The 115343-nt window shown below is 66.5% G+C and carries 101 protein-coding genes, 1 tRNA gene and 1 riboswitch (1 of these 103 running past the window's edge); of the genes, 42 read left to right on the top strand and 60 right to left on the bottom strand.

Annotated elements, in window-relative coordinates; translation table 11 throughout:
- Positions 1-1006, bottom strand: partial view of an aldehyde dehydrogenase family protein gene (locus QMG83_RS12145; RefSeq protein ID WP_283505669.1) — the 5' portion only. 746 nt of this gene lie to the left of the window's left edge; the window shows 1006 of its 1752 coding nt (coding positions 1-1006); it begins with the start codon at positions 1004-1006; the stop codon falls past the left edge of the window.
- Positions 1007-1173: 167 nt separating this feature from the next.
- Here QMG83_RS12145 and QMG83_RS12140 point away from each other — a divergent pair, with 167 nt between their 5' ends.
- Positions 1174-2424: a PucR family transcriptional regulator gene (locus QMG83_RS12140; protein WP_283505668.1), complete on the top strand. Its 1251-nt coding sequence runs from the start codon at positions 1174-1176 to the stop codon at positions 2422-2424.
- An 87-nt stretch (positions 2425-2511) separates the two neighbouring features.
- A complete protein-coding gene (locus QMG83_RS12135) occupies positions 2512-3195 on the top strand; it encodes a hypothetical protein (RefSeq protein WP_283505667.1) in 684 nt (227 codons plus the stop codon).
- A 19-nt stretch (positions 3196-3214) separates the two neighbouring features.
- Here the strand turns inward: QMG83_RS12135 and QMG83_RS12130 are convergent, their stop codons facing one another.
- From QMG83_RS12130 to QMG83_RS12105, 6 genes are all read right to left on the bottom strand, one after another.
- Positions 3215-3499: a hypothetical protein gene (locus tag QMG83_RS12130; protein ID WP_283505666.1), complete on the bottom strand. Its 285-nt coding sequence runs from the start codon at positions 3497-3499 to the stop codon at positions 3215-3217.
- On the bottom strand, positions 3499-3711 hold the full coding sequence (locus QMG83_RS12125; protein ID WP_283505665.1) for a hypothetical protein: 213 nt from the start codon (positions 3709-3711) through the stop codon (positions 3499-3501). The genes QMG83_RS12130 and QMG83_RS12125 overlap by 1 nt, the downstream gene beginning before the upstream one ends.
- An 86-nt stretch (positions 3712-3797) precedes the next feature.
- The gene (locus QMG83_RS12120) at positions 3798-4211 is read right to left on the bottom strand and encodes a pilus assembly protein CpaE (RefSeq protein ID WP_283505664.1); all 414 of its coding nucleotides are present in this window, start codon (positions 4209-4211) and stop codon (positions 3798-3800) included.
- Between the two features lie 17 nt (positions 4212-4228).
- Complete coding sequence (locus tag QMG83_RS12115; RefSeq protein ID WP_283505663.1) at positions 4229-5296, bottom strand: VIT1/CCC1 transporter family protein; 1068 nt, start codon at positions 5294-5296, stop codon at positions 4229-4231.
- A gap of 3 nt (positions 5297-5299) precedes the next feature.
- Positions 5300-6220, bottom strand: coding sequence for an aldose 1-epimerase family protein (locus QMG83_RS12110; RefSeq protein ID WP_283505662.1), 921 nt, complete (start codon positions 6218-6220; stop codon positions 5300-5302).
- Positions 6217-7005: a DeoR/GlpR family DNA-binding transcription regulator gene (locus QMG83_RS12105; protein ID WP_283505661.1), complete on the bottom strand. Its 789-nt coding sequence runs from the start codon at positions 7003-7005 to the stop codon at positions 6217-6219. The genes QMG83_RS12110 and QMG83_RS12105 overlap by 4 nt, the downstream gene beginning before the upstream one ends.
- A gap of 54 nt (positions 7006-7059) precedes the next feature.
- On the opposite strand from QMG83_RS12105, the gene galT reads away from it, so the two are divergent.
- A complete protein-coding gene (galT, locus tag QMG83_RS12100) occupies positions 7060-8151 on the top strand; it encodes a galactose-1-phosphate uridylyltransferase (RefSeq protein ID WP_283505908.1) in 1092 nt (363 codons plus the stop codon).
- On the top strand, positions 8148-9308 hold the full coding sequence (gene galK, locus QMG83_RS12095) for a galactokinase (protein ID WP_283505660.1): 1161 nt from the start codon (positions 8148-8150) through the stop codon (positions 9306-9308). Before galT ends, galK begins: the two co-directional genes overlap by 4 nt.
- A gap of 468 nt (positions 9309-9776) precedes the next feature.
- Here galK and QMG83_RS12090 read toward each other — a convergent pair whose 3' ends face one another.
- The 11 genes from QMG83_RS12090 to QMG83_RS12040 form a co-directional block, all read right to left on the bottom strand.
- The gene (locus QMG83_RS12090) at positions 9777-10658 is read right to left on the bottom strand and encodes a bifunctional methylenetetrahydrofolate dehydrogenase/methenyltetrahydrofolate cyclohydrolase (RefSeq protein WP_283505659.1); all 882 of its coding nucleotides are present in this window, start codon (positions 10656-10658) and stop codon (positions 9777-9779) included.
- Positions 10658-11944, bottom strand: a complete 1287-nt coding sequence (gene glyA, locus QMG83_RS12085) for a serine hydroxymethyltransferase (RefSeq protein WP_283505658.1) — start codon at positions 11942-11944, stop codon at positions 10658-10660. The genes QMG83_RS12090 and glyA overlap by 1 nt, the downstream gene beginning before the upstream one ends.
- Before the next feature lie 41 nt (positions 11945-11985).
- Positions 11986-12087: riboswitch (ZMP/ZTP riboswitch) on the bottom strand.
- A gap of 2 nt (positions 12088-12089) precedes the next feature.
- Entirely contained in the window at positions 12090-12929 is an 840-nt protein-coding gene (locus tag QMG83_RS12080) for a class I SAM-dependent methyltransferase (RefSeq protein ID WP_283505657.1), read from the bottom strand.
- Positions 12930-12938: 9 nt separating this feature from the next.
- Positions 12939-16508, bottom strand: coding sequence for a transcription-repair coupling factor (gene mfd, locus QMG83_RS12075; RefSeq protein ID WP_283505656.1), 3570 nt, complete (start codon positions 16506-16508; stop codon positions 12939-12941).
- Positions 16509-17054: 546 nt separating this feature from the next.
- Positions 17055-17639, bottom strand: a complete 585-nt coding sequence (pth, locus tag QMG83_RS12070; protein WP_283505655.1) for an aminoacyl-tRNA hydrolase — start codon at positions 17637-17639, stop codon at positions 17055-17057.
- 44 nt (positions 17640-17683) lie between these two features.
- Complete coding sequence (locus QMG83_RS12065) at positions 17684-18337, bottom strand: 50S ribosomal protein L25/general stress protein Ctc (protein WP_283505654.1); 654 nt, start codon at positions 18335-18337, stop codon at positions 17684-17686.
- Between the two features lie 186 nt (positions 18338-18523).
- Entirely contained in the window at positions 18524-19363 is an 840-nt protein-coding gene (locus tag QMG83_RS12060; RefSeq protein WP_283505653.1) for a hypothetical protein, read from the bottom strand.
- Between the two features lie 47 nt (positions 19364-19410).
- Positions 19411-20976: a gluconokinase gene (locus QMG83_RS12055; RefSeq protein WP_283505652.1), complete on the bottom strand. Its 1566-nt coding sequence runs from the start codon at positions 20974-20976 to the stop codon at positions 19411-19413.
- Positions 20977-21002: 26 nt separating this feature from the next.
- The gene (locus QMG83_RS12050; protein WP_283505651.1) at positions 21003-22031 is read right to left on the bottom strand and encodes a zinc-binding dehydrogenase; all 1029 of its coding nucleotides are present in this window, start codon (positions 22029-22031) and stop codon (positions 21003-21005) included.
- Between the two features lie 35 nt (positions 22032-22066).
- Positions 22067-22834 (bottom strand): SDR family oxidoreductase, encoded by a 768-nt coding sequence (locus QMG83_RS12045; protein ID WP_283505650.1) that lies wholly within the window; start codon positions 22832-22834, stop codon positions 22067-22069.
- Positions 22835-22907: 73 nt separating this feature from the next.
- Entirely contained in the window at positions 22908-24296 is a 1389-nt protein-coding gene (locus QMG83_RS12040) for a GntP family permease (RefSeq protein WP_283505649.1), read from the bottom strand.
- Positions 24297-24518: 222 nt separating this feature from the next.
- On the opposite strand from QMG83_RS12040, the gene QMG83_RS12035 reads away from it, so the two are divergent.
- From QMG83_RS12035 to QMG83_RS12025, 3 genes are all read left to right on the top strand, one after another.
- Complete coding sequence (locus QMG83_RS12035; RefSeq protein WP_283505648.1) at positions 24519-25223, top strand: FadR/GntR family transcriptional regulator; 705 nt, start codon at positions 24519-24521, stop codon at positions 25221-25223.
- An 86-nt stretch (positions 25224-25309) separates the two neighbouring features.
- Positions 25310-26752, top strand: coding sequence for an NADP-dependent phosphogluconate dehydrogenase (gene gnd / locus QMG83_RS12030; RefSeq protein WP_283505647.1), 1443 nt, complete (start codon positions 25310-25312; stop codon positions 26750-26752).
- A gap of 59 nt (positions 26753-26811) precedes the next feature.
- Positions 26812-27213 (top strand): hypothetical protein, encoded by a 402-nt coding sequence (locus QMG83_RS12025; RefSeq protein WP_283505646.1) that lies wholly within the window; start codon positions 26812-26814, stop codon positions 27211-27213.
- Here the strand turns inward: QMG83_RS12025 and QMG83_RS12020 are convergent.
- The 4 genes from QMG83_RS12020 to QMG83_RS12005 form a co-directional block, all read right to left on the bottom strand.
- Positions 27210-28913, bottom strand: coding sequence for a long-chain-fatty-acid--CoA ligase (locus QMG83_RS12020; protein WP_283505645.1), 1704 nt, complete (start codon positions 28911-28913; stop codon positions 27210-27212). The genes QMG83_RS12025 and QMG83_RS12020 overlap by 4 nt on opposite strands.
- Positions 28910-29887, bottom strand: a complete 978-nt coding sequence (locus tag QMG83_RS12015; protein WP_283505644.1) for a ribose-phosphate diphosphokinase — start codon at positions 29885-29887, stop codon at positions 28910-28912. Before QMG83_RS12015 ends, QMG83_RS12020 begins: the two co-directional genes overlap by 4 nt.
- A gap of 68 nt (positions 29888-29955) precedes the next feature.
- Entirely contained in the window at positions 29956-31392 is a 1437-nt protein-coding gene (gene glmU / locus QMG83_RS12010; protein WP_283505643.1) for a bifunctional UDP-N-acetylglucosamine diphosphorylase/glucosamine-1-phosphate N-acetyltransferase GlmU, read from the bottom strand.
- 140 nt (positions 31393-31532) lie between these two features.
- Positions 31533-31604: transfer RNA gene (locus tag QMG83_RS12005), tRNA-Gln, on the bottom strand.
- Between the two features lie 477 nt (positions 31605-32081).
- Between QMG83_RS12005 and QMG83_RS12000 the strand changes: the two genes are divergently transcribed.
- Genes QMG83_RS12000 through QMG83_RS11990 form a run of 3 tightly spaced genes read left to right on the top strand, consistent with a single transcriptional unit; the run spans position 32082 to position 34861 of the window.
- Positions 32082-32573, top strand: a complete 492-nt coding sequence (locus QMG83_RS12000; protein ID WP_283505642.1) for a MarR family winged helix-turn-helix transcriptional regulator — start codon at positions 32082-32084, stop codon at positions 32571-32573.
- Positions 32566-33573: a YeiH family protein gene (locus tag QMG83_RS11995; RefSeq protein WP_283505641.1), complete on the top strand. Its 1008-nt coding sequence runs from the start codon at positions 32566-32568 to the stop codon at positions 33571-33573. The genes QMG83_RS12000 and QMG83_RS11995 overlap by 8 nt, the downstream gene beginning before the upstream one ends.
- A gap of 49 nt (positions 33574-33622) precedes the next feature.
- A complete protein-coding gene (locus tag QMG83_RS11990) occupies positions 33623-34861 on the top strand; it encodes a cytochrome P450 (protein ID WP_283505640.1) in 1239 nt (412 codons plus the stop codon).
- Here QMG83_RS11990 and QMG83_RS11985 read toward each other — a convergent pair.
- Genes QMG83_RS11985 through QMG83_RS11955 form a run of 7 tightly spaced genes read right to left on the bottom strand, consistent with a single transcriptional unit; the run spans position 34858 to position 42929 of the window.
- Entirely contained in the window at positions 34858-35790 is a 933-nt protein-coding gene (locus QMG83_RS11985; protein WP_283505639.1) for a cation diffusion facilitator family transporter, read from the bottom strand. The two genes, QMG83_RS11990 and QMG83_RS11985, sit on opposite strands and share 4 nt — an antisense overlap.
- A 2-nt stretch (positions 35791-35792) precedes the next feature.
- Positions 35793-36698, bottom strand: a complete 906-nt coding sequence (locus QMG83_RS11980) for an NAD-dependent epimerase/dehydratase family protein (RefSeq protein ID WP_283505638.1) — start codon at positions 36696-36698, stop codon at positions 35793-35795.
- On the bottom strand, positions 36695-38200 hold the full coding sequence (locus tag QMG83_RS11975; RefSeq protein WP_283505637.1) for a class I adenylate-forming enzyme family protein: 1506 nt from the start codon (positions 38198-38200) through the stop codon (positions 36695-36697). Before QMG83_RS11975 ends, QMG83_RS11980 begins: the two co-directional genes overlap by 4 nt.
- A complete protein-coding gene (locus tag QMG83_RS11970) occupies positions 38197-39366 on the bottom strand; it encodes a cytochrome P450 (RefSeq protein WP_283505636.1) in 1170 nt (389 codons plus the stop codon). Before QMG83_RS11970 ends, QMG83_RS11975 begins: the two co-directional genes overlap by 4 nt.
- Entirely contained in the window at positions 39366-40142 is a 777-nt protein-coding gene (locus QMG83_RS11965) for a glycosyltransferase family 2 protein (protein WP_283505635.1), read from the bottom strand. Before QMG83_RS11965 ends, QMG83_RS11970 begins: the two co-directional genes overlap by 1 nt.
- Positions 40139-41146 (bottom strand): 3-oxoacyl-ACP synthase III family protein, encoded by a 1008-nt coding sequence (locus QMG83_RS11960; protein WP_283505634.1) that lies wholly within the window; start codon positions 41144-41146, stop codon positions 40139-40141. Before QMG83_RS11960 ends, QMG83_RS11965 begins: the two co-directional genes overlap by 4 nt.
- Positions 41147-41150: 4 nt before the next feature.
- On the bottom strand, positions 41151-42929 hold the full coding sequence (locus tag QMG83_RS11955) for an ABC-F family ATP-binding cassette domain-containing protein (protein ID WP_283505633.1): 1779 nt from the start codon (positions 42927-42929) through the stop codon (positions 41151-41153).
- A 40-nt stretch (positions 42930-42969) separates the two neighbouring features.
- Here QMG83_RS11955 and QMG83_RS11950 point away from each other — a divergent pair, with 40 nt between their 5' ends.
- The gene (locus QMG83_RS11950; protein WP_283505632.1) at positions 42970-43518 is read left to right on the top strand and encodes an MOSC domain-containing protein; all 549 of its coding nucleotides are present in this window, start codon (positions 42970-42972) and stop codon (positions 43516-43518) included.
- Between the two features lie 106 nt (positions 43519-43624).
- On the opposite strand, the gene QMG83_RS11945 is transcribed toward QMG83_RS11950, so the two are convergent.
- The 6 genes from QMG83_RS11945 to QMG83_RS11920 form a co-directional block, all read right to left on the bottom strand.
- Positions 43625-44542 (bottom strand): putative endonuclease domain-containing protein, encoded by a 918-nt coding sequence (locus QMG83_RS11945; protein WP_283505631.1) that lies wholly within the window; start codon positions 44540-44542, stop codon positions 43625-43627.
- A 150-nt stretch (positions 44543-44692) separates the two neighbouring features.
- A complete protein-coding gene (locus QMG83_RS11940) occupies positions 44693-44872 on the bottom strand; it encodes a hypothetical protein (RefSeq protein WP_283505630.1) in 180 nt (59 codons plus the stop codon).
- A gap of 91 nt (positions 44873-44963) precedes the next feature.
- Complete coding sequence (locus tag QMG83_RS11935) at positions 44964-46529, bottom strand: molybdopterin-dependent oxidoreductase (protein WP_283505629.1); 1566 nt, start codon at positions 46527-46529, stop codon at positions 44964-44966.
- A gap of 31 nt (positions 46530-46560) precedes the next feature.
- On the bottom strand, positions 46561-47232 hold the full coding sequence (locus tag QMG83_RS11930) for a sugar transferase (RefSeq protein ID WP_283505628.1): 672 nt from the start codon (positions 47230-47232) through the stop codon (positions 46561-46563).
- Positions 47233-47234: 2 nt separating this feature from the next.
- A complete protein-coding gene (locus QMG83_RS11925; RefSeq protein ID WP_283505627.1) occupies positions 47235-48443 on the bottom strand; it encodes a polysaccharide biosynthesis protein in 1209 nt (402 codons plus the stop codon).
- Positions 48443-49654: a DegT/DnrJ/EryC1/StrS family aminotransferase gene (locus QMG83_RS11920; protein ID WP_283505626.1), complete on the bottom strand. Its 1212-nt coding sequence runs from the start codon at positions 49652-49654 to the stop codon at positions 48443-48445. Before QMG83_RS11920 ends, QMG83_RS11925 begins: the two co-directional genes overlap by 1 nt.
- A gap of 43 nt (positions 49655-49697) precedes the next feature.
- On the opposite strand from QMG83_RS11920, the gene QMG83_RS11915 reads away from it, so the two are divergent.
- From QMG83_RS11915 to QMG83_RS11890, 6 genes are all read left to right on the top strand, one after another.
- A complete protein-coding gene (locus QMG83_RS11915; protein WP_283505625.1) occupies positions 49698-50501 on the top strand; it encodes an MTAP family purine nucleoside phosphorylase in 804 nt (267 codons plus the stop codon).
- The gene (locus QMG83_RS11910; protein WP_283505907.1) at positions 50495-51550 is read left to right on the top strand and encodes an NAD-dependent epimerase/dehydratase family protein; all 1056 of its coding nucleotides are present in this window, start codon (positions 50495-50497) and stop codon (positions 51548-51550) included. Before QMG83_RS11915 ends, QMG83_RS11910 begins: the two co-directional genes overlap by 7 nt.
- 166 nt (positions 51551-51716) lie before the next feature.
- Positions 51717-52403 carry a DedA family protein gene (locus QMG83_RS11905; RefSeq protein WP_283505624.1) on the top strand — a complete coding sequence of 229 codons (687 nt, stop codon included), beginning with the start codon at positions 51717-51719 and terminating at the stop codon, positions 52401-52403.
- A 3-nt stretch (positions 52404-52406) separates the two neighbouring features.
- On the top strand, positions 52407-53093 hold the full coding sequence (locus QMG83_RS11900; protein WP_283505623.1) for a glycosyltransferase family 2 protein: 687 nt from the start codon (positions 52407-52409) through the stop codon (positions 53091-53093).
- Positions 53090-53731 carry a TIGR04282 family arsenosugar biosynthesis glycosyltransferase gene (locus QMG83_RS11895; RefSeq protein WP_283505622.1) on the top strand — a complete coding sequence of 214 codons (642 nt, stop codon included), beginning with the start codon at positions 53090-53092 and terminating at the stop codon, positions 53729-53731. The genes QMG83_RS11900 and QMG83_RS11895 overlap by 4 nt, the downstream gene beginning before the upstream one ends.
- Complete coding sequence (locus QMG83_RS11890) at positions 53728-54396, top strand: class I SAM-dependent methyltransferase (protein WP_283505621.1); 669 nt, start codon at positions 53728-53730, stop codon at positions 54394-54396. The genes QMG83_RS11895 and QMG83_RS11890 overlap by 4 nt, the downstream gene beginning before the upstream one ends.
- A 39-nt stretch (positions 54397-54435) precedes the next feature.
- Here the strand turns inward: QMG83_RS11890 and QMG83_RS11885 are convergent, their stop codons facing one another.
- Both QMG83_RS11885 and QMG83_RS11880 read right to left on the bottom strand, forming a co-directional pair.
- Positions 54436-54921, bottom strand: coding sequence for a hypothetical protein (locus QMG83_RS11885; RefSeq protein ID WP_283505620.1), 486 nt, complete (start codon positions 54919-54921; stop codon positions 54436-54438).
- Positions 54918-56117, bottom strand: coding sequence for a molybdopterin-dependent oxidoreductase (locus tag QMG83_RS11880; protein ID WP_283505619.1), 1200 nt, complete (start codon positions 56115-56117; stop codon positions 54918-54920). Before QMG83_RS11880 ends, QMG83_RS11885 begins: the two co-directional genes overlap by 4 nt.
- 166 nt (positions 56118-56283) lie before the next feature.
- On the opposite strand from QMG83_RS11880, the gene QMG83_RS11875 reads away from it, so the two are divergent.
- The 3 genes from QMG83_RS11875 to QMG83_RS11865 all read left to right on the top strand — a co-directional run bounded on the left by QMG83_RS11875 (position 56284) and on the right by QMG83_RS11865 (position 60181).
- Positions 56284-57726, top strand: a complete 1443-nt coding sequence (locus QMG83_RS11875; protein ID WP_283505618.1) for a glycosyltransferase family 87 protein — start codon at positions 56284-56286, stop codon at positions 57724-57726.
- 92 nt (positions 57727-57818) lie between these two features.
- A complete protein-coding gene (locus QMG83_RS11870; protein WP_283505617.1) occupies positions 57819-58505 on the top strand; it encodes a hypothetical protein in 687 nt (228 codons plus the stop codon).
- Between the two features lie 131 nt (positions 58506-58636).
- Entirely contained in the window at positions 58637-60181 is a 1545-nt protein-coding gene (locus tag QMG83_RS11865) for a glycosyltransferase family 39 protein (RefSeq protein ID WP_283505616.1), read from the top strand.
- Between the two features lie 129 nt (positions 60182-60310).
- Here QMG83_RS11865 and QMG83_RS11860 read toward each other — a convergent pair whose 3' ends face one another.
- From QMG83_RS11860 to rsmI, 5 genes are read right to left on the bottom strand one after another with little or no spacing between them, the layout of a single operon-like run.
- Positions 60311-61243 carry a 4-(cytidine 5'-diphospho)-2-C-methyl-D-erythritol kinase gene (locus QMG83_RS11860; RefSeq protein ID WP_283505615.1) on the bottom strand — a complete coding sequence of 311 codons (933 nt, stop codon included), beginning with the start codon at positions 61241-61243 and terminating at the stop codon, positions 60311-60313.
- Between the two features lie 32 nt (positions 61244-61275).
- Complete coding sequence (gene rsmA, locus QMG83_RS11855; protein WP_283505614.1) at positions 61276-62124, bottom strand: 16S rRNA (adenine(1518)-N(6)/adenine(1519)-N(6))-dimethyltransferase RsmA; 849 nt, start codon at positions 62122-62124, stop codon at positions 61276-61278.
- Complete coding sequence (locus QMG83_RS11850; RefSeq protein WP_283505613.1) at positions 62121-63047, bottom strand: TatD family hydrolase; 927 nt, start codon at positions 63045-63047, stop codon at positions 62121-62123. Before QMG83_RS11850 ends, rsmA begins: the two co-directional genes overlap by 4 nt.
- The gene (metG, locus tag QMG83_RS11845) at positions 63044-64612 is read right to left on the bottom strand and encodes a methionine--tRNA ligase (protein ID WP_283505612.1); all 1569 of its coding nucleotides are present in this window, start codon (positions 64610-64612) and stop codon (positions 63044-63046) included. The genes QMG83_RS11850 and metG overlap by 4 nt, the downstream gene beginning before the upstream one ends.
- A 30-nt stretch (positions 64613-64642) precedes the next feature.
- Entirely contained in the window at positions 64643-65452 is an 810-nt protein-coding gene (gene rsmI, locus QMG83_RS11840; protein ID WP_283505906.1) for a 16S rRNA (cytidine(1402)-2'-O)-methyltransferase, read from the bottom strand.
- 184 nt (positions 65453-65636) lie between these two features.
- Here rsmI and QMG83_RS11835 point away from each other — a divergent pair, with 184 nt between their 5' ends.
- The 5 genes from QMG83_RS11835 (at position 65637) to QMG83_RS11815 (ending at position 70156) form a co-directional block, all read left to right on the top strand.
- Positions 65637-67193 carry a dolichyl-phosphate-mannose--protein mannosyltransferase gene (locus QMG83_RS11835; protein WP_283505611.1) on the top strand — a complete coding sequence of 519 codons (1557 nt, stop codon included), beginning with the start codon at positions 65637-65639 and terminating at the stop codon, positions 67191-67193.
- A 59-nt stretch (positions 67194-67252) separates the two neighbouring features.
- On the top strand, positions 67253-68542 hold the full coding sequence (locus QMG83_RS11830) for an O-acetylhomoserine aminocarboxypropyltransferase/cysteine synthase family protein (protein WP_283505610.1): 1290 nt from the start codon (positions 67253-67255) through the stop codon (positions 68540-68542).
- A gap of 2 nt (positions 68543-68544) precedes the next feature.
- Positions 68545-69117, top strand: a complete 573-nt coding sequence (locus QMG83_RS11825) for a CoA-binding protein (RefSeq protein WP_283505609.1) — start codon at positions 68545-68547, stop codon at positions 69115-69117.
- A 36-nt stretch (positions 69118-69153) separates the two neighbouring features.
- Complete coding sequence (locus tag QMG83_RS11820; RefSeq protein ID WP_283505608.1) at positions 69154-69498, top strand: HNH endonuclease; 345 nt, start codon at positions 69154-69156, stop codon at positions 69496-69498.
- 172 nt (positions 69499-69670) lie between these two features.
- Positions 69671-70156, top strand: a complete 486-nt coding sequence (locus tag QMG83_RS11815; protein WP_283505607.1) for an SRPBCC family protein — start codon at positions 69671-69673, stop codon at positions 70154-70156.
- A 57-nt stretch (positions 70157-70213) separates the two neighbouring features.
- Here the strand turns inward: QMG83_RS11815 and QMG83_RS11810 are convergent, their stop codons facing one another.
- Positions 70214-72115: a BCCT family transporter gene (locus tag QMG83_RS11810; RefSeq protein WP_283505606.1), complete on the bottom strand. Its 1902-nt coding sequence runs from the start codon at positions 72113-72115 to the stop codon at positions 70214-70216.
- 142 nt (positions 72116-72257) lie between these two features.
- On the opposite strand from QMG83_RS11810, the gene QMG83_RS11805 reads away from it, so the two are divergent.
- On the top strand, positions 72258-72680 hold the full coding sequence (locus QMG83_RS11805) for a four-helix bundle copper-binding protein (RefSeq protein WP_283505605.1): 423 nt from the start codon (positions 72258-72260) through the stop codon (positions 72678-72680).
- A 6-nt stretch (positions 72681-72686) separates the two neighbouring features.
- Here QMG83_RS11805 and QMG83_RS11800 read toward each other — a convergent pair whose 3' ends face one another.
- The gene (locus tag QMG83_RS11800) at positions 72687-73040 is read right to left on the bottom strand and encodes a hypothetical protein (RefSeq protein WP_283505604.1); all 354 of its coding nucleotides are present in this window, start codon (positions 73038-73040) and stop codon (positions 72687-72689) included.
- Between the two features lie 158 nt (positions 73041-73198).
- Between QMG83_RS11800 and QMG83_RS11795 the strand changes: the two genes are divergently transcribed.
- Both QMG83_RS11795 and QMG83_RS11790 read left to right on the top strand, forming a co-directional pair.
- Positions 73199-74410: an MFS transporter gene (locus tag QMG83_RS11795; RefSeq protein WP_283505603.1), complete on the top strand. Its 1212-nt coding sequence runs from the start codon at positions 73199-73201 to the stop codon at positions 74408-74410.
- Between the two features lie 108 nt (positions 74411-74518).
- Complete coding sequence (locus QMG83_RS11790; RefSeq protein WP_283505602.1) at positions 74519-76057, top strand: M20/M25/M40 family metallo-hydrolase; 1539 nt, start codon at positions 74519-74521, stop codon at positions 76055-76057.
- Between the two features lie 47 nt (positions 76058-76104).
- Here QMG83_RS11790 and QMG83_RS11785 read toward each other — a convergent pair whose 3' ends face one another.
- The gene (locus tag QMG83_RS11785; RefSeq protein ID WP_283505601.1) at positions 76105-77919 is read right to left on the bottom strand and encodes a thioredoxin domain-containing protein; all 1815 of its coding nucleotides are present in this window, start codon (positions 77917-77919) and stop codon (positions 76105-76107) included.
- A gap of 11 nt (positions 77920-77930) precedes the next feature.
- On the opposite strand from QMG83_RS11785, the gene QMG83_RS11780 reads away from it, so the two are divergent.
- Both QMG83_RS11780 and QMG83_RS11775 read left to right on the top strand, forming a co-directional pair.
- Complete coding sequence (locus tag QMG83_RS11780) at positions 77931-78680, top strand: MBL fold metallo-hydrolase (RefSeq protein ID WP_283505600.1); 750 nt, start codon at positions 77931-77933, stop codon at positions 78678-78680.
- 140 nt (positions 78681-78820) lie between these two features.
- Complete coding sequence (locus tag QMG83_RS11775; RefSeq protein ID WP_283505599.1) at positions 78821-84451, top strand: Ig-like domain-containing protein; 5631 nt, start codon at positions 78821-78823, stop codon at positions 84449-84451.
- On the opposite strand, the gene QMG83_RS11770 is transcribed toward QMG83_RS11775, so the two are convergent.
- From QMG83_RS11770 to ald, 9 genes are all read right to left on the bottom strand, one after another.
- Positions 84425-85255 (bottom strand): aldo/keto reductase, encoded by an 831-nt coding sequence (locus tag QMG83_RS11770; RefSeq protein ID WP_283505598.1) that lies wholly within the window; start codon positions 85253-85255, stop codon positions 84425-84427. The two genes, QMG83_RS11775 and QMG83_RS11770, sit on opposite strands and share 27 nt — an antisense overlap.
- A gap of 17 nt (positions 85256-85272) precedes the next feature.
- Entirely contained in the window at positions 85273-86175 is a 903-nt protein-coding gene (locus tag QMG83_RS11765) for a formylglycine-generating enzyme family protein (RefSeq protein WP_283505597.1), read from the bottom strand.
- A gap of 95 nt (positions 86176-86270) precedes the next feature.
- The gene (locus tag QMG83_RS11760) at positions 86271-87380 is read right to left on the bottom strand and encodes a bifunctional 2-methylcitrate synthase/citrate synthase (RefSeq protein WP_283505596.1); all 1110 of its coding nucleotides are present in this window, start codon (positions 87378-87380) and stop codon (positions 86271-86273) included.
- A gap of 9 nt (positions 87381-87389) precedes the next feature.
- The gene (prpB, locus tag QMG83_RS11755; RefSeq protein ID WP_283505595.1) at positions 87390-88295 is read right to left on the bottom strand and encodes a methylisocitrate lyase; all 906 of its coding nucleotides are present in this window, start codon (positions 88293-88295) and stop codon (positions 87390-87392) included.
- Entirely contained in the window at positions 88295-89794 is a 1500-nt protein-coding gene (locus QMG83_RS11750) for an MmgE/PrpD family protein (RefSeq protein ID WP_283505594.1), read from the bottom strand. Before QMG83_RS11750 ends, prpB begins: the two co-directional genes overlap by 1 nt.
- A gap of 9 nt (positions 89795-89803) precedes the next feature.
- The gene (locus QMG83_RS11745) at positions 89804-90451 is read right to left on the bottom strand and encodes a GntR family transcriptional regulator (protein WP_283505593.1); all 648 of its coding nucleotides are present in this window, start codon (positions 90449-90451) and stop codon (positions 89804-89806) included.
- An 85-nt stretch (positions 90452-90536) separates the two neighbouring features.
- Positions 90537-91409: a cytochrome b/b6 domain-containing protein gene (locus QMG83_RS11740; RefSeq protein ID WP_283505905.1), complete on the bottom strand. Its 873-nt coding sequence runs from the start codon at positions 91407-91409 to the stop codon at positions 90537-90539.
- Positions 91410-91489: 80 nt separating this feature from the next.
- Entirely contained in the window at positions 91490-91876 is a 387-nt protein-coding gene (locus QMG83_RS11735; protein ID WP_283505592.1) for an ArsR/SmtB family transcription factor, read from the bottom strand.
- 97 nt (positions 91877-91973) lie between these two features.
- Complete coding sequence (gene ald / locus QMG83_RS11730; RefSeq protein WP_283505591.1) at positions 91974-93080, bottom strand: alanine dehydrogenase; 1107 nt, start codon at positions 93078-93080, stop codon at positions 91974-91976.
- A 133-nt stretch (positions 93081-93213) separates the two neighbouring features.
- On the opposite strand from ald, the gene QMG83_RS11725 reads away from it, so the two are divergent.
- The 6 genes from QMG83_RS11725 to QMG83_RS11700 all read left to right on the top strand — a co-directional run bounded on the left by QMG83_RS11725 (position 93214) and on the right by QMG83_RS11700 (position 100170).
- Positions 93214-93702 carry an Lrp/AsnC family transcriptional regulator gene (locus tag QMG83_RS11725; protein WP_283505590.1) on the top strand — a complete coding sequence of 163 codons (489 nt, stop codon included), beginning with the start codon at positions 93214-93216 and terminating at the stop codon, positions 93700-93702.
- 29 nt (positions 93703-93731) lie between these two features.
- Positions 93732-97502 (top strand): ATP-dependent RNA helicase HrpA, encoded by a 3771-nt coding sequence (hrpA, locus tag QMG83_RS11720; protein WP_283505589.1) that lies wholly within the window; start codon positions 93732-93734, stop codon positions 97500-97502.
- Between the two features lie 102 nt (positions 97503-97604).
- Positions 97605-98033: a hypothetical protein gene (locus QMG83_RS11715; RefSeq protein ID WP_283505588.1), complete on the top strand. Its 429-nt coding sequence runs from the start codon at positions 97605-97607 to the stop codon at positions 98031-98033.
- The gene (locus QMG83_RS11710) at positions 98027-98260 is read left to right on the top strand and encodes a helix-turn-helix transcriptional regulator (RefSeq protein ID WP_283505587.1); all 234 of its coding nucleotides are present in this window, start codon (positions 98027-98029) and stop codon (positions 98258-98260) included. Before QMG83_RS11715 ends, QMG83_RS11710 begins: the two co-directional genes overlap by 7 nt.
- Positions 98257-99219 carry an NAD(P)-dependent alcohol dehydrogenase gene (locus tag QMG83_RS11705; RefSeq protein WP_283505586.1) on the top strand — a complete coding sequence of 321 codons (963 nt, stop codon included), beginning with the start codon at positions 98257-98259 and terminating at the stop codon, positions 99217-99219. Before QMG83_RS11710 ends, QMG83_RS11705 begins: the two co-directional genes overlap by 4 nt.
- A 111-nt stretch (positions 99220-99330) precedes the next feature.
- Positions 99331-100170, top strand: coding sequence for an HpcH/HpaI aldolase/citrate lyase family protein (locus tag QMG83_RS11700; RefSeq protein WP_283505585.1), 840 nt, complete (start codon positions 99331-99333; stop codon positions 100168-100170).
- 69 nt (positions 100171-100239) lie between these two features.
- Here the strand turns inward: QMG83_RS11700 and secA are convergent, their stop codons facing one another.
- From secA to mtrA, 6 genes are all read right to left on the bottom strand, one after another.
- Positions 100240-103029 (bottom strand): preprotein translocase subunit SecA, encoded by a 2790-nt coding sequence (gene secA, locus QMG83_RS11695; protein WP_283505584.1) that lies wholly within the window; start codon positions 103027-103029, stop codon positions 100240-100242.
- A 91-nt stretch (positions 103030-103120) separates the two neighbouring features.
- A complete protein-coding gene (gene hpf / locus QMG83_RS11690; RefSeq protein WP_283505583.1) occupies positions 103121-103816 on the bottom strand; it encodes a ribosome hibernation-promoting factor, HPF/YfiA family in 696 nt (231 codons plus the stop codon).
- A 16-nt stretch (positions 103817-103832) separates the two neighbouring features.
- The gene (locus QMG83_RS11685; protein ID WP_283505582.1) at positions 103833-104615 is read right to left on the bottom strand and encodes a ComF family protein; all 783 of its coding nucleotides are present in this window, start codon (positions 104613-104615) and stop codon (positions 103833-103835) included.
- 68 nt (positions 104616-104683) lie between these two features.
- Entirely contained in the window at positions 104684-106324 is a 1641-nt protein-coding gene (locus QMG83_RS11680; RefSeq protein ID WP_283505581.1) for an LpqB family beta-propeller domain-containing protein, read from the bottom strand.
- The gene (gene mtrB / locus QMG83_RS11675; RefSeq protein ID WP_283505580.1) at positions 106317-107918 is read right to left on the bottom strand and encodes an MtrAB system histidine kinase MtrB; all 1602 of its coding nucleotides are present in this window, start codon (positions 107916-107918) and stop codon (positions 106317-106319) included. Before mtrB ends, QMG83_RS11680 begins: the two co-directional genes overlap by 8 nt.
- A gap of 4 nt (positions 107919-107922) precedes the next feature.
- Positions 107923-108603, bottom strand: a complete 681-nt coding sequence (gene mtrA / locus QMG83_RS11670) for an MtrAB system response regulator MtrA (protein ID WP_283505579.1) — start codon at positions 108601-108603, stop codon at positions 107923-107925.
- Positions 108604-108715: 112 nt separating this feature from the next.
- Between mtrA and QMG83_RS11665 the strand changes: the two genes are divergently transcribed.
- The 6 genes from QMG83_RS11665 (at position 108716) to aqpZ (ending at position 114888) form a co-directional block, all read left to right on the top strand.
- Complete coding sequence (locus QMG83_RS11665; RefSeq protein ID WP_283505578.1) at positions 108716-109894, top strand: glycerophosphoryl diester phosphodiesterase membrane domain-containing protein; 1179 nt, start codon at positions 108716-108718, stop codon at positions 109892-109894.
- On the top strand, positions 109891-110547 hold the full coding sequence (locus QMG83_RS11660; RefSeq protein ID WP_283505577.1) for a DUF4129 domain-containing protein: 657 nt from the start codon (positions 109891-109893) through the stop codon (positions 110545-110547). The genes QMG83_RS11665 and QMG83_RS11660 overlap by 4 nt, the downstream gene beginning before the upstream one ends.
- Positions 110544-111728, top strand: a complete 1185-nt coding sequence (locus QMG83_RS11655) for a DUF4350 domain-containing protein (protein ID WP_283505576.1) — start codon at positions 110544-110546, stop codon at positions 111726-111728. The genes QMG83_RS11660 and QMG83_RS11655 overlap by 4 nt, the downstream gene beginning before the upstream one ends.
- A gap of 34 nt (positions 111729-111762) precedes the next feature.
- Positions 111763-112719, top strand: a complete 957-nt coding sequence (locus tag QMG83_RS11650) for an AAA family ATPase (RefSeq protein WP_283505575.1) — start codon at positions 111763-111765, stop codon at positions 112717-112719.
- Positions 112720-112729: 10 nt separating this feature from the next.
- On the top strand, positions 112730-114037 hold the full coding sequence (locus QMG83_RS11645; RefSeq protein WP_283505574.1) for a DUF58 domain-containing protein: 1308 nt from the start codon (positions 112730-112732) through the stop codon (positions 114035-114037).
- A 110-nt stretch (positions 114038-114147) separates the two neighbouring features.
- Positions 114148-114888: an aquaporin Z gene (gene aqpZ, locus QMG83_RS11640; RefSeq protein ID WP_283505573.1), complete on the top strand. Its 741-nt coding sequence runs from the start codon at positions 114148-114150 to the stop codon at positions 114886-114888.
- Positions 114889-115343: the final 455 nt, after the last annotated feature.

Raw genomic sequence — 115343 nt, 5'->3', positions numbered from 1 at the left:
CAACCTGACCGGCAATGCAGTTGTATCCGCCATTGTGGAGGCGCTGGGTGACGACGTGCTCGGCCTGGTAGCGCAGGTCGCGCGTCGTCCACTCGCTCGGCACGATGATGATGGGCGATACTCCGCCGAGTTCACTTGTGATGGGCTTCGACAGCAGCGGAACGCCGATCGCCTTCCTGGCCGCTGCGTCCTCCCCCGTTCCCCACACGATGGCATCGTGGGTCGCCGCACTCCCGGTGATGTGCACGTGTGCAATGCCGTCGTGCCGGGTCAGATACGCCCCAACATCCCCGGCACCCTGCACGATGCGAAGCACCCCAAAATCGATCAGCGGGGCCAGTGCCTTATCGAAAACCGGCTTCATGTCTGCCATGACCGGGTTGAGCTTGAGCAGCACCGACCGGTTGTTCGCGACGATCTCGTACAACACATCCAGCGGGGGGATCGAGGTGATGTTGCCGGCGCCGAGGACGAGCCCCACCCCGCCCGAGATTGTCGGCGTGAGCTCACCGAGACCGGCGCTGGCTCGTATCTGGCCGGCGGTACGCCCCGGAGCCATCCATACCTCTGCGCTGAAACCGTGCAGCAGTAACCATTCGTGCCCGTTCCTCGGAAGCACCGGAATGGTGATGCGACCGCCGGGGGCCGAGCCGAATTGAGCCTTGGCGAGAGGACTTTCTCCCGCAGCGAGCGCAGCCACGGAATGGGCTAGTGTTCCCGCCCCGGCGAGGCTCGCATACGGGCCGGCGATCCACTCTTCTCCGACGAGCTGGGATGACGGATCCAGCCCCTTGATCGCGGCGGCAGTCTCAGCCCACTCCTGGGCGGTCTCGGTCATCGCTGCGTGCACAGCCGCAAGCAGTCCGGCTCGCTCGGCAAGCGCGGTGGCCGCCCAACGCTCTGCCCCCGAGGCCAGCTCGATGATGGTGGCATCGAGGTCGTCGCGCTGCTGCTGGTCGAGCGCGGGAACGGCCCGCACCTTCGACGTGGGCTCGGTGGTAGTCATCAATCTCCCTTGATTGTTGCCTGACGGCGACCCAAATGCAGGGTCGCGGTATCAGCCCAGTTTCGGCTCCCGGGCGGCTGATAGCGATAGGCCGCCGCTGCGACTTCGGCCGCTGTCATTGTGCAGCCGCACAACGGGTCGGGGTGCCCGCCGGATACACTGAACGCATGGAACGCAATGGAGCGCCGCAGAGCCTGCCGACCCCTGACGCCAGGGTGGAGGCCGCTCGCGAGCTCTTCTCGGGCATGATCGACTCGGTCGACGACCTGTCAGACGCCATCGTCGACCAGATCATCAATGGCGAGCATGACTATGCCGAGAGCGTGCTCGCCGCTGGCGTGCTCGAAGGTATCGTGCACGACAACCTCGAGGCGATCCTGCAGTGCCTGCTGGGCATCAACGACTCGCTCGACGCCCCCCGCCACGCAGGCCGAGTCAAGGCCGAGAACGGCATCCCGATGGCGAGCCTGCTGCACGCCTACCGGCTCGCCGGCCTGCACCTCTGGGATGCAGCAATGGCGAAGGCGACGACCCCCGAACTCGCCACCGCTCTGCTCGCCGCATCGTCCGACGTCTGGGGCATCATCGACCGGTACTCGAATGCGGCAGCAGAGACCTATCGGGAAGTCGTGGACGAACGGGACCGCAAAGACCAGAAAAACAACAGCGTCATGCTGCTCGCCCTCCTCGATGGCGAATTCTCGGGCGACGTCGGTCGAGCGGTGCGATCGCTCGGTCTTCCCGACCAGGCAAGCTATGTCGTGCTCGCGGTCGAACTGCGGCGCTCGGACATCGACCCGCTTCCCGCCATCATCGAACGACTGCGGTCAATGGGGGTCAGCTCAGCCTGGGCCCCATGGAAGGGCGAGTATCTGGGGCTGCTGGGGAGCGGCGCGGGTGTCGACCCCTCCGCCGCAGCGCACGCCCTTTCCGGAAGCGTCAGTTCACGAATCGGCACCAGCCTGCCCCTAGAGTCGCTCGAGCGCGCCCCTCTTGCCGTGCGGCAGGCGCTCCTCGCGATGCGCTGCATCGCCCCCGCCGCGGTCGGGGTGCACCTCTACGGCGCAGCACCCATCGACACCATGCTCGTGTCGCAGCCGGCCTACGCTGCCGAGCTTCGTGACGGTGTACTCGGCGCACTGGCCGAGCTCGACCACGACGATGCACGGGTGCTGCTCGATACGCTCGAATGCTGGTTCGCCACCGACGGCTCGACCGCTGAGTGCGGCCGGCAGCTTCACTGTCATCGCAACACCGTCCTCCATCGCCTCGGTCGAATCGCAGAGATGACCGGTCGTTCCGTGTCGAAACCAGCCCAGGCAGCCGAGCTGTTCACCGCACTTCGAGCCGTGCGCCTGGCCGGTCTGTGGGCCTCCCCCGTGCGCGCCCCCCTGCGGGCGGCACCCAGAAGCGCCTAGAGATGGCGAGGCTCCCCACAACCGGGCTCCGGTAGTCCATCATCGTGACTGTCGTTATGTGACAACCGGACCGGTAAGGGAACACGAATGAGTGGCCACAACATCGTCCACCTCATCCGCGAGGTGGACGCGACCTCTCACGAGGACATCCCATCGAGGCTGAAAGCCGCACGCGCGCGACGCGCTGCGCGTTCCGCCGCGATCGCCGCGTCGACCGTGGCTGCGTTGGGCCTGATCCTCGCGGGCGGCAGCGTGATCCTGACGACGATTCATGAGCAGTGGAATGCGTCGCTGACCCTCGCCACCGTCGGCGCGGCATTCCTGCTACTCGGGCTGAGTGGAGGGCCACTGCTACGGGGTCTGGCGGTCGCCCGGTTGCGGCGCTCCCGGCCGGACGCTCTGGTCTTTATGGCTCTGCGCGAGACCACCGGCCACCCCAACCTCCAGACCTACCAGCACCGCAAAGACAACACCGCGAACGTGCCGGAAGGCTGGACCGTATCCGTCGTCGACTCTCGCGGTATCGCGGTGTGGTCGGGCGGATTTCGGCCTCGGGAACTCATCCTGATCGAGTGGTCGGAAATCGGGGAGGTCTCGGCGGTGTCATTTACGTCGGCTGCGGGGCGCCCACGGAACGGTGCATCGGTGGACGTGCGCCCCTTCCCCGATCCGCTCCTCGTCCGCGTGGGTCATGCGGCGTTTGGCGTTGAGGGTTCGTTCGACCGAAAAGGCATTTTCGCTATCGTCGACACCCTAAACGCGCTGCGCTAGCGCGGCCCGAGGACGGGCCTCAGGCGGCGGGAGCCATCGACACTCTGGCCCGAGCCTCGGCGGCCGCGATGATCTTGTCCGTTGTCGTTCCGGGCTGGCTGTGGAGCGCGCGTGCATTCCTCCACACGGAGATCCACATGTCGTTCATGGCGAGATCGGCATGCTCCTGCACGGGAAAGTGCTGTCGGAAAATCGAATACGTCGCAACGCAGAGAAGGTCGTACAGGCGGGAGAACGCCGCGACGTCACCAGACGCGACCGCGCGCATCAGACGCCGCGGGACCTCAGCCGACCGTGATGTCATCAGCGAGACAATGAGTTGATGTGTTTGCTCGTCGCTTTCCTGGCCTTGTCGCGAGCCTTCTTGGCCTTCGCGCGCGCCTTCTTCACCTGGGGGTCGTTCCAGTAGCGAGTAGCAGCCTTTTTGATCTCGTTGTAGCGGCTCTCGCCTGCTTTGGCGCCGAGCACGTACGCGGCAAAAGCGACGACGGCGACGATGAGGTATTGGGGGCGCATATCGAACTCCTATTCATGAGCGGAATTATCTGAACGTGAGCGCCACGTTGCGATCCCTCAGAAACCTACCCGCGAACGCGGAATGATCACGGCCCCTGTACAGCGAGAGAGTCGAGGAGGTAGAGTGCCGCGCGCGCATAGGCGTTCGCCGCGTCATCCGACCCGAAACTATGCGTTTTTCCCTCGATTTCGATCTCGACGACCGGGCCCGCGGTGGCGGTCAGCGAGCGGAAAGTGCCCGCCAGAAACTGTCGGAGTTGGTGTTCGTGCGGCATCCACAACGCATCCTCGAGGGCAACAGAATCGAGCGCCCACTCGGTCGTGCCGTTGAAACCCAGAATGACGCCGGTGCCGTAGTCGTGGGCTTCGACGGTCATATCGCTGAGGATGTAGACCTCGTCGTCCGCTTCGACCCTGTCGATGCGAAAGGCGTCACCCGCGCTGGGGCGCCACGTCAGTCCGGAATCGCGGAGGGCACGGGCAAGCGAAGTCGAGATCATCCTTCGATTATGCGCGGCTAGCCTGCACTCACACCGAAAAGAAGGCCGAGCAGGTAGGTGACGCCGGCCGCGCCGAAGCCGATCGCCAGTTGTCGCACCGCGCGCTTGAGGGGGGATGCCCCGGCCAGCAGTCCCACGATTGCACCGGTGCCGAGCAACGCCAGCCCCACCAGCACGGCCGCGATGATCACGGCAGGCAGGCCCTCGGCACCAAACAGGTATGGCAACACCGGGATGACCGCGCCGGAGGCGAAGAAGAAGAAGCTCGAGCGCGCGGCGCCGAAGGCGGAACCGACGGCCTCGTGCTCCTGCGGTCGCAGGGTCGGTGTCGGTGTCGAGTCGCTGCTCGCAAGCAGCTCCTGCGCCTTTATGTTCGCCTCGACTTCCGTCATCCCCCTGGCCCGGTACACGAGTGCGAGCTCGTTGGCATCGACGTCGAGGAACCGCACGGACTCCCCGGCCCGAGGATTTTCTGTGGTGGCGTCGAGCAACTCTCGCTGCGAGCGCACCGACACGTATTCGCCGGCAGCCATCGACAATGCCCCGGCCAGGAGGCCGGCAATCCCGGTTAGCAGCACTATGCGATTGTCGACTCCCGCGGCACTGATCCCGACCACGAGCGCGAGGTTGGAGACGAGCCCGTCGTTCGCCCCGAACACGGCGGCCCGGAACGTGCCGGAAAGCCGCCGACGACCGCGGGCCGCAAGTGCCCTGACGACCTCCTCGTGGATGCGCTCATCCGCCGCCATCGCATCCGTCGCATCGTCGTCGCCCTCGTAGGGCGAGCGTGACTCGGCCCGTTGCGCGAGCGCCAGCACAAAGACAGACCCGAAGCGTCTGGCGAAAAACCCGAGCAGCCGGGTGCGGGGGTCGCCGGTTTTGCGGTTGCCGACGTCGTCACCGAGCAGCGTGAGCCAGTGCTGCTCGTGTCGCCCCTCCGCATCGGCGAGCGCCAGCAGGATGTCGCGCTCCTCGCCCGTCCGGCGCGAGGCGAGGTCGCGGTACACGGCGGCCTCCGCGCGTTCCGCAGCGAGGTACCTGCGCCAGCGCCGGATGTCAGACGGGCGCCGTGAGGTCGTCGTCATCGCCTAGGCCGAATACCGGATGCCCCAGCCGAGCGTCCAGGTCGCGCCGGGCTCAACCCAGCGCAGGCCGTCTCCCGAGTTGAAGGCGTTCGGCGCTGCCGTCATCGGCTCGAGTGCGATGGCGAGGCCAGAGCCGCTGACCTTCGCGAATTTCGGGGTGGTGAACACCTGCACGTAGGGGTGCGAGTCGTCCTGGAGCAGGCGAACGGTTCGGCCGTCCGGGGCGCGCAGCTCTGCGCTGGCGCCGTGCACGGTCTTAACCGCCCCGAACGCGTTGTCGAAAATTCGGTCGCCGACGAGTTTCGGCTCGCGAAAGTCGAAACTGGTGCCGTCGACCTGGTGCTCCGCGACCGGGAGGAGTCTGGCATCCAGTTCGAGGTAGGTGGAGGCGTGCACCGTCAGCTCGAGCTGCTCGATGGGAACATCGCCGATCTTGAAGAACGGGTGGGTTCCGACCGCAACCGGCGCTTTCGCGGCCGACAGGTTCTTGATGGTGTGCGTGACATCCATTCCGCCGTCAACCAGTTCGTACCTGACGGTCGTCTCGAGGTGGAACGGGTATCCGTGCTGCGGGTGCACGGTCGCGCCGAGCGTCACCGCCCCCTCGGTGCGTTCGAGCTGGCGATAGCCGGTGTTACGCAGCAGCCCGTGGATCGCGTTGTTCTTGTCGACCTCGGTGATATCGAGCTGCAGCTGCTTCCCGTCGAGGGACCAGACACCGTCCTCGATGCGGTTGGGCCACGGCACCAGCACAATGCCGGCCGCGAACGACGGCAGGGCATCCTCCGCGTACGCCTCGACTACCTCCGTGCCGTCGATCGAGAAATACCTCAGCGAGGCAGCGAGTTCGGTGATGATCGCTGTCGCTCCCTCGCGGGTGATCTCGAACTGTTCGCCGGTGGGTGGGGTCTGTAGCTGATTCACGCCGACAGCTTATCGGCGTCGACGACGGTCATCCCAGCCGCGCGCAGGTCGGCCACCACGGTGCCGGGTGCCGTACCCGCGGTTACGAGGGTGTGGAAGTCGCTGATGCCGCCGATCGCGGCCAGTGCCGTGCGGCCCAGCTTCGTGGCATCCGCCAGCAGGATGCCACGGCGCGAGCGCGCGAGCACCCGCGACTTGATCTCGGCCTCCGCCATGTTGATGTTCGTCACGCCCTCGATCGGGTGCACGCCGTTGCAGCCGATGAAGGCAATGTCGAGCGTGAGAGTGTCGAGCATCGGGGCCGCGAACGGGCTCACCAGGGAGTGCTGCAGCGGCCTGAGCGTGCCGCCGGTCACGATCACCGTCAGGCGCGGGATCGCCGGTTCGAGGGCCAGCGCGATGGTGAGTCCGCTCGTCACGACGACAACGTCGTGGAGGTCGCGCCGGTCGACCAACGCGATCGCGAGCGCCATCGAGGTGCTGCCGGCGTCGACGTAAATGCTGTCCCCGCTCGACACCAGCCTCGCCGCGGCCTGACCGATCGCGATCTTGGCGGCGCGGTCGCGGTCAAGCGCCGACTCGAGCGTTGGTTCGGCAGCCCCGGTCGGCATGGCGCCGCCGTGCACCCGGGTAAGCCGGCCGCGCCGCTCGAGCGCGCTGAGGTCGCCGCGCACCGTCACTTCGCTCACGCCGAGCTCGATGCTGGCGTCTGTGACCCGCACAAACCCGCGCTGAGAGACCAGCCGATCCAGTTCCTGCCGCCGTGCTGTTGCCGAGAGTGCCATTTACGATTATCTCCGATATCGAAAGCGTACTTTCGATATCGTAATGCCATGCTCATGGCTGGAATCACCTCCCACCCGACCACGCTCGCCGATGGTCGCGACCTCATCTACTACGACGATGCGGACTCCACGCTGCCGAAGGACCGCGCTGTGGATGCCCGCACGCTCGACCCGCGGCCGGCGACGGCGAACATGCGCCAGGATCCCCTGACCGGCGAATGGGTTTCGATCGCGGCATCCCGCCAGAATCGCGTCTTCCTTCCACCCGCCGACCAGGACCCGCTCGCGCCGGCAACAGCGTCGAATCCGTCGGAGGTGCCGAGCAATTACGACGTCGTCGTGTTCGAGAACCGCTCCCCCTCGTTCGGCCCATCCCACGAGGCGTTCGACCCCGCGCTGCTGGACGAGGTCGGTCTCGGACGCACGTTGCCCTCCATCGGCCGCTGCGAAGTCGTCTGTTTCAGCCCCGAGCACGAGGGATCGTTCGGCACCCTGACCGAGTCTCGCGCCCGGACCGTCATCGAGGCCTGGGCCGACCGCACCGAAGCGCTCAGCGCCATCCCCGGGGTGCAGCAGGTGTTCCCGTTCGAGAACCGCGGCGAGGAAATCGGCGTTACCTTGCGTCACCCGCACGGCCAGATCTACTCCTACCCGTACATCACGCCTCGCACGCAACGCGTCATCGAGTCGATCGAGAAGTTCGGCCCGGGGCTGTTCCAGTCGATCCTCGACTTCGAGCGCGGCTCCGCGCGCGTCGTGCTGGCAGGCGAGCACTGGACGGCGTTTGTGCCGTTCGCGGCGCGCTGGCCGATCGAGGTGCACATGCTGCCGCACCGCCACATCCCTGACTTCGCTGCGACCAACGATGCCGAGCGAACCGAACTCGCGGGGCTGTACCTCACGCTTCTGCGGGGCATCGACGCACTTTACGACACCCCCACGCCCTACATCGCTGCGTGGCACCAGGCACCCGTGACCGTCGCTCGCGACGACATCCGGCTCATGCTGCAGGTCACCAGCCCCCGGCGTGCGGAAAGTAAACTTAAGTACCTCGCTGGCTCGGAAGCCGCGATGGGCGCATGGATCGGTGACATTCTTCCCGAGCAGACCGCCGCATTCATCAGGGAAGGCATCAGCCGCATATGAGCGACATCAGGGACGACGTCACGCAGGGCTTCGAACAGATTCATGGATATGCCCCGCTGGGCATATGGTCGGCGCCCGGCCGCGTGAACCTGATCGGGGAGCACACCGACTACAACGAGGGCTTCGTGCTCCCGTTTGCCATCAACCGGCGCACGGTTGTCGCGCTCGGTCTGCGGGATGACTCCGTCATGAATGTGGCGAGTGAGTTCGCGGACGAAATGGCGGGCATCCCGCTCGCCGATCTCAGCCCGTCGCGCCTGGAGGGCTGGTCGGCGTACCCGATGGGAGTGGCCTGGGCTCTCGGCGAGGCCGGTGCGGATCTTGCCGCCGTGCCCGGGGTCGACCTCTACATCGAGTCGACGGTTCCCGTGGGGGCTGGCCTGTCATCGTCGGCCGCCATCGAGAGCGCCGTCGCGGTCGCCCTGGACGAGGTGTGGCAGCTTGGCCTCGACCGGCCGACTCTCGCGAAGGCGGGCCAGCTCGCCGAGAATAAGGCGGTCGGCGCCCCGACCGGCATCATGGACCAGTCAGCGTCGCTGCTCGGCCGCGACGATCACGCCGTTTTCCTCGACTGCCGCAGCCTGGACTCAGAGCTTGTTCCGCTGGGCTTCACCGAGGCCGGGCTCGAGCTGCTGATCATCGACACCGGGGTGGAGCATTCCCACGCGACCGGTGGCTACTCGGCCCGACGGGAGTCGTGCGAGACGGGTGCCGCCGCGATGGGTGTCACATCCCTGCGCGACCTCAGCGTCGATGATCTGCCCAGAGCCCGTGCCATCCTCGACGACGAGACGTTCCGCCGCGTGCGGCACGTCATCACCGAGAACCAGCGTGTACTCGACACGGTGGAGCTTCTGCGCACCGAGGGCCCGACGGCTATCGGCGCCCTGCTGGATGCCTCGCATCTGTCCATGCGCGACGACTTCGAGATCAGCGTTCCGGAGCTTGACCTCGCGGTCGAGACCGCGCAGGCGAATGGCGCGATCGGGGCGCGGATGACCGGCGGCGGTTTCGGCGGTGCTGCGATCGCGTTGGTGCCGTCATCCGGAATCTCACGCATCCAGGTGGCCATAGATGGCGCGTTCGCCGAGCACGGCTTCGGCCAGCCGACCATGTTCACGGTCACGGCATCGAACGGCGCCCAGCGCGACCGCTGAGCCGCGGCATCCCGCGCCGAGCGCGGGCGCGGGCGCCAAGTTTCGCCACGCCTCCCCGACCCGCGCCCCAAAAACGGGATGTCAGTTCAGACTGACATCAGTCGCAACTGACATCCCGAAAATGGCGCACCGCACACCGCGCACCGCGTGGGCTACGGGTGACGCGCGGCCACTCAGAAGCTTCCGCGTGCTTCCGAAATGACGGAAGTCCGAGCATCCGCCCCCGTAGTTCCGGGGGCATGGATGTCTCGATGACCGAGATCTCCGTCATTTCGGAAGGTAGCCGGCGGAAGGTAGCTGGCGAAGGTAGCTGGCGAAGGTAGCTGGCGGAAGGTAAGCGCCAGTAGGAGCGACCAGACGGCGGCAGGTCTTAGAAGACCTCGAGGAATTTCAGCGTGAATCCGACTACTCCGGCGACGCCGACGACCAGCGCGACGACAAGCCAAAACCGTCCCCAGGGAAAACCATTCACGGCAGAATCCTTTCAGCAGCGTCCACAACGTTCTTAAGCAGCATGGCACGGGTCATAGGCCCGACGCCGCCCGGCACGGGTGACAGGAAGCCCGCGACATCCACTGCGCCGGGGTCCACATCGCCCACGAGCCGAGCCTTGCCGGTCTCGTCGTTCACGACTCGCGTGATGCCCACGTCGAGCACGGCGGCGCCCGGCTTCAGCCACTCCGGCTGGATGAGCCCGGCCACGCCCACGGCAGCGACGAGGATGTCGGCCCTGCGCACGTAGCTCTCGAGGTCTACGGTGCGCGAATGCGTCAGGGTGACTGTCGCATCCAGGCCCTTTCGCGTGAGCAGCAGCCCGAGCGGGCGACCGACCGTCAGGCCGCGACCGACGACCACGACATGGCGTCCCGAGATCGGCACATCGTACCGCTGCAGCATCTCGACGATTCCGGCGGGGGTGCACGGCAGGGGCGAGTTGATCTCTCCCCCGACGCCGAGCACGAGCCGGCCCAGGTTGGTCGGGTGCAGCCCGTCAGCGTCCTTATCGGGGTCCATCAACTCCAGCATGGCGTTCTCATCGAGCCCCGCGGGCAGCGGGAGCTGGATGATGTAACCCGTCACCGCCGGGTTCGCGTTGAGGTCGGCGATGGCCGCCCGCACATCGTCAGCCGACGCCGTTTCGGGCAGATCCACGCGGATCGACTCGATGCCCACCTCGGCGCAGTCGCGATGCTTACCCGCGACATACGACTGTGAACCGGGATCGCTGCCCACGAGCAGCGTGCCCAGCCCCGGCGTGATGCCCCTGGCTTTGAGCGCGGTGATGCGCTCGGCGAGTTCGCCCTTCACCGCACTTGCAGTGGCGACTCCGTCGAGCTTTACCGCCGTCATCAGTTCCACGTCCCCGGGCTTTCGAGGCCCGGGTAGAGGGGGAAGCCGTCGGTCAGTTTCAGCACACGTGCGCGGAGGACCGCGACATCCGGTGTCGGCTTCAGAGCCTCGGCGATGATGTCGGCAACCTCAGTGAACTCGGCGTCGCCGAAACCGCGGGTAGCGAGAGCCGGGGTTCCGATGCGAAGACCGGATGGGGTCATCGGCGGGCGCGGGTCGAACGGCACGGCGTTGCGGTTCACGGTGATGCCGGCCGCGTGCAGGATGTCCTCAGCCTCCTGGCCGTGGATGGGCGCGTTGCGCAGGTCGACCAGCACGAGGTGTACGTCGGTTCCACCGGTGAGCACGTCGATGCCGGCGGCCACGGCATCCGGGGCCGTGAGACGCTCGGCGAGAATCTTCGCACCGCGAAGGGTGCGCTCCTGGCGGTCCTTGAACTCGGGCTCAGCAGCAAGCTTGAACGCCGTCGCCTTGGCTGCAATCACGTGCATCAGCGGCCCGCCCTGCTGGCCGGGGAACACATTCGAGTTGATCTTCTTCTGCAGGTCGAGGTCGTTGGTCAGGATGAATCCCGAGCGCGGACCACCGATGGTCTTGTGCACCGTCGACGACGTGACGTCGGCGAACGGCACGGGTGACGGGTGGAGCCCCGCCGCGACCAGACCGGCGAAGTGCGCCATGTCGACCCAGAGCTTCGCTCCGACCTCGTCGGCGATCTCGCGGTATGCGGCGAAGTCGAGCTGGCGGGGGTACGCCGACCATCCGGCGATGAGCACGTGGGGCTTGACCTCGCGGGCCTTCTCGCGCACGACATCCATGTCGACCAGGTAGCTCTGCGGGTCGACACCGTAGGCGTGGGCCTCGTATAGCTTTCCCGAGAAGTTCAGGCGCATGCCGTGGGTCAGGTGGCCGCCGTGAGCAAGCTCCAGACCCAGGATGCGGTCTCCCGGCTGCGCGATCGCGGACAGCACGGCGGCGTTCGCGGAGGCGCCCGAGTGCGGCTGGACGTTGGCGTACGCGGAGCCGAACAGGCTCTTGGCGCGCGAAATTGCGAGGCTCTCGGCGACATCCACAAACTCGCAGCCACCGTAGTAGCGGCGACCGGGGTAGCCCTCGGCGTACTTGTTGGTCAGAACCGAACCCTGAGCCTCAAGCACGGCGCGAGGAACGAAGTTCTCGCTCGCGATCATCTCGAGCGTGCCGCGCTGGCGGCCGAGCTCCTGCGCGAGGACCTCCGCGATCTCGGGGTCGACTTCAGACAGCGGTGAGTTGAAGGTGTCAGACATGGGCGCTCCTAAAAACACTCGAACGGATAGAACAAAGGTATCCGGTGGGCCCAGGCGAACGGCCCAATCGTGCTGCCGCCTCGACAAGCACGGCGGTCGCTCCCCGATGGTTGCCCATCTCAACGCCAGTTGCGACGGATACAGCTTACGTGACGTTGCCCCCGGCGTCGCCAGACCGGGATGCGGTCACCACGAGCGCCTGCATTGAGCCCTCGACCGCGCCCTCACCGAAACGGGCAACGAATTCGGCCGCGGCCGCGGTCGTGGCCTCGGCCAGCGATCCCGATTTGCGCGACTCGATTTCGCCGCGGAGAGGGGTGCCCTCCACGAACGACAGCGCCGCCGTCACGGCATCCGGTGCGATGCTGCGCCTGGTCTCGGTGACGATCGTGATGTCATCGACGAAACCCGCCGCGGCAAGGTCTGCGCGGATCTGTGCCTCGTCGGAGTAGCCGAACGGGGTGCGCTCGAGGAAGCGCGGTGGGTCATCCGGCAGCATCGCCTCGCACGCCGCCGAAACCGCCATCGCGAAGTCGTTGTGCTCGATGCTGTCCCAGGCGTTGAAAATGAACGTCCCTCCCGGCGCCAGCACCCGTCTGGCCTCGGAAAACCCGCGCACTCCATCGGGAAAGAACATCACCCCGAACTGGCACACGACAACGTCGAACGTGTCATCGTCGAAGGGGAGTTGCAGCGCGTCGGCCACGAGCCACTCGACCGGCCGGGTGATTTCGACGAGCTGGGCCTGGGCGAGCATCCCCTCGTTGAGATCCGTCGCGACGATTCGCGTCGCCTCGGGGAGCACACCCGCAAGCTGCCGGGTCACCGCCCCCGTGCCCGCCGCTGTCTCCAGCACGCTGTCGGGAGCGAGTTGAGCAACGCGATCGGCGATGTCGGCCGCGAACGGCGCAAAAAACATCGGGACCGTGTACTGCTCGTAATTCTCGGGCACCGACCCGGCAAACACCGCATCAGAAGACTCCATGAGCCAGTTCTACTCCGAGGCGGCCGGCTGCGCCACTGTTTCGGCCCCGAAGATCGCCACCAGGAGGTCTGTCGTCCACGAGATGAGCTGGGTGTCTGTCGGGTTGTCCGGCAGCGGCACCAGCACGGCGGCCGCGGCAGCGTGATATCTGGCTCCGGGATACATGCGCTGCAGCCTCACCTGGATCGAGTCGACCAGATTTGCTGGGGCCAGCCGCAACTTGTCGCCCATGACGACGACCTCGCCCAGCCCGGCCTTCTGCGCCATGCGGCGAAGTCGCGACACGGTAATGAGATTGGCAACCTGCTCTGGCGGTTCCCCATAGCGGTCGGTCAGCTCTTCCAGCACGCGGTCGATGCTGTCAGCGCTGGCATTCGGCGCGGACGCGGTGGACAGCTTCTGGTACGCCTCCAGCCGGAGTCGCTCGCTCTCGACGTACTCCTCGGGAATGTGCGCATCCACGGGCAACTCGAGCCTGAGTTCGGTTTGACCCTCGGCAACATCACCGCGGAATGTCGAGACCGCTTCGCCGATCATCCGGAGATACAGGTCGAAGCCGACCCCGGCGATGTGCCCGGACTGCTCGCCGCCAAGCAGGTTTCCGGCGCCGCGGATCTCAAGGTCTTTGAGCGCGATCTGCATACCGGCGCCGAGCTCGTTGTTGGCCGCGATCGTGTTGAGCCGTTCGTGGCCTGTCTCGGTGAGCGGCTTCATCTCGTCGTAGAGGAAGTACGCGTACGCGCGCTCCCGCCCGCGCCCGACACGACCGCGCAGCTGGTGCAACTGCGAGAGCCCGTACTTGTCTGCGCGGTCGATGATGAGGGTGTTCGCGTTGGCGATATCCAGACCAGTCTCGATGATCGTCGTCGAGACCAGCACATCGAACTTGCGCTCCCAGAAGTCGACCATGACCTGCTCCAGCACATGCTCGGGCAGCTGGCCGTGCGCGACCGCGATGCGGGCCTCGGGAACCAGTTCGGCGAGGTGGTTTGCGGTGCGGCTGATGCTCGAGACACGGTTGTGCACGAAGAAGACCTGGCCCTCGCGCAGCAACTCCCGGCGAATGGCCGCGCCCACCTGCCTGTCGGAATAGGGGCCAACGAACGACAGGATCGGGTGACGATCCTCGGGAGGGGTGGCGAGCGTCGACATCTCCCGGATGCCCGTGACCGCCATCTCGAGCGTGCGGGGAATCGGGGTCGCCGTCATCGCGAGGATGTCGACGTTGGTCTTCAGCTTCTTCAGCGCGTCCTTGTGCTCGACACCGAACCGCTGCTCCTCGTCGATGATGACGAGGCCCAGATCCTTGAAGACGATGTTCTTGCTGAGCAGGCGATGCGTGCCGATGACGACGTCGACCGTGCCGTCCTCCATGCCCGCGATGGTCTCCTTCGACTCCTTCTCGCTCTGGAACCTGGACAGCGCACGAAGGTGAACGGGGAAGCCGGCGAACCGCTCCGCGAACGTCTCCATGTGTTGGCGCACCAGCAGCGTGGTCGGCACGATCATCGCGACCTGCTTGCCATCCTGAACGGCCTTGAACGCGGCGCGAACGGCGACCTCGGTCTTTCCGTAGCCGACGTCGCCGCTGAGCAGGCGGTCCATCGGGATGGGGCGCTCCATGTCGGCCTTGACCTCGTCGATGGTGGTGAGCTGATCCGGGGTCTCGGCGAACGCGAACGCTTCCTCGAGCTCGCGTTGCCACGGAGTGTCGGGGCCGAACGCGTGACCCTTGCTCGCCATGCGGGCGCTATACAGCTTCACGAGTTCGACCGCGATGTCGCGGACGGCCTTGCGCGCCTTGCCCTTGGCTGCCGCCCAGTCGCTGCCGCCCATCTTGCTGAGCGATGGAGCCTCGCCGCCGACATACCGGCTCAGGAGGTCGAGCTGGTCGGTGGGGACGTAGAGCTTGTCCCCCGGATATCCACGCTTATTGGGTGCGTATTCGATGACCAGGAACTCGCGCTGCGTCTTGATCGCGTTGCGACCACCGGTCGACACCTCGCGCTGCACCAGCTCGACGAACTTGCCGATGCCGTGGGTGTTGTGCACCACGAAATCGCCGGCCTTGAGTTGCAGCGGGTCGACCACGTTCTTGCGGCGCACCGCCAGTTTCTTCACCTGGCGGGTGTCGTAGCCGGCGGTTCGGCCGTAAAACTCGCTCTCGCTGAGCAGCGCCAGCTTGATGTCGGGAAGTTCGAAACCCTGGTCGACGGATGCCTGCACCAGGTACGCGACGCCGGCGTCGGCCTTCGGCGGGAAGGCGTCCACCGCGCGCCCGGCGAGCTCATGTTCGGCGAGCACGTTCGCGGTGCGCTCGACCAGCCCGTGGCCCTCGGAGATCACGGCCACCGTCCAGCCGTCCCGCAGCAGCTCACCGACGTGACCGAGTGCGCCATCCGGCTGCCCGGCGAAGTTCGGCACGGTTCGCGCCTCGATGCGCACGTACGACTCGAGGGCCGTCGCCTCCAGCTCCTCGGGAACGCCGGAGTCAAAGGCAGAGAGCGTCCACCACGGGCGGTTGCCCGCCGATTCGCGCAGCCTGCCGAGGGTGACGAAGTCGCCGGCATCCAGATCGATTGGAGCCTCAGCCCCCGCGGTGGCCGCGTTCCAGGCAGCGCTCAAAAACTCCCGATTCGTCTCGGCGAGGTTCACCGCGCGCGTCGCGACTTTCTCCGGCGAGAGCACGGCGATCGCGGCATCCTGAGGCAGATAGTGGGTGAGCGGCACGAGCCGGTCGACGAGCGCCGGCGCGAGCGACTCCATGCCGTCGACGGGGATTCCTTCGCCGATCTTGGCGAGCATCGTCGAGAGGCTCGGGAACTCGTGCTGCATTTCGCGGGCACGCTGGCGCACGCTGTCGCTGAGCAGCATCTCGCGGCTCGGCGGAAGTTCAGCCTCGGTGATCTCGGTGGTGAGCGAACGCTGGTCTGCGACGGAGAACTCGCGAACCTGCTCGAGCTCGTCGCCGAAAAACTCCAGCCTAAGTGGGTGCTCGTCTGTCGGCGCGAACACGTCGACGATGCCGCCGCGCACCGCAAACTCGCCGCGCCTGGTCACCATGTCGACGCGCGCGTACGCGAGGTCGACGAGCCTGCGGCTGAGGTGGGCCAGGTCGTAGCCGCGGCCGCCCTTGGTCAGCATGATCGGCTCGATGCTGGTGAGGTTGTCGGCAAGGGGCTGCAGGGCAGCGCGCACGCTGGCGACCATGACGAACGGGGTCTTCTGGTCGCCGGCGGTCCAGTCCCGGATGCCACGCAGCGCCGCGATGCGCTTACCCACCGTTTCGGAGCTGGGGCTGAGTCGCTCGTGTGGCAGGGTCTCCCATGCGGGGAACTCGACGATTGTGGCGCCCGGCAGGAAGCTGGCCAGCGACCGGCGCAGTGCCTCGGATTCACGGCCCGTCGCCACCACCGCGAGCAGCGCGCGAGGGCCACCTTTGCGCGTGAGCAGGCCGGCGAGCAGCGGTGCCCTAAGGCCATCCACGAGGGAGAAGTCGGCACTTCTGGCGCCGAGAGAAAGTGCTTTCTCGAACGTCCGGGCGCGCGAAAGGGCCGGGATTAATCCTTCGAGTATCACCGGATAAGTCTAGGCGGGGCGGCTGACCTGCGGCTGCGTGCTGCGGCTGGCTGCGGGGCTGCGTGCTGCGTGCTGCGTGCTGCGGCTGCGTGCTGCGGCTGGCTCCCTCATCCAAATGAAGGAGATTTTGCCCCAGACCCCCACATTGGCTCGCAAATCGGGCGCGAGGTTGGAAATCTCCTTCATTTGGATGAGGGAGCGCGCGGCGGGGCTGCGGGCGGGACTCCTGCGGCTGACTCCCTCGCAGCGCCCGGGTGGCGATAACTCCTGCAGATCGCGGCAGGCTGGCCGCCGCATCCCCAGGTTTCCGGGAGCGCGGAGGCCCAGGCCCCGCATTCTGCAGGAGTTATCAACACGGGGTGGGTGAGCCGCGGCCTGGCCCGGCGGGGCGAGGCGCGGCTTTCCCATCCAAATGAAGGAGATTTCGCCGCGAACCCCCGCAGTGGCCCACAAAACGAACGCAAAGTTGGAAATCTCCTTCATTTGGATGAGGGAGCGCGCGACGGGGGCCGCCGAGGGCCGGGCGACGGGGCGCGCCGCCCGCGGCTACGGCCGCGCGGTGTGGAACTTGAGCTGCGCGGCGGTGAGCCCTTCCGCGGCGATGAGCTGCGTGGCATCCGCCGCGTCTTCGAGCAGGTTGGGCAGCGTCGCGCGTTCGTCGCTGGAGAAGTCGCGCAGCACGAAGTCGGCTGCTGGCTGCCTGCCCGGGGGACGACCGACGCCGATGCGCACCCGGGTGAAGTCGCCGGTTCCGGTCGCGGCGATGATGTCGCGGATGCCGTTATGGCCGCCGTGACCCCCACCGAACTTGAGCTTCACCGTGTCGAACGGTACGTCGAGCTCGTCGTGGAGCACGATCAACCGCGACGGTTCGATCTTGTAAAACCGCAGAAGCGCTGCCACCGGCGCGCCAGACACGTTCATAAACGTGTTGGGCTTGGCCAGCACCAGCTTCGGGCCGGAGGCAAGGCTGCGAGCCTCCGCAATTGCAGCGTTGGCTTTGTGATTCTTGAAGCTCGTCGACGCACGGTCGGCGAGAAGGGACAACGCCATCTGGCCGACGTTGTGCCTGTTTCCGGCGTAGCCGGGCCCGGGGTTACCGAGCCCGACTACCAGCCACAGGTCATCCACAGGCTGCGCCTTACGTGAGAACCAGATTGGCCGAAACCTTCGAATTACTCGGATTCCTCGGCTGCAGCGTCGCCCTCGGCGGCTTCGCCCTCGGCGGCCTCTTCGGTCTCAGTGTCGGTCTCTTCGCCAAGGTCCTGCTCGGTCTCGCCGGTGATGCCGACGATCAGGGTGTCTTCGTCGGTGACCAGGGTCGCACCCTTGGGCAGCGTGAGGTCCTTCGCCAGGATCTGTGCACCCTCGCGGAGGCCCTCGATCGAGACAACAACGTTCTCGGGGATGTGAGTTGCCTCGACCTCGAGCGACACCGTGTTGGAGTCCTGGTTGACTGACGTGCCGGGAACCGGCTCACCCTCAACGTGCACGGGGATGTCAACGATGACCTTCTCGCCCTTGCGGACGACGATGAGGTCGATGTGCTCGATGATCTGGCGAACTGGGTCTTTCTGAACGTCCTTGACCAGCGCGAGCTGGACCTTGCCCTGGATGTCGAGCTCGAGAACCTGGTTCGACTTGCGCAGGATCAGCGCGGTCTCGTGGCCGGGGAGGGTGACGTGCTGCGGCTCGGTGCCGTGGCCGTAGATGACGGCAGGGATCTTGCCCTTGGCGCGGATCTTGCGGGCAACGCCCTTGCCGAAGGTGTCGCGCACCTCGGTCAGAAGGTGGTTGCTGTCTTTGGACTTTGAGGCCTTGTCAGCCATGATGTTCTCCATAACGGGCGCGTGCCCAGATCGTATTCAACTCGAACGCATGATTGCCAGCGTGAGGAAAAGCCCAATGCACTTAAGATCAGTGACTCACCCGCCGCGTCGATAACGGAACCGTGTGGTTCCCTCGCCGAAGTTCAGTGCCCGATTCTACACGGATTTTCGGGCAAACCCATACCGTCAGCGCAGGCGACGTGAGCGCAGCAGCTCACCGATCGCGGCGGCGATCAGCAGCACCCCGAGCAAGGCAAGAGTGCCGTTGGGGCCGGAGAACTCCACGGCAGTGGTCAGTTCTGGCGATACCAGTTTGGCGATGGATGCCAGCCGCCCCGGCTCGGTCATTCCGATGACCCCGGCTGCCACGAACGCAAGCCCGAGCACCGTGGTGCCCAGCGAAGACCAGCGCAGCGTGAGCAGCGCCAGTCCGAGCAGCGCGGCACCAACCGTGAGCAGCAGGCCGCCCATCCCGTCGAATTCGGTGCGGTCACCGGCGAGCAGGTCGGCGTAGACGACACCGCCGCCCATGAAGGCCAGCAGCACACCCATGGGTCCGGCGCCGAGTGCGACGATCACGCTCGCCGTCCTGGCAACCCCGCCGGGCTTCTGCGAACGTCGGGTCACGGCGGCGAGCCCGCCGACGAGGAAGATGGCGCCAGCGAGCATCCCGGTGCCGGTCGCTATCGAGAAGATCAGGCCATCGCCCAATGCCGAGTTGCGTCCGAACACCTGCTCAGACAGCTCGACAATCGGGACGGCGGGAATGAGCACCGCCAACAGCATCGTCACGACATGGATCGCGCCCACCACGATGACACCAATGGATGACAGCCCGACGGTGAGCATGGCGACGCTCAGCAACGCAATCCCACCTATGACGAACACCAGGGCTGACACGTCGAGGGCTACCGGCACGTAGCGGGCGGCATCCTTCAACAGGATGGCCCCGCCATGCCAGAGCGCGGCGTAGCCGAGCACGGTCGCGACGAGCGCAACCACGATGCTGACCAGAATGCGGACCATAGCCAGAGACTATCGACCACGGCACTGTGCACGTGGGATTTGCGCGTCTAGCGATCCGGCTCGTCGCCCACGAGATCGATCGGGAGTGACGGCGCCAGTCTGCGCAGGGTCTGAAAGGTGGGTACGAGCGCATCGTAGAGCTGCCCGAAGCTGGGGAGCAGTGAGGCGTACACGGCGGTCGAGCGCGGATCCGGTCGCACGCTGTCGTCGACGGGGATCAGCTGGTCGACGATGTCGATGGACTCGATGAGGCCGAGGGCCTCCATCCCGAGCACAGCAGCACCGAAGCTGGACCCCTCCTGCCCTTCGGCGAAATCCACGGTCATCCCGAGCGCGGCGGCGAGGACTTCGCGCCAGAGGTCGCTCTTCATGACCCCGCCGGTCGCACGAATCTGGGTGATTTCGAGCCCAGCAGAGCGCATCGACTGCAGCACGAGTGCGAGTTGCAGGCAGACGCCTTCTAGCGCGGCGCGGATAAGGTGCTCACGTTTGTGCGCACGGGTGAGTCCTATATATGCGCCCTTCGGCAGCGCGCTCCAATGCGGGGCCCGCTCACTGAGCAGGTACGGCAGCATGATGAGTCCGCCGGAACCGGGCTGGGCGGCCGCGGCCAGTTCGAGCAGCTCGGCCTCGGAACCCGGGCCGAGTTCATCAGCAAGGATGCTCCGAGCCCAGTCGAGGGTGGCTCCCCCGTTGTTGATGGCGCCGCCGATCACCCAGCGATCCTCCGTGAGGGCGTAGCAGAACACCCCGCCGAGCGGATCGACCGCCGGCTTGTCCACGCCTACCCGCAGTGCACCACTCGTGCCGATGGAGCAGGCGGCGACCCCGGGACGCACGGCACCAACGCCGAGGTTGGCGAGCGGTCCATCACCGGCACCGACGACGACCGGTGTCGTTTCGGGAAGGCCCATGGCGATCGCCGCATCCGGTGTGATGCCGGGCAGCACGTCGCGGGTGCGGACGAGCTCGGGGAGCTGCTCGGGCGACACCCCCGCGATGGCGAGGGCTTCGTCATCCCAGGTGAGGGTGTGGATGTTCATGAGACCGCTCGCGCTGGCCAGCGAATGGTCGACGACGAGAGCCCCACACATGTGCACGATGACGTAATCCTTGATGCCGACCCAGAACGCGACGGTCTCGTGGAGTTTCGGCTCCTGCTCCCGAAACCACACCAGCTTGGTCAGCGGCGACATCGGGTGGATGGGCGTGCCGGTGCGCCGATGCAGCGCGAGCCCGCCCGTCGCCGCCCGCAGACGCTCGGCCTGCAGCCCGGCGCGCGTGTCACCCCAGGTGATCACCTCGGTCATCGGTCGGTACAGCGGGTCGAGGCCCAGGATGCTGTGCATCGCGGAGGAGAACGACAGGCCGCGCACGCGATCAGCTCCCACCGCAGCCACCACCTCGGCGACGGCGGCGTAGGCGGCAGCGAGGATCAGATCCGGATTCTGAACGGCATGACCCGGATACGGCGTTTCGAGCGGATAGCCGTGCGAGGCCGTTGCCAGCTGCTCGCCCGAGACGGTGAACGCCACGGCCTTCGTGCTCGTGGTGCCCAGATCGAGGCCGATGACGATGTCGTCGGCCCCCGGTGCCTCGCCGTGGTCGGTCATGCGCTGAACGCCCTCATGATCGGAGCCTACTCAGCGGCGCCGGAGTCGGGCCAGGCCGCGATGACGACCTTGCCGCTGGCCGCAGAATCCTTCGCGATGTCGAACGCCGCCACCGACTCGCTCGCGTCGATGACGTGGGTGATGACCGCGTCCAGCTCCGGAGTCTCGGCGAGGATACGTACGGCCTCGTCGATCTCATCCTTGAACCTGAAGACCCCGAGCACCTGAAGCTCCTTTGAGATGAAGGGCGCAAGGTTCACCGGACGCGGCTCGTTGGGCACCATGCCGATCTGCACGACCATGCCACGACGCCTCGCGGCGACGAATGCAGCGCTGATCGCGGGTGTTGCCCCCGAGCACTCGAAGACGACGTCGAAGGCGTTCTCTGGCAGGGCATCCTGACCGATCCGGATGACACGATCGGCACCGATCGCCGTCGCACGCGCCAGCGGCTGCTCGAGCACATCGCTGACCGTGACCTCGGCAGCTCCGCGAGCGCGCGCTGCGGCCGCCGCCAGCAGACCGATCGGCCCGGCACCGGAGACGAGCACCTTCTTGCCCCTGATATCGCCCGCGCGGGTCATGCCGTGCAGCGCAACCGCGAGCGGCTCGGCGAGCGCGGCGCGCTTAAGGGGCAGCTCCGCGGGGAGCACGCGGATCATGTCGCTCTCCACGACCAGGTATTCGCTGAGCCCACCCTGGGTGTGCGGGTGGGTCGAGGCGCTGCCGAGGTAGGAGCCGCCGGGCCACAGGTGCGGGGCATCCTCGATTCCCGGCTCGGCGTGGCCGAAGCGGGCGGGATGCACGGTCACCGGGGTTCCCGGAGCGAGAACGCCAGACGGGTCGAGGTCGACGCGACCAGACAGCTCGTGACCGGGAGCCAGCGGCTCCTCCACCACGAATGCTCCGTTGGCGCCCTCGAAGTAGTAGTGCAGGTCGGAGCCGCAGATACCGACGAAGTCGACACGCACGCGAACCTGACCGGCCGCCGGCTCCGGCGTCTGCACCTCACGCTCGGATAGTTCGAGTTTTCCGTCGATGTAGATCGCCTTCATGGCGTGCTCCCTTTGTTGTGCTGATGTCGGGCGGCTCAGACGACCGAGGTCATCCCGCCGTCGACGAAAATGTTCTGGCCCGAGACGAAGTTGCTCGCGCTCGACGATAGATAGATGAGGGTGCCCGCGAGCTCCTCGGTGTTGCCCCAGCGCTGGGCTGGGGTGCGGTTAACGACCCACGAGTTGAACGCCTCGTCCTCGACGAGCGCCTTGTTCATCTCCGTGGCGAAATAGCCGGGCGAGAGGGTGTTGACCTGGATGTTGTGGCGGGCCAGGTCGGCCGCCATCCCCTTGCTCAGCTGCGCGACGCCGGCCTTACTCGCCGAGTACGGCGCGATCGTCTGGCGTGCCAGCATGGACTGCACCGAGGCGATGTTGATGATCTTGCCCGAGCCGCGCTCGACCATCGCAGGTGCGACGAAACGCGAAACGTAGAACACGCCGGACAGGTTCGCCGCGATCACGTCATCCCAGTCGGAGACCAGAAACTCGGTGAAGGGCGCGCGCCGCTGGAGGCCGGCGTTGTTGACCAGGATGTCCGGGGCGCCGTGTTCCGCGATCATCGCCGTGATGGCGGTCTCGACTGCCGTGGCATCCGTGACATCGAAGACGACCGACGCAGGGCGCGTCCCGGTCTCGCGCTCAATGAGGTCGCGGGTGGTGTCGAGTGTGGCGTCGTCGCGGCCGTGCACGATGAGTCTGGCTCCCGCGCGGGCGAGGGCCAGGGCAAGGCCCTGACCCAGGCCGCGCGACGAACCTGTAACAAAAGCCAGCTTGTCAGTGAGGGTGAAGTGGTCGACCATGGTCTGCTCTTTCCGCTCATTCCGCTCTGGACGAGCTGCCTTCTGCGTGTTCGGTGGTGCGGTGATGTTGGTGCTAAATGACCGAGGCGATGCCGTAGATAACCAGCACGACGAGGAATCCCATTACAGACTCGAGAGCCTGCTGCACAGTCCACACCTTGAGGGTTGTTTTCACATCCATGCCCATGAGGCGCCCAACGAGCCAGAAGCCCGAGTCGTTGACGTGGCCGGCGAACACCGATCCTGCAGCAGTGGCGAGCACGATGGCCGCGATCTGAAGCGGGTTGAAGTCGCCAGCGAGTACACCGGGAGCCACGAGCGCGGCCGCGGTCACGAGGGCCACTGTCGCCGAACCCTGGGCGACGCGGAGGATCACAGCGATGATGTACGCCGCGAAGATGATGGGCAGTCCGAGGTCTCCGAGGGTGTCGCTCAGTGCGCCGCCGATACCGGAGGTGCGCAGCACGCCACCGAACATTCCACCGGCGCCGGTGATCAGGATGACCGAGCAGATCGGGCCAAGGGCGGTGTCGATGAGCTTCTCCAGTGCCGTGCCGTTCACGCCGCGGCGCTTTCCGAGCACGAACGCAGCGACGAGCACGCTGATCAGCAGAGCGACAGCGCTGGTACCGATGAGGGTCAGCGCCTGCACCCACAGGTCGTCCGCGTTGACCACGCCGATGGAGCGCAGCGAGTTCAGACCGGTGTTCATGAGGATCAGAACGAGCGGCAGGGCGAGAATCAACATGACCGTGCGCGGCCGGGGCGGATTGGTCGGCTGGTCGTCGTCGATGCCGCCGAAGATCGACAGCACGTTGAGCGGGTTGCGCTTGTTGACGAATTTGGCCCACAGGTATCCGGTCACGTACCAGGTCGGGAAGACGACCACGAGTCCGACAAGAAGAACGAGCCCGAGGTCTGCCCCGTAGGTTTCGGTCGCCGTGATGGGGCCGGGGTGCGGCGGCACGAACACATGCATGACCGAGAATGCTGCCGCGGCCGTGATGCCGTACAGCAACATGTTCTTGCCGCCCATGCGACGGGCGACGGCGAAGACGATCGGGAGCATGACGACAAGGCCGGCGTCGAAGAAGATCGGGAAGCCCATCAGGAGCGATGCGACACCGAGCGCAAACGGCGCTCGCTTCTCACCGAAGATGTCGACCATCTTGTCTGCCAGCACCTTGGCGCCACCGCTCGATTCGACCAGGCGGCCGAGCATTGCTCCGAGCCCGACGAGCAGGGCGACGGAACCGAGGGTCGACCCGAACCCGCCGACCAGGACGTTCGCGACCTGGTTTATCGGGATGCCCGTGGCGATCGCCGTGAGCAGCGAGACGATGACGAGGGTGAGGAACGCGTGAACCTTGAATCGGATCACGAGGACGAGGATGAGGGCTATCGCACCGGCCGCGATGCCAAGAAGTGGCACGGCTCCCAGTGTTTGAGTCCAGTCTTCCATTGTGGCTTCTCCATTGAATGACAGTGATGGTGGGCGGCCGACCCGAGAAGGTCTGTGCGGCCCGTGACGTCGTGTGCTTGCCGAGGCGAATCACGCCCGAGGTCCGGGTGACTTCGGAAACATTGTCACAAAGGTAGTACTTTTGCAACTACGCATACACTTTCCCTTGCAACCACGCTCAGCCCGCTCGCCGGGCCGAGCCTGAGAGAAGGCTTCGCCCCTATGCCCAAGGCACCTCGTACCGGATCACACGAGCTCGTTTTGCACGAGCTCGGACGGCGGATCACCGCCGGGGAGATCCCCGAAGGCACCGTGCTCACCCTCGCCGGCCTTGAGGCAGAATTCGCCGCATCACGCACGGTCATCCGCGAAGCCGTGCGTGTTCTCGAATCGCTCGGGATGCTTCGCTCACGTCGTCGCGTCGGCGTGACGGTGCAGGCCCGCCCGGGCTGGAAAGCTCTGGACGGCGCCATAGTGCGGTGGAATCTGGCGGGAGAGGGTCGCCGCGAGCAACTGCTGTCGCTCATGGAGTTGCGTTCGGCCGTGGAGCCTGCCGCCGCCCGACTGGCCGCTGAACGGGCATCCGCCACCGATCGCCGGCAACTCTCGAAGCTGGCCGACAAACTCGACGCACTCGGCATTGCCGGCAAGGGAGACTCCGCCGAATATCTCGACGTGGACGTCGAATTCCACCGCCTGCTGCTGACCTCGGGAGGCAACCCGCTGCTGGCTCAGCTCAGCGGGCCGGTCGAGGAGGTTCTCCGGGGCCGCGCCGGCCTCGGACTGACGCCAGCGATTCCCGCCGATGGCACCCTCGAGCACCACGTAGCCACAGCTCGCGCCGTCGCGGCGGGCGATCCCGATGCCGCTGAAACCAGCGCGCGCGGCTACGTCACCATCGTCACCGAAGAGGTGCGCGCACAGTAACAACGGGCCCACCCAATGGTGGGCACGAGTAGTCTTGTCGGGGCTCACGAGCCCGACGAGAACAGAACAGACGCTAAGGAGTCACCGTGGCAGCAGAGGCAAACATCGGCGTAGTCGGCATGGCGGTAATGGGATCGAATCTCGCCCGCAACCTCGCCAGCCGCGAGGGAAACACCGTCGCGATCTTCAACCGTTCCTACGAGAAGACCCAGACTGTGCTTGACGCCCACCCCGAAGCCAAGTTCATTCCCGCGAAGGACTACGCCGAGTTCGCGGCATCCCTCTCGAAGCCCCGCACCGCGATCATCATGGTGCAGGCCGGCAAGGGAACCGACGCCGTGATCGACGCGCTCACCGAGGTCTTCGAGCCCGGCGACATCATCGTCGATGGCGGCAACGCGCTCTTCGGAGACACCATTCGCCGCGAGAAGGCCGTGCGCGAGACCGGCATCAACTTCGTCGGCGCCGGCATCTCCGGCGGCGAGGAGGGCGCGCTGCTCGGCCCGTCGATCATGCCCGGCGGCTCGGACGAGTCGTGGGTCACGCTCGGCCCCATCCTGAAGTCCATCGCCGCCGTCGCCGAGGGCGAGCCCTGCGTCACACACGTCGGCCACGATGGCGCCGGCCACTTCGTCAAGATGATCCACAACGGCATCGAGTACGCAGACATGCAGCTCATCGCCGAGGCGTACGACCTCATCCGTCGCGGCACGGGCAAGACCCCCACCGAAATTTCGGACATCTTCACCGAATGGAACAAGGGCGAGCTCGAGAGCTACCTCATCGAGATCACCGCAGAGGTGCTCAAGCAGGTCGACGCCTCCACCGGCGCCCCTCTCGTCGATGTCATCCTCGACCAGGCCGGCTCCAAGGGAACCGGCGTCTGGACCGTGCAGACCGCTCTCGACCTCGGAATCCCGGTCTCCGGCATCGCCGAAGCCGTCTTCGCCCGCTCGCTCTCATCAAAGCCCGCCCAGCGCGCGGCCGCGGCAGAACTGCCGGGCCCATCGTCTCCCGCCGTGGGCGACGTCGACGCGTTCATCGAAGACGTGCGCCTCGCGCTCTACGCATCCAAGGTGATCGCGTACAGCCAGGGATTCGACGCGATCGTTGCTGGCGCCGAGCAGTACAACTGGAACATCCAGAAGGGCGAGATCGCCAAGATCTGGCGCGGCGGTTGCATCATCCGCGCGCGCTTCCTCAACCGCATCACCGAGGCGTATGCCGAAAACCCCGGCCTCGTGGCTCTCGTCACCGCGCCGTTCTTCGTCGACGTGATGGCATCGACTCAGGATGCCTGGCGCCGAGTGGTTTCGGGAGCGGCCCAGTCCGGCATCCCGACCCCGGCGTTCTCGTCGTCACTGGCCTACTACGACGGATTGCGTGCAGACCGCCTGCCCGCCGCCCTGGTGCAGGGTCAGCGCGACTTCTTCGGCGCCCACACCTACAAGCGCGTCGACAAGGACGGCACCTTCCACACTCTGTGGAGCGGCGACCGCACCGAGATCGAAGCCACGGACACGCACTAACAACCTTCTGTCGCCGGGCACGGGTGCTGCACAGTGCCCGGTGACACAATGGTGAGGTCATGGCATCCCCTTCAGAGAACTCACACGAGTACGACGACGAGCCCGAGCTCGCCGGGTATGAGCCGCACGGCGGCAGGCCGCTGCGCAGCCCGCACCTGCTGAGGGTCATGCGCGTCGTGGTGGTCCTCGGCCTCATCGGGCTGGTGCTGCCGGGCATCCTGATCGGCATATCGACGGCCAACAACACCGCCCAGCGGTCGTGCGCGGTCTACACCAGCTATCTCGCGCCGGAGGCCGTGACCTTCTCGGCGCGCTTCGAACTCGCCAGCCCGTCCGGAACCGGCTGGAACTGCTACGCGGTCGGCTTCGGCGGCGAAGAGACGCTGCTCGCGGCGATGGGGATCATCCCGGGCGGCGCCAGGATTCCCACGAGCCCAGGCGCCCCGACGAGCGAGACCTAGCCCGCGCTCAGGTTCTGGCGAACCTCGCGCCGCAGCACCTTGCCGATGAGCGAGCGCGGCAACTCCTCGACCTGATGCACGTGGCGTGGCACCTTGTAGGCGGCGAGGTTCGATCTGGCGAAGTCGCGAATGGATTCCACATCCAGGGTCGCGCCGGGTGCGAGCACCACGGCAGCAGTGACATCCTCACCGCTGTGGGCGCTCGGAAGACCGACGACCGCGGCATCCGCGACCGCCGGATGTCGGCGCAGCACTTCCTCGACCTCGCTGGGCGCGACGTTGAAGCCGCCCGTGATGATGAGTTCTTTGATGCGATCCACGATGCGCACAAACCCGGCCGCATCGACAGTGACGATGTCTCCCGTGCGGAACCAGTCGGCCCCGCCATCGGAGCATGGCACGAATACTTCGGCGGTTTCATCCGGCTTGTTCCAGTAGCCGGAGAAGACCTGCGGGCCGCGAACGATGAGCTCACCCTCCTCGCCCGGCGCACGGTCGTCGGTCGGGTTCTCGGGGTCGACGACACGGATCTCGGTGTTCGGCAGGGGCAGTCCGACGGTTCCGGCGACTCGGGTGGGACCGACCGGGTTGGCCATCAGCACGGGGCTCGTCTCGCTCAGGCCGTAGCCCTCGACGAGGTATCCCCCCGTCTCCTGCTCCCACGGCTCGACGACGGATGGCGAGAGCGGCATGGCCCCTGAGATCGAGATCTCGATGCCCTGCAGTGAGACGCCCTGCTCGTTCGCCGCGGCGCGCAGCCGCTCGTAGATCGGAGGAACGGCCGGCAGGAAGGTGGCCGGGCGCTTCTTCGCCACCTTGAGCACGAGGTCCGGATCGAACTTGGGGAAGAGCACGAGCCGCGCGCCCATGCTCATCGCGAAGGTGAGGCACAGCGTGAGGCCGTACGCGTGGAACATCGGCAGCACCGCGTAGACGACGCAGCCCTCGCCTCGCGTGACCGTCGGCACCCACGCGCGTGCCTGGGCCGCGTTCATGGTCAGGTTGAGATGAGTGAGAGTGGCGCCCTTGGGCCTGCCGGTGGTGCCGCTGGTGTACTGGATGAGCGCCACATCGGAGGCGGCAGGACGCACGATCGCGGGCGTGATCGGCTTAGCCTTCAGCAGCTCCTCCCAGACGATGGTGCCTCGCACCCCGGCGGTCAGTGCCTTCCTGGACTCGCGCGCCTTGCTGATCGGGAGGCGGAGCAACGCGCGCGTGGCGAGCGGCATCGCCCTCGTGACATCCACCGAAATGATCGTGTCGACGGCGACGTCAGCCGGGAACTCCTGAATGGTGTCGACCACGTTGGTCCAGGCGACAACAACCTTCGCCGCGTGATCTTCGAACTGGTGGCGCAGCTCGCGCGGCGTGTACAGCGGGTTGTGTTCGACCACGATCGCGCCGAGACGCAGCACCGCGTAGAACGCGATGATGTGCTGAGGGCAGTTCGGCAGCACGAGCGCAACGGTGTCGCCCTTCTGAACCCCGAGCAGGCGGAGCCCCTCAGCGGCCCGCGAAATCTGCATGCCCATTTCGGCATACGTTGTTTCGCGGCCGAAGAACTCGAGCGCAACACTGTTCGGAAACTCCGCGATGGATGCCTCGACCAGGTCGTACAGCGAGCCCTGCGGAAGTTCGAGCTCCTCGGGAACCCCTTCGGCGTATGACGCGAGCCAGGGCCTCGGTGGGAAGAAACTCACGCGGCCCCATCGAACATGCTGGTCACTGAACCGTCGTCGAAGACCTCGTGGATGGCGCGGGCCAGCAGCGGCGCGATCGGCAGCACCGTGAGTGACGGGAAGCGCTTCGATTCCGGGATCGGCAGGGTGTCTGTGACGACCACGGAATCGATGGATGCGTGCTGCAGCAGTTGCGGTGCCGGTGCCGAGAAGATGGCGTGCGTTGCGGCGACCACAACTCGCGTGGCCCCGGCTTCTTTCAGGGCGTCGGCCGCCTTGAGGATGGTTCCGCCGGTGTCGATCATGTCGTCGACGATCAGGCAGACCCGGCCAGCGACATCGCCGACAATGTCGTGCACGGTGACCTGGTTGGGCACCAGCGGGTCGCGGCGCTTGTGGATGATCGCCAGCGGCGCGCCCAGCTTGTCGCTCCAGATGTCGGCCACGCGCACGCGACCCATGTCGGGCGAGACCACGGTGAGCGTCGAAGGGTCGAGGATCTCCTGGAAATGCTTCAGCAGCACGGGCATGGCGAAGAGGTGATCTACGGGGCCGTCGAAGAAGCCCTGGATCTGAGCGGCGTGCAGGTCGACGCTCATGATGCGGTCGGCGCCGGCCGCCTTGTACAGGTCGGCGATGAGGCGGGCGCTGATCGGCTCGCGACCGCGGCCCTTCTTGTCCTGGCGCGCGTACGGGTAGAACGGCGAAACGACGGTGATGCGCTTGGCCGATGCGCGCTTAAGCGCGTCAACCATGATGAGCTGCTCCATGAGCCACTCGTTGATCGGGTCGGTGTGCGACTGGATCACGAAGGCGTCGCAGCCACGCACGCTCTCGTCGTAACGAGCGTAGATCTCACCGTTCGCGAAAGTGCGAGCATCCGTGTGCACAACATCGGTCTCGAGCTCAGCAGCAATGTCGATGGCGAGCTGCGGGTGGGCCCTGCCGCTCACAATCACGAGCCTCTTTTGTCCGGTGATCTTAATCTCGGACACGGTCCCCGCTCTCTGCCGACATGTCATCGGCGTTTGTCTGCTCCAATCTTATCCGGGCAGACCCGGCGCTAAACCTCAGTTTCGCCGGATGCCTCGGCCGCCGCCTGAGCCGCCGCCGTTCCCGGCCGGTGCGTGGCCACCCATCCACTCATGTTGCGCTGGGGAGCGACGGTGATCGCGAGGGAACCAGCGGGAACCTCTTTCCGCACCACGGTTCCTGCGCCCGTGTACGCACCGTCACCGATGGTGACGGGAGCCACAAACACGTTGTGCGAACCTGTGCGCACGTGCGAGCCGACGACGGTCGGATTCTTGTTCACGCCGTCATAGTTGGCGGTGATGGTGCCGGCGCCGATGTTGGACTGCTCCCCCACCGTCGTGTCGCCGATGTAGCTCAGGTGCGGCACCTTGCTACCAGCGCCGATGGTGGAGTTCTTGGTCTCCACGAAGGTGCCGATCTTGCCGTCGGTTCCGAGATACGTGCCCGGCCGCAGGTAGGCGAACGGGCCAACACTCGCACCGGCGCCGATCACCGCCAGCGTGGCATCCGTTCTCTTCACGACCGCGTTCTCACCGATCTCGCAGTCGACGAGGGTGGTGTCTGGCCCGACGATCGCGCCGCGCTGAATGAGCGTCGCGCCCTTCAGCTGCGTGCCCGGCAGCAGTTCGACGTCTTCCGCAAGGGTCACATCGGCGTCGATCCACGTGGTCGCGGGGTCGTGCACTGTCACACCGGCCACCTGCCAGCGGCGCACGATCAGCTCATTCATGCGGCGGGATGCCTCGGCCAGCTGCACGCGGTCGTTGACGCCGCTCACCATCCAGCCGTCCGACACGGGAACCGCTGACACAGCGGAACCGCTGGCACGCAGCATCCCGACCACGTCGGTGAGGTACTTCTCGCCCTGGGAGTTCTGCGTTCCGACCAGCGGAAGCTGCACCCGCAGAGGCCCGACGCTGAACACGTACGTGCCCGAGTTGATTTCGGTGACGGCGCGCTCGGCCTCCGTCGCGTCCTTCTGCTCGACGATGCGGTCGAGCGCTCCGTCCGAGTTGCGGATGATGCGCCCGTAGCCGGTCGAATCCTCCAGCACCGCAGACAGGAGTGTCGCGGCCGCGCTGGCAGCGCGATGCTCGGTGATCAGCGCGGCGAGGGTGCGGGCATCCAGCAGCGGAACGTCGCCGCTGACCACGATGACGTCACCCTCGAAGCCCTCGGGCAGTGCCGCGAGGGCGACCTCGACGGCGCGACCGGTGCCGGGGATGTCATCCTGATCGACGAACACGACATCGGGCATGAGTTCGGCGATGGAGGCGACAACCGTGTCGCGCTCGTGGCGCACGACAGCGATCACGAGGCTGGGATCGAGCTCCCGGGCCGTCGCGAGGACGTGCCCGATGAGGGTTCGGCCCGCGATCGAATGCAGCACCTTCGGGCGTGCCGACTTCATACGGGTGCCCTGGCCTGCGGCGAGAACGATGACGGCGAGATTGTGGTCAGTCATGCTGCCATTCTCGCGCACCCCGGCTCATCAGGGTCATCGGCTCCGCCACCGTGCGCGTCGAGATCGCCACTTCTGCTGGGTCAGCCGCGTCGGAGGCAGCAAAAGTGGCGATCTCGCTGCGAATCGATCGCGAGCTTCGGCTCCGCCTCCAGGACTCGAACCTAGACCTAACAGCTCCAAAGGCTGTCGTGCTGCCATTACACCAAGGCGGACCACACATGCGTGCCGGATAAGTCTGCCAGATCACAGCGCTGCCGCCGATTCGTCACATCCCTCACCCCAAATGAAGGAGATTTTGCGGATGCAGGCACTTCTGCCTGGCAAACCGGCACTCCCAGCGGAAATCTCCTTCATTTGGGTGGATGCCGGGACCGGGGCGCTCGCGCGGCGAACCCGGGCCCGGCGGGCCGCCGTTGGCATCGGCGAGGTGCTCCCCCGGCGCATCCATCTCACCCCCAAATGAAGGAGATATCGCGGATGCAGGCACTTCTGCCTGGCAAACCGGCACTCCCAACGGAAATCTCCTTCATTTGGGTGGATGCCCGACCCGGGCGCTCGCGGGCACCGCCGGGCTCGCGCCGCACCACGGCGCCGCGCGAGCCGCACCGCGACCCGGCGCCGCCGCGCGTGCCGCCGCACCGCGTGCCGCACCGTGGGCCGCCACGCGCGCGAGGGGCGATAATTGACGGATGCCCACCAACGACGAAGTCGACCGCATCGTCGACGGGTGGTCGCGTGAGCGCCCCGACCTCGACTTCTCCCCCATGCAAGTGCTGTCGCGCGTGGCACGGCTGGCCCGCCACCTGGAGCGGGCACGCAAGACGTCGTTCGAGGCATCCGACCTCGAATTGTGGGAGTTCGACGTGCTCTCGGCGCTGCGTCGCGCTGGCGCTCCGTACCAGCTGAGCCCCAAGGCGCTGCTGCAGCAGACCCTCGTCTCGAGCGGCACCATGACCAACCGCATCGACCGGCTCGTCACCCGTGAGCTGGTCGAGCGCCGCACCGACCCGCACGATGGTCGCGGCATCCTGGTCGTGATGACGGCGACGGGGCGTGACCGGGTGGATGCCGCGATCCGCATGCTGCTCGAAGCCGAACATGAGCTGCTCGCGTCGCTGCCGAAGGCCGAACAGGAGCGACTCAGCGCCCTGCTGCGCAAGCTGAGCCTCGACTTTGACTAAGAAACTATGGGCGGTGCTGCCGGGTCTTGGCCTCGCGCTCGCCGCGTTCGCTCTCGCGAGCCTCACCAACGCCGCGCTGCCGTGGGCGCCGACGCTCACCGTCTGCGTCGTGCTCGGCGTCGTGTTCACGTCCCTGCCGTGGCCCCCGGCGGTGCGCGCAATCCTGCAGCCCGGCCTGGCCACCGCGGCCCGGCGCCTGTTGCGCATCGGGATCGTGCTGCTGGGCCTGAAGCTCAGTCTCGTCGACATCGCCGGGCTCGGCTGGCTGGTGCTCGGGATGATCGTGCTCATCGTCATCGCGACCTTCCTGTTCACGCTCGGCGTCGGAAAGCTGCTGCGCCTGCCGGGCGACCAGCCCCTGTTGATCGCCGCCGGTTTCTCGATCTGTGGGGCATCCGCCATCGGAGCGATGAGCGGGGTCACGCGGTCGAAGCAGGAGGAGCAGGCCACCCCGATCGCGCTCGTCACCCTGTGCGGCACCCTCGCGATCGCGCTGCTGCCCGCGCTTCAGCCGCTGCTCGGCCTCGACGCGGAACAGTTCGGCATGTGGACCGGCGCGAGTGTGCACGATGTCGGCCAGGTGGTGGCCACCGCCCAGATCGCCGGAGCCTCCGCCCTCGCCATCGCCATCGTGGTGAAGCTGACGCGCGTCGCCATGCTCGCCCCGATGGTCGCCATCACGGGCCTCATCGTGAAGCGTGACGGCGAGGGCAAACGACCTCCGCTGGTTCCGCTGTTCCTCGTCGGCTTCATCGCCGCCGTGCTCGTGCGCACCTTCGTGCCGGTTCCGGATGCCCTGCTCCAGGCCGCGGACACGGCCCAGCTGGTGCTGCTGGGCATGGCCCTGTTCGGGCTGGGCGCGGCGATCAGGGTGGGCAAGCTGATCCGCACGGGAGCGCGACCGCTGGCGGTCGCCGCGATCTCCTGGGTCGCCATCGCTGCCATGTCACTCGGGGCCGTCGCCGTTGCCACCGCAGCCGGGGTTCCGGCCCTGCGCTGACGCCTCGCCAGGCCCGCCAGCTCCCCAAAATTGAAAGTAGATTGGGGCGGTGCCCGTTGCCGCTGACCTTCGACCGCCGCGGCGCGAACGCACGCTGAACCCGCTCACTGACGGCATCGGGCGGTCGGCCGCCGCGCACGAACATCGGCTGCTCAGCGCGGCCCGGCCCGAGCTGCCCATCCTGAACTGGCTGGGGATGTTCGCGAAGCCCCTGCTGAAGGTGCCAAGGCTCGGCTGGATCACCGCAGATCCGCTCACCGCGCGCGCCGTGCTCAACGACCCAGACCACTTCACGCTGTTGAGCGAGGGCGGCGTCGGCCATCTGTGGGCGCAGATTCTCGGCGACTGGGTCTACGGCCTGTTCGACGGCCCCGGCCATTACGACCTGCGCACGAAGAGCCGCGAACTGTTCACCGAGAAAACCAGTTTCGAGTTCGTCGAGCGCGCGTGGGGCTCCAGAATCGCCGACGCCCGCCGCGCTTTCGACGCGGGCGAACCGATCGATCTGGCTGACCTCTCGCGCATCCTGGTCGGCCAGATGGTCGTCACTCTGCTCGGAATGGATGTCGCTGACACCGACGAGGCATACCTCGACATCTTCCGCACGGGTGAAGAGCTCGCGGCCACCGCCCTCGGAACCACCGCAGACACCGTGCTGCCGCCGCACAAGATCGCGGCCGCCAGGGTGATCGTCGAGAAGCTCACGGGTCACATCGACGGATCGTTCGCGACCGCCGCCGGCGACACGGTCATCGGCCGATGCCGCGACCACGGCCTGACCCTCACGGAGACGAAGGGGCTTTCGACGCTGCTCATGGTCGCCGGCACCGAGACGGCGGCGTCCGCGATGGCGCGCACGGCGGCCCTGCTGTACGACACGGGTGAGCAGCACAGGCTGATCGAGCATCCCGAGTTGATGGATGGCGCGGTTCGCGAGGCGCTGAGGGTCACCTCGCCCGCCCCGATTATCGGCCGCTCGGTGCTGGCCGATCTCGATATCGGCGGGCACCGCCTGAAAGCCGGGGAGCGCATAGTCGTGCTCACCTGGACGGCCAACAATCTGGCTGGACAGTTTCGCGTCGACCGCGAGTACATCCCGCAGAACCGTCAGCTGTGGTTCGGCGCCGGCCGCCACCTCTGCCTCGGCGGACCGCTCGCGAGGGCCGAACTCACCAAGATCGTGCAGTTGCTGGTGGGCGATGGCCGACCGTTCCGCGTGGTGTCGCGCCGGTATGGCAGGCGCGTGCTGATCCCGGCCTACGAGAGCCTGGTCGTGCAGAAGGCCTAGTCGTGTGTCGGATGCTCGTGGGCGGCGTGCGCGGCAGGTTCGAGCTGGAATGTGGAGTGCTCGATCTGCACGGCGAAGTGCTCGGCAACGCAGTGCTGCAGGGCATCCAGCATCTGCGCGGTGTGGCCGTCGTAGAAACAGGAGTCTTCGACCACCACGTGAGCGGTGAGCACGGGAAGCCCGGTCGCGATCTGACTCACGTGCAGGTCGTGCACGCCGGTCACGTGGTCGAGGTTCAGGATGTGGCCGCGCACCGCGTCGAGGTCGACACCCTTCGGCGTCGACTCGAGCAGCACGCTGGTCGAGTCGCGCAGCAGCAGCACGGCCCGGGGCACGATGAGCGCGCCGATGAGGATCGCGGCAATCGCGTCGGCGAACTGGAAGCCCGTCAGCGTGATCACGATCGCGGCCACGATCACCGCGACCGAGCCAAGCGCGTCGTTGATGACCTCGAGGAACGCCGCGCGCATGTTGAGGTTCTTGCCGCGTTCGCTGGCCAGAATGACAATGGATGCCACATTGCCGAGTAGTCCGATCACACCGAAGACCAGCAGAAGTTCGCTCTCGATCTCGGGCGGGTTGAACAGGCGCTGAACGGCTTCGACCACCACGAAGATGCCGACCGCGAGCAGCACGGCCGCCTGGGCCGTGGCGCCCAGCACTTCGCTGCGGGCAAACCCCCACGTGCGGTTCTTCGTGGCTGGGCGGCCGGCGAGGGTCGCCGCGAGCAGGGCGATGGTCAGCCCGCCGGCGTCCGTGAGCATGTGAGCCGCATCCACGAGCAGCGCGAGGCTGCCGGTGATGATGGCCCCGATCACCTCGGCGACCAGCACCGCCGCCGTGATGCCGAGGGCGAGGGCCAGCCGCGTGCGGCTCGACCGGGCGCCGTGGTTGTGGCCGGTGGCGGGGCTCCCGTGATCGTGAGACATCGCTACCATTGTTCCGCATTCGCCAGGCTCGTGGGCCTGGGCGAGTACCCGAGCGCGTTCCGCGCAGCGGTGAGGTCGAGGGTGCGCTCGAGGCCGAGCTGGCTGACCGCATAGCGGGTCAGCCTCGGCGCTGCCGCCCCGGGCCCGCGCCCGGTCGCCCGGTGGATCGCCTCGAGGGCACCGGCGGTCGCGAAGGCGGCCCGATACGGGATGCTGGCGATCGCGACATCCCGCAGCCCACGCCGGTCGAGCAGCTCGCGGAGCACGTCAGACAGCAGCACGTCGCCGTCGTCGCCGATGTTGTAGGTGCCCACGGGACCGGTGAGCGCCAGCTCCGCGGCATCCACCAGGTTGTCGATGTGGGTGAGGGTGTGCCTGACCTTCGCGCCCTCCGGCAGCACGAGCCTGCGGCCCCGAACTCCGGCCACCAGACGCGGGAGCAGCGTCGTATCCCCCGGACCGTAGACGGCGTGCGGCCGCAGGATGACTGCGTTGTCGCCGACCTCGGCCTCTGCCGCCGCCTTCGATTCCGGGTACGAGTTCAAAAACCGCGTCGCGATCTGCGATTCGCGCACCCGGACGTTGGGCACGAAAGCGTCGTACACGCTCGAGGTGGAGAGGTGCACGACCCGGGCCCCGGGAAAGCTGGCGACGACGGTACGCGTGCCGAGCCGGTTCACGCGCAGTGACTGACTGAGCGGCGCCCAGTCGTCGGCGAGCGCGGCGCAGTGCACCACCGCGTCTGAGCTCAGCGCCCGAACGCCGTCGGTGATGTCCCACTGTTCGTAGTTGCCGTGCCAGCCGGCCGGCGCGCGGCCGAAGCCGGTGACGTCATGGCCGCGCTCGGCCAGCGCCGTGGCGATGGCCCCACCGACGAAGCCGCTCGCCCCGGTGACCGCCACCCTCATGCTGAGCCCGCCACGATCGCGGTGAGCGCAGCCCGGTCGAGTTTGCTGCTGCGGCCGGCCCTGGGCAGGGCATCCATCAGCTGGATGCGGTCGGGCATCACCGCGGCATCGATCAGCCCGGGCAGTGCCCGCCGCACCGCTGCCTCGTCGAACCCCGCCCCCGGCACGATGACGAGCACTATCGCGTCGTCGCCGACCTCGTCAGGCACGCCCACCATCGCCGCCTCAGCGACGCCCGGGATGCCGGCGATCACCGGTTCGTACAGGCCCGGATAGACGTTGGTCGTGCCCCGGATGAACATGTCTTTGCTTCGGCCAGACAACACGAGTCGACGACCGTCGATCAACGCAAGGTCGCCCGTGTGCAGCTCGTTGAGCGGCGGCTGCCCCAGGTAGCCGAGGGCGAGGCCGGGGCCGGCGACGACAAGCTCACCCTCCTCGATGCGCGCATCCACGGTACTCATCAGCTCGCCCACGAGGTCGCCGGGTTCCGTCCAGTCGAGCTTCTCGGTGGCGTCGGCGATGGCGACGGGCAGGATCTCGGTCATGCCATAGATCGCGAGAACGCGGGTGCCGGGCAGTTGCCGACGCACACGCTCCAGCAGGGGGCGCAGCACGGGAGCCCCGCCGATGAGCAGCGCCCGCAGCGTCGGAGTTTTCGCTGGCTCGCGTTCGAGCATCCTGAGCATGGCGTCGAGGGCGGCCGGCACGGCGAACAGAACGTCGGCGCGCGGGAGCAGGTCGAGGTAGGCGGCGGGCTTCGCGCCGGGGTCGGCGCCCGCCGGTGGCAGCCTCCAGTGCGCTCCCGAAATCAGGGCGGGAATGCCGACCATCAGCTGGTCGGTGAGCACCCGCTCGCCGGCAACGAACCCGACCCGGTCGGCGAAGTCGGCGAGCCCGGTGCCGAGGGAACTGCGTGAGTGCACGACGGCTTTCGGATGACTCGTGGTGCCGCTCGTGAAGATGATGAGTGCCTCGCCGCTGGGGTCACCGGCCAGCGTCCCTCCACCGTGCTCCGCGAGAAGCGTGCGCACGGGGATCGATCCGTTCGGCACCCCGGGCAGCCAGGGGCCGGCGTGGAGGTGCAGCGCCCCCGGCACGACGCTGGCGTAGTCGGGCAGTTCGAGCCCGCGGCGGCGCGCTATCCCCCGCAGGGCTCCGGCAGACGCCGCGTACAGCAGTGATTCCGCGGCCACCCAGCGTGGGGCGGCGAGCGCGGCCCGCGCACGGAACATTGCCTCGCCCGCACCGGGGTCGGCGAACACCACTGTGCCGCTGGCCGCGATGATCCCGAGTGCGAGGCTGATGCCGTCGAGCCCCGGCCGCACCGAGAAGAGCACCCGGTCGCCGGGCTGAAGCCCACGCTCCGCGAGCGCGCCCGCGACGCCAAGCACCCGGGATCGTAGCTGGGCGTAGCTGAGCGTGCGACGCCCGAGGGTCATCGCCGGGGCGTCTGGCCACCGGTCGCAGGCGGCCAGAACAGCCGCGAGGATGTCGGTCATGTTGAGCGCACCGTGAGCGATGCGTAGGACGGGATGAGCACACCGCGTGCCGGAGTTCGCGAGGTGATGCTGAGCGCCCCGCCGGCATCCAGGATCGCGTCGAGCGTCAGGCGGATCTGCGCCATCGCGAGCGGCGCACCGAGGCAGAAGTGGGTGCCAGCGCCGAACCACAGTTGCTTCAGCGTGCCGGCGACGTTGGCGGCGGGGTCGAAGGCTCCGAGCGCCCGGTTCGCCGCGAAGGTGGCCAGGATCACCCGGTCGCCGGGGTGCACGCGCACGGAGCCGATGGCGGCATCCGGCGGGCTCGACGCTGAGACGCTGCGCAGCATGACGGGCGACGGGGTGGTCACCCGCAGGCCCTCGGCGATCGCCGGTTCGGCGAGAGCGCGGTCGGCGGCCACCAGGGGAAGCCACTCCGAATCGACCAACAGTGCGATGAGCCGCGGGATGTACGACACGAGGGTCTCGGTTCCGGTGAGCACGAACGCCCCGACGGCCCCCATCGCCTCCGCCTCAGACAGGCCGAGCGACCGCATCCGGCCGGGCACCGTCGCGTCATCCCCCTCCGCCCACGCGGCGCGGGCGTGCACAGTCAGCTCGTCGAGAATGCTCCTCGCGCTGGCAACCTGGGGCGGCGTCAGTGTGGGTCTGGACAGCCGCACGAACCGCGTGATCGACGAGACCCGGTCGAACAGCTCGTCGTCGACCGCCGTCAGCCCGACCAGCTGGCCGATCATCGCGCTGGCGAAACCTTTGACAACCTCGACGAGGTCGACGCTCTCACCCGAGCGCAGTCGAGCCGTCAGCTGAGCGGCCGGCTCCCCCAGCGAGGCTGCAGCGAGCGGATCGACATACGACGGCGCGAAGAGCGGGCCGAGTCTGCGCCTGAGCGCGAGATGGTCGGCGCCCTCCATGTTCAGCAGCACGCTCGGGCCGAGCACAGGCGTCCACAGGTCACTCGGGCTGCCGGGGCCGGTCTTCGTGAACCCCGTGGTGTCCATGAGCACGGCCCGCAGCAGCGTGGCATCCGTCACCAGCACACCCAGACCAGGCACCCGCAACACCGGTCGCTTCACCGCGTTGAGCAGTGGATACGCCAGCGGATGCGCCGAACGCATCACGCGCTCCTCCCAGCGCGCGGCGAGCGGTGCCGGCGCGAGCGTCATCACCTGATGTCCACGTGGTCGGGCCGGTACGCGTGATCCTTGTACCAAAGCAGCGTGTTTTTGAGTCCCCACGCCTCCACCCGGCGCGACGAGCCGAAGACGACGACGTCCCTCCGTCGCGCGTAGTCGGAGGTCAGCCTGCGCACCGCGTTGACGAGCGCGCGGTCTTCGTGGAGATCCTCGATCGCCGTGCGCGGAAACCCGCCGGCCGCCACATACAGCTCGGCCGTGATCCCCACGTTGCATCCCGCGGCCATCATGTACGGCCCCCGGTAGTCGCCGCCACGATTTCCCGGCCGGATGCGCCCGAACGCCTCGGCGAGCTCGACGGCGGCGCGAAGCAACACGCGCTTGCCGATGCTGAGACCCTCGTCGTGGCGGGGCACGAGTTCACCACCCACGAGCCGCAGACCGAGCCCACCGTCGGCAGTCGCGGTGAGCGCGCGCCGCAGCGACGCTGTCCAGTCGGCGCGAGGGAGGCAGTCGGCGTCGGTGCGGCCCAGCATCGTGGCGCCAGCCGCGATGGCCTCGCGCATCCCGGTATCGGCGGCGGCGCCGGTTCCCTTCTGCGTCTCGGTGACCACGCGCCAGCGGCTGAGGCCGTTCGACTCGATGAAATCCCGGATGACGGCGGTCGAGGCATCCGTCGAAGAATTGTCGACGAACACCACGTCGACGTCGCGGTCGTGCTGGCCAGCCAGCGCGCGAAGTGTCGGCTGGATGCCCGCCGCCTCGTTGAACACGGGGACGACGATCGCCAGCCGTGGCCCGGTCACAGTCGCACCAGCATGAGCCCGAGGCTGATGCCGCCGGCGAGCCCGATCAGCAGCACGAGGCTGCCGGGACCGACCTGCCCGCTCGCCTTCGCCAGCGACAACTGCAGTGGCAGCGTCACGGAGGCGAGGTTGCCGTGATCCGCGACGGTGATCACGGATTTGCCCTGGGCTACCCCGAGCCGGTCGAAGATCGGCGGCAGGTACGGCAGCGCCACCTGGTGGATCGCGACCAGGTCGATGTCGTCCCAACTCAGCCGGTTGCGTCCGAGGATGTCGAGCACCGGCTGCGGGCCGAGGTCAAGGAACGCCTTCTGCAGAGCGGCGCCGTCCATGTCGAAGTAGCTCAACTCGGCGTCGCGAGGGTTCAGGGAACCCCCGATCGAGAGCGTGCCGACGTTCCAGTTGCTCGACACGGCGATGAATGACGAGTCGAGGATGCCCGTGTGCGGGTCGTCCGTCGCCTCGAGGATGACCGCGGCCCCGCCGTCGCTCATCGTGTAGCCGGGGAACGACCTGATGAACTGGTCGTGGCTGCTCACCTGCCAGCGCACCCCGAGGGACGGTTCCTCGCCGCAGGCCACCAGCACGCGGCGGTACTGCCCGCTGGCGATGAGGGCCTCGGCGACCTGCATGCCGTTCAGCACGCTGTTGCACGCGTTCTTCACGTCCATCACCGGGCACTCGAGCCCCAGCTTGGCTGCGACGATGTGACTCGTGGCGGGTTCAACCAGGTCCTGGCTGGCGCTGGCAAAGATCAGGAGGTCGATGGGGCCGGGCGACTCGGCGAGCGCCACCGTCGAGGCTGCGACAGCCAGATCAGAGCACTGCCAGCCTGCCGGGCGCAGGTGCACGGTGTCGACACCGGTCAGGCGATGGATCAGGCCGGTCGCCAGGTTCAGGGTCGGATTCAGCGCGCGCAACTGCCGCTCGGTTTCGGCTGTGGTGCGGGTGTGCTCTGGCAGATAAACGCCGACGGCCGCGATCCGGGCTGACGCTGCGCGCAAGGGGCTAGCCGAGCAGTTCTTCGAGCTCGAGCCAACGCAGCTCGAGCTCAGACTGTGCTGCCTCCACTGCCTGCAGTTCTTTCGAGATCGCGCCGAGTCCCACGTAGTCGCCCTGGTCGTGCGCGGCGAGTTTGCTGTGCAGCTCGGCGATCTGGCCGGCGTACTTCTCGAGCTTGCGACCGGCGGCCGCGAACTCCTTCTGGCTGGTGCGCAGTTCGGCGCCACCCAGTTTCGGGGCGGCCTTCGTCGAGGCGCTCGAGGTGCTGTTGGCGGCCTTGTCCTGCTCGGCGCGCAGCTCGAGGTACTGGTCGACACCGCGGGGCAGGTGACGCAACGAACCGTTCATCACCGCGTACTGCTGGTCCGTGACGCGCTCGACCAGGTACCTGTCGTGGCTCACCACCAGCAGCGTCCCTGGGAAGGTGTCGAGCAGGTCCTCGATGGCGGCGAGCATGTCGGTGTCGAGGTCGTTGGTGGGCTCATCCAGAATCAGCACGTTCGGCTCGGACAGCAGGATGAGCAGCAGCTGCAGTCGGCGCTTCTGTCCACCAGAGAGGTCTTTGACCTGGGTGCTGAGCTGCGCACTGGCGAACCCGACGCGCTCGAGCATCTGGCTCGGCGTCATCTCCTTGCCGCCGGTGATGTACGTGCTCTTCTGGCGCGAGATGACGTCGCTGACGCGGTCGTTCCACACGTCTTCCAGCTCGGCGAGCTGCTGCGTGAGGGTGGCGACCTTGATGGTCTTTCCGCGCTTCACCTTGCCGCTCGTCGGCAGGAGGCTCCCGGCGACGAGAGACAGCAGCGTGCTCTTGCCCGCGCCGTTCACCCCGAGGATTCCCGTGCGCTCTCCGGGGGCGATCCGCCACGTGACATCCGTCAGCACCTTCTTGTCGCCGTACGCGACAGAGATGTTCTCGAGGTCGACGACGTCTTTGCCGAGACGCTGCATAGCCATGGATGCGAGGCTGACGCTGTCACGCGCCGGCGGCTCGTTCGCGATCAGCTCGTTGGCGGCGTCGATGCGGAACTTGGGCTTCGCGGTGCGCGCGGGTGCGCCACGACGCAGCCACGCCAGCTCCTTCTTCATGAGGTTCTGGCGCTTCGCTTCCACCGTCGCCGCCATCTGGTCGCGCTCGACGCGCTGCAGGATGTAGGCGGCGTATCCGCCCTCGAACGGCTCGATCAGCTGGTCGTGCACCTCCCAGGTGGCGGTGCAGATCTCGTCCAGGAACCACCGGTCGTGAGTGACCACCACGAGCCCACCGGCGTTCGGCGACCAGCGCCGCTTGAGGTGCCGGGCGAGCCAGGTGATGCCCTCGACGTCGAGGTGGTTGGTGGGCTCATCGAGGAAGATGATGTCGTAGTCGCCGATCAGCAGGGCCGCGAGCGCGACGCGCCTGCGCTGGCCACCGCTCAGGTCTGCGACACTCGCCTCCCACGGAAGGTCGGCGATGAGCCCCGCGATGACGTCGCGAACCTTCGGGTCTCCGGCCCACACGTGCTCGTCGATGTCTCCGATGACGGTCTGGTGCACCGTGAGGGAGCCCTCGAGCTCGTCGGCCTGGTCGAGCATGCCGATCGTGACACCGCCACGGCGGGTGACGCGGCCCGAGTTGGGCTCGAGGCGGCCCGCGAGCATCCGGAGCAGGGTGGACTTGCCGTCGCCGTTGCGGCCGACGATGCCGATGCGATCGCCCTCGTCGAGCCCGATCGTGATCTTGTCGAAGATAACGCGGGTCGGATATTCGAGGTGCAGCGCCTCAGCGCCCAGAAGGTGTGCCATTCGCGCAAGCTTATCCGCGCTCGGCGGGTAGCGTTGTTGGGTGCAGCAGCTACCGTTCGAGACCGAGGTGACGATCGAGCTGCTGCTCGCCTCGTCGCGGCACAGATACGAAGGCCGACCTGCGGACGGACCACTGGATGCCACTACCCGCGAGCTGCACGAATCCATCGAGGTTCGGGCGGGGCTGGGTATCGTCGGCGACCGTCACTTCGGGCGGCGGGCGCACCTCACCGCCTCGGTGACCGTGATGGCCGCCGAATCGGTGGAGCATGTCGCGCGCACCCTCGCTACGGCGCAACTTGACGCGGCAGACACCCGCCGCAACGTGATCGTGCGCGGGCTCGATATCGATGCGATGCGCGGCGAGACGTTCAGCATCGACAGCGGACTCGGCCCGGTCGTGCTGCTCGCCCACCGTCCCGCGAATCCGTGCGCGTGGATGGACGTGGTGCTGGCCCCCGGCGCCCACCGGGCACTTCGCCAGCGTGGCGGCATGCGCTGCGAGCCGCTCACCAGCGGAACGCTGCTGCTCGGCCCCGCCGTCGTACGCCGCGCCGTGGCATCCACGGAGCCGGCGCGCCTGTTCTAGCCGCGCTGCCGTCTCCCCGCGCATCGATAGCGCACTTGTTGTCGCTATTGCTCGCGCCAAGCGACCACAACTGCACACTCGATCGGTTCGGGCTCGCTCGAGACCGTCACACCGCTCGCTCGCGCAGGACCGCGGCGACCTCTGCCGCCAACTGCGCCGGCTGCCGCAGTCTCGGCGCCGTGACGAGGATGACCTTCCAGCCGGCACGCTCGAACAGCTCCCGACGGATGATGTCGTCCTCGAAGACGTCACGATCCAGCCAGTGGCCGCTGCCCTGGTACTCGATCGCGACCTTCTGCTCGACATAGGCCAGATCGGGGGTTCCCACGAAATATCCCTCGTGGATGACCGTGTGGCCGATCAGCGGTTCGGGCAGTCCCGCGCGCACCAGTACGAGGCGCAGCTCGGATTCGGGAGGCGAATCGGTGCCAACGCGCACATCCAGCAGCGCTCGTCGCGCCTGCCGTGCGCCTCGCCTCGGTACGCTCGCCGCCGCGACGAGATCGTCCGGGGAGGACTTCGGATGCTTGCGTTGCACGAGATAATCGCCAGCAATCACGAGTTCGTCCAGGGTCAGCACATTCGCGACCTGCGCCCACGCGACAGCTGGTGCAACAAGCGGCATGCCGCGAAAAACGCGCACCTCCCACAGGTTGAGCCGGTGACCGCGTACCCCGGATGCTCGGGGCTGGGGCCGAGCCACCGGCACACTCACGTCGATTCGCAGGTCGCGTCGGAGTCGCAGAGGCAGCGGTATCCCGTACAGCGTGGCGGCCGTGCCGTGGCTGAAACAAAATTCGGCTGGCGCCACGGGGATGAACGCGAGGCATCGTTGCACCAGTGCGTGGTGCAGCCGCGCGAATTCGTCGGTGTGCCGCGTCGCAACCGGCACTGAGCGCGAACCCCGGAATCGAGAATCGAGGTCGCCGCCCCTGAGACGTCGGCGTGAGACTCCGACGCTGACGGCGGCATCGCAGGAGAAGTGATGGCCGAGTTCCATCGGCAGGTCGGACGGAGGTCGCATGCGGCGAGTGTGGCCGAGGTGCGGCTTCTGCCGCGACATCCATCCCCAGTTATGCGCGACGGCAATCGATAGTGCGCGTAATGCCGCTATGACCAGGTCATAACGACAGCAATTGCACTATGGATGACGCATCAGCGCACGAAGCGTGCCCTAGACGCCGAGACCCGCGATGCCGACCACTGCGACGATGATGCCCGTCCACAGCAATGCCGAGGTTCCCAGAACGATAAGCCAGCCCTGGCCGCGACGGTTGCCCTCTGCTTCGTCACTGCCCAGCTGGATCGCCCGGATATTCGATGACAGAAGTCGATCGTGCGTCGTAACGGACATTATTTCCCCCGTTTTTCTTGCGACGCCCCCGCGCCAACTCCACTGTACGGGCACAGCAACGCCCAACGGATGCCCCAAAAATGGGGACACGTCAGGTGACGTTGACCGTGATGGTGTGAAAGCCCTCAGAGCCGTTCGGCGCGACGGGAACCCGATTCTCGCGCTGGGTGTCGCCGGGAGCGCCGGTCGCGCGCACGGCGACGGTGTGGTTGCCGCTGGGCGCATCCCACTCGAAGTGCCACTGGCGCCAGGTGTCGATCGAGATGGCTTCCGCCATCGACGCTGGCTGCCAGTCACCGTCGTCGACCCGCACCTCGACGCCTTCGACACCGCGGTGCTGCGCCCAGGCGACGCCGGCGACAACGACGGTTCCGGCGGGCACTGAGGCTCCGCTCGAGGGAACGTCGATTCTGGATGCCGTCTTCACGGGCCCGAGGGCGTCCCAGCCGCGCGGGGTCCAGTAGCCCATGTCTGCGGCGAAGGTGGTGACCTTCAGGGAGACGACCCACTTGGTGGCCGAGACGTAGCCGTAGAGCCCGGGCACGACCATCCGCACCGGGAAGCCGTGCTGGATGGGCAGCGGCTCACCGTTCATCCCGACCGCCAGCAGCGACTCGCGATCCTCCTCGAGCAGCACGTCGAGCGGCGTTCCGGCCGTGAAGCCGTCGATGCTCGTGGAGAGCACCATGTCGGCGCCGGCCGGCGGGCCGGCGCGCTTCAGCAGCTCCCTGATGGGGTAGCCGAGCCAGGTCGCGTTGCCGACGAGGGAGCCGCCGACCTCGTTCGAGACGCACATCAGCGTCACAACGTGCTCGGTCATGGGCAGCGCCAGCAGCTCGTCGAAACCGATCTCGACCTCGTTGTCGACCATGCCGGTGATGCGCAGCCTCCACGTCGAGGCATCGATGACGGGCACCTGCAGCGCCGTGTCGATGCGATAGAAAGTGTCGTTGCTCGTCACCAGCGGGGTGATCCCGGGGATGTCGAGTGCGGCCCCCGCGGGAATCGGCGGTGCCGGGGTGGTGGGTTTCGGCAGCGACAGGGCCTCACGGACCACGTTCACGGCCGCACTTCCCGCGTTGAGCGCCCGTGCTCCGAGACCCACGACCACCGCTCCTGCCGCGGTTCCGCCGAGCAGGATGAAGAATCTGCGGCGGGTGACCGAGGTACGGGTGGCGGCGCGCTGCGCGGTCGGGGCGGCAGCCGTGGAGTCGACCCAGTCGCGCAACTTATTGGAGGTCGCTCGAAGCACCAGGATGCCGCCAAACACCCCGGCGAGCGTCGGCAACGCCCACAGCGCCGAGGAGGTCGGCCGGGTCGCGACGGCGACGACAGCGACAGCTCCGACAGCGGCCAGGACAACGGAGCCCCACGGCGGCCTGCGGTACTGCAGCACGCCGACGACAACCGCGAGGGCTAGCACCAGCACACCGAGCACCACGAACAGGGCGACCTTGTCGCCGGTGCCGAAGAGCGAGATCACGAGCTCTTTGAACCACGCCGGGACCAGGTCGATGACCGCGGAGCCGACCGCGAAAAGCGGGCTGCTGCCCGGCGTCGCCATGAACGCCGCGAAGACCTCGGCGATGGCCAGGGTCACCACGGCCGCGAGCACTCCGGTGACCGCGGACCAAAGGGTTACTCGCCTGCGCTCCATAGTCGTGATGCTAACGCTCGCAATTGTGAGTTCAGTCCATCCACTCGGGACGGGCCGGCAGGTCGGGGAACCGGCGGTACACGGCGTCGGACTCCGGCCGCAGCACGGCGTGCACGGTGAGCATCATGAGTTGGGCATCCAGCCACAGCGACTGGTGCTCGAGGTACCACATTTCGAGTTCGCCCTTGTATGGCGCGATCTTCTCGGTGTAGAACTCGCGCGGCTCGATGCCCTCTCGCGACAGCAGTCGTTCCTCGTCGCGGAAGACGATCGACCCGATACCGGTCACTCCGGGCCGAACCTCGTAGATTCGCTCGCGAACATGCTGGGGATACACGTCGAAGTCGATCTGCATCTGCGGCCGCGGCCCGACGAAGCTCATGTCGCCGACGAGCACGTTGATAAGCTGCGGCAGCTCGTTGACCTTGGTTGCCCGCAGCCCGTGCCCGAGCGGGGTGACGCGCGGGTCGCCGCGCACCGTGAGGCTGCCGGTGCCCATGTTGGGGCTGTTCTTCAGCATCGTCGCAAATTTCAGGATGTTGAAGGTGTCGTTCTGGAAGCCGATTCGCTTCTGCCGGTAGAAGACCTCGCCCTCGCCTGTGAGCCTGAGCGCGAGCATGACGGGCAGCAGCAATGGGGTCAGGATCAGCAAAGCGACGGCGGCGACCAGCACGTCGAAGAACCTCTTGAAGAAACGGCTCACGGTCACATTTTCGCATCCAGGCTCTTGCCGGTCTCCACGTGGTGGAAACTCGGCACAAGCCTGGTGAGGGTCTCGACGATGGCGCCTTTGGCGAGGTCGGGGCTTTCGAACAGGGTGCGCAGGTCGGCGATGGTCGACCGGATGCTCGCCACATCGTTGTGCGTGCTGCCGGCGATCACGCCGAGGGAGTCGAACCGCGCGTGGTCGACCTCCTCGTCGGCCGTGAAGAACTCCTCGAACGGCTTCTCGCCCGAGGTCTCTGACGCGAAGTAGTACACCGGCCAGGTGGAATCCCCGGCGACGTGCCGCGCGGCGGCCTCTCGCGCCTCATCCTCGCTGGCGCACAGCACCGGCTCGTAACCGAGGTCGCGCAACAACGCGTCGGCGATGGTCGAGAAGGTGAGCATCCGGGGTTCGTCGAGTTCGGGGAAGAAGATCTCCCCCGGCGCGCCGAGTACACAGGCCAGCAGGCACAGCTGGCCGCTCTCCGCCGGCGAGACGAAGTAGCGGCGCACGTCGTGTGGGGCCGAGAGCGGCTGGCCCTTGGTGATCCGTTCGAGGAACCCGGCGGGCAGGCTGCCGTTGGAGAACGCGACGTTGGCGAAGCGAGCGGTGACGGCGGGCAGCAGCGAAGAGTATGCGAGCACTGCCTCCTCCATGAGCTTCTTGGAGGCGCCCATCACATTGGCGGGGTTGGCCGCCTTGTCGGTGGAGACGCAGAAGAAGTGCTGCGGCGGCTGCTCCAGAAGCAATTCGAGCAGCGCGACGGTGTTCATCACGTTGTTCTCGAGCATCGCCTCGATGGAGTAGCGGTCTTTCTCGCTGCGCACGTGCTTGTGGGCGGCGAAGTGGGCGACGACATCGAACGGGCCCTCGCGGCGCATCATCCTGGCGAAGACGGGGTCACCGAAGCTGATGGGGTAGGTCTTGTAATCGTCCGGCACGAACTGCCCGGCGACGCTGCGCAGGTCGCGGGTGAGCTCGGTCAGCGCATTCTCGTTGAGGTCGACGACGAAGAGTCGCGCAGGCTCGAACGGCAACAGTGCGTGGATGAACGACGACCCGATCGTGCCGGCTCCCCCGATGACAAGCACGGAACGACCGGCGATGGCCTCGCGCAGTTCGTCTTCGTGGGCGGCGAGGTCTGCGGCGAACAGCGACTCGTCGCGGCCCGTCACATGCTTCGCGATGAAGCTCTCGAGGTCGAGCATCACAGCACGCTCTCGACGGACTCGATTACGACGCGGATCACTTCGGCGACCTGCTCGTCGGTGAGCCCGTTGAACAACGGCAGGGTGATCTCGTTCGAGTACAGTTCGAGCGTCTTCGGGTAGTCGGCGATGTCGTATCCCCGGTTCTTGAAGAGGGTGAGGCTCGCCATCGGGATGTAGTGCACGTTGACGCCGACTCCACGGTCGGCGATTTCCTGGATGATCGCGTCCCGCGCGGTCTCGCTCGCGCCGGCGATGCGCAGCATGTAGAGGTGGCACGAGCTTTCGCGCTCATCGTTCTTCGACACCGGCAGGATCGCCCAGTCGCGGTCGGCGAAACCGTCCTGGTACTGGGCAAAGATGCGTTTGCGGTCGGGCAGCAGCGTCGATTCGTACTTGCGGATCTGCGCGAGCCCGATCGCGGCACCGATGTCGGGCATGTTGACTTTCATGCCCTGGTCGATGATGTCGTACCGCCAGGCACCCGGCTGGTTCTTCTCGAACGCGCTCTTGGTCTGGCCGTTGAGCGCGAAGGCGCGAAGGAAAACGTACTCGTCGTCGTTGTCGAACGGCTCGGGCAGGTTGATGCAGATCGCGCCGCCCTCCCCCGTGGTGATGTTCTTCACGGAGTGCAGCGAGAAGATGGCGGCATCGGCCTGCTTGCCGTTCGGCTGGCCTTTGTAGGTCGAGCCGATCGAATGCGCGGCATCCGAGATGAGCAGGATGCGCCCCAGCTTGTGCTGGCGCTCGGTCGACGCGGCGAACTGTGCGACCACCGCTGGCTCCGCCAGCACCGCCCTGATGGCGTCGTAGTCTGCGGGCCAGCCGGCCATGTCGACCGGGATGACGGCCTTCGTGCGTGGGGTGATCGCGGCGCGGATATTGGCGGCGGAGATCGTGAAGTCGTCGTCGACATCCACCATCACGACTGTCGCACCGAGGTTCATGGCGCACAGCGCGGTGGCGCTGTAGGTGTACGCGGGAATGATGACCTCGTCGCCGGGGCCGACCCCGAACCAGCGCAGCATCAGCATCGCGCCGGAGGTCCAGGAGTTCACACACAACACGGGGGTGCCGGTGATCTTGCCGATCTCGGCCTCGAGCTCGCGCACCTTGGGGCCGGTCGTGAGCCAGCCTGTGCCCGTGAGAGCGTCGTTCACCTCGGCGATGACATCGTCATCGATCAGGGGCAGGGAGAAAGGGATGGGCATCGGCAGTAAATCTATCAAGGAACCGTGGTGGCAGACTCGTGCCATGAGCATCACCAGCACATCCATCGCCGTCATTGGCGGTTCGGGCCTCTACTCGCTGTTCCCGCCAGCCGACTCTGAGACCCAGACCGTTGCCACGCCCTATGGGCCAGTGGATGTCACCACCGGGGTGCTCGCCGGTCGCAGCGTGGCGTTCCTGCCGCGCCACGGGGTCGGCCACACCGCCGCTCCTCACCTGATCAACTACCGGGCCAACGTCTGGGCGCTCGCCTCTCTTGGTGTGAGGGCGATCGTGTCGACCGCTGCCGTGGGAGGGGTCAATCCCGCGTACCCGCCCGGCAGCCTCGTGCTCGCCGACCAATACATCGACCGGACGTGGGGCCGCGCCGACACGTTCTACGACCGGGGCTCGGTGCAGCACCTCTCGTCGGCAGACCCGTTCTGCCCCGCCCTGCACGAGGCAGCGGAAGACGCCCTCGCCGGCGTCGCCATCATGGCCGGCACGGTTGTGGTCATCCAGGGCCCGCGATTCTCGACCAGGGCAGAGTCGCACTGGTTTCGCGCCGCAGGGGCCGACATCGTCAACATGACCCTGTACCCGGAGGTGCCGCTGGCGTCGGAGCTGAACATCGGCACCGTCAACATCGCCTACGTCACGGATGCCGACGCGGCGCCCGCCGATGAGGAGCTGAGCGCAGAGCTCGTGTTCGCGAGGTTTGCCGAGGCTCAGCCCCGCATCATCGCTGCGCTCGAGGCTGTCGTGGCGGCGATCCCCGACAGTTACGCTCCGCGCGAGCTGATCTCCCCCGCCGAAGTCGCCGCGGTGCTTGCCCGGAGCGCATCGTGACCATCCTGATCACCGGCGGAGCCGGGTTCATCGGCAGCGCGATCGTCGCCGAAGCGCTCCAGCGCGGCGAGACGGTGCGGGTGCTCGACTCGCTGCGGGCCGATGTGCACGGCGACGCACCCGTGGCGCCGCAGGGCGTCGAGTTCGTGCACGCCGACGTGCGCGATGCTGCTGCAGTGGCATCCGCCCTCGACGGGGTTTCGGTCGTCTGCCACCAGGCCGCCAAGGTAGGGCTCGGCGTCGACTTCTTCGACGCCCCGGATTACGTCGGCTCGAATGACCTCGGCACCGCCATGCTGCTGGCCGCCATGACGGCCGCCGGCGTCGGCAGGCTTGTGGTCGCCAGCTCCATGGTCGTCTATGGCGAGGGGGCGTACTCCGGCCCGAATGGGCTCACCCGACCCGCACCGCGCGCCGTCGCGGACCTCGACGCCGGCCGCTTCGATCCGCTCGACGCCGACGGCAATCCGCTGGTGCCGGAGCTCATCGACGAGGATGCCCCACTCGACCCGCGCAACGTCTACGCCGCGACGAAGCTGTCGCAGGAGCACCTCGCCAGCTCCTGGACGCGCGCGACCGGCGGCACCGCCGTGGCGCTGAGGTATCACAACGTCTACGGGCCTGGGATGCCGCAGAACACCCCGTACGCGGGAGTCGCGTCGCTGTTCCGCAGCGCGGTCGAGCGCGGCGAAGCGCCGAAGGTGTTCGAGGATGGCGGGCAGCGCCGCGATTTCGTACACGTTCGGGATGTCGCGTCGGCGAACCTCGCTGCCATCGACTGGACGTTCAGTGCCACCAGCGGCAGCTTCCGGGCCTTCAACGTCGGCAGCGGAGTCGTGCACACCATCGGGGAGCTCGCGGCCCAGGTGAGCCTGCACTCCGGCGGTCTGCCGCCCGTAACCACGGGCGAGTACCGGCTCGGTGACGTGCGGCACATCACCGCGTCATCCGCCCGCCTCAGAAATGAACTGTCGTGGATGCCCGCCGTCAGCTTCGACGACGGCATGCGCGAGTTCGCCACCGCCCCGCTGCGCCCCGCGGTGACCTAGGCGGGATCCCCCGCCGCTGCACCGCCGCGCCGCCGCGCCGCCGCGCCGCTCCTCCCACAATCGAGTGTGCGATTGTTGCCGCTTTCGGCGACTCGAAACGGCCACAACTGCACTATGGATGACGCGGCCTATGCTTGATCCGACCCGAGTCCGACCTGGAGGAGACATGCCCGCCAGCGTGACGGCATCCCCCACGATCGGTGATCAGCTCGCCGACCTGCTGACCCAGGTGGGCCCGATCGCCTTCTATCTCGCCGTGTGGGGCCTCGTTTTTGTCGGCACCGCGCTGTTCGTGGGTGTCTTCATCCCATTCATCACCGGCGATTCACTGCTTTTCGCGGCCGGGATCGCCACGGCCACCAACGACAGGCTGTCGATCTGGGTTCTCGCGATCGGGGTGGGCGTTGCCGCCTTTGCGGGCGACCAGGTCGGTTTCGTTCTGGGCCGCCACTTCGGGCGCCCCTACCTGAGTCGACGCCGCGGACGATGGATGCAGGCGGGCATCGCGCGCACCGAGCGCTTCTATGAACTGTTCGGCTGGTGGTCTGTGGTGGTGGCCCGGTACATCCCCTGGGGCCGGGTGTTTGTTCCCCCGGTGGCCGGAATCGCGGGCATGGCCTATTGGCGATTCCTCACCGCCAACCTCGTGAGCGCGGTGTCGTGGGGAGTCCTGATCACCGTCGTCGGCTACGCGGCAGGCTCGCAACCGCAGCTCCGTCCGATCGCCTATGTCGTCGCCGGGCTCGTGATCCTCGCATCCATCATCGCCGGAATCAGGGCGCTCGTGATGGACCGCTCGGCTCGGCGCGAAGCCGATCCCGGCGATCACACTGCCGACACCGCTAGCATCTGACGAGTGCCCACCCCCATCGTTGACGTCGTGTTTCCCTGCCTCAACGAGGAGGGCGCGCTGCCCTGGGTGCTGTCACGACTTCCGGAGGGCTACCGCGCGATCGTCGTCGATAACGGGTCGACAGATCGCTCGGCCGAGGTGGCCCTGGAACACGGTGCTCTCGTTGTCACTGAGCCGATCCGCGGCTTCGGTTCTGCCGCGCACGCCGGACTCACCGCGGCGACGGCTCCGATCGTGGCGTTCTGCGATGCTGACGCGTCCATGGACCCGGCAGACCTGCCAAAAGTCGTCGACCCTGTGCGCGCCGGAACGAGCGACCTCGTGCTGGGGCGCAGAAAGCCGACCACCCGCGGGGCCTGGCCCATCCATGCCCGCATCGCCAATCGCGCCCTCGCGCTGCTGATGCGACGCGCGACCGGCATCACTTTCAGCGATCTCGGGCCGATGCGCGCCGCCCGGCGCGACGCGGTCGTCGCCCTCGACCTGCGTGACCGCCGCAGCGGCTTCCCCCTCGAATTCGTGCTCAAGGCTCACAACGCGGGCTGGCGCATTACCGAGGTCGACACTCCGTACTCCCCCAGAGTCGGCAGGTCGAAGGTCACCGGCACCCTCAAGGGCACGATCATCGCGGTAAAAGATATGTCACGGCTCCTAGCCGCTCAGCGTAGGGCTCCGAATACCCTGACGTGACTACCCTCGTTCTCATCGCCAAAGAGCCGCTGCCCGGCAAAGCGAAGACCAGACTGCATCCCCCGCTGACTCTCGAACAGGCCGCCAGCCTCGCGGCGGCCGCCATCGATGACACCTTGGCCGCAATGCAATCGTTACCTGCCACGCGCCGAATTCTGCTGTTCGAAGGCAACCGCCCGCCCGCTCGCTCCGAAGACTATGACGTGACTGGGCAAACAACTGGCACTCTCGACCTGCGTTTAGGCGCCATTTTCGACGAGTGCACCGAACCGATGCTGCTGATCGGCATGGATACTCCGCAGCTGACCTCTGACGACCTGGCTCCCGCGTTCGGCGGCTGGCCGCTGAACGGCGCAGACAGCGACGTCGATGCCTGGTTCGGCCCGGCAACCGACGGCGGCTTCTGGGCGCTCGGCATGCGCGAACCTCGCGGTGACCTCATCCGCGGTGTCGAAATGTCGCAGGATGACACGGGCGCGGCCCAGCTCGCACGACTGCACGAGGCCGGCCTGACGGTGGGCACCCTCCCCACGCTCACGGATGTCGACACCATCGACTCCGCCCGCGAAGTGGCCGGGATCGCACCCCACACGCTGTTCGCCCGCACCCTCGACCAGTTCGAGCAGGCAAACCGATGAGCCTCGCGGTAGCAACCTTCGGCGCCGGTGGTGCGGAGCCGTACGCCAGCGCCCTGCGCGGCGGTGATCTGCTCTACCTGAGCGACACCCGCACCAGTGCCACCACCCGCGTGACGATGGATGTGTCGCGCTGGAACGCCGACGCCGATCACGTCGACCTCACCCTGCTTTCGCGCGTCACCGGGCCTGTGCTCGACATCGGTTGCGGCCCCGGCCGCATGGTGCGCGCCGCGATGAATCTCGGGATGCACGCCGTGGGCATCGACGTCTCGGCGGCCGCGCTCGAGATCGCCGGCAGCCTCGGCGGTTCGTTCTTCCAGGGCTCAGTCTTCGACCGTGTGCCCGGTGAGGGAATGTGGCAGACCACGCTACTCGTCGACGGAAACGTGGGCATCGGTGGCGACATCCCGAGCCTGCTGGCCCGCTGCCGCGACCTGCTGTCAGCGACCGGCGAGATCGTGATCGAGCTGAATGCTGACGCCAGCCACGAGGAGCACTACTTCGCGGAGGTTGTCGACAGTCACGGCAACCGCAGCGACTCATTCCCCTGGGCCGAGATCGGCCTCGATCGCCTGTGCCTGATGCTCGACCACCTCGGCCTCGAGCTCGTTCAGTCCTGGGAGATCGACGGGCGCGCGTTCTGCCGTCTCGCCAAGATCACATAGCCTCCGCACGCGGAGCAGCTGCCCGATTCAGCGATGCGCTTAGGCGCGTGATCTGTTCCTGGCAGCCACGACCAGGTAGCCCGCGATCGCGGCCGCGGTCACCACGGCAAGCCCCGCGTAGAACAACACGAGGTTGAGCCCGTAGTCAAGCGGCAGAATCGAGGTGTTGGCCGAGCCGATGTCTTTCTTCAGCATGGCGGGCACCACGATCACGAAGAAGATCGCGGCGATGGCCAGCGCGCCCTGCAGGATGGCGATGACGACAAAGGGGATCTTTCGCGATGCCCTGCGCATCAGGATGCTCACGCCGAAGATCGCGAACGCCGCAATCCCGTCGTGGATGACGAGGGCGCCGAGAAACCAGATCGCTATTCCGATGTAGTTCTTCGGGGCGACGTCGTTCAGCAGCACGATGGCGCCCACCACGAGCATCGCGATGCCGAAGAGGATCAGCCCGGTCTGCCAGCGTCGCGTGGTGGTCATCGGCCGGGCAAGAACGGGTTCGGGGGCGGTGGTGATACTCATGACAGAACCTCCAGGGTGCTGAGCCATTTGGTCTGCAGCACACCTGGGCGCGCTGGCGCGATCATGCGGGCCGGATACCCGTGGTCGATGTCGAGGGGTTCGCCTTCGAGGTCGAGCGCAACCAGGGTGAGGTCATCCCGAACGAATTCTGGCCCCATGGTGGTCTGGGCGTACGAACTTCCCTGCTCGAGACTGGTGATGCGCACCGTCGAACTCGGGTCGCCGTCGACCGTGGCGATGAGCTCTTTCAGCCTCGGGCCCTTCCAGGTGGCGTACTGGCTCCAGCCTTCGACGCAGGCGATCGGCAGCACCACCTCGTGCTGGGGCATCGCCCGCAGTTCCTCGTAGCTGAATGATTTGGTGGATGCGCCGTTGCTGACGGTCAACTGCCAGTCGGGCGCCGTCGCGCTCTCGAGAACCTTCGCGCGTTTCGCCGTGCGGTTCACGGGGAGTCCCTGCGGTCCCGTGTCATTCTTGCGGGCGCCAAAAAGGTTGGTGGCGTCAAAAACCCGGAACGACTGGCCCGCGGTGAGGGTGACGAGGGCCGCCGAGGCCACCGCGACGGTCGCGAAGAATCCGCGGCGGCTGGTCTGTGGTGGCAGCGTCGGTGACCGGTCGATCCACTCGAATATGCGGCCGGTGATCCCCGCGTTCTGCACCTTGCCGGTGAGCCGCTGCAGCTCATCCTGACGCTGTGGCTCGGGCTCGGTCGCGTGCTCCACCAGGTGGCCGTCGGCCGTGAGCGCGTCACGCTTGCGCCAGTACTGCGCGATCACCGGCAGCTTCAGGGCGATGTGGATGGCCAGCGAACCGATGATCACGAACGACAGGGCGTAGTGCGTCTGGCGGAACGGGAAAGGGAACAGCGCGTACCACTGGTACGTGTTGAGAAGTCCGATGGTGATCTGCACGAGCGATGACGCCACGAACACGGTGATGGATGCGCGCTCGAGGAAGTGGGGGAAGGAGCGCACCGGCGGCGTCTGGAACAGCTCAGGGAAGATCGTGTAGAGCTTGGCGAAGATCAGCGGGAAGCACAGGATGCCGGCGGTGATGTGGATGCCCTGCGAAACCTGGTACAGCCAGATCGGCCTGGTGAGGAACACCATCCAGGGCAGCGGTTCCTGGATGAAGTGGCTGTACAGGCCCGTCAGGAAGGTGATGATGAAGGCGATGCCCAGCAGTCGTCCGAGCACGACAGCCGCCCGCGGATTGCGCGAGGGTGCAGCCAGAGAATGCCGCGTCTGGTGCAGTAAGCGTTGAACCTGCCATTTCAGCAGCACGTGCGACCTCCCATGGTCTATCCGAAGACTAACGGCGACGTTGGTTCGTAGCCGTCACCGAATCCGACAGGATGGATCTGTGCGAATTGCGTTGACCTCCCTGCTGCTGGCCGTTGCCGCGGCCGGAACCGCCTGGTCGATCACCGCCCTGCCGTACTACGACGACAAGTCCGGCGCCCTGCTTCCCCTCGTGTATGTGACCGCCGGCCTGTGGATCGTGTTCGGGTTGTCGATCGTGGCGCTCCGTGCCGTCCGCACCCGGGCCGCGGTCGTGCTGATACTCATCGGTTCCGTCGCGATCGGCGGCGCCGCGATGGCCGGCCCGCCGAACACGAGCACTGACTCCGCCCGGTACGCCTGGGACGGCATCGTGCAGAACGCCGGAATCTCGCCATACGACCACGCCCCCGCCGACCCGGCGCTCGCCGACCTGCGCCCGGAGTGGCTGTTCCCCACCCCCGTCGTGAAGTCCAACGGAGAGCTGGGATGCACCGGCCCGCGCATCATGACGGTGAAAGAGCCGAAGACGGGCGACGTGCTCTGCACGGCCATCAACCGGGCCAAGGTCACCACCATCTATCCCCCGGCCAGCGAGATCTTCTTCGCCGCGGTCAGGTTCGTGACCGGACCAACACCCCAGTACTGGCCCATGCAGCTCGCCGGTCTGATCATGAGCCTCACCACCACGGTGCTCCTGCTGCGAGCGCTCGTCGCGCGCGGCCGCGACCCACGCTGGGCAGCCCTGTGGGGGTGGTGCCCCCTGATCGCGACCGAGGGAGTGACCAATTCCCACGTCGACATTTTGGGCGCGATGTTCGTGTTCATCGCCACTCTGCTCGTGTCGACCCGGCGGCCGACGCTGGGTGGCATCGCTCTTGGTATCGCGATCTCGAGCAAGCTCATCCCGGTCATCGGGTCGTTCGCACTGTTGAAGCGCAACCCCTTCAAGGTCATCCTCGGCTCGATCGCCGTCTTCGCCCTGCTCTATGTGCCCTACATTCTGGCGAGCGGCATCGACGTGCTCGGCTACCTCCCCGGCTACCTCAGCGAGGAGGGCTACACCTCGGGCACGCGCTTCATCATGATCTCGCTGGTGGCTCCGGGCGCCGCCGCGCTCGTGGTGGCGGGCATCCTGATTCTGATGACGGCGGCGCTCACCTGGTGGAAGTCGAATCCGGATGACCCGTGGCTGGCCCAGCTCGTCATGATCGGGGTCACCCTGCTCATCGTGACGCCGCGCTACCCCTGGTACGCGCTCATGCTCGTACCCATGATTGCGATGACGGGGCGCTGGGAGTGGCTGGCCGTTCCCCTCGCGCTGACGGAGCGGCTGCTCATCCCTTCGGTCGATCTGGCACGTCTCACCGTCACTCTCGCGATCATCCTGATCGTCGCAATGACGCTTCACCGCGCCGGGCCCGGGGCACTGTCACGACTGGGGAAGCAGATTCGGCATCCTTTCGGCGGAGCAAAAACCGCGGAACTACGCGGATTTCACTCAGAGTTTGTAACGGAAAGGTAACGGAGCGAACTGATTCCAATCTGATTTGGCACAGGGGGCCGAACACTCATCAGCACCAAGAACACCCCCAAACCAAACAAAGGATTGAACCAATGCGCACCTTCTCCAAAGTAAGCCTCGGCCTCGCTACTGCAAGCCTTCTCGTTGCAGGACTCGCTGGCTGCTCGGCTTCTACCGCCACCACGGACACCGAAGAGACCACCGCTCCTGCTCCCTCGGCTGAGGCCGACCCGCAGCCGCTGGCATCCATCCCCGCCCTCGACGGTGTTGACACCGCTGTTGCTCTCGACCAGGGATTCGTTGACGCCCTCACGAGCCTCGGCCTCACCCCCGGAGTGACCGGAACCGCGACGCTGGTTGACGGCTCGCTGCACTTCCCGATCACCGGTGGAAACGTGGACTACTACGACCCCGCCGCGAAGTACCGCCCGTACGTCCAGGGTGAGATCCTCCACGAGGGTTCCGGAATCACGCTGACCGCTGGCGACACCGTCGTGGGCCTCAGCGACTTCAAGATCGACCCGGGAACATCACGCCTCACCGGTACCGTCACCGCCAACGGTGAAGAGGTCGGCAAGGACATCTACATCTTCAACCTCGACGGTTCAACCCTGAACCCGCTCGAGTCCGACGCTGATGGCAACGCCGTCCTGCAGGGCACCACGGTTCTGATCAGCCCGGACGCCGCCGGCCTGCTGAACTCGACCTTCGGCACCGACGCTGTCACCGACAAGCTCGTCGTCGGCATCGCCACCATCACTGCAAAGGCGAAGGCGTAACTACCGCCCCCGCTTCACCCGGAAGCCCCGCTACGCGATTCGCGCAGCGGGGCTTTCCGCATATCCGGAGGTTCCCCCGTGCACGGCACGTTCCCAGCATCAACCGCCGCCCCGACCGCTAATCTGCAGAGATGACCGCGACGATAGCCCGCGAGTCGGATGGCACCCGCCAGCGCCTGCGCCGCCGCGCCACACTCCCGCTACTGGCGGGGCTGCTCGGCTTCACGATCTCCATGATCGGGATCACGATTCCCGGCCTCTGGTACGACGAAGCCGCCACCGTCATCTCGACCACTCGCAGCTGGACCCAGCTCTGGGCCGAACTCGGCAACGTCGACGCGGTCCACGCCCTCTATTACGCCGTCATGCACCTCGTCTTCGACGTGTTCGGCTACTCGCCCCTGTCGCTCAGGATGCCCAGCGCCATCGCCGTCGGCATCGCCGCCGCTCTCGTGGTCATCCTTGGCCGTCAGCTCGGCAGGCCGAGGCTCGCGATCATCGCCGCTGTCGCGTTTTGCCTCATCCCCCGCGTCACGTGGATGGGAACCGAGGGCCGCTCGTACGCCCTCACCGCCACCCTCGCCATCCTCGCCACCGTCGTTCTCGTGCGCGCTATCCGCCTCGGGACGCGCGGATCGTGGGTTCTGTACGGATTCGTCGCTCTGCTCTCCGTCACCGTCTTCATCTACCTCGCGCTCGTGATCGTCGCGCACGCCGTGACGGTCGCCTGGCTGCTGGCCGAGCGCAGCGGCCGCGCCAGACTGAACGCCAGGAACTGGCTCATCTCGGCGGGGGTCGCCGGTGTGCTGAGCATCCCCTTCGTGCTCGAGACAATGAGCCAGAGTGGACAGATTTCGTGGATCGGGCCACTGACGGGCCTGACCGTGCAGGGCGTGCTGCGGTCGCAGTGGTTCTACTCGAGCGAAGCGTTCGCCATCGCGGCCTGGGCATTCACCGTGGTCGGCGTCATCGTGATGGTCCGAGCGCTGGTTCTGGCGCGCAGGGTCGCCAATGGGCCGGCCGGCCACGCTGCCCGCACTTTCCTCGCCGTCGTGCTGCCCGCGATGCTGGTGCCCACCCTCGCGCTGCTGTTCGTCAGCGCCGTGTACCAGCCCATCTACCAGCCGCGTTACCTCAGCATGTGCACGCCGTTCGTGGCGTTGGCAATAGCGGCCGGCATCGACGCCATCCGCTGGCGTCCGGCATCCGCGATGGCGGTCGCGTTGCTCGTGGTGCTCGCCCTGCCGCAGGTCACACTCCAGCGCACGCCCGAGACGAAAGAGTTCTCGTCGTGGGCGCAGGTCGCCGACCTCATCGCCGCCGAACGCGCGTCAGACGGGCCCGACAGCACGACCGCCATCATCTACGGAGAACTCTGGGGCCATGCGAAAGCGACGACCAGGGCGATTGCGTACTCCTATCCCGAGCAGTTCGAATCGACGGTGGATGTCACGATCCTCACGCCAGCGGCCGAAACCGCCCAGCTGTGGGAGACCCGCGCCCCGATCGCCGAATCACTCGACCGGCTGGACGGAACCGACGTCGCCTACCTGATCACGAGCACGACGCGCGACCTTCGCCCCGCCACCACCGAGGCGCTCGCCTCGGTCGGCTGGCACGTCACCGACGAGTGGAGCTTCACCCACGTCAACGTGCTGAGGTACGTCCGCGACTAAGGCCGCGCCTGCCCGCGGCCGCCCGCCCAAGGCGCAACCGGATGCACGAACCGCGGCACATCGCGGCACCAAGCCGCGTCACGCAACGTTTGCCGCAGTTCGCGCGCCGTTCGGGCCGGATGCCGCGGCTCAGGTGATGACGCGGGCGCCGTGCACCGGGCCGGACGCCCGCACCACGGTGAGGCGAGCGGCGCTGAGCGCGATCTGCAGCTCGAGCGACGAGTCGAGGTCGGCCGTCAGGAAGGCGATGGTCGGACCCGACCCTGACACGATCCCGGCGAGCGCGCCGTTCTCCTCGCCGAGCTCGAGCACCGCCGCCAGAGACGGCTGCAGGTGCAACGCCGGCGCCTGAAGGTCATTGTGGAGGCATTCCGCGAGCATGTGCGGATCTCCCGCCCGCAGTGCCTGCAGCACGTTCGTGTCGACGGTGGGCGCGATGGACGCGGGGAAGATGTCCTGCGAGTGGCGATCGCGGTGCCGGTCAAGCTCGCTGTACACCTCCGGGGTCGACAGGCCGAAGTCGGCCAGGACGAGAACCCACTGGAACGTGCCCTTCGCCAGCGCGGGGCTCAGCTGGTCGCCGCGCCCGGTTCCGATGGCCGTGCCACCGGTGAGCGCGAACGGAACGTCGGCACCGAGTTCGCTGGCGAGGTCGAGCATCTCCTCGCGGGGCAGGCCGGTGCCCCAGAGGGTGTCACAGGCGAGGAGGGTGGCCGCGGCATCCGCAGACCCGCCGCCCATGCCGCCGGTCACCGGTACATGCTTATCGATCTCGAGCCGCACACCACCGCGGTAGGCGGTGCGGCGCGCGAGCAGCCGTGCGGCCTTGATGGCGATGTTGGAGCCGTCGGTCGGCACCCGCGAGAGGTCGACAGTTCCGGTCAGCGATACCGAAAAATCGTCGGCGGGATACGCGCGCACATCCTCATAGACAGACACGGCCTGGTAGGCGATTGCCACGTCGTGGTAGCCGTCATCGAGCAGCGACCCGACCTTCAGGAAGACGTTGATCTTGCCCGGCGCACGGGTGTGCACCACGTGTGATCCCGGCCCCGATGTCATGAGTCCAACCTAGCGCGCAACGGGATGACCGCTCAGCCGCGGGCCCGCGCCACCGCGAGGAAGTCGGCGACGGTGAGCTCCTCGCCGCGGGCCGTGGGGGCGATTCCGGCAGCCTCGAGTGTTGCTGACGCATCGGTCGAGCCGCCCAGCACACTCGAGAGCGCCTGACGGAGCATCTTGCGCCGCTGCTGGAATGCGGCATCCACCAGCTCGAAGGTGGCGAGGCGCTCCTGCTCGGTTCCGGGCTGCTCGTGCCGCTCGAAGCGCACGAGGATGGAGTCGACGTTGGGCACCGGCCAGAACACCTGGCGGCTCACCTGCCCCGCGGTCGAGAAGTTTCCGTACCAGGCGGCCTTCACGCTCGGGCTGCCGTAGATCTTCGACCCTGGGCCGGCCGCGACGCGCTGGCCGACCTCGGCCTGAACCATCACCATCCCGCGCTGGATGGTCGGGAAGCGCTCCAGGAAATGCAGCAGCACCGGCACTGAGACGTTGTATGGAAGGTTGGCGACGAACACCGTCGGGTCGTTCGGAAGCTCGGTGACGCGCAGGGCATCCTCGGTGATCACGGTCAGCACGGCCTCGGGCTGATACTGCGCGACGGTGGTCGGCAATTGGGCCGCGAGTCGCCTGTCGATCTCGACGGCCACCACGGAGGCGCCGGTCTCGAGCAGCCCGAGCGTCAGCGATCCGAGGCCGGGGCCGACCTCGACGACGGTCTCGCCGGAGGTGACGCCCGCCGATTTCACGATGCGCCTGACGGTGTTCGCGTCGATCACAAAGTTCTGGCCGAGCTTCTTGGTCGGCTGGATGTCGAGAAGTTCGGCGAGCTCCCGGATCTCGACCGGCCCCAGCAGGGTGCCGCCCGATGCGGCGCTCACGCGAGATCCGCGAAGGGGCCGTCGGGGGCGGTGACCGGCTCAGCATCCCAGCGCCCGTAGACCTCCTCGGTCGTTGAGGTGATCTGCGCCGCCAGCATGGAGACCTCGGTCTCCAGATGCGCGGCCATCGCGCGCAGCGTGTACGGCAACAGGTATGGCGCGTTCGGGCGGCCACGCAGCGGGTGCGGCGTCAGGTAGGGGGCGTCAGTTTCGATCAGGATGCGACTGCGCGGGATCACCGCGAGAGCGTCGCGAAGCCCCCCGGCGTTCTTGAACGTCACGGTTCCGGCGAATGACAGGTACCAGCCGTTGTCCGCGCAGAGCCGCGCCATGTCGGCATCCCCGGAGAAACAGTGGAACACCGTTCGTTCGGGGGCACCGACACGCCTGAGCGTCTGGATGACCTCAGCGTGGGCATCCCGGTCGTGAATCTGCAGCGCGAGATTGTGGCGTTTCGCGATCTCGATGTGCGCCTCAAACGACCGGAATTGTGCGTCTCGGCCGTCTTCTCCCGTGCGGAAGAAGTCGAGCCCTGTTTCGCCGATGGCCCGCACGCGCGGTCGTGCCGCGAGCTCGTCGATCTCGGCCAGGGCCTCATCGAGGGTTCCGGATTCCGCGTAGCGCGGCGCCTCGTTCGGGTGCAGTGCCACGGCCGCAAGCACGCGCGGCTCGACGCTGGCGACATCCGCCGACCAGCGTGAGGTCTCGAGGTCGGTGCCGACCTGCACCACACCGCGAATCCCCACACTGGATGCGCGGTCGAGGTGCTCGTGATAGTCGAGCTGCCCGCCGGGGCCGCCGTCAGAGATCTCGAGGTGGGTGTGGTTGTCGTAGGTGCCGACGACGAGCGCTTCCGGCAGCGGTGGATACTCGAGATCCCGAGGGCCCTCGGTGTCTCGATGCCGGATGTGCGCCCCAGTCACGCCGCGCCGTCGGCTTCCGTCTGCTCGATGCGCGGGAATAGCGGAGCGGCGAGCGGGGTGATGCTCGCGCCGCCCTTCCACTGCCAGGCGCGGTCGACGCGCTGGTCTTCGACGCTGCCCTCGCCGCCGAGCGCCGCCCACAAGATGGGTGTCGCCTTGGGGAGCACCGGCGACAGCAGCACGGTGAGAGTTCCAAGGCCGTGCACGATGGTCGTGAGAACCTGCGCGAGCCGATCGCGGTTCGCGGGATCCTTCGCGAGCGCCCACGGCTCCTGCTCGGTGATGTACCCGTTGAGCGCATCGACGAGTTCCCAGATGGACGAGAGCGCCTCGTTGATCGCGAAGCGGTCGATCGCGGCGTCGGCGGCGACCGTGACACGTTCGGCGAGGGCAGTGATGGGGGCGTCGGCCGTGGCCTCCGGGATCTTGCCATCGAAGTATTTGGTGGCCATCGCAACCGTGCGGGATGCCAGGTTGCCGAAGCCGTTCGCGAGCTCAGACTGGTAGCGGGCGCTGAGGTCTTCCCAGCTGAACGAGCCATCCTGGCCGAACGTGATCGCCGACAGGAAGTAGTAGCGGAACGCGTCAGAGCCAAACGTGTCTGTGATCTGCGTGGGCGCGATGCCGGTCAGCTTCGACTTGCTCATCTTCTCGCCGCCGACCAGCAGCCAGCCGTGGCCGAAGACCGCACGCGGCACCTCGAGCCCCGCCGCCATCAGCATGGCGGGCCAGATCACGGCGTGGAAGCGCGCGATGTCTTTACCGACGATGTGCACGGCGGGCCAGCGACGATCCATCAGGTCGTCGTCGATGCCGTAGCCGGCGGCCGTTACGTAGTTCAGCAGTGCGTCGAACCAGACGTAGACGACGTGGGTGTCGTCCCACGGAACCTTGATGCCCCAGTCGAAGCTGGAGCGCGAGATCGAGAGGTCGGCGAGGCCCTGCTTGACGAACTGCACGATCTCATTGCGTACGCTCGACGGCTGCACGAAGTCGGGGCGGCTCTCGTAGAGGTCGAGCAGCGGCTTCTCGAAGGCGCTCATCCTGAAGAAGTAGTTCTTCTCCTTCAGCACCTCCACCGGCCGGCTGTGGATCTTGCAGACCAGCTGCCCGGCGAAATCGCCGTCTGCCGTCTCCATGAGGTCGTCGAGCTGCTTGTACTCCTCACAACCGACGCAGTAGTAGCCCTCGTACTCGCCCGAGTAGATGTGGCCGTCGTCGTAGAGCTTCTGCAGGAAGGTGGATACCGCCTTCTCGTGGCGCTCGTCGGTGGTGCGGATGAAGTCGTCGTTGGCGATGTCGATCGTCTCAAGCAGCGGCTTCCAGGCGTTCTCGACCAGATTGTCGGCCCAGGCCTGCGGTGTCGTGTCGTTGGCGACGGCGGTGCGAAGGATCTTCTGCCCGTGCTCATCGGTGCCGGTCAGCAGCCAGGTGTCGTCGCCCCGCTGCCTGTGCCAGCGTGCGAGGACGTCAGCAGCCACCTCCGTGTACGCGTGACCGATATGCGGAACATCGTTGACGTAGAAGATGGGCGTCGTGATGTAAAAGGAGTCTCCGGCGGCCATGGCTTAATCGTACCGGGCTGGATGCGCGTGTTACCGCGCCGCGAGCGCGCCCTCGTACAGGTCACGCCGCGAGAGGCCGGTCTGGTCGGCGACCTCGGTCGCGGCCTCCTTCAGGCGGGAGCCCTCTGAGACGAGTTTCAGCACCTGCGCGATACCGGTCGGCAGATCGGATGTCGCGGGCTCTGCTCCCTCGACGACGAGACAGATCTCGCCGCGAGCGCCATCCTTGAACTTCTCGGCCAACTCGGCGGCGGTGCCGCGCGCGACCTCCTCGTGGAGCTTGGTCAGCTCGCGGCACACCACGGCCCTGCGGTCGGCACCCAGCGCGGTCGCGAGGTCGGCGAGCGCTGCGGGCAGGCGGTTGGGGCTCTCGAAGAAGACCATGGTGCGCTCCTCGCGGGCGAGGGCTGTGAAGTAGGCGACGCGGGATTTGCGCGGCAGGAACCCCTCGAACGTGAACCGATCGGTGGGTAATCCGGAGACTGCCAGGGCAGTCAGCACGGCGCTCGGTCCCGGCAGCGCCGTGACCGTCACCCCTGCCGCGGCTGCGGCGGCCACGAGTGGGAACCCCGGATCGCTGATCGCCGGCATTCCCGCATCACTGAGGATCAGAACATCCACCGCCCTGGCCAGCTCGACAATCTCGGCGGCCTTCTCGCTCTCGTTGTGCTCGTGCAGCGCGATGAGCCGCGGACGGTTCTCGATGCCGAGGGCGCGCATCAGGTGGATGGTGGTGCGGGTGTCTTCGCTCGCGATCACCTCGGCGTTGGTGAGCGCCTCGATAAGTCGCCGTGATGCGTCGCCGAGGTTGCCGATCGGGGTTGCCGCGAGGATGATCACCCGCCCATTCTCCCAGCCCGCGCCAACGCCGACCGCCCCCTCCGCATCCGAATGAAGGAGATATCGCCAAACCCGCACCACGCAGGTGGGCGAGAAGGGGCTCGAGTGGAAAATCTCCTTCATTTGGATGTGAGTGGGGGAAGCGGGGCCAACGCTGACGGCCCCCGACATTTATGCTTCTGGGATGACCACCCGGGCGCCCCGCGAGTTCGACGCTGTCGTCGCGGGCGCGGGAACCCGCATCGACGACTGGTGGCTGAGGCAGTCGCTCGCCATCCACCGGCTGGCGCATTGGGGTGCTCCCGCACTCGTGGTGGTCATCGCCGCGATCACGCGACTGGTCGGCCTGGGGCATCCCGCGTCGCTCGTTTTCGATGAGACCTTCTATGTGAAGGATGCCTGGACGCTGTTCAACCTCGGATACGAGGGGTCGTGGCCCGCCGAGGCCGACACCCAGTTCAACGCCGGCGCCACAGACATCTTCACGACGGATCCCGCCTTCGTCGTGCATCCGCCGCTCGGTAAGTGGTTCATCGGCCTCGGGATGGGCTGGCTGGGGCCGGACAACCCGGTCGGCTGGCGCATCGCGACAGTGTTGGCGGGCATCCTCGCGGTGGTGCTGCTCATGGTCGTCGCGAAGATGCTGTTCCGGTCGGCGCTGCTGGCCACCATCGCCGGGCTGCTGTTCGCCATCGACGGCAACGCGATCGTGATGAGCCGGGTCGCCCTGCTCGACAACTTCGTGATGCTGTTCGCGCTGCTCGGGTTCATCGCGATCCTCAACGACCGGGGGTGGAGCCAGAAACGACTCGACCTCTGGCTCGCCCGCAAGAACGGCGACTGGGGTCCGGCGATCTGGTGGCGGCCGTGGCTCATCGCGGCCGGGGTCGCGTTCGGCGCCGCCACCGCCGTCAAGTGGAACGGCCTGTACTTCCTGGCGGCGCTGGCCGTCTACACGCTGGCGGTGGATGCGATGGCGCGGCGCCGGGCCGGCATCCCGTTCTGGCTCAGCGGCACGATCTTCAAACAGGGCCCCGTCAGCTTCCTGCTCACCGTTCCTGCCGCCGTTGTCACCTACCTGGTGACGTGGATCGGGTGGTTCGTGACCTCGGGCGGCTACTCCCGGCAGTGGGCCGAGGGCACGGGCAACGCCTGGACGGGCCTGCTCTCGTGGGTGCCGCTCAGCCTCCAGAGTTTTTGGCACTTCGAGGTCAGCGTCTACAACTACCACGTGGGCGAATCTCGCCCACATCCCTATCAGGCGAACCCCCTCACCTGGCTGTTCCTGATCCGCCCGACGAGCATGTACTACCAGGGCGACGACACCGGAGGCGAGTCCATTTCGGGCATCGCCAACCCGATCATCTGGTGGGCGGCCACCGCCGCGGCCCTCTACCTCGTGTACCGGCTGATCCGCTTCAGGGAGTGGCGGGTGGGGCTGATCCTGGCGGGCCTCGGCGCCGGCTACCTGCCATGGCTGATGTATCTGAACCGCACGGTGTTCCAGTTCTACACAATCGCGTTCGAGCCGTACCTGATTCTCGCGCTGACGGCGGTGATCGGCATCGTGCTGGGCAGCTCAGGGGATCCGGGCTGGCGGCGGCTCAGCGGCATCCGGATCGTCGTCATCTTCCTGGCCGTCGCCATCGCGGTGAGTGTCTTCTTCTGGCCGATCTGGACGGGTCTTCGCCTCGACTACGCCTGGCTGGCGGCGCACTGGTGGCTACCGACCTGGCGCTAGCATGGCGCACTGTTACGTCGCGCGACCGCGTGAGACCGGTGTTTCTGTAGCCTGAGGCCATGGCTGATCGTGACTATGGTTTCCGCACGCGAGCGATTCACGCTGGCAACATCCCCGACTCTGCGACGGGCTCCCGCGCCCTGCCGATCTACCAGACGAGCGCGTACGTCTTCGACGACACCGCGGATGCCGCCGCCCGCTTCGCCCTGCAGAAGTACGGCAACATTTACTCCCGGCTCGCCAACCCGACCGTCGCAAGCTTCGAGGAGCGCGTCGCCTCCCTCGAGGGCGGCCTCGGCGCCGTCGCCACCGGCAGCGGACTGAGCGCGCAATTCATCACCTTCGCGTCGCTCGCGGGCGCCGGCGACCACATCGTCTCGAGCGCCAACCTCTACGGCGGCTCCATCACGCAGCTGGATGTCACGCTCCGCCGTTTCGGCGTCGACACCACGTTTGTGCGCTCCTCCGACCCCGCCGACTACGCCGCAGCCGTCACGGACAAGACGAAGCTGATCTTCGCCGAGACCATCGCCAACCCGTCGGGCGAGATCGCCGACATCGAGGGACTCGCCGACGTTGCCCACGCGCACAACCTGCCGCTGATCATCGACTCGACGGTCGCCACCCCGTACCTGAACCGCCCGATCGAGTGGGGCGCGGACGTGGTCACCCACTCGGCGACCAAGTTCCTCGGCGGGGCGGGCACCACCCTCGGCGGCGTCGTCGTCGAGAGCGGGCGCTTCCACTGGGCCAACGAACACTTCCCGCTGTTCGACCAGCCGGTGCCCAGCTACGGCGGGCTCAACTGGCACGGAAACTTCGGCGAGTACGCCTTCCTCACCCGCCTGCGCGCCGAGCAGCTGCGCGACATTGGCCCGGCGCTCGCCCCGCACTCCGCCTGGCTGCTGGCGACCGGTGTCGAGACCCTCCCGTTCAGGATGCAGGCCCACGTCGACAACGCACGCATCGTCGCGGAATGGCTCGAGGCAGACCCTCGCGTCGAGACGGTCTTCTGGGCAGGGCTCCCCGGGCATCCACACTTCGAGCGCGCACAGAAGTACCTGCCCAAGGGCGCCGGATCCGTGTTCTCGTTCGTGGTGAAGGGCGGCCGCGCGGTCGGGCAGAAGTTCATCGAGAGCGTCAACCTGGCCAGCCATCTCGCCAATATCGGTGATGCGAAGACTCTGGTCATTCATCCCGCATCGACCACTCACGCCCAGCTCACCGAGCAGCAGCTGCTCGACGCCGGGGTGCTGCCGGGCGTTGTGCGCATCAGTGTCGGAATAGAAGACCCCGAAGACATTGTTGATGACCTTGACCAGGCACTGTCCGCGGCGACGAAAGGCTGACGATGTCGACAGCAGAGGTACAGACCACCCAGATGGCGAACGGGCTCACGTGTGAGCTGCCCGCGAGCTCCCCGCTGGCGAAGCTGCTGAAGTCGCAGCGCACCTGGGTCGGCCCAGACGCGAAACAGCGCCTCGCGATCCTGCGCAACGCGAAGTCCATCGCGATCGTCGGCGCCTCCCCCAATGCGGCCCGCTCCAGCTACTTCGTCGGCACCTACCTGCAGCAGTCCAGCGACTACCGCGTGTACTTCGTCAACCCGAACGCCGATACGATCCTCGGCCAGAAGGCGTACCCGGATCTCGCCTCACTGCCGGAGGTGCCCGACATCGTCGACGTGTTCCGCAAGGGCAGCGACATCCCCTCCGTCATCGATGACGTGCTCGCGATTGGCGCGAAGACCGTGTGGGTGCAGCTCGGCATCTGGAATCAGGATGCCGCGATCTACGGCGAATCGAAGGGGCTCACGGTGGTCATGGACCGCTGCCTCAAGGTCGAGCACGCGAGGTTCCACGGTGGTCTTCACCTGCTCGGCTTCGACACCGGAGTCATCAGCTCCCGCCGCGCCACCCGCTAGCCACAACGCGCGCTCGGGCTGGGCTACCTTGGCGCTATGGCTGTCAACCAGACTCGACGGTTGCGCGCCGCGCGCAAGCGCAAGCGGCGCATGGGCGAGGTGGAGCACGACCTCACCGACGAGCAGTGGCAGTTGCTCAAGCGGGAGTGGGGTGGGTGCGCCTACTGCACATCTAATGAGTTCGCGCTGCAGAAGGATTGCGTGCAACCGATCTCCCGGGGCGGCCGCTACACCGTCGGCAACGTCGTTCCCGCCTGCGGGTCGTGCAACGCCAGCAAGAGCAACGACGAAGTGACCTCATGGATGCGCCGCAAGCGCCTCGACGAGCGTGCCTTCCTCACTCAGTACGTGCACGTGCGCCAGGCCCTCGGCCTGGGCTGACCTCATAGGCGGCGGATGCTCGCACCGAACTGCGGCAAGTTGCGTCTCGACCGCGGGGAAGCCGCAATCTGCCGCGGTTCGCGAGCCCGTGGAGGCCAGCGGGGCGTGCGTCGCGTGCGATCCGGCCGCAACTGCGGCATCCTGAAAGAACCACCGGAAAAGGATCGCAACCATGCCTATCATCACCTCAGACAAGAACGTCGAGGCACTCACGCTCACGTTCACCTCGCACTTCGATGCGGCAGTGGAGCGCGTGTGGCAGGTGTGGGAAGACCCGCGCCAGCTCGAACGCTGGTGGGGTCCGCCGGACTACCCGGCCACCTTCCAGCAGCACGACTTCGTCGAGGGTGGCAAGTCGCTCTACTTCATGACCAGCCCGGAGGGGCAGAAGATGTGGGGCTGGTGGACCGTCACGGCCACGGATGCTCCGTCGCATCTCGAATTCGACGACGGCTTCGCTGATCCCGACGGCTCACCCAACGACCAGATCCCTCCGACGCACATGAGCGTCACCCTCGAACCGTTTGATGGCGGCACGCGCATGACGGCTGTCACGCAATTCGCCAGTGAAGACCAGCTCAATCAGATGATCGACATGGGCATTGAGGAGGGGATGATCATGGCGCAGGGGCAGATCGAGGCGATCCTCGCCGAGTAGGGCGAAGTTCGCGCACAACCGGGCGGTGGTGACCCCGGGCAGATCGCGTCGATCGCCCTAGAACGGTCCGCCCTGCACCGGACCGCCCCGATCGGGCACGTCCTCCACATCCTGTGTGGATCTCGAGTCGTGCCCGACGACCTCGTCGACGTCGTCAGTGGACACGCCGTCTGGTTCGGCGGCCTCCGCCAGCAACGCGCGCTCCGATACGTGCCGAGGGACGCTTTGCTCCGCCGAGTCGCGAGGGCTGCCAGGTAGCGCGGCGCCCGGGAGCGTTGCGACCGGGTCGCCGGGCGCCGGTGTCTGCTTCGGGGTGCCGCCGCGACGCAGCAGGCGGGACCAGCGCGACACCGTGTCGAGGATGCCCCGATCGGACGGTTCCTCCACCTCGAGACCGTAGTACTCGCCGATGTGGTCGACGAGCTGGGCCCGACGTGCACGGTCATAGGCGCGGCGCTCGCGGCCGAACGCAATGACGGTCGACCAGCAAATGAGGAGCATGACCACGCTGAAGGGGAGCGCGATGATAATGGCCGCGGTCTGCAGCGCCAGCAGGCCGCCGGAAAGCAGCAGGGAGATCGCGAGCGCCGCGGTAATGAGCGTGAAGAACGTGCGCACGCGCTTCTTCGGGTTCACCTGCCCGCCGGTCGCGATCATGCCCATCACGAGCGCGCCGGAATCCGACGAGGTGACGAAGAAGATCGTGATGAGCAGGAGCACCCCGACCGTGAGTACCGGCGTGCCGGGAACGTAGTTGAGCATGTCGAACAATGCCCCCGCGAAGTTGATGCTCCCGTCCGCGGCGACGAGGGTGCCCTCACCGCTCAGCTCGATCGCGAGTGCCGTTCCGCCGAGCACGCTGAACCACAGGATGCCGATGAGGGTCGGCACGAGAATCACACCCGCGACGAACTGGCGAACAGTGCGTCCCTTCGAGATCCGCGCGATAAAGATCCCGACGAACGGGGCCCACGAGATCCACCAGCCCCAATAGAAAGAGGTCCAGGAGGCCTGCCACGACTCCCCCTCGACCCCGGTGAAGGCATTGACGTTGAAGGAGAGCGTCACGAAGTTCTGAATGTAGGCGCCGATCGACTGCACGAACTCCCGCAGGAGGAACGTCGTCGGCCCGAAGGCAACCAGGTAGAGGACGAGCAGGCCGGCGAGAATGAGGTTGATGCTGGAGAGCCACTTCATGCCCTTCGTCAATCCGGACAGCACCGAGAGCAGCACGAAGAAGGAGATGACGACGATGATGGCCACCTGTGAGCCACGACTGGGCTCAACCAGGTTCGCGGCATCGAGGCCAGCGCTGATCTGCAGAACGCCCAGCCCCAGCGACGTGGCGACGCCGAACAGGGTGCCCACGAGGGCGACCACGTCGATCGTGTTGCCCCAGCCACCCTGCACCTTCTTGCCGAGCAGGGGCTCGAGCGCCCAGCGAATCGAAATGGGCCGCTGCCGCCGGTGGATGGCGTAGGCCAGTGCGAGGCCGACGACTACGTAGATCGACCAGGCGTGCACGCCCCAGTGAAGATAGGTCTGGCTCAGCGCCGCCTGGGCGAGTTGCGCGGGGGTCCCGCTTACCCCGGGGCGCGGATTCGCGAAATGGCTGAGGGGCTCGCTGACCCCGTAGAACACGAGGCCGATGCCCATGCCAGCGGCGAACAGCAGCGAGAACCATGCCAGGAGCGAGAACTCGGGCTTGTCGTCGTCCTTGCCGAGCTTGATATTCCCGAATCGACTGAACCCGAGAAACAAACTGAAAGCCACGAAAAATGCCGAGATCAGCACGTAATACCAGTTGAACGTGTTCACGATTTGGGATTGGATCGTCAAGAACAGTGACTCGGCCGCACCAGGGGCGAGCAGGGCGAAAGCGACGAACACCGTCACTATCGCGGCGGCGGGCCAGAAGACCCAACGTTTGACCATCGGAATTTTCGTCTGCTCAGTCATTCCCTAACGATACGACTGCCGGAGAAAAGACATGGGGTGACAGCGCCGCGACCTCCGGCGTAGCATTCCGGCATAGCGGGGTGCCGCGCCAGGCGCCGGTATCGACCGGCGCCCGGTACCGTCCGCGTCTGGAGATCGATCAATGATGAACTCAGCGATGCAGATGATGCAGATGCACGAAAAAGACATGTCGTCGATGGGCATGGACATGGCGATGATGCAGGAGTGCATGGAGGCGTGTTCGGCCTGCGAGCAGGCGTGCACGATGTGCTCGAACGCGATGACCGGCGAGGGCATGGCCACCTGCATGGGCCGCTGCGCCAACACCGCCGACATGACCAACATGATGATGCGCATGATGATGCGCCCGAACGGCATGCACAAGGAGAGCATGATGGCCATGCTCCAGGCGACGATCACGATGTGCGGTGCGTGTGCCGAGGAGTGCATGACCCACGCGGACATGAGCGACGATTGCCGCATGTGCGCGGAGGCCTGCCGTCAGTGCGCGATGGCCTGCCAGAAGATGATGGACTCCATGACAGGGTCGATGGCCGGCAACTGAGGCGGCTTAGGCGATCGACGCGGCGACGAGCACGTTGAAGCGTGCCGCGCCGACCGCGAGTGCGCCGTAAACCGAGTGCAGCGCGACCGGTTCGCCCGATGCGACGAGGCCCCGCGCGTGGTTCCACACCCAGACGATGTTGTCGCCTGCCGCATCCGGCTCGAGCAGCGCGATCGGGGTCCATCCGTCGTCCGTCGTGTCGCCCGCGATGCCGTCGCGCCACTTGCTGGGGGTCGCAGACGCGAGGCGGCCGTGCATCGTCGAGAGGGCGTGTCCCGCGCCGTGCGCGGAGCACTCCTCGCCGTCCGCGGAGGTGCACAGCATGGGGTTCTTCACCTGTGGTTTGAGACTCGACATCATGACCTCCGTTCGTCGTTGTGGGCCCGTGGGCGTTGCATTGGAGTCTAGATTTCCGGCTCGCGGATATCACCTGCCCGCGTCACACAACGAAACACTGTGACCTTCGTTGATCGGGCACGCGGTCGGCCGCCACCTCCGGTGCGACGTAATCTGAACCCATGAGGTTCGCGCGACTCCGGACGGCGGGCTCTGCGGCATCCACTCCTCGGCCCCGCCTCTCACGCGACGCGTACGTGCTCGGCGTCATCGCGTTCTTCGTGATGGTCGGGTTCGGTGTCGTGATCCCTGTTCTGCCGGTCTACGCGCGCAGCTTCGGAGTCGGCTACATCGAGGTCGGGGCGATCATCTCGGCGTTCGCGCTTATGCGCCTTGTCGCGAGCCCGTTCGTGGGCCGGATGATCGACTGGGGCGGCGAGCGCACCATCCTCACGGTCGGCATCGGCATCGTCGCCGTCTCGAGCGGCCTCGTCGGCATCGCCCAGGACTACCCCCAGCTGTTGCTCCTGCGCGGCGTGGGCGGCATCGGGTCGGCGATGTTCAGCGTGTCGGCGATGACGCTGCTGCTCGGCGCTGCCCCTACGCTCCGCGCCCGCTCGATCGGCTTCTACCAGGGTGGGTTCCTGATCGGCGGGATGGCCGGACCCGCACTCGGCGGCCTGCTCGCGACGATCTCACTCACCGCGCCATTCTTCTTCTACGCCGGAACGCTCGGGGTTGCCGGCCTCGTCGGGTTCCTCCTGCTCTCGCCGCGGGTGCAGCGGACGGATGCCGCCAGCGGAGCGGCGCCGCGCGTGCCGTTTGCCACCGTCGTGCGCGACACCCGGTTCCGGGCCGCATGCCTCGCCAATTTCTCCCAGGGCTGGACCTCGTTCGGCGTGCGCGGCGCGCTCATCCCGCTGCTCATCGTCGAGGTGCTGCGCGAGCCGACCGTCTACACGGGAATCGCGTTCGCGTGCGCCGCGGTCGCCCAGACGCTCGCGCTCGCCCCGGCCGCCCGCTTCGTCGACAGCGTCGGCCGCCGCCCGGCCATCATCGGGGCGTTCGCGGTCGCCGCCGCCACGATCCTCGCCGTGCCGTTCTCGCCAAACATCTGGGTGCTCACCGCGCTGCTCTGCCTCTACGGCGTCGCGGCCGCGTTTATGGGCACCGCTCCCGCAGCGGCCGTCGGCGACGCATCCGGTGGAGGCGGGGGCCGGCCCGTCGCCGTTTTCTCGATGTTCTCTGATCTCGGCGCCATCATTGGTCCGCTCGTCGCCGGACTGCTCGCCGACACCGTTTCCTACCCGGTGGCCTTCGCCGTCGGCGCGGCGCTGCTGCTCGCCACCTCGCTCTACGCGACTCGGATGCCGGGCGGAGTGCCCTCGACCTAAACCAAGTTTTCCTTGGTTCTACCCCCGTTTGGGGGATAACGTCGATATCACGGCCTCGAGCCAAACCGGCTCGGGTCGATTCACATTCCGTGATCAAAGGAGATCCCCTTGGAACTGAATAGGAAAAACCGGCGGGCTGTACTCGCCACCTCGGCCGTCTCGGCCGTTTCCGCGCTCGCGCTTGTCGTGAGCGGGGGCCTGCCCGCCTATGCCGACAACGGCACAGACACGAGCGCACTGCGCGAGGCCGTGTCGGCTGGCGCAATCATCGAACATCTGGAGCAGCTGCAGCTGATTGCCGACGCCAACGGCGGCAACCGCGCCGCCGGCACCTCCGGCTATGAGGCCTCGGCCGTGTACGTCGAGGAGCAACTGATCGCGGCCGGGTACGAACCGAGGCGCCAGCACTTCTCGTACGACCAGTTCGTGGTCACCAGCTCCGCCCTCCAGCGGGTCACGCCGACCCCGCGCACCTACGCGGACCTCGACGAGTACTACGTCATGACCAACTCGGGCGCGGGCGACGTCACCGCCGCCGTCACCGCAGTGGACATCAACCTCGCAGGCGACCGCGCCTCCTCCAGCGGGTGCGAGGCGAGCGACTTCGCTGGCTTCCCGGTCGGCAACATTGCGCTCATCCAACGCGGAACCTGCGCGTTCGGGGACAAGGTCAGCAACGCCGATGCCGCCGGGGCCTCCGCCGTCATCGTCTTCAACCAGGGCGACGCGTCAGCAGGCGACCGCTTCGGTGTCCTGTTCGGAACGCTCGGCGACGTTCAGCTGGGCATCCCCGCCGTCGGCACAAGCTTCGCCATCGGCGAGGAACTCGCCGGGCTTGCCGGGCTGACCATGAGGGTCAGCGTGGATGCCAGGCTCGAGACCATCGACTCGTTCAACGTGCTCGCCGAGTCGGCCGGTCGCACCGACCGAACCGTCGTCGTGGGAGCGCACATGGACTCGGTCGCGGAGGGAGCCGGAATCAACGACAACGGATCCGGCATCGCCTCGATCCTCGAGACCGCCATCCAGCTCGCCGAATCCGGTGACGAGCCCACCAACCGGGTTCGCTTCGCCTTCTGGGGCGGAGAAGAAGACGGACTGGTCGGCTCTGAGTACTACGTGGCGCAGCTGAGCAAGAGGGACATCAAGGATCACGCCGTGAATCTGAACTTCGATATGGTCGCCTCTCCGAACTTCATCCGCTCCGTCTACGACGGTGATGGATCCGCGTTCGGCTCCACCGGGCCCAATGGCTCGTCGCGCGTGGAGAAGGTGTTCCTCGACTACTTCGCCTCGCAGGGTCTCACGACCGTGCCGTCGGAGTTCGACGGCCGCTCGGACTACTTCGCGTTCATCAACAACGGCATTCCCGCCGGCGGACTGTTCACCGGCGCAGAGGGCCTGAAGACCGAGGAGGAGGCCACACTGTTTGGCGGCACAGCGGGTGCTCCCTACGATGCGTGCTACCACGCGGCGTGTGACGACATCACGAACATCAACGCCGAGGTGCTCGAACAGATGGCCGACGCTATCGCGCACTCCACGCTGACGTTCGCGGAGACCACCTCCGCGGTCAATGGCACCGGCAAGGGCAACGGCAAGGGCTCCGCCAACATGGAGTTCAAGGCCAACCGCAACATCAAGTAACCACGCAGGGAACAGGGGAGGTCGTCTTCGGGCGGCCTCCCCGCCTTTTAAGCCAGCTGCACCGCGAGCTCGGCCGCGTCCGTGGTCGGCAGCCTGCACACGAAGTCGGCACACACCCAGGCCGTGGTGTCCCCCGCCGTGCCCGCGCGGCCCTGCAGCAACTCGAACCCGGCGGCTGCCCAGTCCGCGGCCTGCGCCCGCGTCAGCGCTACCGAGATGCTGCCGGAGCGGTGCCAGTGCCGCGCGAGGGTGGCCGCGGCATCCTGCGCATCGTCGCCGACGACGACGACCTGGCGAGCTGGTTCAGACAGCGCAGACATCACGGTGAGCGCGGCGCCGAGCGAGATCGGCTGGCGCGCCGCGGCCTCGGCAACCCCGGCCATCGCGCCACTCGCCGCGGCCCGGTACGGTTCGTGGGCGGTCAGCAAAAACAGCCGATAGGCGGCGGATGCCACGGCGCTCAGTCCCGACGGATGTGCGCCGTCGCTCGGGTCTGGCCGCACCGCGAGCCCCTGCGACTCGAGTACCGGGTCGGCCCCGCCGGGCACGCCAAAACCGCCGGACCCGGCGGCGAGTGAGTCATCGATGAGCTCGCGGGCCGCCACCGCGTACCGCACCTCCCCGGAGGCGACCGCGAGCTCGATGAGACCGGAGGCAAGCATCCCGACGTCTTCGAGGGTGGCTCTGGCACTCGAAATCGCGTCACCGATCGAGGCGCGGATGAGCCGGTCGCCCACATGGCGTTCCAGCAGGAAGTCGGCGGCGGCGCTGGCAGTTGCGATCCACTCGGGTCGGTCGAGCGTGCGCCCGGCGAGCGCGAGCCCCTCGATGGCGAGACCGTTCCACCCGGTGAGGATCTTCGTGTCGACGGGTGGGGCCTCCACCCGCGAGCGGCTGGCCGCATCCAATGAATAGTAGAAGCCCTCGACCCGTGCGCCGTCGACCGTGCTCTCGCTGTCTTGCGCCGTCGCAAAGCCGCCGCCGGGCTGCTGCATCGAGGTGATCCACTCGGCGATTCCTTCTGCAACATCGCGATCGCCCGCCAGCGCGTATGCCGAGAGTAGTTGGGCGTTGTCGTAGAGCATGCGCTCGTAGTGCGGATCGCTCCAGTCGCGCATCGTCGCGTAGCGGAAGAATCCGCCGTCCACGCGGTCGCGCAAGCCGAGAGTGGCGTGAAGCGTGCGGCCGGCGAGCGCGGCGGCGACGTCATCCCCCACCGACGCCCGCTCCAGCAGGAAGCGCTGCACCGGCGCCACTGGGAATTTCGGCGCTCCCCCGAAGCCGCCCAGCTCGGCGTCTTCGTAACCCGCGAGCTCGGCGACGATCGGCTCGAAGTCGACCACGAGCGCGCCGCCGCCGCCGGGAGCGGCGGACAGGGCATCCACTATCGCGGCGCCGTTCTGCTCGACCTCGGCACGCCGGTCGCGCCAGGCATCGGCGACCGCGTCAAGTACCACCCTGAACGATGGATGCCCCTGCACGGGTTCGGGCGGCCAGTATGTTCCCGCGAAGAAGGCCCTGCCCTGCGGCGTCACAAAAACGTTGAGCGGCCAGCCGAGGTTGCCGGTGAAGGCGGCCGCCGCCGCCATGTAGGTGGAGTCGACCTCGGCGTGCTCCTCGCGGTCGACCTTGATCGCGACGAATCCCTCGTTCATGATCGCAGCGATCGCAGGATCACTGAAGCTTTCGCGGGCCATCACGTGACACCAGTGGCAGGTCGAATACCCGATCGAAACAAGCACGGGGACGTCACGTCTGGCGGCCTCGGCGAAGGGCTCCGGCCCCCACTGCCACCAGTCGACGGGGTTGTCGGCGTGCGATCTGAGGTACGGGCTTACAGCATCCATCAATGCGTTGGGCATAGTCTCAGATTATGTCGTCGACGAGCTTCACGTACCTTGGTGGCCCCACCGGCATCCTCGGGTACGCCGGCAAACGGTTCATCACCGATCCCACCTTCGATGCTCCCCAGTCCTATGAGGCGCCGGGCGAAACCACCCTCGTCAAGACGGCGGGACCGGCCATCGAACGCTCCGAGATCGGCATGATTGACGTCGTGCTGCTGAGCCACCACGGCCACAAAGACAACCTCGACTACGAGGGCCTCGAGCTCATCGCCACGGGCATCCCCACCCTCAGCACGCGGGAGGCTGCGGGCGACCTGTTCGGCGGATCGGTCGTCGGCCTCGACTCCTGGGAGTCCTGGGAGACGGGCGATGTCACGATCACCGCGGTTCCGGCGCTGCACGGCCCTCCCGGCAGCGAGCGGCTCGTCGGCCACGTCACGGGTTTCGTGCTGGAGGCCGAAGGCGAGCCGACCGTCTACATCAGCGGCGACAACGCCTCGCTTCCGCTGGTCGAGCAGATCGCCGGGCGGTTTCCGGATGTCGCGATCGCCGTGCTCTTCGCCGGCGCCGCCCGCGTGCCCGGCATCGACGCTGCGCTGACGTTGACCTCGCAGGATGCGGCTCGCGCCGCCGCGATCCTCGCGGCCACCACCGTCGTCGGAGTTCACACCGAAGACTGGAATCACTTCTCCGAATCCCGGACCCAACTCGAAGTGGCGTTCGCCCACACGGGGTTGCTGGTCGCAACCCCGCGCGGCGAAACCGTCACGCTGTAGCTGTATTAGGACGTCGCGATCGTGGCGAATACCACTCTTTCGGGGCGTCGATCGTGTGCTTTTGTCATGTTAGATTGAGGCGTTGCGCCCCCGCTGCTTCGCGGTAACTGACCGTGGCGGGCAATGATGGGGAGAGTTCCGTGAGCGCTCTCACCCGGTGGGTCGCCGCCCGCAAATCGACCGCATCCGTACTGGTGGTCGCGCTCGTCGTTGGCGTGCCCCTGACGATCGCGGCGCTGCATCCCGGGTTCCCGGTTTCTGATGTGAAACTGACGTCACGAGATGTGTGGGTGACCAACGGCCAGAAACTCCTGGGCGGACGGCTGAATCGTCAGATCGATGAGCTGAACGGCTCTGTGGTGGCGTCGAGCGCGAATTTCGATGTGATGCAGGATGGCGACACCCTGTTCATGCATGACCCGGATGCGGGTCGGGTCGAGTCGGTGAATCCGGCGTCAACCGAGGTGACGTCGTCAGTGGATGTGCCGATCGGCGCCGAGGTTGCGTATGGCGGCAGTGTTATCGCGATCCTGGCAGCTGACGGGAAGCTGTGGGGCATCCCGTCGGTGGGCGACCTGCAGTTCAACTATGTCTCCGACGCTCCGATAGCGGAGTTGGGCGAGGGCGCGCACGTTGCGGTGTCCCCCGACGGCGTGATCCTGGCGGTGTCGCCCGAGACGAAGACGTTGTTTCGGATCGCGACTCTCGACGCCGCACCGCTCGCCACAGATTTTCCGGGTGTCGGAGAGTTCCAGCTCGCTGCGGTCGGCGATGCCCCTGTGGTGTTCGACCAGTCGACGAATGAGATCGTCACTGAGGGCGGGCAGCGGTACGGCATCGGTGACGCGCCCGGATTGGCTCTGCAGCAGACGGGTCCCACATCGGGTTTCGCTGTGCTTGCAACAGCAGACTCCCTGGTTCGGGTAGATCTGGGCTCAGGTTCAGTCGAGACGATGGGTGCCGGCTTCACGAGCAACAACAGCGATGTGAGTGGTATCGCGGCCCCGGTGAATCAAGATGGTTGCGCCCACGGTGCGTGGGGCGCGGACCAAACGTACCTGCTGTCGTGCGAGGGCCAGGATGTCGTGACCCTTGCCATTGCGGAGCCGACACAAGCGGGGGTGCTGGAGTTTCGGGTCAATCGGTCGGTGATCGCATTGAACGACTTGACGAATGGCAATGTGTGGTTGCCGAGTGAGAACATGCGGCTGGTCAACAACTGGGATGATGTGACGCCACCGGTGGAGCAGGAATCTGAGGAGATCGGCGAAGAGAAGTCGGCGATCCAGTCGTTCGAAGACACCCTCGCCGAGCGCACCGATACGAACCGGCCACCGACCGCGAAAGACGACGAGTTCGGGGTACGGCCCGGACGCACCACTATTCTTTCGGTGCTGGACAACGACTCCGACCCCGATGGTGACGTGCTGGTGATCTCGTCGTATGACGCGATCGCGGAGACGACCGGCAGGCTCGACCCGATCGATGGCAGCAGGGCCTTGCAGTTCACTCCGGTCGAGGGCTTCGTGGGCAGCATCTCGTTCAACTACACGGTGGATGACGGCCGTGGCGGCACGGACTCAGCACATGTCACTGCTCGAGTGGTGCCCGACGAGATCAATGAGGCGCCGTACCCGGTTCGACTCCCGGGGGTCGCGGTCGAAGCCAACCAGACGATCTCCTACAACGTGCTGTCAGATTGGCGCGATCCCGACGGGGACGACCTCTATCTCATCGGCGCTAGCCCGAAATCGGGCGACCTTGTGAGATTCACCCCCGACGGTTTCATCACATTCACCCACCAGACCTCGGAGCTGGGACAGAAGGAGGTGCAGTTCCAGGTCAGCGATGGCCGCGGCTCACCCGTGACGGGAACTCTCACGGTCGTCGTCGAGCCTTCCGGTACCCTCAACCCGATCGGAACGCCTGACTTCGCCAGCGCTTTCGTGGGGGAGACAACGGTCATCGAGCCGTTGAGGAACGACCTGTCACCGTCGGGGGCGCAGTTGAGCCTGATCGGCATGGATGAAACGAGCGGTGGGGCCGTGGCATCCTTCAACTCCGATCGCCGACAGGTGACGTTCTCGTCGTCGAACCCGGGCATCTTCTACCTGAAGTACACGCTGCAGGCTGGCGCAAACACGAGTGTGGGCATCATTCGCATCGATGTCAAAGACAAGCCCGCGGATGACAATGTTCCGCCGATTGCCGTGAAAGATACCGCGTACCTGCGTGGGGAAGAGCCCATCACGGTCTCTGTGCTCTCAAACGATGTCAGCCCCACAGGGAAGATTCTGGCCGTGCAGTCGGTGACTGTTCCCGCGGATGTGAAGGCGAAGGGGCTCGTCGTCGAACTTCTCGAGTCGACGCTTGTGCGGGTGACCGCGACATCGGCGATGACGGAGCAGGTCAACTTCAGCTACACAATCTCGGACGGCATCTCGACGGCGACCGCCGGAGTGACCGTGGTACCGGTGCCGGCGTTGACGAAACACCAGCCGCCGGTCGCGGCCGATGATGCGGCCACCGTGCGGGTCGGAGACATCATCACGTTGGATGTGCTGGCCAACGACTTCCATCCAGATGACTCGAGCATGTTCCTCGACACAAACCTGATCACCGCACCCACGGCAGGAATCGCCTTCGTCTCGAACAACCTGCTGCGGTTCCAGGCGCCGGCTGTGGCCGGCGAGTACCGCGTCGACTACCGGGTGCTCGACCCGTTCGGCGAGATGGCTGCAGCGACCGCGGTGTTCATTGTCACCCCCCTGAGCACCGACGGCAACCGCGATCCCATACCCGATCCGCTGGTGGGGCGCGTGCTCGCCGGCGGGTCTATCCGCGTCGACGTTCCACTGAACGGCATTGACCCGGATGGGGATTCCGCGCAGCTTCTGAACTTTCCGCAGAATCCAACGCTGGGCTCTGTGGTGGAGGTCGGCAACGATTACTTCATCTACGACTCTTCCGAGGCGGCCGCTGGCACCGACGAGTTCAGCTACCGCGTGTATGACACCTTCGGTGCAACGGGTGACGCGAGCATCAGAATTGCTGTCATCCCGCAGCCCAGCCAGTTGCAGCCGCCGAACGCGGTCCCTGACAGCGTCGCTGTCAGGCCGGGGCGCGTCGCTCAGGTCGACCTGATGGCCAACGACTCCGACCCGCAGGGCTCTCCGATCAAGGTTTCGAAGACTCTGGTGGACGTGCCAAAGGGCATCGACGCCGAGGTCGTCGGCCGACAGTATCTGGTGGTCACCGCGCCGGAAACCGAGCAATCGTTCTCGCTGCGCTACGAACTCACCAATGACCGCGGCGGTAAGACAATGAGCTACGTGCTCGTGACCGTGACCCCGGATGCGCCACTGCTGCCGCCGACGGCCAATGATGTGCCCATCCTCACAAAATCCATTGCGGGCAAGAAATCATTTACGGTCAACATCTTCGATGGCTACGCGTTCAACCCTGCTGGCAGAACTGAAGACCTTGTCGTATCGATTGATGGCCCCAACGCCGGGGCCGCGACACTGCTCGAGCGCAACGGCCGGATCGAGGTCATCCCGGGCGAAACCCGCCAGGCCATCGCGTACCGGGTGACCAATACCGTGGATGAATTGAGCGCAATGGCGTTCATCCTCGTGCCCGCTGCGGTGGACGAGGACTTCGATGAGCCCCCCATGCTCGACCCGAATCTGCCGATCCAATATGTGAGCATGAACGAGTCACGGCAGTGGGCGCTGTCCGACATTCTCGTGGTGCCCTCTGGTCGGGACGCTCACATCTACACCCCGACGAGCGTGAGCTCGATCCGCAGCAATGGCGAATCCAGCTTTGTTGATGATGGCACGATCAGATTCACTCCGGCCGAGGATTACCGCGGCCCTGCGTCGATCACCTTCACCGTCTCGGACGGCGAATCCAGGAACGACCCCAAGGGAATCGCCGCGACTGTCACCCTGCCCATCGTCGTCGGCGACCCTGAGTCCCGCGATATCCCACCGGGCTTCACCACCCCAAACGTGCAGGTCGAGGTCGGCGAGACGTCCACCACCGACCTTCGCCAGTCGACCGGGCACCCGAATCCGCAGATTCTGCAGGAGGTCACATACTCCAGTGTCTCTACATCCGCGTCGACATTGACCGCGTCTCTCACTGGATCCCAGCTAGCGCTCAGCATCCCCAGAGACGCCGTCAAGGGCAGCACGTACACCGTCGCCGTGACACTGCGGTGGGACAAGTTCACGGTCCCGGGCACGATCAATGTCACTGTGGTCGGTTCGACCAAGCCGCTTCCCGTGGCCGTCGCAGACAGTTACGAAACCAAACGCCCAGTCGGAACCTTCGTGATGGATCCGCTTACCAACGACTCCAATCCGTATCAGAACACCGGCGAGCCACTGACGATCGTGGATGCGCAGATCAGCAACGCAGAAAACGTCGGCGTCATCACCTTCACGGGCACCCAGATCAGGGTTACCCCGAATTCCACCCCGCACTACATGGTCATCGAGGTCGTCTACACGGTGCAGGATGCCACGAAAGACCGGGACCGCCGCGTCAATGGCAGGATCACCTTCACCGTCACCGATGTGCCCGATGTCGTGCAGAAGCCCGACCGTGACGGGGATTCCGCTGTCGGAGGCGATCAATCTGCCACGATCAAGTTCGCGGCTCCCGCGACCAACGGAAAAACCATCACCGGCTATCAGGTGAAGAATCTACAAACGAACACGATCACTGAGGGTTGCACTGCCGGCCAGGCCTGCACTGTGAACGGCCTCACCAACGGAACCCCGTACACATTCCAGGTCAGAGCCATCAACGACAACGGCGCCGGTGCCTACTCCGCCGCCAGCGAACAGATCACCCCGTATGGCACCCCCGGGACCGTCACTCCGGTCTCGCTCGCGCAATCGAACCGTTGGGCGCCGGGCACCATTCAGGGCAGCTGGGATTCCGTTGGCGCGACGGGCGGCACGACAACCTACTTCTGGAACCTCAACGGCGGCGGATTCAACCAAACGTCGGGCCTGAGTACCGGGCCGATCTCGGGACTGAGCGCAGGTAGTTACACGATCGGTGTGTATGCGCAAAACGCTGGCGGCAAGCGGAGCCCCGCAGAAACTCAGTCGAACGCCGTCGCAATCAACGTGCAGCCGACGCCCAATGCTGTGCGCAACCTCTCCACGCCGCCGAACGTTTCGTCGAATTCCACCACGCTCACATGGACCTGGGATGCGCCAGACAACGCCTCTGCCGACCAGGCCGGAGAAGGACTGCAATACCTGTGGTCGACAAGCAATGGTCGATCAGGAACAACCACGGCGACCTCTGCGTCGATCACTGTAGGACCGGGCGGCCCTTACTCGATCACAGTTCTTGCACGAAACAGCGGCGGGAACGGGCCGAGTACAACATCCGGGGGCACGACCGTCACGGCTTACACCCCCCCCACCACCGCCAACGAATGGCACGGTCACTACTCAGACCTGCATCGTCAACAGTGCCGCCTGGTACCAGTACTCCACGTGTTCGAATGTGAACCTCAGCCCCGGCTATGGGCTGTACATCTATTGCTGGGGCACGCAGAACGGTGTCGTTTGGTACCTGATGAACATGGGCGATTACAGCGGATACTTCATCAGGGCAGCCGACACCAGCAGGAGCTACGCGACAGTTCCCGACTGCGGCAGCGTCTAGACCGCCCTGCGGGTGCTGGCGCGATGGCGCCAGCACAGCAAGTCGACTTAGAAGGTTGCCTCGTCCGGGTTTGAGCCGACACGCTGGCCGCGGTCGAGTGCATCGATGGATGCCATCTGCTCGGCGGTCAGCTCGAAGCCGAAGACGTCGAAGTTTTCGGCCATGCGGTTGCGGGAGTTCGACTTCGGGAACAGGATGATGCCGTTTTGGAGGTGCCAGCGAATGGTCACCTGTGCTGGTGTGACGCCATGCGCCTCGGCCGCTGCCTGAAGTGCTGGCTCGCTGAACAGGTCGTACTTTCCCTGGCCGAGCGGACCCCATGCCTGGATGTGCATTCCGACCTCAGCACCGAATGCGCGAAGCTCGCGCTGCGCGAAAGCGGGGTGGAGTTCGAGCTGGTCGACAGCCGGAACAATACCCGTGCCAGCGATGATCTTGTCGAGATGCGCCCGGTGGAAGTTGCTGACGCCGATCGAGCGGGTCTTGCCGTCTGCCTTGAGCTGGGCGAGGGTCTGCCAGCTGTCGAGGTAGCGGTCGAGGTCGGCGCGCGGCCAGTGGATCAGGTACAGGTCGACGAAGTCGAGGCCAAGCTTTTCGAGGCTGAGGTCCATTGCGTCGATCGCAGACTGGGTGCCCTGGTCGCTGTTCCACAGCTTTGTGGTGATGAAGAGCTCGTCGCGCGGGATGCCGGACGCGGCGATCGCGCGGCCCACGCCGATCTCGTTGCCGTAGATTGCCGCGGCGTCGATGTGGCGGTAGCCGACCTCGAGGGCGTCGGTCACGATGCGCTCGGTGGCTTCTGGATCGACCTGGAAAACACCGAAACCGAGTTGCGGAATCGTGGCGCCGTCGTTGAGGGTGATGGTGGGAACAGTCATGATTCCAGCCTATGTCATTACAGGTTGCGTGCCACGCGGAACCCCATGTGGGTGGTGGAGGAGTCCACGGTTTGGCGGGTCCGCGCCGCCGGGCGGTATCGCAGGCAATATTCGGGAGCGCACAGGTGCGATCCACCCTTGGCCACCCGGTCGGTGGACGTGGCGGGTTTGCCGGCGGGCGAGCATCCGCAGGTCGTTGCCTGTTCCGAGTGCCGCGCCTCCCAGACCGTCGAGGTCCACTCCCAAACGTTCCCCGTGACATCCACGAGCCCGAAGTCGTTCGGTGGGAAGGATCCGACCGGCGACGTTCCGACCCAGCCGGCCGCTCCCGTGTTGCGCCACGGGAAAGCCCCCTGCCACGTATTGGCTTTCAGTTCACCAACGTTCTGGGGTTCTTCTCCCCACGCGAACGTGGCGCCGGGCTTGCCACCGCGAGCGGCGAACTCCCACTCGGCTTCGGTCGGCAACCTCGAGCCCGACCATTCACAGAAAGCCGTGGCATCCGCAAAAGATACCTGCACAACCGGATGCTGCGCCACAGAGTCGTTCGTGGTGCCGGGGCCGTGCGGCTCGCGCCAGTTAGCACCCGTGACCCAGTGCCACCACAGACGCCAGTTGCCGAGATCGACGGGGCCCTCGGTCGGCTTGAAGACGAGTGACCCCGGGCGTAGGTCGAGGTCGACAGCGCCGGGGAAATCGTCGGGATTGAGCGGGGTTTCGGCGGTGGTCACGTAGCCCGTCGCTGCCACAAACTCGGCGAACTGGGCGTTGGTGACGGGGGTGCGAGCGATCGCGAAGGGGGCGACGTGCCGCTGCACGACCGGTCCCTCTTCCGGATAAAAGTCGGTTGACCCCATGGCAAAGCTCCCACCCGAGAGTTCGACGAAGTCGAGATCCGTCACCAGCGGTGGTTGCGTCATGTCAGGGGTCCCTTCGTTGTGCGCGCGAGCGCGGCCCTTCGGTGCGAGCGCGCCCGTGCGGACGACCGCGGTCGGGCCGAACGGGCGCGCTCGGCCTAGACGTGCCGCTCGTCGGGGCCGTTGTAGACGCTCAGCGGTCGGATCAGCGCGTTCGACGCGAGCTGCTCCATGATGTGAGCCGTCCATCCGGTGATGCGCGATGCCACGAACAGCGGCGTGAACATCTCGGTGTCGAACCCGATGAGGTTGTACGCCGGGCCGCTCGGGTAGTCCAGATTCGGCAGGATGTTCTTGCGCTCGGTCATCGCCGTCTCGAGGGCGACGTACAGCTCGAGCATCTCGGGCCGGTCGTACTCGGCGACGAGCGTCTCGAGTGCGGCCTTCATCGTGGGCACCCTGGAGTCGCCATGCTTGTAGACGCGGTGACCGAAGCCCATGATCTTGCGCTTCTCGGCGAGCGCGGCGTCGAGCCACAGTTCGACGCCACCTGCGGTGCCGATTTCTTCGAAGGTGTGCATGACGGCCTCGTTGGCTCCGCCGTGAAGCGCGCCCTTGAGCGCACCCACCGCGGCCGTCACGGCCGAGTACAGGTCCGAGAGCGTGCTCGTCACGACGCGAGCCGTGAATGTGGATGCGTTGAAGGAGTGCTCCGCGTACAGGATCATCGACACGTCGAACGCGTTGACGACCACCTCATTCGGCAACTCACCGAACGTCATGAAGAGGAAGTTGGCGGAGTAACCGAGGTCGTCCCGTGGCTCCACGAGGTGCTCGCCGCGGCGGCGGCGCTGGTCGTACGCGACGATGGAGGGAAGCTGCGCCATCAGGGCCATGGACTTGCCCAGGTTCGACTCTGGGCTGGAATCCGCGACATCCGGATCGTTGGCACCAATCACGCTCACCGCGGTGCGCACGACGTCCATGGGATGCGCGGTGAGCGGCAGCTCGTCGATGATGCGCTTCACCCGCTCGTCGATGTGCCGAAGCGCGCGCTCCTGGTTCTCGAAGTCTGCCAGCTGCGTCGGGGTGGGCAGTTCACCGTTCCACAGGAGGTAGGCGACCTCCTCGAACGTGCACTTCTCGGCGAGCTCCTGCACCGGGTACCCGCGATACAGCAGCGAATTGGTCTCAGGGTTCACCTTCGAGATGGAGGTGGTGTCGACGTAGACGCCGGCCAGGCCTTTGTGGATCTCTGGGTCAGTCATGGATGTTCCCTACTTCCCTTGCGGGACCTGGAAGTTGAATACCGAGGTGTCGAAGGCGTTGTACGACTCATAGTCGAGCAGTTCATACAGTCTGGCGCGAGTTTGCATTCCTGCAACCTCCGAGTTAAGAGAACCTTCGCGGGTGATCGTTTCCAGCCCCCGCTCCGCCGCGCCCATGGCGATGCGCAACAGGCTGACCGGGTAGATGACGATGTTGATTCCGACAGCGGCCAGCTGCTCGGTGGTGAACAGTTCGCTCTTGCCGAATTCGGTCATGTTGGCGAGGATCGGCACATCCACGGCCTTGCGCACAGCCTCGAATTCGGCCAGATCGGCCATCGCCTCCGGGAAGATCGCGTCCGCGCCGGCGTCGACCAGCTGCTTCGCGCGATCGATGGCCGCCTGCAGTCCGTCAACCGCCCGGATGTCGGTGCGCGCCATGATGAGCAGGTTGGGGTCGCGCCGCGCGTCGACGGCCGCGCGGATGCGCTTGGCCGCGACATCCGGCCCCACCACGGCCTTGCCGTCGAGGTGACCGCAACGCTTCGGATTGACCTGGTCTTCGATGTGCAGCCCCGCGACCCCGGCGTCTTCGAGCGCCTGCACGGTTCGCGCAACGTTCATGGGCTCGCCGAAGCCGGTGTCTGCATCGATCAGGGTGGGCAGCTCGGTCATGCGGCTGATCTGCTGGCCGCGCGCCGCGACCTCGGTCAGGGTCGTGAGCCCGATGTCGGGCAGGCCGAGGTCGGCGGCGAGCACGGCCCCCGAAATGTAGACCCCCTCGAAGCCCTTGTCCTGGATGAGTTTCGCGCTCAGCGGGTTGAACGCCCCCGGAAAGCGCAGCAGCTCCCCCGTGGCGAGTGCGGCTCGCAGCGTGGCGCGCTTCTCTGCGGGGGTGGTTGTCGCGTACAGCATTAGAAAATCCCCTTCGGGGTCACTGCCGGGAAGTCACCGTTGACGGTGAGCCCCGTCAGGTCGGTGAGATTCTGCAGGTTCTGCGCGGTGTCGAGGAACCTCTCGATCTCGCCAGCCTCCAACACTCCGTCGGCCAGGCTGCGGAACTTGTGGATGTACTGTTCCCGGGCAAACGGCCTCGCTCCGAGCGGGTGCGCGTCGGCGACCGCGATCTCGTCGACGATGCGTGAACCGTCAGCGAGCTCGATCTCTACGCGACCACCGAACGCCTTCTCGGTGATGTCGTTGGAGTGGTATCGGCGGGTCCACTCCTTGTCTTCGATGGTGGTGACCTTGTTCCACAGCGCGATGGTGTCTGGACGGTTGGCGCGCTCCGGAGCGTACGAGCGCTCGTGGTGCCATTCGCCGTCCTGCAGGGCGACGGTGAAGATGTACGGGATCGAGTGGTCGAGGGTCTCGCGGCTCGCACTCGGGTCGTACTTCTGCGGGTCGTTTGCGCCGGAGCCGATCACGTAGTGGGTGTGGTGGCTGGTATGCAGCACGGCGCTCACGATCGACTCAGCTGTGAGCGCGGGATGCTCGCGCTTCAGCCGGCGCGCGAGGTCGATCCACGCCTGCGCCTGGTACTCGGCAGAATGCTCTTTCGTGTACGTGTCGAGGATGGCGAGGCGTGCCTCTCCGCGGGCGGGCAGCGGAACCTCGTAGGCGGCGTCAGCGCCGTCCAGCAACCAGGCGATAACCCCGTCTTCTCCCTCGTAGATCGGGGTGGGGCTGGTCTGTCCGCGCATCGCACGATCAACGGCCTCGACCGCCATCTTTCCCGCGAAGGCCGGGGCATGCGCCTTCCAGGTGGAGATCTCACCCTTGCGCGACTGGCGGGTGGCCGTGGTGGTGTGCAGCGCCTGGCCGACGGCCTGGAAGATGGTCTCGGTCGGCAGCCCCAGCAGGGTACCGATGCCGGCGGCCGCCGATGGGCCGAGGTGGGCAACATGGTCGATCTTGTGCTTGTGCAGGCTGATCGCCTTCACCAGGTCGACCTGGATCTCGTAGCCCGTCACGATGCCTTTCAACAGCTCGGCTCCGGAGCAACCGAGGTGCTGGGCGACGCTCAGGATCGGCGGGATGTTGTCGCCGGGGTGCGAGTACTCGGCGGCGAGGAACGTGTCGTGGTAGTCGAGCTCGCGCACGGCGACCCCGTTTGCCCAGGCCGCCCACTCGGGGCTGGTCGGGAGGTTGCTGCCGAAGACGGTGGACCCTGCTCCATTGCGTGAGACGGGATGCGCCTCGGCCTGGGCGCGCGCGGCGATCACGGGCGCGCGGGTGAGGGACGCGGTCGCCACCGACGCGTTGTCGATGATGCGGTTGATGACCATGTCGGCCACGGCATCCGTCGCCTCGATCTGCTCGGAGGCCACCGCGGCGATCTTCCAGGCGAGCTGGTTTTCTCTGGGCAGGTTTTCTTCGCTCTTGTAGACACGAACAGGATGCAGGGTTGTCATGGCGTTCCTTTATCGATGCGTGCTGAGCATCTGCGCGGTCGCGAGGATGCTGGTCAGGCTTTGGTGGAGATGGACGTGGGTTGCCGAGGCGGCCAGTTCGCTGTCGCCGGCCGCGACGGCCTCGACGATGAGGAGGTGCTCGCGGGCGGCCGCACGGAGGCGGGAGTTGTTGTCGCGCGAGATGCGGCGGAGCCTGACCAGGTGCGGCCTCAGGCTGCGCAGGGCCGTCACGAGGTAGGTGTTGGCGGAGGCGGCATCCATCGCGGCATCGAACCTGGCGACGAGTTCGTAGTAGCCGGCGTGGTCTGAGCGCTCGAGCAGGTCGGGTGCGACCCTGAATTCGGCGGCGAGGGTTTCGAACACGGCCGGGTCTCGATGCTGCGCGGCCTGGCGGGCGATCTGCTGCTCGAGTGCCTGCCTGAGCTCGAAGAGCTGGGCGATGTCGCTGACCGAGACGGCGGTGACGACGAGTCCCCTGCCGCCCTGGGCCGCGACGAGCCCATCAGACAGCAGCCTGGCCAGGGCCTCGCGCAGTGGTGTTCGGGAGATTCCGAGCCGTTCAGACTGCTCTACTTCGCCGAGCACGGTGCCGGGTTCGAGCCGCCATTCGAGGATGTCTTCGCGCAGGGCCGCATAGGCGCGTTCGCTCGCTCGCATCCACACCCCTTCGCCGTTGTATACACAGGCTAGCGCTACAGCCCCATAATCGCAACGATTGGGCTTCTGTGTATGCAAAGACGGGCTAGCGGCGAACCTTGCCCGTGAGTCCGGCAACCGGCGCGAGCAGTGTCGGTCGGGCGGCGAACCAGCCGGCGACCATGAGCACGATCGATCCGGCGAAGAAGGCGAGCCCGAGCCAGCCCTGGTCGTCGCGGGCGGCGTACATGTGGTTGAGGTTGCGCAGGGCTCCGGTCAACAGCACGAGCACCACGTGCACGATGATGAACGCGACGAAATAGATCATCACCGGGAAGTGGATGGCACGAGCCACCGGCAGCGGGAACACCTTGTCGAACTTGCGGAACTTCGTCGCGAACCCGGGCGCCATGCGGATGCCGGTGGCGAGCGCCAGCGGGGCCGCAATGAACGTGGTGACAAAGTAGGCCAGCAGCTGCAGGGCGTTGTAGTTGAGCCATCCGTTCTCGGTCGGCCAGTTCATCGACGCGTACTGCAGTGCTGCGGAGAGCGCGTTGGGGATGACGTCCCAGCTGACCGGAATGACACGCACCCACTGCCCGGTGGCGAACAGGAGGATGTAGAACACGACCCCGTTGAGCACCCACAGCGAGTCGACCGTGAGGTGGAACCAGACCGGCAACCCGATGCGAACCGGCGGGTTCTTGGTTTTCAGCAGGCCGGTGTTGTTGCGCGTCCAGAAGGCTGCTGGGCGCTTGCCTTTGCGAATCTCCCAGCCCGTTCGAATGATGAAGAGCATGAAGAACGAGTTGAGGAAGTGCTGCCAGCCGAGCCAGGCAGGGAAGCCGACCGGGGCATCCGCCGGCAATTCGGACTCGCCGGGGTAGTCACTCATAAACGACTGCACGGCGGGAAGTTCGCGGATGCCGCGCGCGGCGAGCACGACGAGGATCACGAGCGCCAGCCCCGCGGGGATCATCCAGGCGAGCTTCCGCCAGCGGCTTCGGGCGGCGGAGGTCTGTGGCGTCGTCACCTGCCCACAATATCCTTAGCCACTCGTCAGTCGAATACATGCAGCCAGATGTTGTCGGGATCCCAGCCGTGCCCCCGTCTGCCCTTGCGGCCCGCCGTGGGGTCGAACTGCGCCCGCCCCTCCCCGTTCCACCCGACCCGCTGGTCCCACAGCACGCGCAGGTCATGCGCCTCTCGCTCGATGTGCTCGATGACGCCGTGTTTGAGGTGGTACCAGTGGTTGGGCCAGTCGTCCCTGGTATCCGTCCAGCCGCAGGCCAGCAACAGGCGCAGGTGGTGCTGGACGGCGGTGCGGCCCACCCCGAACTCGTGGGTGATGACCCCTTCGAGTTCGCCGGCGGTGTGCTCGCCCGACGCGAGAATCTGCACAAGGCGGCGCCGAATGGGCTCGGCCAGCACTTCGTATGGGTGCACAAAAACACAATGTCAGTTGCGACTGACGTCAGTCGCAACTGACATTCAAAAAACGGACAGGGGCGTTCGCGCGGACGCTGTGGAGGGGAGGCGTGGCCTAGAGGTCGCTGATCGCCTTCGGCTCATATCCGAGCGCCTGGGCGACCTCTGCGTTGAAGAGGGATCCGGCGTGGGTGCTGAGGCCCTTCGAGAGGGGCTCGTTGGCGGTGACGGCGCCCAGCCAGCCCTTGTCGGCGATCAGCAGCACGTAGGGAAGCGTCGCGTTGGTGAGAGCCTGGGTTGAGGTCTGCGACACGGCGCCCGGCATGTTCGCGACGCAGTAGTAGGTGCTGTTGTGCACGGGGAAGGTCGGGTCGTCATAGGTTGTCGCGCGGCTTCCCTCGAAGCATCCACCCTGGTCGATCGCGATGTCGACGAGCACGCTTCCGCGCTTCATCGTTGAGACCATGGCGTCGGTCACAAGCTTCGGGGCGGCCGCCCCGGGGATGAGCACTGAGCCGATCACGAGGTCGGCCTCCTTCACGAGCGCCGCGATCGCGTAGTTCGTCGAGACGGCGGTCTTCAGCCCGGGGTACTGGCCCTCGAGCTGGCGGAGACGGGGAATGGAGAGGTCGACCACCGTGACCTCGGCTCCCATCCCGAGGGAGTTTGCCGCTGCGTGCTCGCCGGCAACGCCGCCACCGATCACCACGACCTTCGCCTTCGCGGTGCCGGGCACGCCACCCATAAGAACGCCGCCACCACCGTTCGAGCTCATCAGCTGGTTTGCTCCCACCTGCGCGGCCAGTCGGCCGGCGACCTCGCTCATGGGCGAGAGGAGGGGAAGCGTACGGTCGGGCAACTGCACTGTCTCATAGGCGATGGAGGTCGTGCCCGCCGCGAGAAGAGCGTCGGTGCACGGGCGTGAGGCCGCGAGGTGCAGGTAGGTGAAGAGCACCTGTCCGTCGCGCAACCGCGGGTATTCCTCGGCGATGGGCTCCTTGACCTTCAGCAGCAGGTCGCCCGCGGCCCAAATCTCGTCGGCAGTCGCCAGAATGGTCGCGCCTTCGGCGACATACTGCTCATCGGTGATCTGCGCGCCAAGCCCTGCACCCTTCTGGATGACAACCTCGTGGCCTCGGCGCACAAGCTCATGCACACCCGCGGGGGTGAGTGCTACGCGGTTCTCGTTGTTCTTGACCTCTGTGGGGACTCCGACGCGCATGGCTGTGATCCGATCTGTGAATAGGCGGTGGGAACAATTTTGTGGAAGATTCGTTACAAACGGGTTTCATCCGCAGAAAATTCTGTAAAGTTGGCAAAATTCATTCGTACCGAACGTGAGGATGCCCGATTTCATGTCCGAACAGGAGATCCTTCGGCCGCTGCCGCAACTCGATGACATCGACCTGACCCTGGTGCGGCTGTTGCGCGACGATGCGCGCATGTCGAATGCCCGCCTTGCCGAGGAGGTGGGAATCGCCGCATCCACCTGCCTGACACGCGTGCGGTCGCTGATCGAGCGTGGTGTCGTGCGCGGTTTTCACGCCGAGCTCAACCCGCGGGCTCTGGGTCTCGGCCTCGAGGCGCTCATCAGCGTCAACATCCGGGTCGGCGCCCGACGGGCCATCGCGCAGTTCTCCGACGAGATGCGTCAGCTGCCCGAGGTCGTTCAGGTCTTCTTCCTGGGCGGGTCGGAAGACTTCATCCTGCACGTCGCGTCGCGGGACTCCGACCACATCAGGCAATTCGTGGTCGACAACCTCTCGGCACACCCCTCGGTCGCGTCCACGCGCACCAGCCTGGTCTTCGAGCACCACACCCCGGGGCTCTCGGTCAGGGGCTGACTGCGACACCGGGTTAGAGTGTGAGGCTGATGTCTTCCGAGAGCGCGCCGCCGACAACCGGGCCCCCGCACGTCACCTTCCCGCCCGACCTTCCCGTTAGTCAGCGTAAAGACGACATCGAGAAGGCGATCCGCGGCAGCCAGGTCGTCATCGTGGCCGGTGCGACCGGCTCGGGCAAGACCACCCAGATCCCCAAGATGCTGATGGAGCTCGGCTACGACAGCATCGGCCACACCCAGCCCCGCCGCATCGCCGCGCGCACCATCGCCGAGCGCATCGCCGAAGAGCTGGGGCAGGAGGTGGGCCAGCTCGTCGGCTACCAGGTGCGCTTCACCGACCGGGTCGGCAAAGACACGAAGATCAAGCTGATGACCGACGGCATCCTGCTCAATGAGATCCACCGCGACCGCGACCTCAAAAAGTACGATGCGATCATCATCGACGAGGCGCACGAACGCAGCCTGACGGTCGACTTCCTGCTCGGCTACCTCAAGCAGCTGCTGCCCAGGCGTCCCGACCTCAAGGTCGTGATCACGAGCGCGACGATCGACCCCGAGAGCTTCGCGAGGCATTTCGCCGCAGCCGACGGCACCCCGGCCCCGATCATCGAGGTCTCGGGCCGCACCTATCCGGTCGAGATCCGCTACCGACCGCTCGCGCCCGACGAGGAGGGCGACGAAGGCCGCGACCTCTTCCAGGCGATCAACGAGGCCATCGACGAGCTCGGGCGCGAAAGCGCTGGCGACGTGCTCGTGTTCCTGTCCGGCGAGAACGAGATCCGGGATGCGGAAGACGCCATCCGGGGCCGACACCTGCCCGGCACCGAGGTGCTCCCCCTCTACGGCCGCCTCAGCGCCGCGGACCAGCACCGCGTCTTCGAAAGCAGCAGAACCCCCGGCACCCGCCGCCGCATCGTGCTGGCGACCAACGTCGCCGAGACGAGCCTGACGGTTCCGGGCATCCGGTACGTCATCGACGCCGGCACGGCACGTATCAGCCGGTACAGCGTGCGCTCCAAGATCCAGCGGCTGCCGATCGAGGCGATCAGCCAGGCGTCCGCGAACCAGCGCAGCGGCCGGTCGGGGCGAACCAGCGACGGCATCGCCATCCGCCTCTACTCCGAGGAAGACTTTTCCAAGCGACCCGAGTTCACCGAGCCCGAGATTCTGCGCACCAACCTGGCCGCGGTCATCCTGCAGATGATCTCGCTGGGGCTCGGCGACATCGCCGCCTTCCCCTTCCTGCAACCACCGGAGTCGCGCGGCATCAAGGATGGTCTCGACCTGCTGCACGAGCTGAACGCGATCACCAAAACCTCCACCATCACGCGCATCGGCAAGCAGCTGAGCCAGCTGCCGATCGACCCGCGGCTGGCGCGCATGGTCATCGAGTCGAAGCAGCACGCGACAACGCGCGAGGTGATGGCGATCGTCGCCGGGCTGAGCATTCAGGATCCTCGCGAGCGGCCGCTCGAGCGCCGCACCCAGGCCGACCAGCAGCACGCCAGGTTCACCGACCCGACAAGCGACTTCCTGACCCTGCTGAACCTCTGGAACCACCTCGAGGAGAGGCAGAAGGAGCTCAGCGGCAACCAGTTCCGCCGCGAGGTCAAGAGCGAGTACCTCAACTATCTGCGCGTGCGGGAATGGCAGGACGTCTACCGCCAGCTGTCGCGCACCACCAAGCAGCTGGGGCTCCACATCGGCGATGCCCACGCGAACCCCGATGGCATCCACCGCTCACTGCTCGCGGGGCTGCTGAGCCATATCGGCCTGAAGGATTCGGCGAAGAAGGATTACGTCGGCGCGCGTCAGTCGCGATTCGTGATCTTCCCAGGATCGGCGCTGGCGAAGAAGCAGCCGGCCGCCGTGATGAGCGCTGAGCTCGTCGAGACCAGCCGGCTTTTCGCGAGGATGAACGCCGCCATCGATCCGGCCTGGGCCGAGACGATCGCGGGAGACCTGATCAAGCGCACGTACTCCGAGCCGCACTGGGAGCGCAAGCAGGGCGCGTCTGTCGCCTTCGAGCGCGCCACCCTGTACGGGGTGCCCATCATCGTCAAGCGTCGCGTGCAGTTTTCCCGCATCGACCCGCAGTACGCCCGCGAGCTGTTCATCCGGCACGCGCTCGTCGAGGGTGACGTCACCGACGAGACGCTCAGAGCGCGACTGTACGACTTCGACCGCGCGAACAAGCGGCTGCGCGCCGAGCTCGCGCAGCTCGAGGAGCGCACGAGACGCCGCGACATCCTGTTCGACGATGAGGCGGTCTTCGACTTCTACCAACGACGCATCCCGCCCGAGGTGGCGTCGACGCGAGACTTCGAGGGCTGGTGGCGCAAGGCGAAGGTCGACTCCCCCGACCTGTTGACGATGACCGCCGAGAACCTCGTCGACGACGAGACGCCAGACCTCGATCACGACGCGTTCCCGAGCACCTGGCAGCAGGGTGACCAGTCGCTCGACCTGAGCTATCGGTTCGAGCCGGGCTCCGAGGATGACGGCGTCACGGTCGCGATTCCGCTCCCGCTGTTGGCGGGGTTGAAGCCCGACGGGTTCGACTGGCAGGTGCCGGGGTTACGTGAGGAGCTGGTGACGGCTCTAATCCGGTCGCTGCCGAAGAGCATCCGTCGCCATGTCGTGCCGGCGGCGGACTGGGCACGCACCCTGCTGGCAGAGGCCGAGGGCGCCGAGGGCTCCCTGGTCGCGTTCCTCGCCCGCCAGATCACCGCGAAGACGTACACGCCGGTTGCCGTCTCAGACTTCGACCTCGACCGGGTTCCCGCCCACCTTCGCGTGACCTTCGCCGTGATGGATGACCGTGCGAACCTCGTCGCGAGCGGCAAGGCGCTGAGCGCGCTGCAGGCCAGCCTCAAGCCGGTCGCACGAGCGAGCGTCGCTCGTGTGACGGAAACAGCGTCGGCGGCCTCGCCCCAGAGCGAGCGCGTCGAGCGCGCCGGGATCACCACCTGGGACTTCGACGAGCTCGATCGCAGCCGCGACACGAAGCACGGCACGAACACGATTCGTGCCTACCCTGCCCTCGTTGACGAGAAGTCGAGCGTGGCGATCAGGCTCATGAGCACCCCGGAAGACCAGGCCACGGCGCACCGGCTCGGCGTGCGACGGCTCCTGATGCTCGCGATCCCCTCCCCGACGGGCTACGTGCAGGAGCATCTCACCACGCAGGAGAAGCTGGTGCTCGCCCAGAGCCCGTACCGCACGAACGCTGCCCTGTTCGAGGACTGCATGATCGCCTGCATCGACGCCGTGATCGGCGATGGCCAGCTGTTCACGCGCGCCGAGTTCGAGAAGGCCCGGGATGCGGTCTCCGCCACGATTGTGGATGCCCTCTTCCAGGCTGTCGCCCTCGTGTCACGCATCACCGCCAGGGCTCGCGAGGCCGATAAGGCGATCAAGGCGGCGACGAGCCTCGCCCTCATCGCGCCGCTGGGCGATGCCCGCAGCCAGCTCGATGCCCTGGTCTTCGACGGTTTCGTGAGCGCAACCGGGCTGGAGCGGCTGCGCCGCATCCCCGCCTACCTCGATGGACTGATCCACCGGGTGGGCAAGCTGGTCGAGAATCCCTCCAGAGACCGGGTGTGGATGACCGAGGTGCAGCTCGCGCAGGGGCGCTACATCACGGCCGGTGGGGCCCTGCCGGTCGATCCCGCGGCCGAGGCTCGCATCATCCGGGCCCGCTGGATGCTGGAGGAGCTGCGGCTCAGTCTTTTCGCCCAGCACATTGCGACGGCCGAGCCCGTCAGCCTGCAGCGCATCACCAAGCTTCTCGCCGGGTAGCAGCCAGCCCTCACCGGCTAAGTAAAGTTTTCTTGACATCGTGTATGACTTCTCGTACATTCGTCGTGTCAGCAATTCTTGACATCGAGCATCGGAGAGGTCATGCCATTCGAAGAGAAGAGCGCGTGGATCATGGGGATCCTTGCGGTCGTCACGTACGCGATCTACGCGTTCATCATGTCCGGCCTAGCACAAACCGTGCCGCTTCCCGAGGTGGACTACGTGCCCGTCATGATCTGGATGATCGGGGCATCCATCGTCGCATCGATCCTGCTGCACATCGCCATCGGCCTGACCTCGCGAAAGGACGCCGGCAGGAAAGACCAGCGTGACCGCCAGATCTACCGGATGGGTGAATACATCGGCCAATCGTTCGTCATCGCGGGTGCCCTCGCCGCCATGCTCATGGCCATGTTCGAACTGCCCCACTTCTGGATCGCCAACACGCTGTACCTTGCCTTCGTGCTCTCGGCGATCCTGGGCACGATCGCCAAGCTGGTGTCGTACCGCAGGGGGATGCCAGCATGGTGAAGCCGACCAGCGTCACCAACTCGATCCGCGCACTGAGGTTCGGCCATTCCGAGATGACTCAGGCCGAGCTCGCCGACCGGATCGGCGTCACCCGCCAGACCGTGAATGCCATTGAGCAGGGCAAGTACTCGCCGTCGCTCGAACTGGCGTTCCAGATTGCCCAGGTGTTCGAGGTGCAACTGGGCGAGGTCTTCCAATACCCAGCCAACGAAGGGACTGCGCCATGAAGGCAATAGTTCAGGACGAATACGGCCCGGTCGGGGTGCTCTCCCTCCGGGAGATCGAGGCGCCAACACCGGGGCCCAACGAGGTGCTCATTCGCGTGCATGCGGCCGGGGTCAACCCGGCGGACTGGCACCTGATGACCGGCCTGCCACAGATGGCGCGCATCGCTCTCGGACTGTCACGCCCGAAGAATCCGGTGCGCGGCATGGACGTCGCCGGCGTGGTGCACTCGGTCGGCTCGGCGGTCACGGCGTTCCGCACCGGCGACAGTGTGTTCGGCATCGCCGGCGGTTCCTTCGCCGAATTCGCCAAAGCCTCGACCGGCACGCTGGCCCTCATGCCGGAGTCCCTGACTTTCGTGCAGGGCGCCGCGATTCCGATGGCGGCTTGCACAGCGCTTCATGCCGTCCGGGATGCCGGGCTCGTCTCTGCAGGAAAACGCGTCATGGTCATCGGCGCTGGCGGCGGCATCGGCACCTTCGCCGTGCAACTGGCCATCGCACTCGGCGCCACGGTCACGGGCGTCTGCAGTACGTCGAAGGTGGATCTCGTGCGCTCCCTCGGAGCAGAGGGCGTGATCGACTACACGATGAACGATCTCTCGGGGCATCCACCATTCGACGTCATCATTGACACGGCGGGCAACCGGCCACTGTCAGAGTTGCGATCCGCGCTCACCGAACGCGGCAGAATCGTGATTGTCGGAGCGGAGGGCGGTGGCAAATTCGCCGGCAACACCGGCCGGCAGTTCACGGCGATGTTGGCACCCTTCGCGCGGCAGAAGACGATCGGGCTGATCTCGACAGAGACCTCGGCAGATCTCGAGTCGCTCCTCGAGTTCGTGGCGGCAGGAACTGTGCACCCTGTCATAGACCGCGAATACCCGCTCGCCGAGGCCGCGGCCGCTATCACCAGGATGACCGATGGCCTCGCTCACGGAAAGATCGTGCTCACCGTCTGACCAGCAGGCACGCACCCGCGCCACCGCCGAGGTGGAGTACACACACAGCCTGCTGCGACTAGCCTGTGGGAGGCGCCTGAAACGGCGCGTCAGCACCAGAGAGGTTGTGTAGTGCAGCAAAATTCATCCCGTACCGTGTCGGCCGAGATCTCGCGCTCGTGGCTCCTGGTCGCGGCGACGAAGCCGCAGACTTTCGACGAAGCCGAAGGCTCCCGCGCAGACCAGATCATCCTGGACATCGAGGATGCCGTCGACCCCGGTCTCAAAGACAGCGCCCGCGCCGACGTCGTCGACTGGCTGAGCACCGGCGGAAGCGGCTGGGTGCGCATCAACGACCGCACCTCCGACTTCTGGTCTGACGACGTCGACGCGCTGGTCGGCATCCCGGGACTCCGCGGCGTGATGCTTGCCAAGGCAGAGTCGCCAGCCCATGTCTCCGAAACATTCGACAGGCTCCACGGTGTCACCCCCGTGATCGCGCTCGTCGAGTCCGCCCTCGGCATCGAGGAGGCGGCGAACATCGCACGAGCTCGCGGTGCGTACCGCCTCGCCTTCGGCAGCGGCGACTACCGTCGTGATACCGGAACCAGTTCAGACGACATGGCGATGGCGTACCCGCGCTCCCGACTGGTCGTCGCCAGCCGCGTCGGCAACCTCCCCGGCCCCATTGATGGCCCCACGGTCGGCACCAACCACACGCTCCTCCGGGAGCAGGGCGGCATGGCTGTGGCGCTCGGGATGACCGGAAAGCTGTGCCTCGACATCGAGCAGCTCCCGATCATCAACGAAGTCATCAGCCCCACCCGGTCGGACGTGGCGTGGGCACGCGACTTCCTTATCGACTTCGAGGCACGGGGACGGGTCATCCGCGACGGCAGCGACCCGCCCCGGCTCGGTCGCGCGCAGAAGATCGACAAGCTCGCTCGCGCGTTTGGCGTCGAGCCCGCTTAGCGAGGCAATCCGCGCACAGACAAAACAAAGGGGCGGCTCCACTGGAGCCGCCCCTTTGTCATGTTTTGTCTACTTCTTTTTTCCCTGCGCGCGACGTTCGGCGCGGTTCGCTGCCGGAGGCGCGTCGCCTTCAGCGCGCTGGCCGAAAGCACCGCGGGCCGCCGCCTGCTGCGGGGCGGACTGTCCGCCCTGTGCCTGCTGCGCCTGCTGGGCGCGGGCGGTTGCCGCCTGCTCGATCTGGCCGCGCTGGTTGCGCACCTCGACCTCGCCCTGCGCGTCGGCGCTCGGCGCTGAGTAGCTGAGCTTGTTCGTGTCGGTGGCTGGGGCCGCCAGACCCTTGGCCTCGACTCCCGAAGCGCCGGTGACCTCGACCTCGAGGTTGAACAGGAAGCCGACGGACTCTTCGCGAATGGAGGCCATCATCGACTGGTACAGCGCAAAACCTTCGCGCTGGTACTCGATCAACGGGTCGCGCTGTGCCATGGCACGCAGTCCGATGCCGTCTTTCAGGTAGTCCATCTCGTAGAGGTGATCGCGCCAGCGACGGTCGATGACCGACAGCACGACGCGACGTTCGAGCTCACGCATGGCCGATTCGCCGAGCTGCGCTTCGCGACGCTCATAGGCGAGGCTGGCGTCCGACATGATCTCTTTGCGGAGGAACGATGTGGTGAGCTTGCTGGCAGAACCAGCCTCGGTCAGCACCTCGTCGCTCGTGATCGAGATCGGGTACAGCGTCTTGAGCTCCGTCCACAGGGTGTCGAAGTCCCACTCGTCCGAGTGCCCTTCGGCCGTGTGTACGTCGATGACCTCGCCGATGACATCCTCGAGGAAGTGGGTGACCTTGCTCTGCAGATCGTCACCCTCAAGGATGTGGCGACGGTCACCGTAGATCGCCTCGCGCTGACGGTTCAGCACGTCGTCATACTTCAGCACGTTCTTGCGGATCTCGGCGTTGCGGCTCTCGACCTGGCTCTGAGCACTCCGGATGGCGCGGCTGACGACCTTGGACTCGATGGCCAGGTCATCCGGCACGCTGCCGCGACCCATGAGAGCTTCGGCTGCACCACTGTTGAACAGGCGCATGAGGTCATCTTCGAGAGACAGGTAGAAGCGGCTCTCGCCGGGGTCTCCCTGCCTGCCCGAGCGACCGCGCAGTTGGTTGTCGATGCGCCGGGATTCGTGGCGCTCGGTGCCGAGCACGTACAGCCCGCCCACCTCGATGACCTTGTCTGCCTCGACCTGCACCTCAGCCTTGACGGCCGAGTACACGCCATCCCACTCGGCCTCGTACTCGTCGGGCGTTTCGCTGGGGCTGAGGTTCCTGCTGTTCATCTGCGCTACGGCAAGGAACTCGGCGTTGCCGCCGAGCATCACGTCGGTACCGCGACCGGCCATGTTGGTGGCGACGGTGACGGCGCCAAGACGGCCGGCCTGAGCGACGATGGCTGCTTCGCGAGCGTGATTCTTCGCGTTGAGCACCTCGTGCTTGACGCCCTTCTTGGCGAGCATCCGCGACAGCAGCTCGCTCTTCTCCACGCTCGTCGTTCCGACCAGCACGGGCTGGCCGGCGGCGTGACGAACCACGATGTCTTCGACGACCTGGCCGAACTTCGCCTGCTCGTTCTTGTAGATCAGGTCTGACTGGTCTTTGCGCAGCATCGGCTTGTTGGTCGGGATCGGAACAACACCGAGCTTGTACGTGCTCATGAACTCGGCGGCTTCCGTCTCGGCCGTACCGGTCATGCCGGAGAGCTTGGAGTACAGGCGGAAGTAGTTCTGCAGGGTCACCGTGGCGAGGGTCTGGTTCTCGGCCTTGACCGCGACACCTTCCTTCGCCTCGATCGACTGGTGGATGCCCTCGTTGTAGCGGCGGCCCATCAGGATTCGGCCGGTGTGCTCATCGACGATCAGCACTTCGCCGTTCATCACGACGTAGTCCTTATCTTTCTTGAACAGCGACTTGGCCTTGATTGAGTTGTTCAGGAACGAGATCAGCGGGGTGTTCGCCGACTCGTACAGGTTGTCGATGCCGAGGTAATCCTCGACCTTCTCGATGCCTGGTTCGAGCACACCCACGGTGCGCTTCTTCTCGTCAACCTCGTAGTCGACCTCAGGGATCAGCTTGTTGGCCAGGTTCGCGAACTCGGTGAACCAGCGGTTAGCCTCGCCGGAGGCCGGGCCCGAGATGATGAGCGGCGTACGAGCCTCGTCGATCAGGATGGAGTCGACCTCATCCACGATCGCGTAGGCGTGGCCGCGCTGCACCATGTCGACCGCCTGCCACGCCATGTTGTCGCGCAGGTAGTCGAAGCCGAACTCGTTGTTGGTGCCGTACGTGATGTCTGCCGCGTACTGTTCGCGGCGTTCGGGCGGAGTCTGGCCGGACAGGATGACGCCGACCGTCATTCCGAGCGCCCTGAACACGCGGCCCATCAGCTCGGACTGGTAGCTCGCAAGGTAATCGTTGACGGTGATGACGTGCACACCGCGTGACGGGATGGCGTTCAGGTATGCCGCGAACACGGCCGTGAGGGTCTTGCCCTCTCCCGTCTTCATCTCGGCGATGTTGCCGAGGTGGAGGGCTGCGCCGCCCATCGCCTGTACGTCAAACGGGCGCATGCCCAGTGTGCGTTGTGAAGCTTCGCGAACGGCGGCGAACGCCTCAGGCAGCAGGTCGTCGAGGGATTCGCCCTTCGAGAAGCGCTCCCGCAGCTCGACCGTCTCGTTTTTCAGCTCTTCGTCGGTCAGCTCCTTGAAGTCTTCTTCGAGGTGATTGACCGCGTCGGCATAGTGCTTGAGGCGTCGAAGAAGTCGACCCTCTCCTACGCGAAGCGCGCGTTCAAGAACGTTGGCCACCGATAACTCCAGTCTTCGTCGGGATATCCCCGAGTTTCCGGCACGACAATAATCGCGTTACCGGTGGCCAATCGTACCAAGTCGAGCCGTATCAGTGCCTCCCGCTGCGCCCCCGAGCGGCGACTGTGGGCAGTTCCTCAGACTCTTCCTCGAGACCGATCACCCCGTAGTCCCATCCCTTGCGCCGATAAACCACGCTCGGACGGTCGGTTTCGCTGTCAATGAACAGGAAGAAGTCGTGCCCGACGAGCTCCATGTGATCCAGCGCGTTCTCGACCGTCATGTGCGAGGTGGGGAACACCTTGCGTCGAATCACCACGGGTGTGTAGTCGTCATCGCCCGGTTCTGGCTCTGTCGCCTCCTGCACGGGGACCGATCCGGTGCTCACCTTCTCGATCACGTCCGGGCTTGCCGGGGTGATGTCCACGACCGCGAAACCGTCAGCGGTTGCCTCGCGGAGCGAGACGGGACGATGTTGACCGCGATGTACTTTCTTGCGGTCCTTCGACTGGCGTACCCGCTCCATCAGCTTGGCCATGGCCAGGTCGAAGGCGGCGTACTTGTCGGATCCAGCGGACTCCGCTCGTACCAGCGGACCGGGACCGATGAGGGTGAGTTCGACCCTGTCGTCGCCGCTCGCTCCCCTGGTCTCATGATGACGGGTGACTTTAATCTCGAATGCGATTGCCTTTTCGGCCAGATGATTGACCTTTTCAGCCTTCTCTATCGCGTATTCCCTGAACCTGTCGGTAACCCCCAGGTTTCGTCCGCTGACGGTAATTTCCACGGCGACCTCCCAGCCATCATGCGCAGCCGCCAGAGCCTGAATCGAACCCAGGCGGTTTTTGTTCTGCGCCTTTTGCCCCACCGTAGTCCTCGCGGCTGGGGTTGTCACGCGCCCCAAACATCCTCGCGGTGAACGCTATAGTTGCTCCTCCAACAACCTCGCCACCCGCCGCCCGAATGGCCCGCGCGGCCTCATCCAGGGTCGCTCCCGTGGTCACAATGTCGTCGACGAGAACGAAGCACCGGCCTGTCAGGGCGCGCTTCGCGGCCATCGCGCCTCGCAGGTTTGAGACGCGACCCGCTCGGTCGAGCGATTTCTGGGCTGTCGTCCGGCGTGCGGCATACAGCACCCGTGCCGGTGTGTACATCGTGTGGCGCAGGATCAGCGCGACAGGGTCATAGCCGCGACGCCGGTACGACGTCCTGCTGGTCGGCACGGGGGCGATCTCCACCCGCCCTCGCAGCGGCGCCAGGCCGGGCCCCTGCCAGCGCGCAACAGCGTCCGCGACTGACTGCCCGATCGCGAGATCCAGGGGCCGTGAGAGGGCTGCAGCGACATCCGTGCGGTGATGCTCTTTCAACGCCAGGATGACGCGGCGCACGCGTGCCTCGTATCGCAGCGCTGTGACGACCTCGAGCCCGCCCGCGGTTGTCTGGCGGGTCGGCGCCGGACGCAACGCCGAGGCGCAATCGGGGCACAGGCCGCGGTCTTCTGCGTCGCATCCCGCGCATTGGATGGGCATGAGCACCGCCCAGGCGTCCAGAAGCGCCGCGCGTACGATGGCCGGCCACGACTCCATGCCCTCATGCTCACCGGAGGCGGCACACTCGACGCGGCGCTTCCACAATCTGTGGAGAGCGTGCCGTGCTACTGCTTTGTCGCGAGCAGGGTGGCGGCGATGCCGGTCGGCACCCAGCCGGTGCCCTGCGACCGCCAGACCTCCCCGTCGCTCAGCACGCGAAGCCCGTCGGTTCCTGCCGTTCCGCCGGCGATGGAGACGGCGCCGTCGAGCTGGCCGAGGGGGAGGGTGGGTCCGCCGATCTCGACGAGCGTGATGACCCCGGCCCCTGACAGGGTCGCGACCGACTTGTCGTCCACCCACGTGGCATCCACCGGCGCACCCTGCGGGGTGGGCAGATCAAAGAGCTGGCCGAGCCTGACGGGCACGCCGTCCTGACGGATGATCCCCGCCACCGCGAGTCGCGGACCGACCGGTGTCGCGAGGTAGACCAGCAGCCGCGCGCCGTCCCGCGAGACGGCCATCGACACGATGCTGCTGTCGTCGGGCAGGCCGGATTGAAGCGTGTGTTCTGTGCGGTCGGCCTCGATGGTCAGCAGCGACGCCGCGCTGGCGCCCCTGGCCGACCAGACGTATCCCAGCGGATCGATCGAGGGCCGAATGAGTCCGGCCCTGCCGTCCAGGAGCGTCACCGCGTTGGCACCGGCGCTGGCCAGCGACACACCGTCGGCAGCCAGGATGACCGCGGCCGACTTGTCCTGCGAGAGGGTGGCGGCTGTGGGCTGTGCGGCGACGACCTGGTTCGACAGTCCCGGAACGTTTGCGATGCCACCGCCACCGTTGAATCCGAAAGCGGTGTCAGTGCCCACGAGGGCTGCGCTGTCGACGGTGGGAATGATCGCGTCGCTTCCGGAGGCAGCGGGTGTCGCGAGCTCGGTCCCGCCCACGGAGATCACCACGTTCGCGATCCCGAGGGTTGCCACCAGCTGCTGGCGCATCTGGTCGCGGGCGACGGGCGTGGAGTCGATCACCTCCTTGCTGAGGTCGACGATCGCCTGGGCGGACTGCACGCTCACCGACTCGAGCGTCGTCGCCTGCGGAAACGCGGTGACTCCGGCCTGCGCCAGCCAGTCTGATGGGCCCGCGAGCAGTGCCGAGACCGTGTCTCGCGTGATGTTCGATCGCTTGGCGAACCAGCGCACCTCCGGCACCAGGTACCGGTAGCTCTGGTCGAAGAAGTAAAGCGACCTCTCGTCGAAGACGAGATTAAAGCTGCTGCGCGAGAGGATGATCCCCGGGGGCGCGTCGCTGATGCGCCACTGCCCGTTCTCCTGGGCGAAACTGAAGGTGAGCGTCTGGGCGGCCGGCGGCGGCTCGGTATACCTGCCCCTGTTGTCGACGAGGGCTCCGGTCGTCACCGTGTACGCGAGAGTGTCTGGCGCATCGGCGATGGTCGTCGTTGCGATTCCCGACCTGATCAGCGTTCCGGCATCCGGATCCCAGCTGCCCGCCATTTCCTTCGTAAAGAACAGCCTCGCGATGGCGAAATTGCTCTGAGGCGCTCGCACGGCCTGCATGAACCCGGCGAGAATCTCGTCCTGCGTTGCGTCGTCCTGCGGGCCGGACACGACGAATTCGACCTCGGCATTGTCTGGGTCATTCACTATCGGCCCGACCTGCACTCCTCCACTCGACGGAATTCCCACGCAGCCGGCGAGCGCCAGAATCAGGGCGAATGCGGCCACGACGACCGCTGGCTGTTTACGCATTGATCGCCTCCTGGGCCGGGTCTTCGGGCGGAAGTGCCAGCGGCGAGCTGGAAAGCACAGCACCCCGCACTCGGGGAAGCGTAAGCCTGAAGCAGGAACCTTCGCCGGGAGCGGACCAGACCTCAAGCCAGCCACCGTGCAACGCCGCGTCTTCAAGCGAGATCGCCAGCCCCAGCCCCGTGCCGCCGGTGACTCGCTGACGGGAGGGGTCTGCGCGCCAAAACCTGTCAAAGACCCGTTCCATGGCCGCCGAGGTCATGCCAACCCCGTAGTCGCGCACGGCGATCGCGACGGCGTTGGTGTCGCTGTCTACCCACACGACGATCGGGTGACCTTCGCCGTGGTCGATGGCGTTGCCCAGCAGGTTGTGCAGAATGCGGCGGATGCGACGGCTGTCGACTTCCGCCTCGAAATAGCCGCCGGGCGCGACCATGCGAAGCGGCGACCCCTTGGACTCGGCGAGGGTGGCGACGCTCTCGATCGCGTCTTCGACCAGGTACACCAGGTTGGTGGGCTCGGTCTCCATGTCGACGGCTCCCGCGTCGTAGCGGCTCATCTCAAGCAGGTCAGCGAGCAGAGATTCGAACCTCTGCACCTGCGTGTGCAGCAGCTCGGCCGTGCGAGCCGCGGATGGCGAGAAGGTCTCGCGCTGGTCGTACAGCACATCGCCGGCGAGCCTGATGGTCGTGAGGGGCGTGCGCAGTTCGTGGGACACATCCGAGACGAATCGCTGCTGCACCTGCGAGAGTGCCGCCAGCCGCGTGATCTGGTTCTGCAGCGACGCCGCCATCCCGTTGAACGATCGCGCGAGCGTCGCGATCACGTCGTCACCCTTCACCGGGATACGCACCTCGAGCTGCCCCGCAGCGAGCTTCTGGCTGGTTTCCGCCGCCAGCTGCACGGGGCCGACGACCAGACGGACGACCACGAAGGTGACGGCACCGATCAGCAGGATGAGAGCCAGACCGCCGAGGGTCAGCGTGCGCTGCACGAGGCCCAGGGATTCCTGCAGATCCTGGATGTTGTAGACGAGATACAACTCATATCGCGACCCGCGAATGTCGAGGACGGTACCGAACACGAGCCCTGGCTCGACCGTGGAGTCCGCCTGGGCCAGGCCGACAGATTGGGAGACTGTACGCAACTCCTTCAGGCCCTGCACCGCCGCCCTCATATCATCGGAGATCAGCGTCGGGTCGAGACCGGGCGACTGGAGGTCGGACGGGCTGCGCGGCCCCTCCTCCCCCGGCGCGCGTTTGAGCGCGAACTGGGTAACCCCGGTGCTCGCCGCCGCGTTCAGGATGGCGTCTGCGGCATCCGTCGTCGTTGCATCGATGTCGTCAGCGCCCAGCTGCTCGGTGGCCTCGTCGAAGAACCGCTGGCCGATGATCGCTGCGTTCGAGGTGGTTCCCCTGAGCTGGTCGCGCCGCGCGTCGAAGAGGTTGGCGCCGACACTGACCGACATGTAGCCGCCGATGACGGCCACGGCGAAACCTGACAGCACGAGTGTGATCGCGATCGTGCGCAGCTGCAGCGAGGTGCGCCATAGCCGCACGGCTCGCTCCACCGCTACGCGCCACTCGAAACCGGGCATCGTCTTACGTGATGCTGCCCGCGCGATAGCCGACGCCGCGCACGGTCATGACGATGCGCGGATTGTCCGGGTCTTCCTCGACCTTGGCGCGCAGCCGCTGCACGTGCACGTTGACGAGCCTGGTGTCTGCCTTGTAGTGATAGCCCCACACCTGCTCGAGCAACATTTCGCGCGTAAAGACCTGTTGCGGCTTCAGGGCGAGCGCCAGCAGCAGCTCGAACTCGAGCGGAGTCAGATTGATGGCGGCGTCGCCCCGCTTGACCTCGTGACCCGCGACATCCAGCGTCAGGTCACCGACCTGCAGCGAACCCGTCGCGACCTCGGTGCCTGGCCGGAGGCGTGTGCGCACTCGCGCGACCAACTCCTTCGGGTTGAACGGCTTGACCACGTAGTCGTCTGCACCACTTTCGAGGCCCTTCACCACATCGGCGGTGTCGCTCTTCGCCGTCAGCATGATGATAGGCACGCCGGATTCTTCCCGAATCCGGGCACACACCTCGATGCCGTTCATGCCGGGCAGCATGAGGTCGAGCAGGACAAGATCGGGCCGTGACACGTGAAACGCCTCCACGGCCGCCGCTCCGTCAGCGCAGAAGAAGGGTTCGAACCCTTCCGTGCGCAACACAATGCCGATCATCTCGGCCAGAGCTGTGTCGTCGTCGACCACAAGAATTCGGGCGTTCACCTGTACCTCGCTACTGCATCGAGCCCGCCGTACGGGTGCGGGAGCTTTCGCATAAGAGTAGTCGAGTGTGAAACCATGTTGAGGACTGTTCGATGAGGCAAAGGATAACGCTGTGAGCGACAACACCCCATGGCAGTCCCCGGCCGGCCCATCGGCCTCTCCGCCGCCCTCGCCATACGCGACGTCCGGTGCGACGCCTCCCCCGCCGGCGGGTCCGCCCGGATGGACGCCACCGCCCAAACCCGGCCTCATCCCGCTGCGGCCGCTGACCCTCGGAACGCTGCTCGGCGCGGCATTTCAGGTGCTCCGCAGAAACCCCCGCCCCACGTTCGGATTCGCACTCCTGCTCACCGGGCTGATCTTCGTGGTCACGCTTCTGGCGGTCGGCTTTGTGTCATTTTTCGCGCTGTCCAGGATCGCAAGTGCCACCGGCGCCGATGAGGACGCCGTCGCGGCCGGATCGGTGGCGACGATCATCCTGTCCGGGCTCGTCCCTGTGGTGCTGTCGATCGTCGTGACCGCCGTTCTGCAGGCCATCATCGTGCTTGAGGTTGCCCGGGGAACCGTGGGCGAGAAACTCCGGCTTCCCGGGCTGTGGCGTGCAGCGAAGGGCCGCATCGGCGCCGTCATCGGCTGGGCTCTGCTGCTCACCGGAGCCGCTGTCGCGGCGCTCGCCATCCTTTCGGTCGTCATCGGGCTGAGCATCGCCTTCGGGGGCACAGCCGGGCTGGTCATCGGCATCATCCTGGGTGTTCTCGCCGCAGGAGCCGCCATCGCCGTCGCCTTCTGGCTGGGAACCCGCCTCTGCCTCGTGCCGAGCGCACTCATGCTCGAGCGCCTCCCCCTGCGTGCCGCCATCACCCGCTCCTGGTCGTTGACGACCGGCTATTTCTGGAAGACGCTGGGCATCCAGCTGCTCGTGGCCGTCATCATCCAGACCGTCGCCGGCATCATCAGTGCGCCCCTGCAGGTGCTGCTGGGGTTCAGCGGATTCCTGATCAATCCGAACGGCGAGACCGACGGCCTCATCGCCGGCGCGGTCGTGCTGTACCTGCTGACGATCATCCTGAGCGTCGTGTTCGGCGCGATCGCTGCCGTCATCCAGAGCGCGACGACAGCCCTGATCTACATCGATCTCAGGATGCGCAAAGAAGGGCTCGACCTCGAACTCAACCGGTTCGTCGAAGCGCGACAGGCCGGAAACGGCAGCGTGCCGGATCCCTACCTGCAGCGGGTCGCGACCCACGGCGCAGAACCGCACGCGCCCAGCTCGCCATCACCATGGTCGTGAGCCCCCTGCTGGCACTCTCGACCCTGCCGTTCGACGTTCCGGTCGATCCTGACGCCCCCGAAGCGGCAGACCTGCTCATCACCGAACTCTCCAAGCCCGCGTACCAGGCCGCAAAGCCCACCTGGTTCGACCTGCTCGCCAAGGCCGTCCAGGATTGGCTGTCGACGCTTCGCCTTGGCGACGTTCAGGGCCCGCCCGTCCTCGGGATCGGCGTGATCGTCGCAATCGTCGTCGTCGGCATCGTCGTCGCGTTCCTCATCTTCGGGCTGCCCCGCTTCAACCGCAGAAGCACGGTTACCGGTTCCCTGTTCGGCGATGACGATCACCGAACAGCGGCACAGATCCGGGATGATGCCGAGGCTGCGGCCGCGCGCGGCGACCACTCCACCGCGGTTGCCGAGATGTTCCGTTCCATCGCTCGCGGGCTGGCCGAGCGTTCCATCATCACGACGAGCCCGGGAACCACGGCTCGGGACTTCGCGATCGCGTCAAGTACGCCGTTCCCCGAGCTCGGGGAGGCGCTGCGCACCGCTGCGACGTCGTTCGACGATGTGCGCTACCTGGGTCGCGAGGGCACGGCCGCCCAGTTCCAGCAGGTGGCAACGCTCGAGAAAAACCTGCGGGCCGCCCGGCCGGTTCTGGAGCTGGTGTGACGACCCAGGCTCCGGACCAGCAGGTACTCACTCGGACGATCGGTCGCGTCGCCAAACGCGCGCTGTTCTGGGTCGTTGTCGTCGTCTTCGTCGTCGCGATCGCCCTCGTGTCGTTGTCGACGGTGGGATCCAACGCCGACGGCCCACCACTCGACCCGGACAGTGCGTCCCCCGGCGGGTCGATGGCGGTGGCGGAGGTACTTCGGCAGCAGGGGGTCGACGTGGTTGTGGCATCCACGCTCGTCGACGCCCGCGATGCGGTCAACGGCTTCGACGACACCACCGTGCTGCTGTACGACCCGAAGGGTTTTCTCGACGACGACCAGCTGAGGGATGCGACCACTCTTGCCCGCACCGTCATCGTCGTCGATGCGCACTTCACCCAACTGCAGGCGATCGCCCCCGAGGTGAGGCAGGCCGGTCGAGCGGATGCCGAGCTCACCGCCGACTGCGACCTGCCCGCCGCTGTCAGGGCCGGCGCGGTCTCGGGAGAGGCGTACGGCTATCGCATCGTCGACGGGTCGGCCGCCGCCGTCACGTGCTTCGGCAGCGGCGACGGGGTGTTCTCGCTGATCCAGGTGAGCCGCGACGGGGCCGCACTCACCCTGCTCGGCCTGACCGACGCACTCACCAATGAGCACGTCATCGACAGCGGCAACGCCGCCATGGCGCTGAACCTGCTCGGGTCGAAGTCCACGCTGGTCTGGTACCTCCCCACCCTCGCCGACGTCCCGGATGACGGCGATGCCAACCTCGGGGAACTCACCCCAGCGTGGGTCGGCCCTGTGCTGCTGCTCCTCGTACTCACGTTCGTCAGCGCCGCCGTCTGGCGCGGCCGTCGCTTCGGCCCGCTCGTCATCGAGAACCTGCCGGTGACCGTGCGCTCCAGCGAGACCATGCTCGGTCGCGCCCGACTCTACGAAAGGTCGTCGTCCAGGCTCAGGGCGCTCGACGCCCTGCGGGTCGGCACCATCCAGCGACTTGCCGCACTGTGCGGCCAACCGAGAACGGCCACCGTCGACGAGGTCATCTCGGCGGCAGCGGCCGTGACCGGGGCACAGTCAGGCGCCATCCGGAACCTTCTGATCGACGCCATCCCCGCCACCGATGCTGACCTCGTGTCGCTGTCAGACGCCCTGCTCGTTCTCGAGCACAACGTCGCTGCAGCAGTTCACCCGTAACCCGCACAGCCCACACACACTGGAGAATCAACCTATGACTGACGAGCAACTGAGGCAATCGTTCGCGAACCTGCGCACCGAGGTTGGTAAGGCCGTGGTGGGGCAGGATGCCGCGGTCACCGGTCTTACGATCGCCCTCCTCGCCGGTGGCCACGTGCTGCTCGAGGGTGTGCCTGGTGTCGCGAAGACCCTCCTGGTGCGCACCCTCAGCCACGCCCTGAACCTCGACACCAAGCGCGTGCAGTTCACCCCCGACCTGATGCCGGGCGACGTCACGGGATCGCTCGTCTACGACGCGAAAGCCGGGGAGTTCGAGTTTCGCGAAGGACCGGTGTTCACCAACATCCTGCTGGCAGACGAGATCAACCGCACCCCACCCAAGACCCAGTCGGCGCTGCTCGAGGCCATGGAGGAGCGCCAGGTGTCTGCCGACGGTGTGACGCGCGCCCTGCCGGTGCCGTTCATGGTCGCCGCGACGATGAACCCGATCGAATACGAGGGCACGTACACGCTGCCCGAGGCGCAGCTCGACAGGTTCATGCTCAAGCTGGTGCTCGACCTGCCAGAACGCGACACCGAGATCGAGGTGCTGAGGCGCCACGCCGCCGGCTTCAACCCCCGCAACCTCGAGGCGGCCGGCGTGACCGCCGTCCTCGACGCCGAGAAGCTCGCGCTCGCGCAGGCCGCCGCCGCTCGCGTCGGCGCGAGCGCAGATGTCATCGGCTATGCGGTCGACCTCGCGCGCGCCACCCGCCAGAGCCCGTCCGTGAAGCTCGGGGTGAGCCCGCGAGGCTCCACCGCCCTGCTCGCCGCCGCCAAGGCCTGGGCGTGGCTCAACGGTTTTGACGCGATCACCCCCGACCACGTTCAGGCGATGGTGTTGCCGGTGCTGAGGCACCGCATCCAGTTGCGGCCAGAGGCCGAGCTCGAGGGTGTGTCGCCCGACGCCATCCTGCGGTCGATCCTGCAGCAGGTGCAGGTTCCGCTGTGATGCTCGACTGATGGCCATCTCGGGGCGATTCGTCGCACTTCTCGTGGCGGGCGTGCTGCCGATCATCCTGATCGGGCAGCCGTGGGCGCTCGCACTCTGGTTGCTTCTGGTGCTCGTGCTCGCCGGTGTCGACCTCGCCCTCGCGGGCTCCCCGCGCGCGGTACGGCTGTCACGTGACCTGCCCGGTCGGGTGCGACTGGGTGAGACCGTGTCATCCACGCTGCTCATCGCCAACCCCGGTCGCCGGCGCGTCCGCGGGATCGTTCGCGACGGCTGGTCCCCCTCTGCTGCGGCAGCGCCTCTCCGCGCTGCCGTGGATGTTCCGCCCGGCGAGCAGCGCACGACCACCACGACGCTGACCCCGTTCCGTCGAGGTGAGCGCCGGGCGGCACACGTCACGATCCGGTCGTTCGGACCACTGGGGCTCGCCGCGCGTCAGGCGACCATCGCGACCCCAGGCGCGATCACCGTGCTGCCGCCGTTCAACTCCCGTAAGCACCTGCCGTCCCGGCTCGCCCGGCTCCGTGAGCTCGACGGCGCGACCAGCGTGATGGTGCGCGGTCAGGGCACCGAGTTCGACAGCCTGCGTGACTACGTAAGGGGCGACGACGTTCGCTCGATCGACTGGAGGGCCACCGCGCGCCGTGCCGCGCCATCCGGCCCCGGTCTTGTCGTGCGCACCTGGCGACCGGAACGCGACAGGCGCGTCGTGATCATCGTCGACAGTGGTCGCACCTCGGCAGCGCGCATCGACAACGAACCGAGAATCGACACGGCGTTCGAGTCGGCGCTACTGCTCGCCGCCCTCGCCTCCAGCGCCGGCGATCGCGTCGACATGGTCATCTACGACCGCCGGGTTCGCGCCAGGGTGCAGGGAGCCTCCGGCGCAGAGCTGCTCTCGCGCATGGTGTCGAGCATGGCTCCGGTCGATCCCGAGCTCATCGAGATGGATTGGACGGCGGTGCCCGCCCTCGTGCGGTCGATCACGTCCCACCACGCGCTCGTGGTGCTGGCCACCACCATCGACGCACCGGGGGCGTCGCACGGACTGCTGTCGGTGCTGCCGCAGCTCACCCGCAAACACATGGTGGTCGTGTCATCCGTCACCGATCCGGCAGTGCTGGATGCCACGCTGCAACGCGGTGACCGCGAGCTCGTGTACAGGGCCGCCGCCGCCGAGCGCGCACTGCTCGACCAGTCGCGGGTGGCCGCCGCCGTGCGCCAGCTCGGCGCCGAGGTCGTGACGGGTGCCCCGCAGGACCTGCCACCAGCGCTCGCCGACAGGTACATCGCGCTCAAGGCAGCCGGTCGACTTTAGCTTTTCTCAGCATTTCGCGCGGAGATCCTCGGCGTGGCGGAATTCACAGGCTAGTCTCAGGAACGGATTCTGCACCCCAGCTCCGCGAACCTAGACGAAAGGGCTTACCTATGGCTGCCAACGAAGTGATCAACGCCGACATCGATATCGCCACACCCACCCTCGGCCGCCGTCTTGCCGCCGAAATCTTCGGAACGTTCCTGCTGGTCTTCGGCGTCATCGGTACCGCGATGTTCGCCTCATTCAATACCGGATTCGTCGGCGTATCGCTCGCCGTGGGCCTCACCGTCGTCGGTGGCGCCTACGCCGTTGGCCACATCTCCGGCGGCCACTTCAACCCGGCGGTCTCCATCGGAGCAGCCGCTGCCGGCCGCTTCGCCTGGTCAGACGTGCTGCCTTATGTCGCTGCCCAGATCGTGGGTGGCGCCCTGGCGACCACCGTGATCCTCGCCATCCGCTCGGGATCCACGAGCGAGAACGTCGGCACCTTCACGGGAGTCTCCAACGGCTTCGACGCACACTCCCCGTCCGGGTTCAACCTTGGCTCGGTCATCGTCGCCGAGATCGTGCTGACGGCCATCTTCCTGTACGTCATCCTCGGCGTCACCGACCGTCGCGCGCCCAGCGGCTTCGCGCCCCTGGCGATCGGCCTCACGCTGACCCTCGTGCACCTCGTGCTCATCCCGATTAGCAACGCCTCGGTCAACCCGGCTCGCTCGATCGCCACAGCAATCTACGGCGGACCCGAGTCGCTCGGCCAGCTGTGGGTGTTCATCCTCGCGCCCATCGTCGGCGCGCTGATCGCCGGCTTCACGTACAACCTGCTGTTCGACGCGAAGAAGCGCGCGTAGCGTCACCACGGGATGCCGCGGGGGTCAGCCCTCGCGGCATCCTGCGTTTAACGGCCGCCTCCCCGCCGCCTTGCCTCGCCTCCCCGCATCGGAAATTCAGGAAATCCGGCCCCGAACGCCCCATATTGGGCTCCTACGAATTCGCCGCACGCAAATCTCCTGAATTTCCAACGGTGGGAGCCCCCGCCCCGCTGCCACCTGCTGCCAAATGAAGGAGATTTGTGGAAATCGGGGCCGAGACCCCCGTAGAGACCGGGGGCAGAGACCATATCTCCTTCATTTGGAGGAGGTGGCGCGGGGAAGGGCACCGGGCGGGGCGCCGGAACGGTTGCCGCATCCGCAGCCCCCCTTCGGAAATTCAGGAAATCCAGACCCGAACACCCCGATGAGGGCCGCCAGGGACTCGCCGCGCGCAAATCTCCTGAATTTCCTACGGTGGGCGGGCGGGGGGAGGG

Origin of the sequence: Salinibacterium sp. G-O1 (genome assembly GCF_030063305.1) — a bacterium.
GTDB lineage: Bacteria > Actinomycetota > Actinomycetes > Actinomycetales > Microbacteriaceae > Rhodoglobus.
The sequence above is the reverse complement of the archived record's forward strand: the minus strand, read 5'-3'. Positions and strand labels throughout refer to the sequence as shown.

What these genes read in the sequence shown, in the direction of transcription:
- QMG83_RS12140 (WP_283505668.1), top strand. Translation starts at nt 1,174, where the DNA reads ATGGAACGCAATGGAGCGCCGCAGAGCCTGCCGACCCCTGACGCCAGG.
- QMG83_RS12135 (WP_283505667.1), top strand. Translation starts at nt 2,512, where the DNA reads ATGAGTGGCCACAACATCGTCCACCTCATCCGCGAGGTGGACGCGACC.
- QMG83_RS12130 (WP_283505666.1), bottom strand. Translation starts at nt 3,499, where the DNA reads ATGACATCACGGTCGGCTGAGGTCCCGCGGCGTCTGATGCGCGCGGTC.
- QMG83_RS12125 (WP_283505665.1), bottom strand. Translation starts at nt 3,711, where the DNA reads ATGCGCCCCCAATACCTCATCGTCGCCGTCGTCGCTTTTGCCGCGTAC.
- QMG83_RS12120 (WP_283505664.1), bottom strand. Translation starts at nt 4,211, where the DNA reads ATGATCTCGACTTCGCTTGCCCGTGCCCTCCGCGATTCCGGACTGACG.
- QMG83_RS12115 (WP_283505663.1), bottom strand. Translation starts at nt 5,296, where the DNA reads ATGACGACGACCTCACGGCGCCCGTCTGACATCCGGCGCTGGCGCAGG.
- QMG83_RS12105 (WP_283505661.1), bottom strand. Translation starts at nt 7,005, where the DNA reads ATGGCACTCTCGGCAACAGCACGGCGGCAGGAACTGGATCGGCTGGTC.
- galT (WP_283505908.1), top strand. Translation starts at nt 7,060, where the DNA reads ATGGCTGGAATCACCTCCCACCCGACCACGCTCGCCGATGGTCGCGAC.
- galK (WP_283505660.1), top strand. Translation starts at nt 8,148, where the DNA reads ATGAGCGACATCAGGGACGACGTCACGCAGGGCTTCGAACAGATTCAT.
- QMG83_RS12090 (WP_283505659.1), bottom strand. Translation starts at nt 10,658, where the DNA reads ATGACGGCGGTAAAGCTCGACGGAGTCGCCACTGCAAGTGCGGTGAAG.
- glyA (WP_283505658.1), bottom strand. Translation starts at nt 11,944, where the DNA reads ATGTCTGACACCTTCAACTCACCGCTGTCTGAAGTCGACCCCGAGATC.
- QMG83_RS12080 (WP_283505657.1), bottom strand. Translation starts at nt 12,929, where the DNA reads ATGGAGTCTTCTGATGCGGTGTTTGCCGGGTCGGTGCCCGAGAATTAC.
- QMG83_RS12065 (WP_283505654.1), bottom strand. Translation starts at nt 18,337, where the DNA reads ATGGCTGACAAGGCCTCAAAGTCCAAAGACAGCAACCACCTTCTGACC.
- QMG83_RS12060 (WP_283505653.1), bottom strand. Translation starts at nt 19,363, where the DNA reads ATGGTCCGCATTCTGGTCAGCATCGTGGTTGCGCTCGTCGCGACCGTG.
- QMG83_RS12055 (WP_283505652.1), bottom strand. Translation starts at nt 20,976, where the DNA reads ATGACCGACCACGGCGAGGCACCGGGGGCCGACGACATCGTCATCGGC.
- QMG83_RS12050 (WP_283505651.1), bottom strand. Translation starts at nt 22,031, where the DNA reads ATGAAGGCGATCTACATCGACGGAAAACTCGAACTATCCGAGCGTGAG.
- QMG83_RS12045 (WP_283505650.1), bottom strand. Translation starts at nt 22,834, where the DNA reads ATGGTCGACCACTTCACCCTCACTGACAAGCTGGCTTTTGTTACAGGT.
- QMG83_RS12040 (WP_283505649.1), bottom strand. Translation starts at nt 24,296, where the DNA reads ATGGAAGACTGGACTCAAACACTGGGAGCCGTGCCACTTCTTGGCATC.
- QMG83_RS12035 (WP_283505648.1), top strand. Translation starts at nt 24,519, where the DNA reads ATGCCCAAGGCACCTCGTACCGGATCACACGAGCTCGTTTTGCACGAG.
- QMG83_RS12025 (WP_283505646.1), top strand. Translation starts at nt 26,812, where the DNA reads ATGGCATCCCCTTCAGAGAACTCACACGAGTACGACGACGAGCCCGAG.
- glmU (WP_283505643.1), bottom strand. Translation starts at nt 31,392, where the DNA reads ATGACTGACCACAATCTCGCCGTCATCGTTCTCGCCGCAGGCCAGGGC.
- QMG83_RS12000 (WP_283505642.1), top strand. Translation starts at nt 32,082, where the DNA reads ATGCCCACCAACGACGAAGTCGACCGCATCGTCGACGGGTGGTCGCGT.
- QMG83_RS11985 (WP_283505639.1), bottom strand. Translation starts at nt 35,790, where the DNA reads ATGTCTCACGATCACGGGAGCCCCGCCACCGGCCACAACCACGGCGCC.
- QMG83_RS11980 (WP_283505638.1), bottom strand. Translation starts at nt 36,698, where the DNA reads ATGAGGGTGGCGGTCACCGGGGCGAGCGGCTTCGTCGGTGGGGCCATC.
- QMG83_RS11975 (WP_283505637.1), bottom strand. Translation starts at nt 38,200, where the DNA reads ATGACCGACATCCTCGCGGCTGTTCTGGCCGCCTGCGACCGGTGGCCA.
- QMG83_RS11970 (WP_283505636.1), bottom strand. Translation starts at nt 39,366, where the DNA reads ATGACGCTCGCGCCGGCACCGCTCGCCGCGCGCTGGGAGGAGCGCGTG.
- QMG83_RS11955 (WP_283505633.1), bottom strand. Translation starts at nt 42,929, where the DNA reads ATGGCACACCTTCTGGGCGCTGAGGCGCTGCACCTCGAATATCCGACC.
- QMG83_RS11945 (WP_283505631.1), bottom strand. Translation starts at nt 44,542, where the DNA reads ATGCGACCTCCGTCCGACCTGCCGATGGAACTCGGCCATCACTTCTCC.
- QMG83_RS11940 (WP_283505630.1), bottom strand. Translation starts at nt 44,872, where the DNA reads ATGTCCGTTACGACGCACGATCGACTTCTGTCATCGAATATCCGGGCG.
- QMG83_RS11935 (WP_283505629.1), bottom strand. Translation starts at nt 46,529, where the DNA reads ATGGAGCGCAGGCGAGTAACCCTTTGGTCCGCGGTCACCGGAGTGCTC.
- QMG83_RS11925 (WP_283505627.1), bottom strand. Translation starts at nt 48,443, where the DNA reads ATGCTCGACCTCGAGAGCTTCATCGCGAAGCATGTGACGGGCCGCGAC.
- QMG83_RS11920 (WP_283505626.1), bottom strand. Translation starts at nt 49,654, where the DNA reads ATGCCCATCCCTTTCTCCCTGCCCCTGATCGATGACGATGTCATCGCC.
- QMG83_RS11915 (WP_283505625.1), top strand. Translation starts at nt 49,698, where the DNA reads ATGAGCATCACCAGCACATCCATCGCCGTCATTGGCGGTTCGGGCCTC.
- QMG83_RS11905 (WP_283505624.1), top strand. Translation starts at nt 51,717, where the DNA reads ATGCCCGCCAGCGTGACGGCATCCCCCACGATCGGTGATCAGCTCGCC.
- QMG83_RS11890 (WP_283505621.1), top strand. Translation starts at nt 53,728, where the DNA reads ATGAGCCTCGCGGTAGCAACCTTCGGCGCCGGTGGTGCGGAGCCGTAC.
- QMG83_RS11885 (WP_283505620.1), bottom strand. Translation starts at nt 54,921, where the DNA reads ATGAGTATCACCACCGCCCCCGAACCCGTTCTTGCCCGGCCGATGACC.
- QMG83_RS11870 (WP_283505617.1), top strand. Translation starts at nt 57,819, where the DNA reads ATGCGCACCTTCTCCAAAGTAAGCCTCGGCCTCGCTACTGCAAGCCTT.
- QMG83_RS11865 (WP_283505616.1), top strand. Translation starts at nt 58,637, where the DNA reads ATGACCGCGACGATAGCCCGCGAGTCGGATGGCACCCGCCAGCGCCTG.
- QMG83_RS11860 (WP_283505615.1), bottom strand. Translation starts at nt 61,243, where the DNA reads ATGACATCGGGGCCGGGATCACACGTGGTGCACACCCGTGCGCCGGGC.
- metG (WP_283505612.1), bottom strand. Translation starts at nt 64,612, where the DNA reads ATGGCCGCCGGAGACTCCTTTTACATCACGACGCCCATCTTCTACGTC.
- QMG83_RS11835 (WP_283505611.1), top strand. Translation starts at nt 65,637, where the DNA reads ATGACCACCCGGGCGCCCCGCGAGTTCGACGCTGTCGTCGCGGGCGCG.
- QMG83_RS11830 (WP_283505610.1), top strand. Translation starts at nt 67,253, where the DNA reads ATGGCTGATCGTGACTATGGTTTCCGCACGCGAGCGATTCACGCTGGC.
- QMG83_RS11825 (WP_283505609.1), top strand. Translation starts at nt 68,545, where the DNA reads ATGTCGACAGCAGAGGTACAGACCACCCAGATGGCGAACGGGCTCACG.
- QMG83_RS11820 (WP_283505608.1), top strand. Translation starts at nt 69,154, where the DNA reads ATGGCTGTCAACCAGACTCGACGGTTGCGCGCCGCGCGCAAGCGCAAG.
- QMG83_RS11815 (WP_283505607.1), top strand. Translation starts at nt 69,671, where the DNA reads ATGCCTATCATCACCTCAGACAAGAACGTCGAGGCACTCACGCTCACG.
- QMG83_RS11810 (WP_283505606.1), bottom strand. Translation starts at nt 72,115, where the DNA reads ATGACTGAGCAGACGAAAATTCCGATGGTCAAACGTTGGGTCTTCTGG.
- QMG83_RS11805 (WP_283505605.1), top strand. Translation starts at nt 72,258, where the DNA reads ATGATGAACTCAGCGATGCAGATGATGCAGATGCACGAAAAAGACATG.
- QMG83_RS11800 (WP_283505604.1), bottom strand. Translation starts at nt 73,040, where the DNA reads ATGATGTCGAGTCTCAAACCACAGGTGAAGAACCCCATGCTGTGCACC.
- QMG83_RS11795 (WP_283505603.1), top strand. Translation starts at nt 73,199, where the DNA reads ATGAGGTTCGCGCGACTCCGGACGGCGGGCTCTGCGGCATCCACTCCT.
- QMG83_RS11785 (WP_283505601.1), bottom strand. Translation starts at nt 77,919, where the DNA reads ATGCCCAACGCATTGATGGATGCTGTAAGCCCGTACCTCAGATCGCAC.
- QMG83_RS11780 (WP_283505600.1), top strand. Translation starts at nt 77,931, where the DNA reads ATGTCGTCGACGAGCTTCACGTACCTTGGTGGCCCCACCGGCATCCTC.
- QMG83_RS11770 (WP_283505598.1), bottom strand. Translation starts at nt 85,255, where the DNA reads ATGACTGTTCCCACCATCACCCTCAACGACGGCGCCACGATTCCGCAA.
- QMG83_RS11765 (WP_283505597.1), bottom strand. Translation starts at nt 86,175, where the DNA reads ATGACGCAACCACCGCTGGTGACGGATCTCGACTTCGTCGAACTCTCG.
- QMG83_RS11760 (WP_283505596.1), bottom strand. Translation starts at nt 87,380, where the DNA reads ATGACTGACCCAGAGATCCACAAAGGCCTGGCCGGCGTCTACGTCGAC.
- prpB (WP_283505595.1), bottom strand. Translation starts at nt 88,295, where the DNA reads ATGCTGTACGCGACAACCACCCCCGCAGAGAAGCGCGCCACGCTGCGA.
- QMG83_RS11750 (WP_283505594.1), bottom strand. Translation starts at nt 89,794, where the DNA reads ATGACAACCCTGCATCCTGTTCGTGTCTACAAGAGCGAAGAAAACCTG.
- QMG83_RS11745 (WP_283505593.1), bottom strand. Translation starts at nt 90,451, where the DNA reads ATGCGAGCGAGCGAACGCGCCTATGCGGCCCTGCGCGAAGACATCCTC.
- QMG83_RS11740 (WP_283505905.1), bottom strand. Translation starts at nt 91,409, where the DNA reads ATGATCCCCGCGGGGCTGGCGCTCGTGATCCTCGTCGTGCTCGCCGCG.
- ald (WP_283505591.1), bottom strand. Translation starts at nt 93,080, where the DNA reads ATGCGCGTCGGAGTCCCCACAGAGGTCAAGAACAACGAGAACCGCGTA.
- QMG83_RS11725 (WP_283505590.1), top strand. Translation starts at nt 93,214, where the DNA reads ATGTCCGAACAGGAGATCCTTCGGCCGCTGCCGCAACTCGATGACATC.
- hrpA (WP_283505589.1), top strand. Translation starts at nt 93,732, where the DNA reads ATGTCTTCCGAGAGCGCGCCGCCGACAACCGGGCCCCCGCACGTCACC.
- QMG83_RS11715 (WP_283505588.1), top strand. Translation starts at nt 97,605, where the DNA reads ATGCCATTCGAAGAGAAGAGCGCGTGGATCATGGGGATCCTTGCGGTC.
- QMG83_RS11710 (WP_283505587.1), top strand. Translation starts at nt 98,027, where the DNA reads ATGGTGAAGCCGACCAGCGTCACCAACTCGATCCGCGCACTGAGGTTC.
- QMG83_RS11705 (WP_283505586.1), top strand. Translation starts at nt 98,257, where the DNA reads ATGAAGGCAATAGTTCAGGACGAATACGGCCCGGTCGGGGTGCTCTCC.
- QMG83_RS11685 (WP_283505582.1), bottom strand. Translation starts at nt 104,615, where the DNA reads ATGGAGTCGTGGCCGGCCATCGTACGCGCGGCGCTTCTGGACGCCTGG.
- QMG83_RS11680 (WP_283505581.1), bottom strand. Translation starts at nt 106,324, where the DNA reads ATGCGTAAACAGCCAGCGGTCGTCGTGGCCGCATTCGCCCTGATTCTG.
- mtrB (WP_283505580.1), bottom strand. Translation starts at nt 107,918, where the DNA reads ATGCCCGGTTTCGAGTGGCGCGTAGCGGTGGAGCGAGCCGTGCGGCTA.
- QMG83_RS11650 (WP_283505575.1), top strand. Translation starts at nt 111,763, where the DNA reads ATGACTGACGAGCAACTGAGGCAATCGTTCGCGAACCTGCGCACCGAG.
- QMG83_RS11645 (WP_283505574.1), top strand. Translation starts at nt 112,730, where the DNA reads ATGGCCATCTCGGGGCGATTCGTCGCACTTCTCGTGGCGGGCGTGCTG.
- aqpZ (WP_283505573.1), top strand. Translation starts at nt 114,148, where the DNA reads ATGGCTGCCAACGAAGTGATCAACGCCGACATCGATATCGCCACACCC.